The following is a 112,767-nucleotide window of genomic DNA, read 5'->3' as shown; positions in this document are numbered from 1 at the left end:
TGAGCGATTGGAAAGAAGATTATTTATATGGATTAAAAAGCCTTGGACTTGATCTGATGATTATAAGAGCAAGCAAAGAAAATTAAATATCAAATTGTTGGTTGAATCCTGTGAAAGAAAAGGTGTCGATTATGAAAATTGAACATGTAGCAATTTGGGTAAATGATTTAGAAGGTATGCGTGATTTCTATAAACAGTACTTCGGTGGTGAAGAAAATAGCTTATATCACAATCCGAAAAAGCAGTTTGAATCTTATTTTATAACTTTTGAAGGTGGAGCGCGTCTAGAACTTATGAGGCAAGTAGGGATAGACGATAATACACAAACACAAACAATAGGATATGCGCATATTGCTTTTTCTGTAGGTAGTAAAGAAAAAGTGAATGAATTAACCAATACATTAAGTGAAGCAGGGTACGCTGTGTTAAATGGCCCGCGTACTACAGGGGATGGTTACTATGAAAGTGTAGTAAGTGACCTTGAAGGAAACCAGATTGAGATAACAATCTAACATTATATTTATTAATAACTGATAAAAAATAAAACTTTGTTGTTCCCCCAAATGTTTACGAGAAACCTATTATTTCTTCAGAAAGGGGGACATAACAGTGAGTGAATTCATTTTTATTTTCTGTATATATCCATTGCTTATTTGTATTTTTTCAATAGCTGGGACATATAAATTAGGTGCATTTTATGTGATGCCAATGGTAATATTTCTTATTTTTCTTATGTTAAATGTTACATTGTATGATCCATCATTTTTCTTTTGGGTGGGCATGTATACTATTTTTTCATTCATTACTTCTTATATAACACTCTTATTTGTAAGGGGATATACAGCTGTAGAAAGTGAACGTTAATATCATTTGGTTATTTTTGGGGGAATAGGGATTTACGGTGAACGATAACAACCTCATTTCGCGTTATCATGACGGGAAATGAGGTTGTTTTATTTCTATATACACTATGTAATGTTTTTTAATTGGAGTGCTGAAACTCCTTAATAATTCTATCAATAACAGGAGGAAGATTACTAGGTAACGCATCTAGCGGAAAGAAGCGTAGTTCTTTCGATTCTGTTTGGTCGCATACAAGTTCACCATTGAATTCGCGGCAAATATAAACAACGAGTACACCGTGTACTTGATCGCCGTTTGGATAGATTTGAAAGAAATCTGGTCCTGAGTATGTACGGAATAGTTCTGGATTTTTGATGAAAAGTCCAGTTTCCTCATATACTTCTCGCTTTAAAGCGTCTTCTAACGTTTCGTTATATTCTAAGGCTCCGCCAATAATACCCCAGCGGTTAAAATCTGTACGGAGCTGCAGTAATATTTCATTGTTCTCATTTAATATAATGGCGTGTGAACCTATTAAAATAAGTGGATGATTTCCTACTAAATTTCTCATGTCTTCAATATAACCCATGTTATTTCTCCTTGCTTTTAATAATAGTTAGGAAGTTCTTTTAACATTCTTTCTGTTTTACGTGCTGTATAGGCTAAGTTATGATCATCTTTCGTTCTGAAAAATAATGTGCGTAAAAAGGTTTTAATGTTGGCACATAATATACAATACTCATTAAGTGAAAGGCGTTTTCTAATTTGAGGAAGCCTTTTTATTTTTTTATAAATAATTGAAATTAACTCATCTTGGGGAAAATCATGATATAGCATCGATAGTAACGGTGTAACAATTCGTTCATCTTCATTATTATGAAATAGATCCGATGGGATAAAAATTTTATTTAATAAACAATGAATTAATTCTTCATACCACTCAAAGGTCGTATAGGAATTGTGAACAATTTCAGTAAAGGCATCTGATACGTGGGCAAGACAATGAGCCCATCCTTTATTTTCAATATAGCCTCGAAAATCCGTTTCTAAGTTTGTATATGAAATGAGTTTGTTTTTTATTTCTTCAATGTCCTCCTCTGTGAAAAAGTAGTGCGAGTTAGCGAATTGGAGTATTAGCGCAATTAATGAAACAGTGTAAGAACGTGTGAAAACCCCATCTGTATGTGGGGAGTAAATGTCATAATATAAATACTCATCACTTAAACAAGTTTGTAGAAGTAATTTCAGTTGATCATCCATAAGGAATTCATGATGAATGAAATGTGCAAAACATTTATATATAAGTTGGTAACGAACGTAACTATCAGTTGTTCCGATATACTGAAGCATATTGAGCGTTAACTCATTCAAATCTATATGTTGCAGTTGCGTATAGTCATTTTGTTGTATAAGCTCTAACTGTTGTTGCAATGCTGTAATATCCAATGGAGAACCTCCTCCGCACTTTAAAGATGCAATGTTTTCTAGTATTCTATATATTCAAGGACAATCCTGCTCATGCAAGGAGAACAAGTAGAAATTCTAGTATGATATAGATGAGGGAAGTATATGATGACTATAGAACAGTTAGAAAAACATTTTAAAATAAGAAGAAATGCTTCTTCTATAATAATAAAAGAAAATAATGCAGAGCCTTTTACAGAAGAGAAATTAAAGGAAATAATGCAATATTGCGTTGCTGAGGCTGAAAAAGAGGGAATAGAAAACTTGCATTTTGAAATTTCTTCAAAAAGCCCAAATTATGATGTGTATAAGAAATGTTTCGAAACGTATTCATTTGAATATGCTACTGAAAACATGATTGTGTTTAAGGATATATATGAAGTAGAAGATGTAGAAAGTGATATTAATTTTAAGCTTATTGAAGAAGTAGGAGAAGAAGCTTTTTATTCTCTTTGGAACGAGATGACAGAAGAACAAGTCACTTATGATCAATTTGTAAATATGATGCTACAAGAAATTGGTGAGCAATGGAAAGAACATTGTTTAACAGCGAGTATCGATGAAGAGCCGATAGGGATTGTAATCCCGCATATTGAAAAGGGGACGTTAGAAGAAGGAAAACTAATGTATTTCGCAGTGGCTCCAAATATGCGAAATAAAGGGTATGAAGCAGCATTCTTTACAGGGGCAATGTTTGTCTTAAAAGAAATAGGTGCATCTTATTATATTGGCGAGACAAATGTACAAAATGAGTGGATGAAGGATGTTTTTGGGAAGAATGGATGTCAGCTGCTTAGTTCCACTGAGCGATATGTGAGGAAGTTTTAGGAGTACTATCTTGAACTTATTTAGCGGGAATCCGTGTACAACTTATGAACAAGTAAAAGAACTTCTTGCCTATTTGTAAGATAAAAAGAAAAATGAGAACGACAAAATAGATATTCCTATAATACAATAGAGAAAGATTCGATTATATGAGAAAGCGTTGGTGAAAGAATGGAGCAGCAAAGAAATTGGTTACAAGCAACTGTAGAAAGAAATGAAGACAATACGTTACATATAAAATGGGAAAATAATATAGAAGAAGTTCGCATTTATTGGAGTACTTCACCAGATCATATTGAAGAAACGGGAGAATTACTTGCAACGGTAAATGGAAAATCATCATGTACACTTGTAAACCCGAGTGAAAATGAGCGTCCATATTTTAGACTAGTTGGAAGTAATGGACAAGCAGTGACAGTAGCTGAGCGTAGATTACCATTAAAAGGCGCGTTTAACTTCCGTGATATGGGAGGATATGAAACGACTGAAGGTCGTAAAGTAAAATGGGGCAAGTTGTACCGTTCTGAAGAATTAGCAGGACTAACAGAGTGGGATATAGACTATTTACAAAAGTCTGGCTTAAAGTTAATTTGTGACTACCGTACAGACTTTGAAGTGAAGCATAAGCCGAATCCAGAAATTACAGGTGCTCGTCAAGTATGCTTACCAGTTATGCAAGACTTGGCGAAAGACTTGAACATAAATGAATTTTTCCAAGTTGGTGACCTTTCTATGTTAGGGAAACCAGGCGAGTACCTTGTGAAAATGAATCAAGATTTCGTAAGTGGTAATGAAGCATTCGTGAGCTTCTTAAACTTAGCGCAAAACCCAGAAAACTTACCGTTAGTAAACCACTGTACAGCTGGAAAAGACCGTACTGGATTCGGATCAGCACTATTATTACTTTTACTAGGTGTACCGGAAAAAACAGTAATGGAAGACTATTTACTAAGTAACGGTTTCCGTGAAAAGTTAAATGAAAAAATGATGGCCTTTTTAGGTGCAAAACTTCAAAACGATGAAAGTAGAGCGATATTAGGTGCGATGTTTGAAGCGCGCGCTGAATATTTACAAGCTGCGATTGATGAAGTGAAAAAGCAATACGGTTCAGTTGAAGCGTATGCTGAAAAAGCACTTGGCTTTACGAAAGAGTCGTTAGAGGAAATGAAAGCATTATTGCTAGAAGATAAATAATGAGGAGGGAGGCTAATTGGATTAGCCTCCTGTTTCTATTATGAAATTTTTCGTTGCCTTATTATTCCTATTACAATTGGAATAACTGTACCAATTAACAATATCGGTAAAAATAATTTTCCAAAACCGCCGCTCCAATTTAAAGCGATTGAAATTGTTTCAAATTGGATGAAAGCAAAGATAAGTAAACAGACATTTTTTAATTGGTTTAGCATTTTTCTACTATTCAAATAAAACTGCTTAGCATTTGATTCATTCAATCTTTGTGGGTAGTTATGAACTTCTGGAAACTTTTCTAAAGTTTGCATTAATAGGAGTATGAAAGCTCCTATTAATGGCAGAAGCAAAAGTTGCCACTTTGATCCCCAGCGATCTACATCCCCATATGCGTTATAATGTGCGGGTACTTCCTCGGGTAATCTTCCCCAAATAATAATCAAAAAAATGATTGATCCAAAGAACAATGAATATCCAATGATATCTCCAACCCATTCACTTTTTGTTTTTGGGATTTGTATTTTTGGTCTTCCCCATGAATTTACTATGTCTTTCCGCTCCTTTCTATTTCTGTATTACCTTTTTGAAAAATCGGATTCATTATCCGAATTATCTCAAATTTATAGTATTTTCACAATTAATTATTTTTGAATAACATGACCCGTGTACCTTAAACAACTTTAAGATTGCTGTACATCTACGATTCGTAAAGGGAAAAAGTTCGACTTAAGAGAGAATTAATGAGAAAATACAAGTTGTAAATAACGTACTAGTTGAGGAGAGCATAATGAAATATAAAGTTATATTATTCGACGTAGATGATACATTATTAGATTTTCCTGAAACGGAAAGAAATGCTTTGCATAACGCGTTTGTACAGTTTGGTATGCCTACAGGGTATAATGATTATCTTGCAAGTTATAAAAAGATTAGTAATGGATTATGGAGAGATTTAGAAAATAAAATGATTACGCTAAGTGAATTAGCAGTAGATCGATTTAGACAATTATTTGCCGTTCATAATATAGAAGTAGATGCGCAGCAATTTAGTGATGTATACCTTGAAAACTTAGGAAAAGAAGTACATCTTATAGAAGGTGCAGTGCAATTATGTGAAAATTTACAAGATTGCAAGTTAGGTATTATTACGAATGGATATACGAAGGTGCAACAATCTAGAATCGGAAATTCGCCTTTATGTAATTTCTTTGATCATATTATTATTTCAGAAGAGGTTGGTCATCAAAAACCAGCACGTGAGATTTTTGATTATGCATTTGAGAAGTTTGGGATTACTGATAAATCAAGTGTATTAATCGTTGGAGATTCGCTAACTTCTGATATGAAAGGCGGAGAAGATTACGGCATTGATACGTGTTGGTATAATCCGAGTTTGAAAGAAAATATGACAGATGTTAAGCCGACTTATGAGGTGGAGAGTCTGCTACAAATTTTAGGAATTGTGGAAGTGGCGGAAGAAAAGGTAGTTTCATTTTAATCGTGTTGATATATTTTGAGTTACGGTAGATATATTGGAAAAATCGTCGATATAATTTGAGTTGCGTTCAATTTATAGGTACGATCGGTGTAATAACTAGAGGTGAGTGAAAGATGTTAACGTTTTTATTTGAGTTAGACAAGAGTATTCCGCAGAAGGATGAGCCACGGTATGCCGCTTATGCAAATGGCTTTATTGAAGGGGATTTAACAATTCGCGCGAGTGACAGTGTATTTTTTCAGAAGCCATGCATGAAGGTTGCAGAGCTTGGCATTTATTTAGGACAGTGGATGGAACAAGTGCAACATGGGCAGAAAGAACAATTGAATTATGAAACGAGTGACCGTGAGGAAGTAATTCTCGGATTCGTATATGAAGAGGAAGATCAGTGGAGAGTTTTTTCAAGTTGGCAACAATTTGAACTTCAAGAGCGTATATCAACTACAACATTAGTAGAGAGCGTTCAACACTATTTATATGAGCTAAATAAGGAACTGCGCGCGATAAAATATCCCGTTACGTTTGATCAGTACTTAAGAGGAGAGCGAATGATGCAGCTTTCTTACAAACGACTGTGTGATAGTAAAGCGGATACGACGTCGATAGAGGTTTACAATGAAAGCGAAAGAGTAGGCGCAGTACGGGGCTATTATAAAAATATGTTGATGAAAGTGCTAGACTTTATTCCGAAAGTCGGTAGTAATATCATTTATGAAATAAAGGATAGTAAGGACAACATTCGCGTCATTGCAAAGGATGTAAGTAGGCAGCGTCAAAGAAGGATTTTAGTAACGTACATCGATCATAATGATACAGAGCATGAAATACTTGTATGTGATGGAAAGTTATTAGATGCCAATTTCTTATTTACCTTTACATATAAGAGAGAAGAATATGTTGTTCACAAAACTTCAATTGGGCTTGGAAAGTTATTACGAAACGGTTATGTAATCGCAGATTGGAATATTCGTCTTGAGGAAGATATGTATTCTATCGAGATGGATGTATATGATGAAGATTATATAGAGGATCAATACTTACTGTTAGGCGTATTTCATGCTGTTTTGTATGGGTGATAAAAGAGAAGTACCGGTATTCTTCATGGGAAGGATGCCGGTATTTTTATGTAATTCTATGTCCTTAATTAATCCTCAAAAATAAAAATCTCATCAATTGTACTATGAAGTGCTTTCGCAATGTCGTGAGCAAGTTGTAAGGAAGGATTATATTTTCCTTTTTCGAGATGGCTAATTGTTTCACGGCGTACACTAACACTTTTCGCTAAATCTTCTTGTGTCATGTTCAATTTGGCGCGGTATTCTTTTATTCTCGTTATGAACGCCATGGCGCATCTTCCATTTCATCAACAGGTTTATCATAAAAGAACATAGAGAAGCCGAACGTAAGAATGAGTGTGCTGAAAATAAGAGCGATATCAATCTCTTGTAGTGTAGGGTTTGGAAATAACATTTCAATAAACATAATGATAGCGGTCGTTAGTAATGTAACGATAAAGGCATTGCGGCACGATTTATTGACGATTTGTTCAAACAGTTCATCGTGTTGAACTGTTCTATACGATGTGAAAAAGGAGAAGAAACAGAACATAGTAAATAATCCTTTTTCGTAAAAAAAGCCAAGGAAACCGAAGAAACCGAGAAATCCTAAATATTTTATCCAAGTTGTTTTCATGGTAGGTCCTCCTTGCAATGTTAGAAATAATTCACGTTATGTTATAAATATATCACATGTGGAAATGTAAAGTAATAATAGTTTTCCAATTCTTTTCATAATAATAGTAAAAAGAGGAAATATACTGCGAAATAAAGAGGATAATATTGTAAAATGGTTGTAAGGAGGGGGAGAAAGGAATGCTAACTTGGATCATGATCGTTGTATTACTTGTAGTGATTACTGTAGTGGCAACGGTGTTAATTGGGCGGAATGGTGATGCGAATTATAGTAAAGCGACAAAAGGGAATATTAAACGGCTGACGATGATCTATATTTTACTAGCTGTCGTTTTAATCGTTGGATTAGGCGTGTATATTTATTTTAAAGGTTAAAAAAACTGAAAAAATATAAAAATCTAAAAATAGAAGTATGCTATAATATTGATATAGTTATTTGGTAATTAAGGAAAGGATTGGATGGAATGATTGAAATTACGAATGTGTCAAAAAGTTATAATGGGTCTACCTATGCAGTAAAAGATTTAAGTTTATCTGTGCCTAGCGGAGAAATTTTTGGATTTTTAGGGCCAAATGGTGCGGGGAAATCAACGACAATTAAGATGATTACTGGTATTCATGGAGTGGACAAAGGGACGATTACGATTAACGGTAAAGATATTATGAAAAATCCGATGGAAGCGAAAAAGACGTTTGGTTATGTTCCAGATAGCCCAGATATGTTTTTGCGATTAAAGGGAATTGAATATTTAAACTTTATGGCAGATATGTATGAAGTGCCGAAAGAAGTACGACAAGAGCGAATCGAGTCTTTAGCGAAGAAATTTGATCTTTACAATGCGTTATCGGATCAAATTCAAAGTTACTCGCACGGTATGAGACAAAAAATCGTTATTATTGGTGTGCTCGTGCATGAGCCAGATGTATGGATTTTAGATGAACCGTTAACGGGGCTTGATCCGAAATCCGCATATATTTTAAAAGAAATGATGAGAGAACATGCGGATAAAGGAAAGATTGTATTTTTCTCTACACACGTATTAGAGGTGGCAGAAAAAATATGTGACCGCGTCGCGATTATTAATAAGGGAAAACTTCAGTTTAAAGGGAATTTAGGTGAAATGAGAGATCATTTTAAATCCAATGAATCACTTGAAAAAATGTTCTTGGAGATGACGGGCAATGAGTAAAATTTGGACGTTAACGAAAGTATTATTAAAATTAAATTATGCAGATTTTATAACAGATAAGAAGAAGCGATGGGCGTATGTATTTTCATTTGCAGCCATTTTATTTGTTGGCTTTTTAATATTTGGTTCGATGACGCACGGATTGTATGAAGGGATGAAACATTTAGGGCAAGACCCAGGAATGATTATCGCAATGGGACTTGCGATTGCGAGTATATGGGTATTTTTAATGAGTATAACGAACATTTTAACTGTATTTTACTATAGTAATGACATTGAAATGTTATTGCCGTTACCATTGAAGCCAGCGCAGATTATTTCGGCAAAGTTTTTAACGGTATTAATTACACAATACGTAATGAGTTCATTTATTTTATTACCAATCTTTATTACGTACGGGTTAAAAAGTAGTGCATTTATTACATATTACATATACATGATTTTTATTTACTTACTCTTCCCGATTGTGCCGTTAGTATTAGCTTCATTACTAATGACAGTTATTATGAGGTATACAAATATAGCGAAAAATAAAGATCGAGGCAATATATTTATTGGAATCGTAAGTATACTATTTATTGTAGGAATTAATGTGTTTTTACAGTGGAAAAATAAAAGTTCGTTTTCTGAAGATGCACTTACGAATTATCTTGCGAACAACGAATCTTCTCTTCTAGTACAAATGACAAATTATTTTCCAACTACATATTTTGGGGCAGTGGCATTAGTAGAAAATGCAAATTGGAAGGGTCCTTTATACGTAATCATCTTTGCACTTATTTCATTTGTATTTTTTGTGTTGTTTTATTACATTGCAGAGCGTACATATTTAAAAGGGGTTATTGGACTTTCAACGAGTACAGCAAAAAAAGAGGTCATTTCAGCAGAAGGCTTACAGAAATCAACGGTACAAAGTTCACATTTGAAAGCGTATGTGAAAAAAGAATTTAAAACGTTATTCCGTACACCACAATTTTTCTTAAATTGTATCGTACAAACTTTTGTTATGCCGATTATGTTATTCTTTGTTTTATTCGTGCAAGATGGGAATTTAAAGTGGATCACAGGGTATATTGATAATCCAAAATCAGCAGGACTTGCAATTGGCGTTGGTCTTTGTGCATCGTTATTTTTAATGGGAAGTAACGTCATCGCAACAACGTCATTTTCACGAGATGGAAGTTCATGGTTTGTGAATCGATATTTACCAGTAAAAGCTTCGGATATCTTTTTTGCGAAAGCAATCACTGCTTGGTTAATTAATGTAATTATTTTAGCGGTATTCGGTATTACGATGGCAGTTGTAGCAGGGATTTCTCCTGTGTTCATGTTACTGTGGTTTTTACTAAGTGCGAACGGGTTATTGTTAATTAATTTAATCGGTACACGTTGGGATGCACAAACTGCAGATATACATTGGGATACAGAGCAGAAATTATTTAAGAGCCGATATACAACTTTGTGGAATTTTTTAGCTAATATTTTTATAGCTTTAGTTATTGTTGCGGGAGTAAGTTTATTATACTTCTTCCTTCAAGTAGGACTATGGGTTATGTTTATCGTTTTATTTGTAATGTTTACGATTGTAAATTATATCTTCATTAAAATTTTAAAATTAGGTGCAGAACGCATATTGTCAAATATTGAATAAAAAGATAGATCCTCTGTATTCGTGCAGGGGATTTATCCATAGATGGAGGAGAAAAGGTGAAGAAAATAGCAATTGTAACAGGGGCAACTCGTCTGAATGGAATTGGTGCAGCTGTATGCAAGGTGCTTGCTCAAGAAGGGATAGACATTTTTTTCACGTACTGGTCTCAGTATGATAAAGCGATGCCGTGGGGAATGCATGACAAAGAACCCTTTTTGTTGAAAGAGGAGATTGAAAGTTTAGGTGTTCGCTGTGAAATGGCAGAAATCAATTTATCGCAGTCGTATTCACCAAATCGTTTGTTTTATATGGCCTCAGAACGTTTAGGTGATCCATCTATTTTAATTAATAATGCAGCGTATGCTGCTCATACGAGAATTGAAGAATTAAATGTAGAACAGTTAGATAAACATTATACAGTGAATGTTCGCGCTACTATGTTATTAAGTTCATTATTTATAAAACATTATGCACTGAAAACGAGTGGCAGTATTATTAATCTTACTTCAGGACAGTCATTAGGTCCGATGCCAGATGAATTAGCATACGCAGCAACGAAAGGAGCAATTGAAGCATTTACAAAATCAGTAGCACCAGTTGCGATGGAGAAGGGGATTACAGTGAATGCAGTTGATCCAGGGCCGACGAATACAGGATGGATTACAGAGGAGCTGAAGCATCATTTAGCATGGAAGTTCCCGCAAGGTAAAGTAGGAGAACCGTCAGATGCAGCGCGCTTAATTTCTTTTTTAGTAAGTGAAGAAGCAAAATGGATTACGGGGCAAGTCATTCATTCGAATGGTGGTTACTCATAAATATATTATGTTAACAATTGTTGAGAAACAAAAAATGAAAGAAAATTTTATTTTTTTGTATAAATAAAATGTCAAGAAAGATAAAAATTTGATAGGAGAGTATATCGTCATATGAAGATAGTAATTCTTCATGTGACAATATACTCTTTTTCTTTTACTACAGAGAAGAAAAATGAAGTAGAAGAAACTCGAATATTCAAATTGGTTTATCAGTTTTTGTACGTATTATTATGAAGATTACTGTCGGAAAGATGGTAATTCGTATGAAAAGGGATTTTTTAAGGGGAAATCGAATCGTAAAGGGGAGGATAAATAAAGTAAACATAGGGGGATTTATATGAAAATGAAAAAGGTCGCTATCGCATCGATAACAATTGGTACAATGCTTACTATGGCAGCTTGTAGTCCTTCAGCAGAGAAAGAGACAGAAAAGAAAGAACAAGTAACAGCGCAAAATGAAGGAGAAGCAAAAACGACAAGTGTAGATGAGACGTCAAAAACAACGAAAGATACTGAAAAAGATACAAATACTTCTTCAAATGAAAAAACAGATAAAGATGCAAAAAATACGAAAGAATCATCAGGAACAGAAAGTAACGGTAAAACGTCATCTCAAAATGAGAATGTGAAAACAAAAGAAAAAGAGACGACAGGAAAAACGAATGACGAAACGACTAGCGGAAAAACGACAGATCAAAGTACAAGTACAAACTCAAACGGAAAAACAACGAAAGATCCGAAGAAAAGCGTAGCTGTGAAAACAAATGTTAAAGAAGTTTCTGCATTAATTGAAAGCTTAGACAAGCAATTAGCTGCAAACCCTAAATTAGAAACAGTAAATAAACTTGGAAAACAAATTAATGAAAAGTGGGATGTGATTGAGAAAGAGTTAGAAGCATCACATCCAGCTGAATATAAAACAATTGGACAAAGTATGTATCCGTTAATTGTAGGAGCAGAGAAAGAAAAGATAGATATTAATAAAATGAAGTCATTAACGACGAAAACGAAAAAAGATTTAAATCAGTTATTAACGAAACTTTCGTAGTTTCAAAAGCCTACTTTTGTGAGTAGGCTTTTTTATGTTGAGAGTGTAAGTAAAGATTATGGGAATCCTAGTGAAAAAGGATGGTGATAAAAATGACAATCGATAGAGTTTGTACAATTGGGCCAGCAAGTAATAATAAAGCAACGTTAGCGCAGTTAATAAATAATGGTATGAAAATAGTGCGGTTGAATTTATCACATGGCACGCATGAAAGTCATAAAGACATCATTCGTTTAGTCAAATCGTTAGACGATTCTATTAAAATTTTAGGGGATGTACAAGGTCCTAAAATAAGGTTAGGTGAAATAAAAGGAGAGCAAATTACACTTCAGGCGGGAGACTCTTTTATTTTACATACACAACCAGTTACAGGGAGCAATAGAGAAGCAAGTGTTGATTATGCAGGAATCGCGAATGACGTGAAAGTTGGAAGTAGAATTTTAATTAATGATGGCGAAGTTGAGTTAATCGTTGAAACAGTAAGTACGGACAAAATAGAAACAAAGGTCAAAACAGGTGGCAATATCTCATCTCATAAAGGGGTGAACTTACCAGGGGCAATCGTTAGTTTACCAGCTATTACAGAGAAAGATAAAAAGGACATTCAGTTTCTTTTAGAAGAGGATGTTGATTTTATCGCATGTTCTTTCGTAAGAAAACCTAGTCATATAAAAGAAATACGAGATTTTATACAACAGTACAAAGAAACTTCACCTAATTTAATTGCAAAAATAGAAACGATGGAAGCGATCGAGAATTTTCAAGATATATGTAAAGAAGCAGACGGAATTATGATTGCAAGAGGTGATTTAGGAGTAGAGTTGCCGTATCAATTTATTCCGCTCTTGCAGAAAATGATGATTCAGGAATGTAATCGAACGAATACATATGTTATTACAGCGACACAAATGCTTCAATCTATGGTAGATCATTCTATTCCAACAAGGGCTGAGGTAACTGATGTGTTTCAAGCTGTACTGGACGGAACGAACGCTGTTATGCTTTCTGCTGAAAGTGCATCAGGCGAGCATCCAATTGAAAGTGTAAAAACATTACGTCTCGTTTCTGAATTCGCTGAGCATGTGAAAAAAGACGGTCCTTTTGTGATGAAAGATGTATTGGAATTGCTGCATAAGTCTTTGGATGAGTGATAAAGTGAAACTTTAATCAGTTGGGGTTTTGTCCATCCCCCACTGATTATCAGCCCTCACCAATCGGGCTTTTACGGGCAGTAAGACTCCCAACTAACTCCTCCGCATTCGCCGGATTTTGAGGTGGGAGTCTTACTGCCCGGCGAACAGCGGGATAAATAAAAAGAGGGCGGATATGCATCCACCCTCGTGTTTTTCATTCATATTATTCTTGCTCTTGCTCGTCCAAAATTTTATCAAAAGCAGCAGATACTTTATCAAACTCTTCATCATTTTCAATGTATGAAAACTCATTATCTTCTTCTACTTTTAAAAAGAAAATATCAATGTCTTCCTCAGATTCTGTTTGAATGTCTTCTACGAAGGCAACCGCAATATATTCTGCGCCTTCGACATCCATCGCTCCGAGTACTTCTACTTCCTGATCCTCATTATTCTCATCACTGAGAGTAAACACTTCGCCAACTTCAATATCAGACATATCCATTCTCCTCCTGTTCGACTCTAAAAAATAGAGCGCTCAAACTGTATACATACTAACATATCTTTCCATGGAAAATCAATTTCATACATTGGAAAAACAACTGATTCTTCAATAGAATAAGTATTTAGCTAGAAGGAGTTTTATTTGTGAGTGCTATATTACTTAATCCATTCAACAATTGTATCCATAGTTTGTCTTGTTATATCTTATAGTAACTGTCCAATCAGTGGGGGATGGACACTCGAATGATTAAAGGTTATTAATCATTTGTTCACATCTTTTAATCAACCATTTCCCAAAATTGAGTTGCTGCTGTGGAGATTCGTTGTTTTTTTAATTTTACTATTACAGGCTCAAGATGGAAATCAAATTGCTCCAATTCTAAAAGCTTTGTATGTGCTAGAAATGGTGATGTGTAATCCATTTTTGGAATAATAGATAAGCCTAGTCCTTTACTAACAAGTGCTATAACCATACTTATATCTTTACACTCGATAATGATATTTGGCTGGACTTTGTATGTATGAAACGCTTTGAGTAGGTCTTCATTGAAGGAGAGTCCTTCCATTGCTCCGAGCATAATGAATGGGAACTGTGTAATCTTTTCAATCGTTACATGTTGAGATGGAAATGATGTTTCCCAACTGGCAGGGATAATTACAGCGATTGGTTGTTTTTTTAATAATTTTAGCTCATAGTGTTCACTATTTCCTAATCGCAAAAGTAGGGCAATATCAATTACTCTTTGCTCTAATTTTTTTAATAATTCTTCTGAATTTCCTGTTACTATATTTATTTTAACATTAGGGTATTGTGTTCTAAACGTACTAACATAGTCAACGAGCATATTTGAACATGTAGAAGAGACACCGATATTTACATTTCCGCCTATACCTTGCTCAATTTCTTGAATTTGTTGCTTTATATCTTGAACTTGCATTAGCATTTGTGTGGCATATTCGTATAGTATTTCACCGGTTTCTGTAAGCTCCCATTTTTGACGATATCGATGAATTAAAGTTGTGCCAAGATCAGTTTCGAGCTTTTTTAATAATTGACTAAGTGGTGGTTGCGCGATATGGAGCACTTCTGCTGCTTTAGAAATACTTCCTTGTTTCACAATTTCTTTAAAGTAATATAATTGCCTGAAATCCATTGTATCTCTCCGTTATATGTTTTTTCATATGATTAGTTTATCATATATATATTTTTCATATGTTGAAATTGACGTTATATTTTATTGTATAGCTATAGTCTTTATATTAATTACGTCAACTAGGAGTGAGAGATAGTATGAATCATTGGAACAGAACCTTGAGGCGCATCCTCATGTATGTGCTCGGGTTATTTTTTATGTCAATTGGCATTAGCATGTCGATTCAAGCAGGATTTGGTGTATCGCCTGTATCATCATTAGCATATGCAAGTACACTAACAATCGGTTTATCGGTTGGTGTGACAATGGTGCTTGCGAATATTTTATACATTATTATTCAAGTCGTATTAAGTAAACGAATGGAGCTCAATGAGTTTGTAAGTCAATTTATTATTTCGTTTTTATTTGGATTCTTCATGGATGCAACGCTTTTCCTTGTACAACTTTTCCCTATACCTGAAACGATCTTTGCTCGAAGTGTATATTTGATTGTTAGTTTATTTGTTATAGCAGTCGGTTTAATGGGCTATACAACAGCGAAACTGCCATTAATGCCGTATGATGCGTTAACGTATGCTATTAGTGAAAAATTCAACTTAAAATTCGGTAAAGCAAAAATTTTGAGTGATGTAATAAACATTTGTGTAGCTGGTATCATCTGTATCGTTTTCATTCAATCGTTAGGTTCAATTGGGATCGGTACACTCATTTCCGCCTATTGTATCGGCAAAATTTTAGGGTGGATGATACCGTATTATCAACCGACACTTCATCGATGGGTATTTAATACAGAGAAGGCTGCTTAGACTATATACTTCAAATCTCTAAAAGGTGATATGGATAAATCTATAATCTTATCAATGAAAAAACGCAATTCTTTCTATGAAATGATAGGAAAGAATTGCGTTATATATTATCGTTGTGACAAAAAGAGTGATTTGTTGAAAAACATGTACTTTTAATTTTTAACTCAATATGAATCACAAACTTCTTTTTTATTTGTGGAAATAGCATCTAATAAAAGGAAAACTGCTGCTATAATATGTAGAACGACGTCTATATAAGGAAAGAAGGCAACTAGAGTAACGATAATACCTATATAATGAGCGTACGTATTCATGCCTGCTTTGTTAGCTAATAAAATAGTAGTGATATGTAAAGCAATCAATAGTAGTAAAGGTAATCCATCTAGGTTAACAAGACTTGGAAATAAATAATAACAAGGAATTAATAAAAGGTGATAGATTCCTGTGATCCACTTTAGTGCTTGTATGTAAGTTTTCAAAGTAAACCCTCCTAAAACAATCCATATCTATATATTACCAAAAATAATAGGGAATTGGATATTAAATACTTGTGGTTTTTAGTAGAATATAATTATTTTATGTTAACTAATGATTTCGTTATCTATAAAATAGAAAAACCACCCAAACGAGGGTGGTTCGTATTATAAATAACTACTTAAAGAAGAAAGGGGAACCTTCACCTCACTACCTTCCTTCATATTCCGCAGCATAACAGTGTCTGTATTAAGTTCTTCTTCTCCAATAATAAGCACATAAGGGATATTCTCTTTATTTGCATAATTAAGGGCACGTTTTAATTTGCGGCCTGCTAATTCGAGTTCGATTTTTAAGGAAGTGGTAGAACGTAATTGCTGGGCAATTTGTAAGCATTGTAGCTCTGTTCCGAGTGGGATAATAAATACATCCGCTGTAGATGATATCGTTTCTTTCTGTGAGAGTGCTGTATAAATAACGTCTAAACCGAATGAAATACCGACTGTTGGATAGCTCGTATTATCACCATGGAATGCCCCAATAATATTATCGTATCGACCACCGCTACCGATGCTGGATGTAATCGATCCATCTTTTAAAAAGATTTCATACACGGTACCTGTATACATTGTAAGTCCTCGTGCTAAAAATGGATTGAATATAGCATTCTCATTTATTCCAAGAGCGATCAAATATTGCTGTAATTGTTGTAATTCGTTTACTCCTTCGGCAACGAGTGGAGTATTGAAAGCTTCTTTAAAGTCAGCAATTGTAAGCTCTAGACAAGATAAAACGGTATTACATATCGTATCAGCCATTTCTTCAGAAATTCCGCGCTCTAATACATCTTTTCGTACACCATCAATCCCAATTTTTTCGATTTTGTCTAATGATAAAATGACGTCACTCGTTCGTTCAGTAGGGATGTTAATGGACTCGAGAATACCGTTTAACAATTTTCTGTTATTATATTGGATCGTTACTTCTAAGTTTAACGTTCGGAACAGTTCAAACGCCATACTCATAAGTTCCGCTTCTGCCATGACAGATTCTACACCAACTATATCAACGTCGCATTGTATGAACTCACGAAATCTACCTTGTTTAATTGGCCCATCTCGAAATACTTTTCCAATTTCATACCGTTTAAAAGGGAGGCGGATGTTCGGATTCATTGCCACGACTTTTGCGAATGGAATTGTTAAATCATAGCGTAACGCAAGGTCACGTTTTCCTTGATCTTGAAGCGTATATATTTCTTTTAATATTTCATCGCCACCACCGTACTTGTAAGACATAAGCTCATACATATTTAACGTTGGTGTTTCTAACGGTTTGCATCCGTATCGTTCGAACGCGTCTTCACAAGCTCTTTTAATTTTATTTCGCAACACTTGTTCCTCTGGTAAATAGTCTTTCGTTCCTTTTACATTTTTCATTTCCATTGTAATCACTCCTTTTTAAATTAAAAAAAGCTATGCGGGTATAAAAATACCCACATAGCTTTATGAATGCTTCGTGGGTCAACAGGAAAAGCCCTGTACCCACGAAGAAAAATTTTTCTTCGGATACACGGCGTTACGTATGATGATGAAGTTGGAAAGAAGTATTAACATTTCGCATGACAAATCTCTCCTTAACATAAGTTTTTCCAAATTATATCAGATGATTTTTGAATTATCAATATTTTTAGTTTTGAAATATACGTGAAGTTATGTAGGAGAAATGGAAAAAGGTGTATAATAAAACTTAATAATATGAAATAACCTTTTAAGGAGAAACCCATGAAAAAAGATAAAACAAATGCGATGCGAATATTAGATAAAGAAAAAATCGAATATTCGATGATGTCATATGATCCGAACGATGGAAAAATTGATGGCGTATCAGTAGCTGAGAAAATTGGACGAGAAGTGAGAGAAGTATATAAAACGTTAATCGCTCAAGGGAATAGTAAAAATTATCATGTATTTATCATCCCGGTAGATGAGGAACTAAATTTAAAAGCTGCCGCAAAAGCGGTCAGTGAAAAGAAAATTGAAATGATTCCTGTAAAAGATATTACGAAAGTATCAGGATACATTCGCGGTGGTTGTTCACCAGTCGGAATGAAGAAGTTATTTTCAACATGCATTGATGCGACTGCGCAATCGCTTGAAACGATCATAGTGAGCGGCGGGAAGATTGGTATACAAATCGAGCTGAAAGTTGATGACTTAGCGAAAGTGACGAGAGCGCAGTTTGGTGAAATAACGAAATAAAGATACATAGGAAAAGAAGTTCTAGTTTTATTAAGTTTAGATAATAATTTATAGGATAGTGAGTTCAGTGGACAATTTATTTTTAATTTGAAACCTGTTATTTTGTCTTAGAAAGGTGTAGATTTTTTTGAATACGAAATTAATCATAGTAGAAGGGCTTCCTGGCTTTGGGAAATCCACCACTGCAAGCTTGCTTTACGATATTTTAATTGAAAATAATATTGACGCTGAGTTATTTCTTGAAGGGAATCCAGACCACCCTGCTGATTATGAAGGGGTATCTTGTTTTGATAAAAGTGAATTCGAAAGTTTGTTAGTGAATAGTGGTAATTTTAAGGAAGTAATTAGTGATAGAGTCACGGAGCGAGAAAACAATTATTTATTGCCATATAAAAAAATTAAAAATGAATACAGCTCTAATTTTCCTGAAAATTTATTAAATACCATTTTCAAAAATGATATATATGAATTACCGCTAGAGAGGAATATTGAATTAATAACTGAAAAATGGAGGGATTTTGTTGAAATAGCCAACAACGAAAATAAAATTTATATTTTTGAATGTTGCTTCATACAAAATCCATTAACAATCGGGATGGTTAAATATGGTGAAAAAAAAGAGAAAGTTATAAGTTATATTAATGCATTAGAGAAAATCATAGAGAAATTAAATCCAGTATTGTTTTATATAGAACAAGATGATTTGGACTTCTCATTCAGAAAGGTATTTAATGAAAGAGCAAAAGAATGGTCTGCTGGATTTATTGAGTATTATACAAATCAAGGGTATGGGAAGATGAAAGGCTATCACGGTTTAGACGGAACAATTAAAGTTTTAGAAGCAAGAAGAGATATTGAAAGAGAAATATTTGATATGTTAAATATAAAGAAGACAAAAATTGACAATTCACAGTATGAAGCTATCAAATATAAGTCAATGATAATTGAAAGATTGAAATTACTTGAATTTCTAGATTAATGTAGTGCTTTAATTGCGCAAGAAACTAAAAACTTTTAACTTCCGCTTTCGAAAGTTATGCAAATAAGCTGTTCACTGGATTCTCATAGAAAACTGTGGTGAGATGAATTTTTTGATTTTGAAGCACTTCAAAATTTTAGCTAGATGGCTATGTATCGGTACCCTACAATAAAAAGGCAGGAACATATCAAATATGTTCCTGCCTTTAATTTTAGAGAGATGTTTCCTAACAGTTGATTTTGTTAACGAAAGTCGACTTTAAATCCATATTTTGTATAGAATATAGTACATATAATAAAAGTATGAGGTGATACAGTGAGAGAAATTCATATTCATAAAATTATTGCGGATAAGAGAAAAGAAAAGGGAATTACACAGGAAGAGTTAGCGGCGTATATCGGTATTACGAAGGCATCTGTTTCCAAATGGGAGACGGGGCAGAGTTATCCGGATATTACATTTTTACCACTGTTAGCATCGTACTTTAACATAAGTATTGATGAACTAATTAGTTATATCCCACAAATGGAGCAGGAAGATATTAAAAATTTATATCATCGACTAGCGGAAGCTTTTAGTGAAGAACCGTTTGATGAAGTAATGATAGAGTGCAGAGAAATAATCAAAAAATATTATTCTTGTTTTCCATTATTACTTCAAATGGGACTACTTTTTATTAACCACCATATGTTAACAGAGGATACGGATAAAAGAACTGAAATTTTAGAAGAGGCAATGTCTCTCTTTAGCAGGGTACAGGAAGAAAGTGATGATGTTTCTCTTGTGAAAGAGGCGGCATCGTTTCAAGCAACTTGCTATCTTATACTTAATAGACCAAATGAGGTGCTTCAATTACTTGGCGAAACGATACGTCCTAATTTTCCAGAAGAGGATTTAATCGCACAAGCGTATCAAATGCTTGGAAATGCTGAGAAGGCGAATGAAATGATGCAAATTAGTATGTACCAACATTTAATACACTTCGTTGCGACAATACCGAATTATGTAGTAATAAATGCCTCAAACACTGAAAAGGTAGAGGTAATTTTAAATAGAGCTTTCATGTTAATAGATATATATGAAATAGAAACATTACATCCCAATATGACTTTAAAAGTATACTATGCTGCTGCACAAGTATATTGCATGCAAGGAAATTTTGAAAGAGCATTAGAAATGTTGCAGAAATACGCAACAGTTTGTGCAGCTTGTTTTACAGTAAATAGCTTGCATTTACACGGCGATTCCTATTTTGATGCGATTGATGAATGGTTTGCAGAATTTCCGCTTGGTGCTAAAACGGTTAGAAATGAAGAGATTATAAAGCGAAGCATGCTAAAAAGTATTGCAGAGAACCCCATTTTCGCATCTATGAAAGATGTAAGAGAGTACAAAAATATAATAGCGAGTTTGAAATTTAAATTGGATATAAAAGAATAGAAGGAGGATAAATATAATGACTTTTGACGAATATGAAGTAGCGATAAATAGTGAATTTACTTTGCGCGGTACGATTACTAAACCGAAAGCTGACGGGAAGTATACTGCGGTTGTTATTATCGCTGGATCTGGAGAGATTGATCGTGATGGAATGATCGTACCGTTAAAGCTTGAATCGAATATTTATAAAGGTTTAGCGCATGTAATGGCGAGACTTGGAGTAGTGACGCTCCGTTTTGATAAGCGCGGAGTAGGAAAGAGTGAAGGGGAATTTCTGAAGACTGGGATGTGGGATTTAGTTAGTGATATAGAGGCTATGATTACGTATTTAAAAGAACAACCATTTGTTGATCCGGAAAATATCATTTTAGCTGGTCATAGTGAAGGATGTATGTTAGCGACTGTAGTAAACGCAAGAACCCCAGTTAATGGACTCATACTTCTTACAGGAGCTGCGGAATCGTTAGAAGAAGCTACTAAAAGACAAAGGGAGATTATTTATAAGGAGTTAAAAGAGCAAAAAGGAATAAAAGGAAAGTTAATGCGTCTTCTCAATATTGAGAAACGGGGAGAAAAGCAGGCACAAAAGGCAACAGAGAAAATGATAAACTCCAAAAAAGATATTGTTAAAATTGGATTTAAGCCAATGAATGCCAAATGGCTTAGAGAGCATTTTCAGCATGACATTTATAAAGATTTAATAAAAGTAACATGTCCAGTACTAGCAATTGCTGGTGATAAAGACTTTCAGGCAAATCCTGAAAAAGCGAAGAGAATTGGTGGTTATGTGAAAGGTAATTATGAAGTACATGTAATAAAAAATATGGATCATACCTTGAAATATTTCGAAGGTGATTTTAAAGCGTTGGAATTTAAAAAGATTTATGTGGAAGGAGCAGATAAGCCACTACATCCGAAGCTGGAAGAAATAATTACGAATTGGATGAATACGAATTTTATCCTGCATCAAAATTAGATGAATATGAGGAAGATGGAAGGGAGAGTAACTGCCTGTAAAAGACGGATTGGCGCAGGCTAGGCTTGTAGGTGTAAGTTCTTCTACATTAGTAATTTCGAGCATAATAATCCCTTCCTTATTGTAAATTCTCTAATTCGTTTAACATCACTTTTGAGCTAATAAGATCTTTTCTAATACTTTGGTAAAACACCCTATAAATAATCCAGGCTATTTAATATTAAGAGGAAGCCAACTATACACATAATCCATGACAGAGCTGATCCTGTACTATTAGCGATTTTCATTCGGAGCCTCTCGAGAGGTTTTTGCATCCACCGACCAAACAGGAGATAGAAGAGAAATAGCACGAGAGAGGGCAATACCATAATAAAGTTGTATCCAGCTAAAATAGAAGACCATTCTACCCATGATAGATTAGAAGTAGTTAGTATGCCAATTGCTGCAAAATAAGGAAAGGCAGTTCCCGCTTCAATTAATGTAGTAGTGAATCCGAGTGCAATTATTGAAAGAATGCTATTTGATTTTGGTGAAGGGAGCTTTGAACTTTTCTTTGGTGGAATATAAAAGCTTGCGATGAATAATAGGGCTCCAATAATAAATAATGTCCAGCTTACGATTCGGTTTTGAAATACGCCAGAAATAATCTCAAATAAAAAATTTAACCCTAGCATGAGTGAAACTCCAACAACAAAATAACATCCAGCTACCGTCAATAAATAAACGAATAAACGTTTCGTGAGACGCTCTTTATCTGTTAAAAGTAGATATATTGTTACTCCTATTGTAGTAGGGCTTAGCGTGTCCAATATAGCTAATCCGCCTATTAGGAGAAGTTGTTCTGTACCCATCGTGATTTCCCCTTATTTCGGCTCAGGCTTATTTTTTTCATTCATAAAAATGGCATATGCCTCGTTCATAAACTGAAGCACATCTTGATCAATTGGGTATAAACTAAGTTTCTCTGATTGTTTGGGAGACATCCTTATCTCCCAAAGCTTATTTAGAAATTCATCCTCACCTTCAAATTCTTCTAAGCGTTTTTCCTCCATTCTTCTCATGATATTTTGAACTTTTGTTGCCTTTGGACCGTCCTTCATATAACGTTTTAACTGGCCGATGAGAGCAATCCATTCAAGTGAATCAGAACAGTCACTTGACATTTTAGGAACCTTTTCCAATAATTTTATTTCTTTTTCTTTAAATACAGATTCGCGATAATACTGTTGTATATCTTTATCTTTGCTGGATAATTGCATAATCTTCTGAATCGCAATCCAGCTTTCTTCTCCTTCTATCGCAATTCCATTTATCAATTCCCGTAAGGATAATTCTATTTTCTTTAAATGTTCCTGCTCTTTTATTACATAAGATAATTGATTCTGTAAACTATCCGACCAATCCCATTCATTGAAGTCGAGCATATTTTTAATCTCTTGTAACGGAAATCCAACTTTTTTTAAAAATTGAACTTGCTGTAGTTTTTTTATTTCTTCATTTGTATATAAACGATGGCCACCTTCTGTTTTTGATGCTGGTTTTAATAATCCGATTTTATCGTAATAACGCAGTGTCCTTACTGTAACGCCTGCCAGTTCTCCAACTTTATTAATGTGTATCAACTGATAAACCTACCTTTCTGAACGTTAAGATTTTATCGTTAACGATTATTTTCTTCATACCACATCTATTCTTCTTTACTAAAAAGATTTTTAAGTAAGTAACCTGATCCTAATCCAATTAGTACACCAGGAAATGCATAATCCAATGTCAGTCCGATCCCTGCACCTATAATGACACATCCATAAATAATAATATCGCCTTGTTGCATCTAAAAACCTCCTATTTTTCTAATTTCTTTTATGAAATTGCGAAATAGTAGCTACTTAACAGTATATAAAATGACCCAACGTCAACTTCAAGTGTTTTTGATTTGTATTAATAAATTTATAAAACCTTCTAACGGAAGAGTTAATTTTGAAATATTTTGTGGACTTACCGTTCCGGAATATTTATACTAAATTATATAATAGGGGGTGTTGTTAAATGGGTAGAAAGATTAGTTTTAACAAAGAACATGCTTTAAATAAAGCGATGCATTTATTCTGGGAGAAAGGTTATGATGCTACATATATATCAGATCTGATTGAGACGATGGGTATAAGTCGATCTACTCTCTATGATAGTTTTGGAGATAAGGATGCACTATTTAAACTAGTTTTGGAACATTATAAAAACTATGGCTCTCAAAAGAGAAATTTACTTTTTAGTGGGATAAACACGAAAGCATCACTTACATCCTTTTTTTATCAACATATTGAAAAATGTTATTCAGATGAAATTCCAAAAGGTTGTATAATAACAAATTCTTCACTGCTTATTGGACAAATTGATCCTGCCATAGAAGAAATACTTATAAATGATTTTAATGAACTTGAAAACGTATTTAAGCAAGTCATTGAAGAAGGAAAAAGGAGTGGGGAAATTTCACAAGAGGCTGATACTGAATTAGTTGCATATTCTTTATTAAGTTTAAATCATAGCCTGAATGTAATGTCCAAATATAAAAAAGAGAAAAATTTAGCCTATCGTCTAGTGGATAAGACTATTGCAGACCTATAGTCTTTCTTTTTTTAATGATTTTGGAACGAACGTTCCGAAAAAGAAAGGAATGGTAAAGTTGAATAACAAGACAAATTTTCTAATATTTATTTTGGCGATTAGTTGTGGCTCACTTGCTGCAAATATTTATTATGCACAACCAATTGTACAATTCATTGCAAAAGACTTGAATATCTCCTCGGATTTATCTGGATTGCTCACTACTTTGACGCAAATTGGGTATGGATTGGGATTGTTTTTTATCGTACCAATGGCAGATTTATTTAAAAGTAAGAAAATAATAGGGATTCTTATCGGGCTAACTATTCTTTCATTAATTGGTACGCTAATTTCGACAAATGGAATTATTTTTTTACTATTAACCACTATAATTGGTATTGGAGCCTGTGCGGCTCAAATGTTAGTTCCGCTAACAATGAGGATTGTGCCTATTGAAGAGACTGGGAAATATGTCGGTAAAGTAATGAGTGGTTTATTGATTGGCATTATGATTGCTCGCCCATTATCTATCGGAATAGCTGACTGGTTCGGGTGGAGAATGGTATTCGTTTTTTCATTAATAGTCTTAGTTGTTATCTTACTGTTAATTATAAAATTTTTACCCGACTATGAAGTGGTATCAACTAGTAACATGCGATATCAAAATTTAATAGCTTCTATGGTAAAACTATTAATACATACTTCATCGTTACAACAAAGAGCTTTTTATCACGCATGTTTATTCGCGACATTCAGTCTTTATTGGACAGTTATTCCAATTTTATTAAGGGCAGAACCATTACATTACTCAAATAATGAAATTGCATTGTTTGGCTTTGTTGCAATAGCTGGAGCTTTATTAACTCCTACTATTGGTAAAATAGCAGATAAAGGTTATATTTTTACAATGACTAATGTATCAATGGCGCTTGTATTATTATCAATCATACTATTATTTTTTGTTCAAGATCATTCACTATTTAGTATGATATTAATACTTATCTCAGGCGTTTGCATCGATATTGGTGTAGCAGGAAATTTATTATTAGGTCAAAAAGTTATCTTTAGTTTGAATCCCGAGATAAGAAACAGACTGAATGGATTATATATGACCATCTTCTTTTTGGGGGGAGCCGTTGGTTCATGGGTTGGAAGTTATACGTACTATAAATTTAATAGTGAAGTAACTTTACTCATTGGAGCAGCTTTTCCTTTAATCGCCTTATTTGTTCATTTCATAAAGAATAATACAAAAAAATTATCGAAAACCAAAAGTGAGTTCATATCATGACTATTTATGTCTCTAAAAAGTCAGGGTTAAAATCTAGTTTGGGATACCTTTGATAGGCAAGGGGATCTTCACATGCCTATCAAGCTAATTAAAGTTTCTTTTTCACAGATAGAAAGGAAATGAAATCATGGAAAAATCAATAAAAAGTGAATTAATTGGAATGTTTATCTTTAATGAAACTTTTCATACATATGAACAAAACGAAGGAAAAGTACATTGGGGATTGGATATTGGAAAAGAGCTTGTACATGTACATGAAATGATGAAAAGAGCAGAAAAGCTTTATGTATGTTTAGAAGAATTTGATAAAAAAGCTAAGGTCGCTATAGCGAAAGAATTAATAGAGTATAAAAATGATTTTTGGCCTGAATATGATGAGAATGATGAACATTTAGATTGGGATGCTATAGATGCAGGCGAATATGATATGACGAAAGAAACATTTGAGCAATCTATTACTCTTATGGACATTGTAATTAGAGAAAATGATATATATTGCGAATATAATGATGGAGATGTATTTGGTGGACATAGAATCCATGCTTCTTTTGACAATGAGTACAATTTATTAGATGCAGAGATTTAGTTTTGAGCGGTGAAAGTAAAAAGGATTGATTACTATAATCAATCTTTTTTGTCATTATTATAAGATAACGGTGAAATACTAGGTAGAGAGTTGCATAGTTTTAACGTATTATCCGAAAGGAGTCTCCTTCCTGGGGCGTGTGAAAGGCGATAGTCTAGCGGTAGGCGGGAGATGAATTTCGGTTTGGTGTAGCCAAACATTTGGTTTTCCTATTTATTTCGCCCTTGATATAATCAGTCTTATAAGAGGTAACGTTTGGTATAACAATGAAAGTAGATAATAATCTTTTAGGTTGTGTGATTACCGTCATAGCTTATGGGAAATGAAGCGAAAAATGAGGTGAATGGATATGGCAAAGCAGAATAAGGCGTACAAATTTCGTCTGTATCCCACAGAAGAACAAGCACATCTCATACGTAAAACGTTCGGATGTATACGCTTTGTGTATAATAAAATGCTGGCTGAACGGAAAGAACTATATTTATAAAGATTTAAAACAAGTAACATGTTCAGTACTAGCAATCGCTGGTGATAAAGACATTCAGGCTGATCCAGAAAAAGCGAAGCGAATTGGTCATTATGTGAAAGGTGATTCTGAGGTACATGTAGCAAAAAATATGGATCATAGTTTAAAAAGTTTTGAAAGAGATTTTAAAGTATTAGAGCTTCAAAAGAACTATAAAGAGGGAGCGGGAAAGCCACTTCACCCGATGCTAGAAGAAATAATTGTGAATTGGATAAGTGCGAATTTTATCTCGCAATATGAGGGGAATAAGACTTCCAGCTCAATATTAGGCGGAAGTGAGGAAGATTAATTGTTGGTACAAGGTCTGTTGTTGTAGGCGGATTTAGTTTAGTATTTGGGTTGTAAGTTTTTTGTGATATTTTCCATTTTAAAATGGGGGATATGATTAATTAACCTATTAAAAACGAACATTAAAAACATTTTTAATAAAAATGTTCACTTTTAGATTGCGTGCACACTAAAAGTTTGATATATTACCAATATAATAATTTTACACATCATCACTCGTATATACTCGGTAATATGGTCCGAGCGTTTCTACCTAGTTCCCAATGAAAGAACTGGACTACGGGTTAAAGTATTCGGCCGTGCTATTTCATGAGCGCTACCGATCTATAATTTGGCATTTGTTTTATCTTTTGCTTAATTAACTTTGACTACCGTAGTTCTAGAAAGTAGAGATTCTTCTACAATTTCTAGAACTTTTTTGTTTGGACCAAAAGCATCGAGTATAGAAAACAACAAGAGAAAGAGGAGATTATTTATGAAGAAGAATACGTTGAAAAAATGTGCTGCCCTAGTAACTACTGTTGCATTGTCATTCTCAATACTTGCGGGATGTAATGTGACTCCAAAACAAGTTGAGGCAAAAAGTAATCAACAACCTATTTTAATTCAAGGGCCAATGCCGATAGAAGCTGAAAAGTTTGCAAAAAGGTTAAAAAATGTGAAAGAAGAAAAGTCTGGAACTTTCGTATTTTATAAAGGCACTGTCGACAATTATCCTGTAATCGTAGCGAAAACAGGTAAAGGAATGGAAAATACAGCAGCTGCTACAGCAGTGGCTATTGAAAAATATAAGCCTAAGGCGATTATTAACCAAGGAACATCAGGTGGACACGATCCAAATTTAAACGTATTTGATATTGTTTTAGGAAAACAAGTAGCAAACATAGGTTCATTAAAAACAACAAATATGGATGAGAATCAAGGGATTGAACCGACAAAATGGATTTCAATGGACTTAATGGCTTCTGAAGGAAGTGCAGGAGAAGATCCAAATGCTGAGAAAATCCGATACTACGAGGGAGATAAGGATTTACTTGCAGCAGCGAATGCGGTAAAAGATAAATATACAAAAGGTAAAGTAGTGGAAGGTACGATTGGTTCAGCAGATGTTTGGAATAATGAAGTTGATAGAATTAAATGGTTCCATACAAAATACGGTACATCTGTAGAGGAAATGGAAGGTGCTGCAGCGGCGCAAATTGCTAAAGCTTATGACGTACCATTTTTAGGGATTCGAGTATTATCTAACAATAAAACAAACGGCGGAAAATACAATCCAAATACAGCGGCGGCAAATCAAGAATATGTATATGAAGTAGTTAAAAAGTATATAGATTCAATGCAAAATAAAGAGTAGTAGTTCTGTCCCAATATAAAAATGTAATCATTACTGCACAATGTGTTGTGAACTCAGAATTAACAAAGTTTCTTTAATTAAAATAGATTGGTGCCTTACATGGTATCCAATCTATTTTTGTACGTATTCTACAGAGGAAGAAGGGTTTTACACCAAAAAATAAAGACAATTATAGAAAAAGGAAAAGTCGAACTATCATCTTAATTTTTATTCAAAATGTTTTTTGAACGATGTATCAAATATGCATAATTGCATAAAAAAATTGAAATTTATGAGTTAACATTAAACTACTTTTTAATTGAAAAGAATATTTTAATAATCTTTACTAGTGAAGGATATTCCTTGAGAAGTAGATAAACAAAAAGTGTGGAAATAATACAGACTCAATAGAGTTTTGTATTAAATAAAAAGAAAAGGATGGGTATGGCTTTCTAAAAATTTTTTGGGGTTAGAAAGCATTTTTTAGTTAATAGCTTCAAATTATATTTTAAAGGGGAAATGGGTATATGAAGTTTCGAAATACAAAGCTTGCTATGGTTACACTATCTTCATTTTTTATTTTAAGTACGGCATCTCTATCATTCACAGATATCATACACGGTGAAGTAGCTTCTGCATCACCACAAGAGATTACTGTAAAAAGCTATGACGATACATATTATAATAATGCAATAGGAAAAACGGGTTTAGAATTAAAGAAGGAACTTCATAATATTATTGATGATCATACAAAGTTATCATACAGTGCGGTTTGGGAAGCGCTAAGAGATACTGATGAAGATCCAAATAATAAAAACAATGTGATACTCTTATATACTGGGCGTTCGCAAGGGAAACTTACGAATGGTTCAGGAGTTGATAATTGGAACCGAGAGCATGTTTGGGCAAAATCTCACGGTGATTTTGGGACGACTGCAGGAGCTGGAACAGATTTGCATCATTTAAGAGCGACGGATGTATCTGTAAATAGTTCACGTGGAAATCTGGATTTTGATAATGGTGGTGTGAATCATTCGGAAGCGACAGAATGTAAATACGATAGTGATTCTTGGGAACCTCGTGATAGTGTAAAAGGAGATATCGCTAGAATGCTATTTTACATGGCTGTTCGTTATGAAGGAGACAACGGCGAAATAGACTTAGAATTAAATGAAAAGGTGAATAACAATAAAGATCCATACATGGGCAAACTATCCGTTTTACTAAAATGGAATGAACAAGACCCGGTAGATGATTTAGAGCGAAAGCGTAATGAAGTGATTTTTACGAAATATCAACATAATCGTAATCCTTTTATTGATCATCCGGAATGGGTAAATAAAATTTGGAACTAAAATACTTAAAGGTATTTTACTTTGAGAGAAGGGATTGATCACTATGATCAATCCCTATTTATATCTATACTAGAATAAGTGATTTTTATAGGAGTGGAGAATAAAATAGATATTTTATTAAGTTAAGTATAATAAGAGTCTTTTAATACGGTCCCCATTCAATATTCACACCAACAATAAGAAAAATAAGTCCAATGATAAACCAAATGAATGCAAGTGGAGCCATAAATCGAATCCATTTTCCGTAAGAAATGCCGCTCGCTGCGAGTACGCCCATTAAAACACCGGAAGTTGGATTGAGGCAGTTCACTACACCTTCTCCAAGCATAACAGCTTGTACTGTAACTTGGCGTGTAATGTGCATGAAATCGGCTAATGGAGCTAATATCGGAATGAAAATAACAGATTCTCCTGTCCCCGATGAAATGAGGAAATGTAATGCTGCACTACTTACATACATACCGATAACGCCAAATACAGGGCTATGTCCTTCGAGAGACTGTGCGAGTTGATTAACGATTGTATCAAGTAATTTGCCTTGTTCTAAAATGACTGAAATACAACGAGCCATTCCGACGATCAAAGCACCGTATATGAGATTTTGGCAGCCTGCTAGAAAAGTAGAAGCGATATCGTTTGCTTTCATACCACCTATTATTCCCGCTGTAATTGCTATGAAAATAAAAGTAGCGGTCATTTCTGCGTCTGTCCAATGTAGACGGAAAGCGCCTATTAAAAATACAATTAATGATAAAGCTGAAACGAGTAAAATTAATTTATGACGTATTGTCCAAGGAACTTCTGTTTTCTCTGTATCTTTCTCACTTGAAAGAGCGTTACTTGGAAACCAGTTATCTCCGAGAATGCTTCCTTTATTCGATTTCTTCAAACGTTTTACGTACCAATTAATATATAAAATGGTGGCAATTAAAAAAGAGATATAGATTGCCGTACGTAAACCAATCCCTGAAAACATCGGAAGTTCTGCGATCTTTTGTGAAATGCCTAAAGGTGAGGGAGATAATATAGTAGCATTAAAACCAGCATAAGTGCCTAAATAAATAATTGCTACGCCGACGATAGCGTCCCATTTTAATGTGCGTGCAACGATGATGCCGATGGGGATAAAGCCGATAACTGAGTTAACGATAATGCCAGTTGTTCCGAGAATAGAAAAGAGTGCGGCGACAATGCAAATGAAAAGTAATTGCTGATTACGAAATTTGTTAATCACATGATAGATTAAACCGTCAAGGGCACCTGTCTTTTCAAGAATTGCGATGGCTCCACCCGTAAATAAAATTAAAAAGATGATCGGAGCAGCAAGTGTCATTCCTTTTTCAATAGCGGTAAAGAAAGAAACAAACCCTACTGGCGATTGTGGAACAGAATGATAACTTCCTGGTATTGTCGTTGTAACAGTACCGTTTGTAACTCTTTTAAATTCTCCAGCAGGAACGAAATATGTAGCAATGGCACAAAGTAAGGCGATAAAAAATAGTAGTACGTACGCGTCAGGCATTTTAAACTTTCGTTTACTCGGCTGCTTTTTTACCTCGGTATGTAATTGCATAAAAACCCTCCTTTTTCACTTGATTAATTTTTAATATTCTGAAATTTATCTGTGAAATAGATTATAATAAAGGTGGCATCTTAAGGCAATAGTTTTTCTATGCTTTTCCTGTACATACAAATTGTTGCAACATGAGACAGGGAAACGAAAATAACCAAAGAATATGTTATATAGAAGGAATAAGGAAAAGAGGGGAAAAAGATGTGGAAAACTACGGATCTATGTGATGAGTTTGAGAATGAATTACAAATATGTCGCCAGTCTTTTCGGTCTTTTGGGAAGAAAGAACAATTTTACGGGAAAATTGCAACGGTAAAAGTGAAGGATGATAATGTACTAGTGAAGGAAGGATTGCAAACATTACCAGAAGGAACGGTATTAGTTGTTGATGGCGGAGCATCTACGAATTGTGCTTTACTTGGCGATAATTTGGCAGCTATTGCGGAGGAAAGAAAGCTGGCAGGAATTATTGTAAATGGATATGTTCGTGATTCTAGTGAATTAAAGAATATTAATATTGGTATTTTGGCGTTAGGGACGATGCCAAATAGAAGTGTAAAAGAGGGAAAAGGAGAGCGGAATATTTCGTTGCAATTTGGACAAGTAGAATGGAAGCCGAATGAATATGTGTATGCGGATGAAGATGGCGTCATTATTAGTGAAAAGAGTTTGCATCGTTAAGGGCTAGTAAACTACTATTCTCAGAAAATAAATCTGATAAGGAATGGACAAAACTCTTTGTCAATAGTAAAATAATACAGAAATTTATAATTAACAGAATGTATAGGTTTATCGTTTTACGATAACTTAAATGGAAGTAAGTTGTGCCTAGAAAAGTGAATGTTATCACAATGATACGTTCATAAACAAAATTATTTTTCCTATACAAATATAGCCGCGAATGATGCGGGTCGGAGGTGTTGCGCAGTTTGTTCGACACTTACAAAAAAAGAGTGTCAATTGCACGCCCTTGAGGGGCCTTTTTTTGTGTAAATAGTAGTAAGGGAGGAAATTTTGGGATGGCAATGTTGAAAAAATGGCTGCTTACGTCGTTAATGGCAGTTACACTTGTATTTGTTTCTTTTGCGAATACAGTACATATTACGTTTGCTGAAGGAAATACAGCAAAACTTGCAATTATTGGTGAATCACAAAAGGGCATTATGTTGTGTCCGAAAGAAGAGCAAATTACAGATGGGGAAACAGCTTTAAGTTTGCTGCAAAAAGTCATGGGGGACAAAGTAACAGCAGAGACGATGTCGTTTGGAACGTATGTTAAAGGCATTGACGGTTTAATGGCTGGGGACACAAGTGGCTGGTTGTATGATGTGAATGATAAATCTGCAGAAGTTGGAGCAGATAGTTATAAATTAAATGCTGGAGATGTTGTTGTCTTTCGTTTTGTTGCAGACTGGAGCAATATGAGCCAGGAAACATTACAGCAAACATTAGATAAATTTGGTACTTGTAAAACTGTAGAAGAACCAAAGACAGATGATCCAAAACAAGAAAAACCAGAAGAACCAAAAACGGATGATCCAAAACAAGAAAAACCAGAAGAACCAAAAACGGATGATCCAAAACAAGAAAAACCAGAAGAATCAAAAACGGATGATCCAAAACAAGAAAAACCAGAAGAACCAAAAACAGATGATCCAAAACAAGAAAAACCAGAAAAACCAAAGCAAGAGAACATTCAAATTCCAGCAGCGCAAGTAAATGAAGCGATCTCTAAAACATCTGAAAAGATGTTACAAGATGGAATTGAAAGTGATTGGGTAGCTTTAGGCCTTTCTCGTTCTGGAAAGAATGTTCCAATTGAGGCGAAATTAAATTATGTTAAGTCAGTAACTGAAAAAGTAGAAAAGCGCATTAACCGTTTTTCAGCGACAGATTTAGCTAGAACGATTATTATGATGAATGCAATGCAAGCAGACCCTACAAAGGTGGGCGAACATAATTTAGTTCGAAAATTGTACGAATCAGATAAAGTGAATTCTGTTACAGGTTATACATTTGCTTTACTTGCATTTGATACGAAGAAATATGAAGTTCCAGTGAATGCAAAATGGAATCGAGTTGCTTTAGTAGATGCGCTTTTAAACGCGCAACATACAGATGGCGGCTGGACTTACGATAGTGCAAGCAGTAAAGACAGTGCTAGTAGCGTTGATGTAACAGGTATGGTTTTATCAGCATTAGCTCCTTATCAAGATCGACCAGATGTGAAGCCAGCTGTAGAAAAAGCTGTTGCTTACTTATATAACGAACAGCTAGAAAACGATGGTTTTTCTGCTGATGGACAAGAAAATTCTAATAGTGTTGCGCAAGCAATTATTGGATTATCACTTGTGAAAGATGTAGATCAAAATCGTCTGCATAAGGCAATGCAAAATCTACTGTCATACCAACTTCCAAATGGTGAATTTAAATGGTTACCAAGTGATCAAAACGGTAGCGGAATGGCTACAGAGCAAGCATTCTTAGCTTTACTTCAGTTTAAAGACCTTGGAAAATCGATTTATGATTGGTCAAATGTATCTGTTCCTGAAATTGATAAAAAACCAAATGTGGATTCAGAGAATGTTGTAGTAGAAAAAGAAGTTACTGAACAACCACAAGAACAAAAGCAAGTACAACAAGAAACGAAAGATGACACTCTAAAAGTTGTTGTCGATAATGAACCGGTTAAAAATAAAAAATCCGGAAACGGTAGCACGTTACCAAAAACAGGAGCATCTTCTCATAGTGCAGCTACAGAAGTAGGTATGGGTGTATTATGTATTGCTGCTGCATATGTATTATGGAGACGTAAAGCAGCTTAACAAAAATTAGGAGCAATCATTTGCTCCTAATTTTTAATATGAAAGGTGAGAGACAACATGAGTAAGATGAAGTGGTTTATTTCTTTAATGCTTTCACTTGGGCTACTTGCCGGATGTGAAGAGGCAGCTGTAAAGCCTGAGAAGAAAGTAGAACCAAAGCAAGAAGAGGTAGCAAAACAAGAAGGGAAAAAAGATGAAGCGAAACCGGAAGAAAAGCCGGTGGAAAAACAAGCTGAACAAGAGCAAAATAAGCAAGACGAACAGAAAGAGAAACAAGAACAAAAAGTAGAAGAGAAGCCGAAAGAAGAAAAGCCTCAGGCACAACCGGAAGTAAAGAAAGAAGAAAAGCCTCAGGAACAGCCTCCTGCTACTAAGCAACCAGAACAGCAAAAAGCACAAGAAGAGAAACAACAACAACCGAAAGCGCAAGAAGTAAAAGAAGAAGCGAAGGTTGTGAATCAACCGAAAGAAACACCGAAGCAGGAGCAAAAAGTTGATCCGAATAAAGAGGAGAAAACGATACCGACTCCGGCAGTACCAAAACCTGAACCATCAAAACCAGATCCAGTACCAGTACCTAAAGCAAAACAAGTTACTATCTCAGTAAAAGGTGATAAAGGATACTTATTAGGTGCGAAAAAAATGGATGTACAAGAAGGCGATACAGTGTATAAAGTATTGCAACGTACAGGTTTAGATGTGGATGCGAGTGGGTCTAAAGGCGATGTTTATGTAAAAGGTATTAATGATTTATATGAAAAAGATATTACAGATACTAGTGGATGGAAATATCGTGTGAACGGTGCGTTTCCAAACCATAGTGCAGGTGTAGTAACAGTTAAACCAGGAGATACAATCGAGTGGGTGTATGTATTAAAATAAGAAAGGCATTCGGTAAAGGACTATGAAAATAAGTTTTTCTTCTTTACATCCTTTTGTGAATTTTTTCTATTATATCGGGGTGATGATACTATGTATGATGTGTCTTCATCCTCTTTTTTTAATTGGAGCAATTCTATTAATCGTTATAATTAATGTGATGCAAGGGAATAGCGAAAAGATAAGAAAGATGTTACCGAGCACAATTGTTTTCTTTTTTATGGTCATTTTATTTAATTCATTATTAACGCATAGAGGCCGAACTACATTATTTTGGTTAGGGGATAGCCGTATTAAGCTTGAGGCAATTATGTTTGGAGTAGTAATGGGGTTATTATTAGTTGCGATTATGTTTACGTTTGCTTCGTATAATGATATTATTTCAAGTCATAAATTTTTATATTTGTTTTCTAGAATTTCACCGAAAGTAGCATTGTTAACGATGATTACAGTGAGGTTTGTTCCTTTGTTTATGAGGCGATTACAGAAAATAACACTCGTCCAAAAGACAAAAGGTGTACAAGTAGATGCAGGTTCAATTGTTGAACGGGTGAAAAATGGTATGCAATTGCTGCAAGTATTATTAATTTGTTCATTAGAAGATGCGCTGCAAACGGCAGATTCTATGCAAGCTCGTGGGTTTGGTGTAACGAAGCGTACGACATATATTCGGTATAGAATGGAAAGACGAGATTGGTATACGCTCAGTTATTTAAGTATTCTACTTATCATTGCTATTATATGTAGTACGTATGGCGGAGGAAAGTTAATCATTTATCCGAAAGTCGAATCTATTCTATTTCAGCAATACGATGGTATGATGTTCGGAGTATTTATGATGTTTATTAGTTTACCAGTTATAATGGAAGGAAGGGAGTGGATATGGTGGCGCATGCAGAAATAAACAATTTATCATTTGTATATGCTGATGAAAACGAATATGCGTTACAGCATATTTCTCTTTCTATTCAAAAAGGAGAGTTTATTGCACTTGCTGGAGGGTCAGGTTCTGGAAAGACGACATTATTAAAACATTTTAAAAAGGAATTACTTCCAATTGGTACACGTTCAGGAGAAATTTTTTATGATGACGTTTTATTAGAGGAAGTACCGGATTTATTATCTGCGCAAGAAATTGGTATGGTATTTCAAAATCCAGAGAATCAGCTCGTAATGGATACGGTCATTCAAGAATTAGCATTTTCTTTAGAAAATATCGGGTTACCATCACAGATTATTCAAAAACGAATAGCAGAGCTCATTAGCTTTTTAGGGTTTCAAGATTTATTGCATCAATCTGTTCATACGTTATCTGGCGGGCAAAAGCAGCTTGTCAATTTAGCTGCGGTATTAGTTATGCAGCCGAAATTATTATTATTAGATGAACCAACGGCGCAGTTAGATCCAATCGCTGCGAAAGAGTTTTTAGGATTGTTAAAACGTATTAACGAAGAACTTGGAATTACGATCGTTTTAAGTGAACATCGTTTAGATGAAGTGATACCACTTGCAACACGCGTTATTTGTATGGATAACGGCCGCATCGTTTATGATGGCAGTCCTAAAACGGTTATAGCGAACATGTGGGAAGTTGAAAAGTTCCGTCCATTTATTCCGCAAATTCCAAGATTGTTTTTAGAATGGGACGTGGAAGATATTCCGTTTACAGTGCGAGAAGCACAAATGAAACTGAATAACTTTTCAGATATATCATATGTGAATGAGCCAATAGCACAAAGTGAAAAGCGAGAAGTCATTTTAAGCGCAGAGCATATTTCGTTCCAATATGAAAAAAATAGTCCGCTTATTTTACGAGATTTAACCGTATCGATTGAAAAAGGAAAATGGGTAGCTCTCGTTGGGAAAAATGGTACAGGTAAATCTACACTGTTAACGATTTTAGCGGGATTGCAAAAAGCGAGAAGAGGGAAAGTAAAGTGGAATGGGAAAGTGATACATAAAATTGATTCGAAAGAACGATTTAAAAGGATCGGGTATGTATCACAACATCCGTATTATCATTTTACATTTGATACAGTGTGGGAAGAAGTGTATGAACGTGCACGTGAGTTATATGGAGAACAAGGAAAAGAAATAGCAGAAGATATGCTAAAACAGTTTTGGTTACATTCGCTTAAAGAACGCCATCCGCATGATTGTAGCGGGGGAGAGCAACAACTACTTGCGTTATGTACAACGTTATTATCAAAGCCGACTTTATTGTTACTTGATGAACCGACAAAGGGATTAGATCCGTGGAAAAAAGAAAGAGTAGGAGAGCTATTTAGAAAGCTACAAAAAGAAGGTACAACAATTGTAATGGCAACGCATGATATTGAGTTTGCAGCGAAATACGTTGATCAATGCATGATGTTATTTGACGGAGCAGTTATTATGAATGATGCACCGAAGGAATTTTTTAGTGGAAACTTCTTTTATACAACATCTATCAATCGATTCATTCGAAAAGAATTGCCATATGCATTAACGTGGGAGGATGTGTACGAAGCGTGTCCAAACGATATGTTGCATTCATAATATGTATTTTTGCAGTAATAATAGGCACATTACTCTTTACTACACTTATCATGGACGGTTATTACATGTTAAGTAGTTTGTTTTTATTAGTTATTATTATGTTACCTTTCTATATCCGCTTTGAAAGAAAGGCTTTTGTTTCACGTGAAATTGTGCTCGTTGCTGTGTTAGCGGCAATTGCAGCAGTTAGCCGCGTGCCATTTTCGATATTGCCAAGTGTACAACCGACTTCATTTGTCATTATCGTTTCTGCAATTGTGTTTGGGAGTGAAACTGGTTTTATGATCGGTGCAACAGCGGCTATCGTATCTAACATCTTTTTAGGGCAAGGTCCGTGGACGCCGTGGCAAATGTTTTCCTGGGGTATGATTGGTTTTATAGCTGGATTATTACGTAATACATTTTTAATGAGAAAGCTATGGGGAAGACTTCTATACGGATTGTTTGTTGGATTTTTATTTGGCTGGATTATGAACTTCTGGGGGCTTCTCGGTTTCATACGTGAGGCAACGTGGGAAGCTGTCATTTCGTATTATATCGCAAGTTTTTATTTCGATTTGAGCCATGCGATTTCGAATGTTGTTTTCTTACTATTATTTAGTACGTCTTGGATTACGATTCTTACGAGATTCAAAAAGAAATTTGGCATATTAGATAAGCATAACATGGCATAGAAAAGCATACTCATATAAGGTAGGGTCGCGACTTACATATTCGTTTGCCTCTTTCATGCTTCTTACATATTGTAAGGAGCATTTTTTATTGTCAAAAAATAGTCCAATATATATCCGTTACTATATAAAATTATTTGTATAATAGTAGGTGAGAACTATTTTCAAAAGGGAGGTGTATAGTTAATGAAGTTAGTTATTCCGAAGCAACATGGTGCATGGGCCATGCTCGTTATACCATTTCTATTAAGTGTCATACTTGGGAAACCTACTATTTATCATATTCCATTGTTTTTAGCTTGGTTCTTTATCTATTTAGCTACGTATCCATTTCTTACGTACATAAAGCAAAAACGAAAAAAAGAGTTTTTACATGCAGCAATTGTATATTTTATCATCGCTTTCGTATTTGGGATGATTTCTCTATTATATGAATGGCGCATTCTTTTATTCGTAGCAGTAATGATTCCATTATTTATAGTAAATATGTATTACGCCCGTCAAAAGAATGAAAGAGCGTTACTAAATGACATTAGTGCGATTATTGTTTTTTGTATTGGTGGTTTAGTTAGTTATTATTTTTCAATGAAACTTATAGATAAAACAGCATTATTTATTGCGCTTATTTCATTTTTATATTTTTTAGGAAGTACATTTTATGTAAAAACGATGATTCGCGAGAAAAATAACCCGAAGTATCGCCGTATATCATGGGGGTATCATATTGTATTAACAATCATTGTATTTTCAATGAATCCGTGGTGTTCTCTTATTTTTATACCGAGTGTCATTCGAGCAATTATGTTGTATGGCAAAAAAATTTCTATTATAAAAGTAGGGGTTTTAGAAATTGCTAATTCTGTATATTTTTTAATTATAACGGCAATAATTATGAAGTATGCCATTTGAAAAAGCTTCCCACCTTATGATGGGAAGCTTTTTCAATCTTGTTCTAAAATATGAACCGTGTAATCACAGCGTTGAATAGCTTGTTCGATCGCATAAAGTGATTGTTCAATACGAGCGCGATTAAAATCTTTTTCAACAGTCTGTAGCGCTTCTTCTAAACAATGTTTTGCTTCTTGTAATGATTGAAAAGAATTTTGGACATATCCGCGAGCATTCTCGTGCATTTCATAATCCTCCTTGCATATTCATATATGTATAGTATGAACAGTAAGGAACAAAATATAATTTGTTATATTTATTTGACAATTAAAACGAAATTACGTATAGTAGGAATTAAGTGAATATTTTCTTATCCAGAGAGGTGGAGGGACTGGCCCGATGAAACCCAGCAACCGCGATGCAGGTGCTAATTCCAGCAGAACATATTTGTTCTGGGAGATAAGACGAAGATATATACGTAACTTCTTCTTATCGGAGAGGTTTTTTTGTTGCAAAAAAACCAATTACGAAAATTTATATTAAGAAGAAAGGGGTTGCGAAGTACTGTGACACTCGAAAAATACGTAAAACTGCGTAGTACAGTTTATGAATATATGATAGAGCAAGATAAGCCAATATCATTGTTAGATATTCAAGAACATATCGTTTCGCATCATGAAGGAAAATTCACGAAAAAGATGTTACATCAATTTTATTTATCAAGACTATTAGATGAACTGAAACTGGATGGGAAAATTACATTAGCTGATGAATATCTCTATACTGAAAAAGGGGTATTTTATAAGGCGGGAAAAGGGAGCTAAGCTCTCTTTTTTTTGAAGTATGTAGAGTAAAAGACTGCTTAAGCAGCCTGATACAAGGGAATGGTGTTGAGTGTGTAGTGTCAAAGATTGAATGTGCCTGAAAGAGGCACTTCATATCGGCTGCAAATGAAAAGAGACACCTCCGCCGAATAGGTGTCAGTCGTTTTGTCATATAGACTTGCTATTTGACAGTTATTAGAATAACATGCAGGGTTTTGGAAGTCAAAAGGGAATTAAAGGAAGAGGTGTTGTTATGTACGCTTACTTACTAAATGATATAACGAAATGGATTCCTAAGTACATTATGGATAAAGGTTATGAATATTATGAAGAAGGACATGTAGAAGATGTTGAAATACAAGAAAAGAAAATATTTGCTTTTGTTACTGGAAATGCAGGAAACTATGAAGTAATGATTGATCTTGAAAGTTTTACAGAAAGTAGTTGCGAGTGTCCATATGAAAATTATTGTAAGCATATGGCGGCGGTCGTTTATGATATTCAAGGTGCTGGTGAAAGTACGGTTAAAGAGAAGCTGAAAGGTTTAGAAAAGGAAGAGTTACTTACATTATTAAATCGTTTATTACAAAGTTCGAAAAACGTGCAAATTGTAGAGAAGATGTTAAAGAAGGGGAAACTTTAACTTATAGAGGGAGTTGTTATGAAGTGAATGTACTAATTGTATACGCTCATCCTAGTCCTTCCAGTTTTAACGCAGCGATATTAAAGTATGTGCAAAAAGGATTACAAGAAACAAATCATTCGGTTACGGTACTTGATTTATATAAGGAACAATTTGATCCAGTCCTTGTATTTAATGAAGAGAAGAAAAGACGTGATTTAGTAAATGAAGAAGAAACAGCTCGGTACAGAACGTTAGTAGAAGAAGCGGATACGCTTCTCTTTATATATCCGATATGGTGGTGGGGGATGCCTGCTATTTTAAAAGGGTTTATTGATCGCATTTTCGTAGCTGGTTTTGCTTATAAATATGAAGGAGCCCTGCCGAAAGGCTTATTGAAAGGGAAGAAGGCATGGGTAATTAATACGTTAGATTCACCGTTATGGTACGTTGCACTATTATATCGATCAGTAGATTGGATTATGATGAAGAGAGGCGTTTTACGTTTTTGCGGCATTCGCGATATAAAACGATCTGTTTTTCAATCTGTGAAAACGAGTAAAGTAGAGAAGCGGGAAAAGTGGCTATTACAAATAGAAGAAAAAGCTCGTTCATTATGAATGAAATGGAACGTATTATAAAGTGTTGCAATTATGATAACGAATTTTTTCGTACATATATTAATTGCTTAGTCCAATTGAAGAAATGTAGTGAAACGTTTCAACAAATTCAAATACAATTAAGAAATGATTACTTAATAAGAGGAATTTGTGAAAGAGAAGTGGATGAGGTAGTAAGAGGAAGTAAAGAGTATGAAGCGTATTTTCTTCCTAAAGCGTTACAATGGAATTTCCTTAAGAAAAATCCACATTTAATTGAAAAAGTATGTGAAGACTTTTTTGCATTTGAGGCGTTACATCTTACGGAGGATAGAGTGGAAGAGGGTTATAAATTGCATGGGAAATAAATGATTTATTGTGTAAAAAAGCTAGTATAAAACTAGCTTTTCGTTTGAATAAATAAGAAACATAGACTAATGGATAAATCCTGCATATAGTAAGTTAACAACGCAAAATCCCATAATATCACGAGCACCTAAACCAGCTATCGCTAATGCCGGTAAAGCCTAGAATGGTTGAATCAAATTCGTCCAAGCATCGCCCCACGCAATTGCCATTGCTGTTTTTGCGGCAGGTACACCAAGTTCAGCGCCAGCTGGAATCATAATGGGTGCTTGCACAGCCCATTGACCGCCACCAGATGGAACGAAAATATTAACGATGCCAGCACTTTGAGTTTTTATAAAGAAAAGGCGCTATCCTCAAAGTACCTCCTCCTACTTAATCTATTCCTTCTATTAAAATTATAAATTGAAATACATTTTTTTATTAAGATAAGAAGCTGAATTAATACAATATCGTGATGAAATTTCTATATGTTGGTGAACTGGTTCCGTTAGCACTTGAATTTGAATTTCCTAGAAGGATTAGCGGTAGATTTGTATTGGCTGGTTCTGTTGGTAATTCGTTCCCTTGAGCAACTTGAACAGGGGGAGAAAACGGCTCTAAATGCGTATTGATTATCTGAAAGTTACGTCCGTTTGCGCTAACTTCGATAGACAACCATCCCTGAAGAATTGTAAATGGTTGTCCGCCAATTAGTATTGTTAATTTTGTTTTGAAATTGGTTATTCCTGTGGATTTAAAATAATAATGCCTGTAGTTAAAGAGTTAAAAAATGAAGCGAATTTAGGAAACTATTTCATTGTTGGATTAGATACAAATGGAGCCTTTACTACTGGGCAACTTGTTTCATTTATAAAGTTAATTGGAAATGAACATAAAATGATATTTATTAATACGAGGGTACCACGTCCGTGGGAATGAATCATCAATGAGAGGGTGAAAGTAACGGCATCTAAGTGTAACTCTAGTTGATTAGTATGCAGCAAGTGGAAAAGGATTTTATTTTCTTTTGTGGAATGTTATTTATATTTACCTTATTAAAATTTAGAAAGGAGAATATTTATGAAACATTCCTTGTTGGAGACAAATCCAGAACCAGGAAAGAAAGAATCATTGCTTACACGATGTGCAAATGTATTTTCGAGATGGTCTCAGAAATATGTCCCAGATGCCTTTGTTATTGCAGTGCTGCTCACTTTATTTACTTTCATTATAGCTTTGTTAATGAATCCCTCAAATCCGTACAAAATCGTAAAATCTTGGGGGGATGGTTTTTGGACTTATTTAACATTTACAATGCAAATGGTATTGCTAATGGTTACAGGGATGACGTTAGCTTCTGTCCCTTTTATTAATAGAGGCTTGCAGTCCGTTGCAAAGTTAGCCGATACACCCCAAAAGGCTTATACGATGACATTTTTGATCAGTGCAATTGCATACTATATTAATTGGGGACTAGCCGTAGTTGTGGGAGCGATCATTGCGAAGGAAGTAGCGAAAAAGAATCCGAATGCACATTTTCCATTACTTGTAGCTGCTGCTTACGCTCCGACAGCCTTATATAGCGCAGGTCTCTCCAGTTCTATTGGCCTGACAATTGCCACAAAGGATCATTTTCTTGTAGATATGATTGGAATTATTCCTACCTCACAAACAATTTTTAGTTACTCTACTTTAATTATTTTTTTCATTTTATTCATCACGATGCCAATTATTATTGTCCTTATGGCTCCAAAAAGTGGGATTATCAGCTATAAAGCAATCGAAACAGATACAAATTCTTTTGTAAAACCTCCTCAAAAGAATTTAACTCCTGCGGAAAAACTGGAATGGACACCGGTTCTAGGAATATTATTAGGCGGAATTGGCACGTTGTATTGTGTTTATGAATTCATGAACAGTCATAGTTTAGATTTAAATATCATTAATTTGTTTTTCTTATCACTTGGTTTACTCTTGCATGGTTCTCTTGGCAACTTTGCGCAAGGATTCAAAGAATCTGCGCAATCCATTTCTCCAATTATCTTACAGTTTCCATTTTATGCGGGGATTATCGCTGTTTTAGGTAGTTCAGGATTGGGGAGCTCAATCATTCAATGGATGGCATCTATTGCGTCAAAGGATACCTTTGATATATTTACATATTGGTCAGCGGGATTGGTGAACTTATTGGCACCATCTGGCGGGGGGCAATGGGCTTTGCAAGGGCCACTGCAGGTCCCTGCAGGATTGAAGTTAGGTGTAGATCCGGCTACTATCGCTATGGCGGTAGGCTGGGGGGACGCCTGGACAAATTTAATTCAGCCGTTCTGGGCACTACCTCTTTTAGGGGTGCTGGGATTGAAAATTAAAGATATCATGGGTTATTGTTTCATTCTCTGCATTTGGGTCGGGATTGTAACAAGTATATTGATGCTATTTTTATATTAGTTTTCATAGGAATACACATTAATATCAAGTAATACCATTAAAATGAAAAAAACGCTATTCTTTCTGTAAAAACATGAGAAGGGATAGTGTTTTTTTATGTTTTTTAGAAAGGATGATACATAATACATGGCTAATTCATGGCCAATATCAAATTCATTCGTAAGCTGTTCTTTATCAAGCTAACATGATAATCACCATCAACGCTATGGTTTTAAAACTATCCAAAATGGTATGGAAGAACCGGGAGTGTTGGAAGTACTACGAGAACAGTTGGGTATGATTAATAAGAGACAATAAAAAAATCCTCCTGGATGCAAGAGGATTTTTTTATAGGGAATAGTAAGGATGAGAGGAGGTGCATTACATATGGGAAAAGGTAGAAGTAATAATGCTGGTAAAAAGCAACCGAATTTCGATGATTCATCTAATTTCGCTAAACAAAGCCAACCGACAGAAAAGAAGAAGAAGTAAAAAAAGGATCTCTCTTTATCAAGAGAGATCCTTTTTTTTATATATTGACGTTTCAGCACAACATATCGATTGCTCAACCAAATAGTCATACATGCAAAGCTTAAACTCCTTCGAATGGAAGTCAATTTAATATTATTGTCCTGTTTTTTATAATGCTTCTTCACGTTTACCTTATTTAAAAAGCCAATACAAAAAAGACGCGTTTCCTAATTAAAAAGAGCTCTTAATGGAGTATTATCTTTATTTCGAGCCTTTAATAAAATTCTCCAATTTATATTTTACTCTATTAGGCTATGAAATTTAAGTGATTAAATGTAAAATTTATATAGATGATTATATAAAAAGTTAAAAACATCGGTTACGTTATTCTACAATCGGGTCAAATTATAGAGTAAAGGTTGTACTATGGCTAAAAATATTGATAAGCATGAGGAGAGGATTACATTGACTATTTATGAGCAATTTATAGAGGCTCTTAAAGAGAAAATAGGCGATACTGTAACATTTGCAGAGATAAAGGACAGATTAATAACAAAATTTAATACGAAACCGGGGAGTATTAATCCTGCTGATTATTGTTATAACCGTTATAATAAAGGGAGAGTATTTAATAAAAATCTGTTTATATATATAAATAAAAAAACTTATAGATATGTAGGTGAAAATTATCCTTATACAGGATTAGTTTTTCACAAACCTAAAGGGGCAGATTGTGAATCTGTTGTAGGTGAGTGGGATAATGGTAAACTTCTTTTTTATAAGGATAAGGATAAAATAGGAATCTCACAAATCAAAAAGTTATATGAGGCATACTTTGAAATGTTACGATTTGAGATGAATGTTCTTGGTTGTAAGGCGACTGAATTAAGGCATCTTATAGGTCGTCTAGGTGAATTTTTTTGTGTTCTTTACACAAATGGTGAGCTATCCAAAGTGACTAATCAGCATGGATATGATGTCATTAAAGATGGGAGAAGAATAAGTGTTAAAACAACTGCCCAAGAAAAAGGGTTTATCACGATCAATCAAAACACATTTGACCAATTTGATGACTTCTTTGTAGTTCAGTATAAAGATGATGATTTGAAAGTATTATTTTATGGGCCAAAGGAAGAACTTTCGGCGCTTAGACCATATGGGAATACTTATGAGGTTGATATACATTCTTTAAAGAGAGTAGAAAAGACACTCTTATCATAGTGTCTTTTCTTATAGTTTTTTAGCAGAAGCAAGCAGCTCCAACGATGATTAATAAAATAAACAATACAACTAATAAAGTAAAACCTTCAGTAAAATCGCAATTACCACCAAATCCCATAATAGTTCCTCCTTTAATAAGAGGGAACAACAGGGGTATGCTCATGTATTTACATTCTAAACAAAAACATATTTGGAGCCACTTTGCATTCTTATCATTAATTTTAACTTTTTGTTCAGGATTACAAGCTCTAGCATTTTGGACAATCCGTTTAGATTTCGATATTTCTTGGTGGATTTCTAATTTATATTTATTAGTTTACCCATGCTTCTTTTTAAAAAGTGTTTGGAGGGAATGTGGATGGTATGAGACGAATATAAGAAAAGAAAGAAAAGAGTTCATTTAATATAAGAAAGACAGGATCTTTAAGCACATTCGAATTTCTAAATCAGTTTTTTCGCTAGCCATAGATTAGAAGTCAAAACAATTTCTGAAATGAAGATAGCCGATGATTCCTATGGTAAGGAAGCATCGGCTTGTATTATGTATATTGAGTTAGTTCACGTTTCTGGAATAATTGTAATAGCGACAGTCCGAACCGGAGCCTCTATTTCGTTGTCTTTACTTTGGCTATTATAGTACTTAATCATTAATTCGTTAAGTTCGTTTTGAAATTTTCCAAAGTGTTCTTCATCGAGCTTTAATTCCACAACAGAAAAAGTAGCCTTATCTTCTTGACTGTTTTGTTCCTCTAATTTCTTAAGGTAACTTTGATATTGTGTCATAAGTGATAACTGGTAATAAGAAATGTAGTTTAGCTTTTCATCATCAGATAATCCTTTCCACTCACTTCCTTCAATTTTTGCATCTTCTTCATTGATTGCGTAATATTTTTCAGAAACAGATTTCACCTTTTTTTCGTTAATTACATGGACGATACCAGAATCAACCATAGTTTGTAGCTGTCTATATAGAGTTGCTTGTGGTACATTTTTAATGATTTTTACCATTTCTAATGGTGTTAGTCCATCTTCCTTATTTCTCATTAATACTTGGCAAATTTTCATTCTTACTGGATGCATTAAGATTTCAACTTTATTACTCACTATATATCACCTTATTCATTATTTATTCTCATTATAAATAATGAGAATAATGTTTGCAATGCATCTGCTCTTGATTTATCATTATTATTATCAATAATGATAATGAGTTTAGGAAGGAATGATAAAAATGCAACTACATTATGGATGGAATGATCTTAAAGACATGGATATTATGGCGTTTCTCCCGATCATATTGCCGGTTATTGCAGTCGGGGCACTTTTAGTTTTCATTGCATTAATTGATTTATATCGAAATAGAAAAACAAGAAAAAATGTACTTGTATGGACGCTAATTATTATCTTTGTTAACGTATTGGGGCCTATTCTGTACTTTGTTATAGGGAGAAAGGACGGTGAGAAATTATGAAATTAGAGATTAGAAATGTAACAAAATCATTTAAAGGAAAAATTGCTGTCAATACTTTCTCGATGGAACTGCAATCAGGGGAATGTGTAGGGTTAATCGGACCTAATGGGGCAGGGAAATCTACATTAATAAAAGTGATTTCAGATATTATTAATCCAGATGTTGGTGAAGTGTTATTGAATGGGATAAAAATATCAAAAATGAAAAGGGAAATTGGCTACTTACCGCAATACCCTAATTTTTTTCATTGGATGACAGCGCGAGAAACCCTTATGTTTATGGGGCAACTTTCAGGGATGAAAAAAGAAGCATTGTCAAAGTCGATACCAAAAATTTTGGAGAAAGTTGGATTAAGTGGAGAAGAAGGTTCAAAGGTGAGTACCTTTTCTGGGGGAATGAAACAAAGACTTGGTATTGCACAAGCATTATTACATAAGCCTTCGCTTATTGTCATGGATGAACCAGTATCTGCATTAGATCCAATAGGTAGAAGGGAAGTATTAAATCTCATTGAAGAAATAAAAAAAGATACGACTATTTTATTATCAACCCATATATTAAGTGATGCAGAAGAAATCTGTGAACGATTTGTCATGATTAAAGATGGAACAAAGATAGAAGATACAACAATTACTGAGCTTTTACACCGTAATAGTGAAAATAAATTAATCATTGAAATTACAGCTAAAGACCGAGAATGGATTGACGTTGTAAAAAATTTACCGTATGTGAAGGATGTAGAAGTGATAGGACTTAAAGTCAAAGTGAAGGTTGAGAGTATCGAAATAAATAAAATTATGTTACTGCAAAATGCACTCCAACATAAAGTGGACATCGTTAAATTTGAAATGAGCAACGATACTTTAGAAGAAATTTTCTTGAAATTGGTGGTGCAAAAATGAATAATCTAATGGTATTGATAAGAAAAGAATGTGTTCAAATGTTACGTGATTTTAAGATCATTTGGCTACCAATTGTTTTTATATTTTTAGGGGCAACACAGCCAATAGTAACGCATTACTTACCATCCATTTTAGGAGCATTAGGTGGAGGGCAGGGGATTACCATCGATCCGAGTATGACAGCACAACAAGGAGGCGAAGTACTAGCAAGTACTTTGGGGTCTCAGTTTGATCAGCTCGGACTTATGATTCTAGTAATCTCTATGATGGGTGCCATTCAAACAGATAAAGCTAACGGTATGTTAGCTTTTATTTTAACAAGACCTGTTACGGTTACTTCATATATAACTGGGAAAATAGTATCAAATTATGTAATAGTAGCGTTCAGTGTAATGATTGGATACTTTACCTCTTATCTATATATAAACTATCTTTTTACTGTTGTTCCGTTTTCGCACATGATTACTGGATTACTATTTTATTTAATTTGGGTTCTATTTATCTTATCTTTCACAACAATGATAAGTGCTATTTTTCAAACTCAAGGTATTATTGCGCTAATTTCAATTGCTTTTCTTTTAGCTTGTAGAATAATTGTCGGTTTGAATCCAATAATAGATCAGGTTAATCCAGCCAGTATGAGTAAACATGCAATGGAAATGTTAGTCACGGGGAGAGTGAATGCAACCGCAGTTGTCAATGTACTACTAACGATTATTTGGATCTTATTGACACTCTTCGTAACGTATTATTGGATTGCTAATAAAAAGTTTAATGATGAATAACTTTGATGAGGGTAGTGGCTTCAAATAAAACACCCCAACAAGAAAAAGCTTCCACTACTGTGGAAGCTTCTCTATATGATGTGCAATATCAATATACATATTTGAGTAAACAGAATGTATTTCATTACTTGGTGTAGCGTTAGAAGAGAAGTGGACGATGACCATATTTGCTTTCGGATCGATGTAAAGTGTTTGTCCGTAACTACCTAATACTTCAAAAGCACCTTGTTCATTGTGCGGAATCCACCATTGATTATGATAAGAAATGGAAGCTCCAGGGCCAACTGCAAGTTCACCTTCTTGGACATTTTTTATATCTTCAGTAATAGAAGAAGGGAGAATTTGTTTTCCGTTATATTCCCCGTTATTTAGTAGTAATTGCCCGAATCTAGCCATATCTCTAGCAGTTGCATTTAAGCCAGCGCTTGCCTGTTCTATTTTTGTTTCATCTGTAACGTAATACGCGTTTTCTTCCATACCAATTTGAGACCAAATTCTTTCGCTAACATTTTCAGCTAATGATTTACCAGTGATCGTTCGAATCACCCAAGCGAGTGTTTCTGCTGATCCGTTATCGTAAGAAAAATCGGAACCAGGCGGTGCAGTTTCTTCTGCTTCTCGTAACATATCATAAATTTTCATCGGACCGTCGTAGTTATTACCTCTAGGTAAAATATTGCTCGCTAAATATAGTTGTGCATCTTGATTTTCTAACGCTGGATGTTCATATCCGTGAGTAGGGTATTCTACAGAAACTTGCATATCCAATAATTGCTGAAGTGTGGCATTACCGAACGGTGTATTTTTTAATTCTTTTATATATGCGTCAGCTGTTTTTTCTAAGTCAATAAGATTTTCTTCAGCGAGAGATTGTATAATTGCACCAGTAAAGACCTTCGCTAATGATGCCATGCCATGAGGTTCACTCTCGTTATACCCGTTGAAATATCGTTCATAAACAAGGTGTCCATTGTGTACAACGACAAAAGCATCCGTTTTGTTATCGTCTAAAAGTTTTTTTAGAGGAGTTGTATTTCCAAATCTACGCTCCACAGCAAAATCATCTAAGTTTTGCGATGTGGTAGAGAAGTGGGAAACGTGATCCGGGTTATGTTTTACCTCGTTAATTAAAGTGAATTCTTTCATATGTGTGTACGACCAACGTAAGTAAGGATCATCTAACCAATTTTTCTTCGTCACGTTATTTTTCGATGGGATTGTTTTATTATGTTTGAAGTATGTAAAACCGAGCCCTGTAATTACAAATATAAATGTGATTATGAGTAAGAGTAGGGGAGGTTTTTTAAGTTTCATATCGGTCCCTCCTTTTTATTTCTATTATTATAAGTATACGCTTCTAGTGAAAGAAATACAAAATAAGGAAAGTAAACGGGGAAGTTTACTTTCCTTATTTATGTTAAGCGGAAACTTTTCCGTCTGTATGTTGTTTCTTGAATTTTTGTTTTCGTCCGTGTAATCCATAATAGAGTAGTAAAGTGAAAGCAACGATAATAGCTGCGATTAAATACATATTATGGTAACTCGATTTTGCTGCGACGATACCTAAAATGAAAGAACCAAAGCCAATACCACTATCAAAGAATGAGAAGTACGTAGCTGTCGCAGAACCACGTCGGTGGTTTGGAGCGGCAGAAATCGCAATCGTTTGGAAGCTAGGAATTAATGTTCCGTAGCCTAAACCGATTAACATACCTGCACCAAGGAACCAAAATGAAGTTTGTGCTTGGCTTAAAATGAACATCCCAATTGTGAAAATAATAATAGCTGGGTAAACAAGTACATTTTCACCGAAGCGATCAAAAATCTTACCTGTAAATGGACGAGAAATTACAACAACGAGTGCGTATAAAATAAAGAAGTAACTTGCAATGTCAGCTAAACCGAGCTCTTTTGCATAAATAGGAATAAAGGATAAAATGCCACTATAAGAAAAGGCTAAAACAAATCCTGTAAGAGCGATCGGAATAGAAGAGGGTTCAAGTAAGTCTTTCCATTTCATTTTTTCTTGTTTTTGTTTCTTTACTGGTGCTTCATGTGGAATATTTACAAGTAGTCCTAATAAAAATGCAAGCAATGAAAATACGGAACAAACGATAAATAGTACAGTAAATGAAAAATGAGAAATAATTGTTAAACCTAAAAAAGGACCAATTACCATCGGCAAACTCATGAATACGCCGAAATAGGCAAGTGCTTCGCCGCGTCTATGAGCTGGCGCAACATCTGTGACAATCGTACCAGTTGCTGTCGTTGCCATACCGAACCCAATACCATGTAAGAAGCGAAGGGCAAGTAATAAAAATAAACTTTGCGCACCGAAATACATAACAGTAGCAGCTAAAAATAATGAAAGTGAAATAAATAATATTTTCTTTCTTCCTAAATCATCGAGCCATTTACCTGTAAATGGTCTACATAAAACTGATGAAATAAGAAAAACAGTTGCAACTAAACCAATTTCCTCAGGTTTTCCTTTTAGGTTGTCTATAACGTAGACGGGCAGAGTAGTCATAAGCATGTAAAATGTTAAGAAGAGAAATAGACTACTAAAACAAGTTCCGAGGAAATCCTTCGTCCAAAGTTTCTCACTTTGCATCGTCATCCCTCCAATTTAATCTAAATTTTTAATGATTTTTTGTAACACTTGAAATGCTTGATGTAAATCATCTTCGTTAATATCTTCTAGTGTTTTTTCTTCGAAAGTATCAACTTCTTCTTGCCATACCGGAATCATTTTTATCGCTGTTTCTGATAAAGAAATGAGCTTCTCACGACGATCTTTTCCTTCTGTACGAATAATCCAGCCCATCGTTTCCATACGTGTTAACGTACGAGTCATCGTTGGTGATTCAACATTTAAGTACTGGCACAATTCTGTTTGCGTACAAGAACCGGTTTGATTAATGCGGAAAATAACAGCCCATTGCGCACTAAATAACCCAGTTGGAGATACGCGTTCATTAAATTTTTTTGTGAATTTTCGAGAAGTCTGGCTGACAATGTGAAAAAAATGTTGTTTTTCGTCCATATAGTTAGATCCTTTCAAATTAGTTACCTAGCTAACTATATACTTTTTTATTATAATTGTCTAGTAATAGACATGTTGATTTATGTAATAATTTTGTATAGGCTTTATGTTGAGAACATACATTCTGTATGTTATTCTTTAAGTAAGTAAAGAATTTTCTTTCTATTAAATAGAATGGGGGAACTTGTGATGATTAAGCCTGCAACAATGGAGTTTGTTTCACTATCGAACGGAGAAACGATTGCGTATCAGGAAGTTGGAAGGCAAAATACAGAAATTCTTGTACTCATTCACGGGAACATGACATCGTCACAACACTGGGATTTAGTTATTGAGAAGTTGGAAGATCAATACCATATTTACGCTCTTGATTTAAGAGGATTTGGCCAATCAACATATAATCAATCGATAGATTCATTACAAGACTTTGCAAGAGATGTAAAACTATTTATCGATCAATTAAAACTAGAAAAATTTTCATTAATGGGCTGGTCAATGGGTGGTGGTGTTGCGATGCAATTTACAGCGAATCATCCAACGTTTGTCGAAAAGTTAATTTTAGTAGAATCAGTAGGCATGAAGGGATATCCAATTTTTAAAAAAGATATTAACGGGCAGCCAATCGTCTCAAGTTTAGTAAAGACGAAAGAAGAAATCGCGCAAGATCCCGTACAAATCGCTCCAGTGCTAGATGCGATAAAAAATATGAATAAATTATATTACCGTACAGTATGGAATCTATTAATATATACACATAATCAACCGGAACCGGATCGTTATGAAAAGTATTTAGACGATATGTTGAAGCAGCGTAATTTCGTAGATGTGAATTATGCGCTCATTACATTTAATATTTCGGATGAACATAACGGGGTTGTAGAGGGAAATAAGCAAATCCATCATATTAAAGCTCCAACACTCGTCATACAAGGTGACAGAGATTATGTCGTACCGCAAGTAGTCGGTGAGGAATTAGCAAAACATTTACCAAATGCAGAGTTGAAAGTGTTAGAGGATTGCGGTCATTCTCCGTTTATTGATTGTTTAGATGTATTTATAAAACATGTAGAGGATTGGTTAGAAGAGAAATAATCCCCGAAATGATAAGTATTGCATATACTATAACATTGTAGGTAAAAGGGGAGATTATCAATGCATCATCCGTTCTTAATTGCGCATTCGCCATATAATCATCATATATATACAAAAATAATGATCGATCCGCTGTATATGCAAGTTTCACCAGCTGTAGTTCCTTTACAAATGCAATACCCGCAGCCACCAATTGCTCATGCACAGCAATACGTGTATGAAACTGCTTTTTATAAACATCCGTATTTCAAGCAATTCCATAACAATGTGAAAGCGCAAGTATGGGAAGGATAAGGAGCTAAAAGGTTCATTCTTTTAGCTTCTTTTTTATTATGAATATTCGTACACGCATTTGAAGAAACAGTTTATAATGAAAAGTGGAAAGCGTGAGAAGGAGAGGGAAAGGGATGTCGATGCGTTTTACTTTTTGGATTATGGTTGGAATTGTAGCAATCTCAGGTTTATCACAAGGGATGCTTTTACCGGCCATTGCAATGATTTTTGAACAAGAAGGGGTAAGTTCAAGTATTAACGGTATTCATGCGACGGCATTATACATTGGGATATTAGTTATTTCACCGTTTCTTGAAAAGCCGATGCAAAAGTTTGGAATGAAGCCAATTATCGTCATTGGTGGGTTTCTCGTTATTATTTCATTATTCTTTTTTACACAAACTTTTTCATTTTGGGTATGGTTCGTTCTTAGATTTTTAGTTGGAGTCGGAGATCATATGCTTCATGTCGGAACACAAACATGGATTACGACAACATCAGACCCAAGTAAAATAGGGAGACAAGTATCGATATACGGTGTATTCTTCGGAATTGGTTTTGCTGTTGGTCCGTATTTAGCAAGCACTGTGCAGTACGGTCTTGCAACACCATTTATTATATCTACTATACTGTGCTTAATAGGTTGGCTTTTATTACTTCCAACGAAAAATGCATTCCCGGCGCAAGATGAAAGAGAAGTGAAGAGTGAATCATCATTTTTTCGTTATAAACAAGTTGTTGGATTAGGTTGGATTGCATTACTAGGACCACTTGCATATGGCGTACTAGAAGCAATGTTAAATAGTAACTTACCAGTATACGCACTGCGTAAAGGATGGTCTGTTTCAGAAGTATCCTTCTTATTACCAGCATTTGCAGTTGGGGGCATTATTACACAAATTCCGCTCGGTATATTAAGTGATAAATATGGAAGAGACCGTATTTTAACGTGGACGTTCAGCATAAGTACGGGGATTTTTCTACTGGCAGCTGTATTTGACCAATATTACTGGATTGTCTTTGCCTGTATGCTATTAGCGGGTATGGTCATTGGATCGTGCTTCTCTTTAGGACTTGGATTTATGACAGATTTATTACCGAGGCACTTATTACCAGCAGGTAATATATTATCTGGAATCGCCTTTAGTTTAGGAAGTATACTGGGACCTGTATTAGGAGGCGTATTTATAGAAAAAATACAGTATACAAGCTTTTTTATTGCAGTTATGATTATAATAGGAATTCTCGCAATGGTATATATGGTCTACATGAAGAATCAATTCGCATCAAGAAAAATAGAAAGTAGGTTAGGGCATGACAAAACAACCTAATAAAAAGAAATTTGAAGTACTCGAAAACGAAACAATTACAGACTGCTTAGCACGTATGGAACAAGAAGGCTATGCACCGTCTCGTCGTATGGAAGAACCAATCTTTCATGAAGTGAAGAAAAACGGCAAAACAGAAGTTGAACCGTGCGGTAGAAAGATTGTCTTTGAGGGGAAATTGAAGTAATACGTTATATAAAAAGAATTTGCTTTTGGGTACAAGCAAGATAAAACATAGAGTCACATAAGAAAACGCTATTGATTCCAATATCAATAGCGTTTTTATTTTTAACAAATATATAGATCAAAATGAATTTCTGCTTGAATGGAACTAGCAAAATCAATAATATTTTTTTGTAAATACATCGCGGATGATTCGTTATTCTCCACTTGAATCACTACCATAAAAAGAAACTGTAAACTATATTTCTTCTTGAGATGTTTTAATTGTTCTGTTTTTCCTTCAAGGGATTTCAGAATAACTTGCAACTGATTATTTATATCGTATGATTCTTGATAGCCGGTGCTGAAAGTCCAATTAGTTTCTTTTCTATATAGGGTTTTGGTGGATACAAGATTCGGATTATCACGTTTTGCAACAACATCACCTTTTTTATAAGTTCTGGTAGGCTCGATACTTAGGGCGTCAGTAATTGCTTCAACAGGGAATATATCACCCGTTGCACTAAAATAAGCCATAACTTTGGTTTTATCCAGAATGGTTCCTCCTCTATTATTAAGATGTTAATCTTATTACATTATAAAAATTTATGAATGTAAATAGAATTTTTATTCTGCTATTTGTGGGCAGTAAAACTTCTAATGGGAGGAAATTAGGTGAGAGCCAATTATCCATAAAAGCATGATTAGTGTGGGGAATAAAACCTCACTAGTTTCATTGTATTGAATTCCGGCGTTGAGGCATTAGTTAAAGATGGATACCTATACATTGGTAGGACAGAACAATTATACAAAAGTAGGATGCTTAAAAATATAAATATTTGTATGATAAAAACAAAATATATTTTAAAAATCAGAATGTAGAGGAGAGGGAAATATATAATGATACAAAGCATATATGAAACTCATTTACATGTAAGAAATTTAGAAAAGGCGATAGATTTTTATCAAAATAAGTTAGGCTTAACAGTAGCAAAAAAACTATCGAAAAGACGAGTTGCTTTCTTTTGGGTAGGAGAAAGTAAAGAGCAAATGCTCGGGTTATGGGAAGTACATAGTAATGAAGATTTTGAGAAGAAACACTTCGCTTTTCGTGTAGATTTAGAGTTTTTAAAGACTTCTAAATTATGGTTAGAGAAGCGTGGAATAGAGGTAGTAGGGAGTCAAGGGAAAGGAAATCGAGAACCAATTGTCCAAAGGTGGATGCCAGCTGCAAGCGTATATTTTCTAGATTGTGATGGGAATAAATTAGAGTTTATTTCTATGTTACATGATGATCCAGATGAAATAGAATATGCAACGTATTTAAGTGAATGGGATGCGGAGCACTAAGAAGAATAAAGTTTAATCAGTAGGAGTTTTATAGCTTTGGATTTTGTTAAATAGATAGGGAAAAGATCCTTCAAGAAAAGGCATGTTCTTGAAGGATCTTTTTATGCTTTATAATATTTTATATTGCTTGTAACGTATTAACGCTTTTCATTTTTAGATATCTCAGCGCGTTGAATATAACCATCAGAGAAGCTGAAATAAAGAGAATAGCTTCCTCGATTATATATAAAGCCTTCACTAGTCATATCCGCTCCGATTCCATCTGGTTCACCAAACCACTCTTTTAATTCGTTGATAGAGATATCCATTTTCACTGAAATATATCTAGCGTCCGAAGGGTACATGTCAATATTATAATCGCCGTATACCGCTATATTAGGTGCATCACATTCTGTACATGGTGCTTGCTTCCAAACATCAGGTACTCCAAATTCTTTTTTCACCTCAGATATATCTTTACCCAATGCATTTAATTTAAATGGACCAAACGTCCCATCCTGTAAAGCTGTTGTTAACATTTGTTTCATTTCTTCTTTTGTATTGATGTTGAAATTATAATCTCTGTTTTTTGCTATTGCATTATATAAAAATTGTGCATACTCCTCACGTTTCACAAGCATGTTGCCATTGTAATTACCTGCCTCATCACCGTAGGATATTCGGTTACTACGTAGCGTATTTACAAATTTATAAGCCCAATGATCTTGAGGTACATCTTTAAAGTTATTTTGTCCTTTTGATTGTAATTGAAATGCTTTTTGTAATACTACTGCCATTTCATACCGAGTTAATGCATCATCTGGACGAAAAGCACCTGTTCCATCACCTGTCATAATTCCAGCCTGTACAATAGCTTTAATATCCTTTTCAAACATATGATTTTTAATATCGTTAAACATATTGCTCTGTTCATTGTTTGCTGTTAAACCTAAATGACGAGCGATTAAAGAAGTTACCTGGCCTCTAGTAATATTATCCCCAAAACCAAATTTTCCGTTTCCATATCCGTTAAAAAGTCCTGCTGACGCTAAGTAATCAATAGCATCTTTTGACCAGTGGTCCTTTGGTACATCTGTAAATACAGTGTTCGCATTGCCAGCTACTTTATAGTTATTCGTAGTTGTTTGTGCGTTTGCTGTGCCTACCATCATTGTAGTTGTTAGTGCTGTGGTGATTAAGAATCCCAAAATTTTTTTAGCTTTGCTTGTCTTCTTGCCCATTTGAGAAAGCCTCCCTAGTTTAATTTAACTTTATTAAATATACGTATTACACATATACATTTAATACAATTAAATGTATACATCGCAATTATAACATGTAAATGATGGTTATTTGTTATTCATTTCCTTAATGTGGATAAAATTTCAATAATCTATATGAAACTATAATTTTTAGATAATAAATATTCATTGTTATTTAATTGAAGAAAAATGCGAAACCTTTTTATAAAATATGGAAATGTTAAAACCCCTTTGATAAAATAGCAATATGCAAAAATAATTATTTATAAATTCTCAATGTAATGAATATTAATGTTTAAATATATGAATTTAACTACATAGTTATTGTAATAAAGGGGGAGAAAGATGTTAGATGAATTGTATAATGCTTTTTTAAATGCATCGGGTTTTACAGAAAGCGCGAGGAAACGAGATCAGTATGATAAATTACATGATTATTTAAAAGATCAAGAAAGAGAATTAAAGCAATACATTCAAGAGGCTGAATCAGCGAAGAGAGATTATGAGAGTAAAAGTAATGGCTTAGAAGCAAATAAAATTCCAGCAGTGGAATTTGAACAAAAACGTCATGAAAAGGATGAAGACTTAAATACAGTATTATCCTATTTTAAAAGTGCATTAAGCGATGTTGGATCTGCGATAAGTACAGCTTATGCAAAGTATTTGGAATATAAAGCGAAAGCAGAAGCGGAAAAAGCGTCAGCATACGCTGCAGCGACCAAGGCTTTTGAAGAAAAGAAAAAGGAATTTGAAAACTTTATTCATTAAGCATACGAAGAATGGAGGGAATCCACATGAGTGGCAAAGAGGTTGAAATTATAGGAAGTAACACTGCAAGCGCCATTTCTTACGCGCAAAACATAGAGAACGGTATGAAGGATTCTTTAAACCAAGCGAAAAACTTAAAAGCGTACGTTACATGTGCGAAATGGAATGGAAAAACGAGAGATGCCTTTTTAAGTTATCTTGATTTAATCATTCAATATAATTCAGAAATGGTAGAGGCATTTGAAGGACATACGAAAGCTTTGAAAGAGTTAGAGAAAAGTATTCAAACATACGGCGATATATCGGAAGTAAGGGCGATAAAAAAATTGTGATGGAGAAATGAGGAATAAAAGAATGGGGAAAGAAATGAGTTTTGCACCTGCTGAATTATACGTTCTCGCAGGTGCAGCTGGGGTTACGGATATATTTGGATTGCCAAACCGTGACGTAATTATTTTACTTGATGAAGAATGTGTCACGAAAGCAACTGCGAGTTTAAAAGAAAAAGACTTACTTACAAGTGAAAATGGAATTACCCCTGCAGCTTTTCAAATGATTGAGCTATTAAAAGAATATGAAAATTGTCATGAATACACGAGAATGAATAATGTATTAATTGGCTTTTTAAAAGAGGATACGGACCGAGTGGCTGTATTAACAGAAATAGAGCCAAATAAAAAATACGAGATCGACTACATACCAAAACCAGATGTATATTTTTCCTTATTAACACGCATTCCTTTCTTATTGAGAGAACCGAGGGACATAGAAGATACATTTTTCTCAAAGAGAATGACAGAAACAGAACAACAAACATTTGAGGAAAAAGATTTATCAAATAAAGACGTTATAGCGATGGAAACGTATACGAGGCCTCGGAGTAATAGAGGAGGAAAATGGGAATGTTTCTTATATTTCACTGAAGGAGAAGATTTCGTTCAAATAGATGTAGAACGTAATCGATATGACTGGGTGAGCCTCTATGCGGTAAATAAGAAATTGTATGACGTGTTAAAAATGCCGTATAAAAAATTAATTGATCCGAGACAATTCTCGTTAGGAGGTATTGAATAATGCAAGTATCAATGGGAGATGGTGGTTCTAGCGGTGGAGAAGAAGTATTAGTTAATTTTCAAGAACTACTTGATATAGTAATGAAATTAGAAGATATATATACAATCCATGTAGACGTCATTGGAACAAATATTGAGAGTTTATTAAGCAGTGATTTTTATCAAAAAGGTGAAGCGATGAGAGTAATTGAAAAATATCCTGATATATTGCACAAAACACTTGAATTGGCTGAACACTATTCGAGGTCGGCGAAAGTTGTAGGAAATGTATGCGTGGAAATGCTTGAAAAGGATGAACAATTACGTGAAAGATTAAGTAAGTTGTAGAAATCACCATACGGCTGGGGGATGAAAACGAAATGGATGTGAAATATAGACCTGAACCATGGCAAAACATGGGGGATGGTATGAATCGAATTGCAAAAGATGCACTCATAAAATTACGGTACGCAAATGAATTATTGAAAAAAATTGATGGAAGAATACGAGATTTAGACTCAGATGGCAGTATACATTTTAACCCAAAAGATCAATCGCAAAAAATCGGGGAATTACTTGATAGCTATTCGACATTACAAAGATATTGCGGAGAAGCAGGGCGATTGGTATCTGAACATATAGATAAACCTTTTTTAGTAGAAATGGATAAATTCGCTCAAAAAATGAGAGATACATCTATTCTTAGCTTCGAAACAAATAACCGAATTGGCTCTACAACAACGACAGTATTACCAGATGCGCATGCGGGATACGGAAGTGTACCGCAAACAATAAAAACAAAAAAAGATAAAATAACTGTAGAAGATATTTTTAAAGATTCACCTGCATTTGATAACGTACTGAGAGGGGAATACAAAGAACTAAAAAAACAAAATCCAGATGCAAAACTAAATTATGAAGAATACAAGAAAGTAGTCCCATCCACACGAGGATTTGAATACAAATCGATAGAAGATGAACAGAAAAAACTAGAAATGATACGAGACATAGGAATAGGCGTAGGAATCATCATCACAACAATCCTTTGCCCGCCACTCGGGGCCGCTGCGGCAGTTGTATACGGCGCTGTACAAATCAAAAGTGGTATCGACGGAGAAGACTGGGGAACACACAGGAAATTGAGCCAAGAAGAGCGGGTAGGAAACATCATTTTTGGCGGATTAGATGCAATCCCAGTTGTTGGAGCAGTAGGAAAAGGAGTAAAAGCATTCAAAGGGACGAGTGAATTAGCTGATTTAGCCAAATTATTAAAATTCAAAGACGGAATGCCTGGTTTCAATCCAAATTTGGGTGGAAATGTGGTACAATCGCTTAAGGAAAATAAGACTTTAAAGAATGCGCTAGATGCTATGAAAAATACTCCTATTCCAGTAGCAGTTAGGATGGTGGATACTGGAATAGGAATGAAGCTTCCTTATATAGAATCTTCAACTGTTGGAGAAGTAGCTGGAAAGTTTTCAAAGGCAAGTACGGCAGCTAAGGATGACGCTTATCAACTTGCTAAGGGTACGGGTAATAGAGAGGCTGAAGTTCCACCTGCTTTTAGACAAACTGATTTTGCTAGTTCTTATGAGGCAAGGCTTAATCAGACACCTGCATTAGAGAATCCAAAGGTTGAATTTGAGGGAATACGGGGTGAATCTAAGTGCATACTTAAGCCACCACCAGACCGTCAATTAAAACAAATTTTAGATGAAGTTGGGATTGAGGGTATTCAATATAAAAATGCAGTTCCTGACTTTTCACCAACAGCAAAGGCACAAGTTGAAATCAACTATATGCTTGGAGGAAAAGGAACTTATGGAGGGAAAGCCAGACGAGCTAATTTTGTTCAATCAGACCAAAAATTAGCTGACCAGATTAATGGTTCACCTGAATTAGCAAGTCAATTTGGGATGGAATCTGGTAAAATCAGTGCAAGAGATATAAAAAAATATCGAGAAAAAAATAAATTAACATGGCATGAATTAAATGATGTTAAAACAATGCAACTCGTGCCAACAAAAATAAATAGTGAATTCGGACACCTTGGTGGTGTAGGGGAAATAAACGCAGGAGCTTTTAAACCTGGAGGGTTTGCTAATAAATAAAAAGAGGAGATTTTAAAATGACTATAAACGATCCAATTTTTGGTGAACTTGAGTATGAGTATGGTTGGACTAAGGATACCATTATTCGTTTTTTTGGAAAAGAATCTGAGATATCTTTGATGATAGATGGTGAAGAAGATGGAGAGTTTGATGAAGAGCAGTATATGGCATATCAAGCATTAATGCAGAATTGGGAGGATTTACAGCCAAGTTTATTGCAATCAATATTAGACTATTACAAACAAAAGCGACATGAACTAGGTTATGATATTGGATTAAATGAAAATTATCCATTAATTGAAACACCTGATCAAATACTAGAAATGATAACTTTAGATGGAATTGTTGTTCCATATGCGGATATTTTTGAAGGGCGAGATATTGGAATTACATTTAACTGTACATGGGATATAGAAAATGGATTAGGGCTTCGTCTATTAAATGAAAAAATAATTGAAGTAGGTTATCAGGATGTTGCAATTTAAAACAGGCTGTTAAAAAGTAAAGACTCATGATGGTTGTACCGTCATGGAGTACTGTGTGCAATGATAGAATAGAAAATAAAGTACGAGCTTAGGCGAGATAACATTTTAATGGGTGATGAATATAAACACATGGAATGTATATTAAACTAACGAACTCGTACAAACTCGTAAGTTTTAATATAGTATTTGTCATGATGTACAAAAGGTGTCATATTGTTACTACAAAACTTACAAATTTACGCAACTTAAAAACATATGAACTTAAAGCACTTGATTGTCAATTAAAGGCAACAAGTGCTTTTTTGCGTTTTAGCGTAGAAATTTAAAAGAGCATTATAATTTTATAAGTGGATTAAGTGTTAAATTTTTATTGTTGTTTTATAGATTGTAATGGCTATGTACAGTGTACGACGATAGTAGAGGGGAAAATAAAGGGTTGTGTTATTTTTTGAAGTCATCGTAAAGTACGTTTTAACGGATGGACGTTATGCATACGTTATCCGCAAAAAACGGGTAAACGTTACAGGGACTTTAATTGCTGTAACGGGAAGGGGCTCAATATGGGAGAGAAAGTAGTTGGTTATGTACGAGTTTCAACGGAAGGACAAGTGCGTGAAGGGTATAGCCTAACGTATCAAGTAGAAGAAATTGAACGGTACTGCATCGAAAATAAACTACAACTGCTTCACATATACGAAGATAAAGGAATCAGCGGAGCGAAAGTAGATGAAGATGGATTAACAGTTGAACGTGAAGGTCTACAAGAGCTATTGTCGGATATGGCATATCATCAAGTGAGCAAAGTTATTGTACTAAATACATCTCGGTTATGGCGCTCTGATATGGCAAAAGTGTTAATACAACGAGAGCTAAAGAAACACAAGGTAGATGTGAAAGCAATTGAACAACCAAATTATAGTATATACACGCATGACCCAAATGACTTTTTAGTAAATGGTATGTTAGAGCTATTAGATCAATATCAACGTCTTGAGATTGCATTAAAGCTAAGTAGAGGCAGAAAGAAAAAAGCAGAACAAGGTGGATATGCGGGGGGCGGTGTGATGTTTGGTTATAGAGTAAAGAAAGGACAAAAAGTGTTAGAGGTAGATGCGGAGAAAGCGATAGTTGTACGTAGACTATTTGAATTAAGACACTTTTTTAAACATTGGTCGCTAACTCAATTGGCAGAACGACTAAATAGGGAAGGGTATTGTACTGAGAAAGGAAAGCTGTTTACGAAAGTACAAGTGAAACGCATGTTAGATAGAGAGAACTTTTATCGAGGGGTGTATACATACGGGCAAATACAAACAAATGGGAAGCATCAAGCAATTATATAAAAGTCGTACTTAAAAAAATCGCTCATTTTACTATATGTACTTATGAAATTATGAAAATGGATAGGCTTGCGTACCTATGCGCATCGGAAGATGAACGCTCGAACTAAGGTTGCCGACATTTTTATATATGACTAAATCATTGGATAGAGGGATGAGTTATGCATAATAGACAAAACTATTTGTATGTAGGAGTAGATTTACATAAGGAGCATCATACGGCTGTTATTATTAATTGTTGGCAAGAGAAACTAGGAGAAATACAATTTGATAATAAACCATCTGCATTTTCGAAGTTCTTATTAGAAGTAGAGACATATGTGAGTGATGGTTTATCAGTTGTATTTGGTTTAGAAGATGTTGGTGGTTATGGAAGAGCGTTAGCGAAATATTTAGTAGATCACGAACAGGTAGTAAAAGAGGTAAACCCAGCTTTATCATTTTTAGAACGAAAAAGCCAAGTGATGATACACAAAAATGATAGTTGGGATGCGGAATGTGTGGCACGCATATTGATAAACAAATTTAATCAATTACCAGATGCAAAGCCAAACGATTTATTATGGTCAATACAACAACTGGTTTCAAGAAGGAATGCATTAGTAAAAGCACAAAGTTCATTAAAGAACCAATTACATATTCAATTAAACCACCATTATCCAAGTTATAAAAAGTTTTTCTCAGAGTTAGATGGAAAAACAGCATTAGCATTTTGGGAGCAATATCCGTCACTCTCTTGTTTAGAGGGAGCGAATATAAAGCAATTAACAGCTTTTTTATTAGATGTTAGCAACAATACATGTTCAGTAAAGAAAGCAAGCGAAATATTAAAACTTGTAAAAGAAGATGGACAAACAATGAAAGAGTATCAGGAAACGCGAGATTTTTTAGTAAGAAGTATTGTAAGGGACATTGAGTTTAAAAAGAAGGAAATGAAATACATCGAAAGAGAATTAAAACAGCTAGTAAAACTACTAGATTATCAATTAGAGACGATGCCGGGAATAGAACTTGTGACGGCATCAGCATTAATAGCTGAAATTGGGGATGTAAGACGATTTCCAAATGCCAATAAATTAGCACGATTTGCGGGGATTGCGCCGGTTTACTTTGGTTCTGGCGGAAAAGGTAAGACACATAAAAGCAAACAAGGAAACAGGGCGTTACACGCTTTATTTTATAATTTAGCAGTACAGCAAGTGCAAGTAGCAAAAGGAAGTAAGATGCCACGAAACCCAGTGTTTCATGCGTACTATCAAAAGAAGCTTAAAGAAGGTAAAACAAAAGGACAAGCACTTGTGTGTATTATGAGAAGGCTTGTAAACATTATATATGGAATGATGAAATATAAAACAGCATATGAATTGCCGATAGTGGAAGAAAAAGAAGTAGTTTAATAAGGTTTTACAGGGTTTGCTTTTTTATTGTTAGGGTTTAAGATTACAACATAGGGTACGGGTAAAGTTTCTAATAGTGGTGAAAGTTTAAGTAGAATAGAATACTTGCGTAATAAATATGGTCGGTTTACTCACCAGGAATTAAACGACAGGATTAATTTGCGTGATGCAGTAGCGAAAGAAGTTGAAAGATTAAATAATCTAGGCCTTTCTAACAGGGAGATGGGGCCTGCGGTTGCTGGAACTTTTGACAAAACAACAGGTAAGTATTACTTTGGAATCAATAATACTTCAGGTAAGATTCCAGAAGAGTTACATCCATTAATAGAACAACGGATTACCAATATGCCAAAAAATATTAAAGAGGGATATACATTTACATATGGGGAGGGATCTCACGCAGAAGTTTATTCATTAAATCAAGCGTTACTTGCAAATTCACAAGCAAGTGCTTCGAATTTTATCACTCATGTAGTACGTTCTGGTAAAAAATTAAAACCGGCTGGTATGATGATGCCAACCTGTCCACATTGTAATTTTATTACTGAAGGATTTGAATTTAGTTCAGAGGTGAAAAAGATTGGAAAATCAAATTGATATATTAAGTAAAGAATATGTTATAGAACATGGAACTGACTTTGACGAAGATTTATGGTTTACATCTTATAGTGATGAAGTTTTAGATAATCCGGAAGACGAGAACGGTAAACCTTTTACCGGTTTAGCTTACGAATTATATGATAATGGTAATTTGATATACTATACAAATTATGTAAAAGGTTTTATAGAGGGTGAGTTAATAGAATTTTATAAAAATGGAAATTTAAAATCAGTGAAAAATTTGATTCATGGACAAAGTAATGGTACCGAAAGAATCTGGTATGAAAGTGGAGAATTAAAATTTGAAGGAGAATATAAATTTGGGATAGCTCTCCACTATACAGAATGGGATGAAAAAGGTCGTATCATAAAACAAAAAATTTCCCCTACAGAAACAGATTTAAAATTGATTGAATCTGTTTCTAAAAGTGATACCTAATGAAGAATTTAGATTTAAATAATATGAAATTGATAAATGAATTTACCGACATTCAGAATGAATTGTTATCCAAAGTAAATCTTGAGAATAGATTTGACGTTAATGAAATTAAAACCATTGCAGGGATAGATTTAGCTTACTGGGATGTAAATAATAAAACGTATGGTACATGTTGTATCGTAATGATTGATTATTATACAAAGGAAGTTGTTGAAAAGGTATATAGTTATGGAGAAATAAGTATTCCTTATATATCAGGCTTTCTTGCTTTTCGTGAGTTGCCTTTAATACTTGAAGCCGCGAAGAAATTATCTAATGAACCTGATTTATATATGTTTGATGGAAATGGGTATTTACATTATCGTCATATGGGAATTGCTACCCATGCTGCAATGTATTTAAACAAACTAACAATTGGCGTGGCAAAGAGCTATTTGAAAATAGAAAATGTCGACGCTACGATGCCTAAAGAGGAAGTAGGTTCTTACACTGACATTGTAATTCATGGTGATATATATGGTAGAGTTTTGAGGACTTCGTATTGTGTAAAGCCAATCTTTGTTTCATGTGGGAACTGGATTGATTTAGATACAAGTACTGAAGTTGTAATGAACTGCATAAATAATGAGAGTCGATTACCTATTCCAGTTAGATTAGCAGATTTAGAAACACATAAAATGAGGAAGAAGTTAATGGAAGGATAAAATAGTGTATTCTATACGTATTAGGATACAACTATAATGACATGTGGAAGACAATAAACTAACGAACTCGTACGAGCTCCTATGTTAAAATACATTACATTTCAACGCGTATAAGAGGTGTCATACTTTCACTATAAAGTTATAAAACTTAAAAACTTAAAGAGATTTATACATTTAGAAAACATATAAGTTTAAAGCACTTGATTGTCAACTAAAGGCAACGAGTGCTTTTTTAATAGATAGACATGCTATAAATTTTTAGGAATTATTTTTTATGAATTTAGGCTAACAAAAATTATTAGTATTATATAATTGAAAATACATTAGCAAAAGGTGCGGACTCCGTAACCCCATTCGTTAAAGGTGTAGAAATACTGCCAGATGGAAGTGTCGCTAGAACTGGAACGAACTATAGCGGGAAATTCCAAGAAGCCCATGATGCCTCAAAGGCGAGTATTCAGAGTAGGATCTCGAATTTGGAGAGTGGTGGGGTTAAGGGTACGGGTGAAGTCAAGCATTTAGATGATATACCTAGAATAAAAGAAATTGAAGTGAAATTTAACTACAAAACTAAATTCGATTCAGAAGAATTTGCAAGACAGTTAAAGGATCAAGAAAAAGGTATGAATGAATTAACCGTACATGAATACCGGGAAAATCGAAATCGATTTATTGATAAAGGTAGGGCAATAGAGGGAAATGTTGCTCAACAAACAGCTAGAGAAGAAGCTTTATCTGATAAAATTACCGAATTTATGGATAAAGGAAAATCATTTGATGAAGCAGAGGAAGAGGCGAAAAAATGGCTAAAAACCCAAGCAGCACTTCATAATCCAGATCAGGTTGCGGGAGGAAGACCTGAAATAATAGGAGGGGTGGGAGATAAGAGGGTTAATTTCTCTATAGGTAGTCAATGGAGGTCTAGAATCAAAATTGTTGATAAACAAATCGAGGAAATAGCAAAAAACATGAAACCAGAACAACTAAAAAATACTTATTTGAATGTAAAGTTAACACATTAAAGGAGGAGTTTAAATGGAGCAATATTTAAAAGATTTTAAGTTACATAATAAAGTTCCGAGTGAACTCATTGAAAAGTATAAAAATATAGTCCCTAAAGAAATAATAGATTTATGGCAGGATTATGGATTTGGAACATTTATGGAAGGTTATTTTAAAATTGTCAATCCAGAAGAGTACATTGATATCCTACAAGAGAGTAGCCAAAGATATACTGATTCTTTAGTATTATTTGCAACAAGTATGGGGGATTTAGTCATATGGGCTGATGGTTATGTAAGGTTGCTTAATTTTAGATACGGGGTACTTAAAACACTTATGCCAAACGTTCTATACTTTTTTAAAAGTTTAGATTCAGAAAAATTTCGAGACGAGTATTTGAAGTGGCAACCATATCCAAAAGCGGTAGAAATATGTGGAGAAATTTCTTATGACGAGTGTTTTGGTTACACTCCTCTATTGGGGCTTGGTGGAGCAGAAAAAGTGGAGAATCTAAAAAAAGTCAAATTGAAGGAACATATTCTTATTATTACTCATTTTATGGGGCCAGTTCAGTAATAATAAGAAGCATGCGCCTTATTACTATGTGAATAGAGATATTTATAAGAAAACAAAGTATATGTGAAGTGGATAGGAAAAAAATAATATGGTGTTTGAAAATACATACTCCATGATGGTTGTACCATCATGGAGTACTGTGTGCAATGATAGAATAGAAAACGAAGTACGAGCTTAGGCGAAATGATATTTTATATGGCGATGAATATAAACACATGGAATGTATATGAAACTAACGAACTCGTACAAACTCGTAAGTCTTAACGTAGCAGTTCTCATGACATGTAAAAGGTGTCATACTGTTACTATAAAACTTACAAATTTATGCTACTTAAAAACATATGAAACTTAAAGCACTTGATTGTCAATTAAAGGAAACAAGTGCTTTTTTGCGTTTTAGCGTAGAAATAATGTGGTACAATCGCTTAAGGAAAATAAGACTTTAAAGAATGCACTAGATGCTATGAAAAATACTCCTATTCCAGTAGCAGTTAGGATGGTGGATACTGGAATAGGAATGAAGATTCCTTATATAGAATATTCAACTGTTGGAGAAGTAGCTGGAAAGTTTTCAAAGGCAAGTACGACGGCTAAGGATGACGCTTATCAACTTGCTAAGGGTAGTGGTGGTTCAGGAGTTAGTAAGGAAGGTAGTGTGGCTAAGGGTACGGGTAAAACTGGGGGACCTGTTGAAGTCAAAGCACCACCAGGAGCGACAGATGAACAGATAGCACAAGTTAAGGCTTATGTTGAGGGATCTAATAAAGCTTTAGAAGCGGGTGCTTTATCACCAACAGGAAGAGTATTAACTAAAGGTAAATTAAGACAAGAAGCTTCACGTGCGGCAAGACTAGAAGGCAAGCGTGCTGCCGATAATGGAGAAGCATACAAGGGACATGTTGGTCATGTTCCCGATACAACTTGGATGGGGAAACCGGATCCTCATAGTTGGTTAGACCTTGACCCAAAAGTTAATATGAGCATAGGTGGACAGGCTAATAAATATCCAATTGGTTATAAACCTACAAAATTTAAGTTTGTAGAGGAGGAGTAGACGGTGAATAATTGGAAAGATAAGATAGCTACAATGATTTTAGTGAAGCAGGAGCTAATGAAACAAGATGTAGAAAAAATATGGCCACACCATTTTCCAGAGGTGGGAGCAAATGAAAAATCTATTTGCACTATTGAACAAGAATTGGGATATAAACTTGATTCAATGTATCGAGAATTTCTTCAATATGCCAATGGTTGGGCAGGTTTTTATCAAACGGTGGATTTATTTGGTACGGAGCAATTAAAGGAATCTTCTATAATGGATTATGCTCAGATGCTATTAAAAGCTATAGATGATGTTGTTTTAGAGGGTAGTGGTGTTTTAAGACATGAGCTACTACCAATTGCAGTTTCGAAATTTGATAGAGATTTATTTGTTTTATGTCTACCTTCTTCTTCTAGACCAGGAGAGATTATTTGGTTTGCGGGCGAAGAAATAGATAGATTTGAGAACTTTGACGAGTACTTTTTAGCAATGATTGACTATAATAGAGAAGAAATATTAGCTTTAAAGGGGTAGTTTATACAATTATGCTTGTTTTAAGTGTATTTTACTGTACAGCTATAAAAACATAAATACTGATAAATCTATAGCAAAATATATTTGAAGTGGACAGAAAACAAAATAGATATATTGTTACTACAAAACTTACAAATTTATGCTACTTAAAAACATATGAACTTAAAGCACTTGATTGTTATTTTGGACAACAAGTGCTTTTTTCATAGATGTATGTAAACTTAATGAATAATGCGCGGTATATATTAATAAAAGAAAATAGATTGTTAATATTGTATAATTGAAATTAGAAGAGCAAAAGGTGTGGATTAGTAGTGGTTCAAAGTATAATTTGAAAGATCATGTGTGGATTATACCAAAGAGTATTCTTTGGGAAATGATTTATTAACTCTTATTGAGGAGTGTGAATATGAAAGTTAATAATTCCGACTATGGAGGTTTTATTGTTTCTAAGAATGTTGTAGCCGGAAAACCAATACGTTATACATTTAGAGAAAAATCAGAAGTTCCTCAATTAAATGGGTGGACTATTTACTCTTCAGAAGATAATGATGAATATGTAAATGATTCTAGTAATTTTCAAGTTTTAGGAGCAAACTCTGTATTAGAGATAGCCCCAGTTATATTAGAAATTTTTGATGCGCCCTATGGAACAGACCTATGTTGGTTGTATAAAGAAGGTGTTCATGTAGGATTTTATGATTTGATAAGTGAAGATGAGAAAGATATTGGTCAAATTGTAAAAGGAAATTGATACTATTTTGTGAGTTCTTTGGGCACTGCCAAAAATACATTTCCAATAAGAAAAGTCAACAGCGACGTTAGGAGAACGTAGTGGTCTGTTGACTTTTTTAAGTGTCATTTCATGACAAGAGTTATTTATCATCTTCGTTTAAGTTAATGGTTTCTTTGTTTTTACGAACTTCAAGGATAGCTTTTCTCATGTCTCGTTCGATTCGTTGCTTGTAAAGAAGTTCTGTAAATGCTCTGAAGCATTCATTACCACTTCCAACATACACTCGAATCAATCAGTTTAAATAAAAAAGCTCGTCTTTTTCATCACTGTTTTCTCAACAAAAACCGATATTCGCCCGCAAATCCTCAATAATATTAATATCATTGGCATTACCATTGATATTATAGTTTGTCCGCTTGATATTCTAAGATTACAATGAGACTAGATAAAAGTTTATATATTAAGCCAGATGATATACAGTTTAAAAAGTGTAAAAGGATATGAAAAGAGGAAATTGAAAAAGGTAAAGTGCCAAGAGAACTGTTTACTCCACAACAGCTTGATCAGATTGAAAAGGGAATAGCTAGAATAAAGGAGGTTATTTGGCGCCATCATCAGGTTCCTGGAAAGATGTAATTAGTATTAGAAGATATTCATGGGGCATTAACCATCTTGGTGGAAATAAATGATGGGGAGAGGGTATTAGATGAGAAAAGATTTAGAGTGGGAATATGCTGATGCAGAAGTATCAGAAACTAAGATTAAAGAAATTGGATTACAATTAGGCTTCCAGTTACCTCAAGATTATATTGATTGTGTAAAAATAAATGGAGGTGCGAGTGTATTACCAGAAGAATTTAAAGTAGGCAATGTAGAGCGTTGCTTTGGTAGTTTATTTAGTTTTGATGAGGAAAGTAGTGAGTACATTGTTAAAAAGTATGAAATATACAAACCTACGCTTCCGCAAAAAGTATTCCCTATTGCAATTGATCCAGCAGGAAATTTAATATGTTTTGACTATAAAAATGCCAAAAGTAACCCTGTTGTGGTATTTTGGGAACATGAGAATGCTGGCGAAAAAGAAATGTTAATGCGTCAAGAAGGGTTAACAGAAGCACAAGTAGAAGAACTGGCAAGAGAAAATGTATTTTACATTGCAGATACATTTACTGATTTTTTAAGTAAATTACACGATTAAAAAATATAATGATGAATGAAAAATAAAGTTTATGTGAAGTGGATAAAAAAATAATAGGATATTTGAACTATATACTCCATGATGGTGTTGTACCATCATGGAGTATTATGTGTAATGATAGAATAGAAAAAGAGGTACGAGCTTTGGCGAGATGACATTTTACTGGGGGCTGAATATAAATTATGGAATGTATATTAAACGAACTCGTACAAACTCGTAAGTTTTAACGTAATAGTTGTTACCACATATAAAAGGTGGAAGAGAACTTATGCTAAGGGATAAAATCAAAAATGATATATATTTTAACGAATTTATCGATTATGAGGAAAAGAGAATAGAAAAGTTTTTAATATTGGTTGAAAAGGTTATTGGGGAAAGAGGCAAAGGTGATAAAGGTGTAAAGAATGGATATATAGCGTTACAAGGATATCATTTTAATAAATTAAGGGCAATGTACTCTGCGGGTTGTTCTATTCAAACTATTTGTGATTTTTTACCTGAAGTAATAAATATAATGGAAAAAGTGTGGAATAAAGAAAGTGGATATATACGTATGTTATGGATGATATCTATAGCAGTAATGCTAAATGTTGAAGATAAAGAATTTAATAGGCTAATAGCGATGGTAAGGAAAGAAGGATTAAATGATTATTTGATTAATTATTTTATTGCTTTTAGAAATGGTGAGCCATCAGATTTTTATGAGCAAAGTGAGTTTTATGTAAAAGATCCATATTTAAAATTAAAAGAAGTAATTGAGAGTAATAAAATTTCACAAGAGAATGCTAAAAAAAATTTAGAGAAATATATAAAGGAATATTGGTATAAGGGACATTCAGAAGAAGCATGGTATGATGCACATGAAAATAAACATGACATTTATAGTGGTTACTGGAGTTTTGAAAGTGGAGCAATCGCTAAAATTTTAAAATTAGATGACTCAACCTTGAAAGATAGTTCATATTACCCTTATGATATGGTGCATTGCCAAGAAAAATAAATGTTAGAATCCACAGTGATAAAATTTTATACTGTGGATTTTTTTAATTTGTGTTTAAGTACCTACTAAGGATACGTGTGAAGGAAAGGACCTAGATAACGTTCCGCGAATTGATGAAATTGAAGTAGACTTTAATTACGTAACTAAATTCGATTCAGAAGAATTTGCAAGACAGTTAAAGGATCAAGAAAAAGGTATGAATGCATTAACCGTATATGAGTATCAGCAAAATCGGAAGCGATTTATTGATGAATGTAGAGCAATAGAAGGAAATGCAGCACAAAAAGCAGCAGGAGAAAGAGCATTAAGAGATAAATTGAATAAGGATTAACACTTAAAGAAGTGAATGAATGAAAACTCAAGCGGTCTTATATAATCCAGGTCAAGTCGCTGAGGAGATTCAGTATTTATGTTCTCAATGGAGGATTGAATAAATGTACTAGATGAACAAATTTGAAAAATATCTTCGAACGTGAATGAAGAGCAATTGAAGGAATTTGAAATGATATCGGAGGTTTCTAAATTTGGAAGATAAAATATTAAATGAAGAATACGTTATGAATAATGGCAAGAAGTTTGGAGAGGATTTATCCTTTTTATGTTGTTTATTTGATGAGAACGCACAATATTTGGAAGTCTAAGTTCAAGCCCATCGACTTAAGATTTTTATAACAACCCATTCTAAAAATCTCATGTATTTTTGAAAGAAAACGACTTATATTGTTGTTTTGGGATGAGTAAGGATAAATTTGGAACAAAGGTATATAAAGGGGGATTCTCTACAACCGTAATACATGTTATCATATTATTAAAATCCCTAAAATTTCCTTTAAGAACAAAATGAGCTTATATTTATTTAATGTTATAGTTCCATATGTTCGTCAATTACAAAACTTTTAAATAGGAGTATACATAATGAAAGCAAAGAAACTCGTAATGTTAGCAATTCCAGTTATGTTATTAGTAGGTTGTGGGACAGATAAAGTAGATTCAAAAGAGAAGGATAAAGTAGAGTCTAAAGCAGAAACAAAAGAGAAGTTATCGAAAGACATTTATCCAGTGCGTATGACTAGCTTATCATCTGAGTTAATGGGGAAAATCACGAATATAGTAGAAGTGGCAATGAATAAAGAAAAGGATGAGAAAACTTTAAAGAAAGAAGTCCTAAAACAAGAATCTGAGTTACAAACAATCATTGCTAAGTTTGATAAGATTGAACCACCAAAAGAGTATGCAAAATCACATAAAGATTTACTAAAAGCAGTTGATTGTTATAGTAAAGCTTACTCAAAACAAGCTAAGTATTTTAAAGCAAATGAGAAGGATATAGACCCTGATAAGAAACAGGAAATCACAGAGTTAATCGAACGAGGTAATAAGTATTGGATATCAGGATTCCAACCTGTCCAAGACGAAACATCTAGAGTAGGCGCTGTGAATGCAAATAAAGCTGTAAAGGATAAGCAGAGTGCATTGGGGGATACAGACTCTGACACGATAAAAAGAACAGATGATGCCCCTAAGTCAAACGATGTATCTAATTTAGAAGAAGTTACGAAGTATAAGCAAGACATTATAGACAGTTCGAATGCAATTGCAGATACAATGCACTTAATTGAAGGAATAGCAGGTTCAGACATCAAGGCTTATGTACAGAAGAAAAGTGAAATCCAACTAAGTGTAGGTGGAGCAAAAGCAAATGCTAAGAAACTAAAGGAATTAAAAGCACCTTCAGGATTTGAGGGAGAACAAAACGAGATAAAACAATCCATGCAATATTATGAAGATGCTTTCCAACTTCTATTTGATGCAATAGAGCAAGAAGACCAAGCTAAACTTCATGAGTCAATGGGTAAGACACATATAGGTGCAAAGATATTTGATGAAGCAACAAAGGGTATTGCAGATAAATCAAAACAATAAAGGGAATATGTAAATAAAACGTAAATTGTTATCTTTAGTTGTTCCAATCATGTCATTGTCAGGAGTAGCTTGTTCTAGCAAAGACATTGCAGAAGAAAAGAAGACTGATAGTTTGCAAGTAGCTGTAGATTATCAACTACCCCCACTGAGATGAAACATTTCAGTGGGGGCTTGAGTTAGGACGCTAGGTCTTTTCGTCTATCGCTAGGAAGTTTGACGCTCTAGCATTCATGCCACCTTATGGTAACGCCCCAAGTATGTTTTTGGTTGGTACTAGAAACGAACAATCGTTTCGAAAAACGGCAGTCCTGTTGTGATAATATCAAGTGATAAACCCGATTTAAATGGGATTCCTCCTCAACCAAGACTTTGGGGAAATGACCAAAAATATGCTGAACTATTAGAAAAGTAAGGGTGATTATTTTGGTAATGAAGGATGCTATGAGCAAATATTTTAATTTAAGAAAAGAATATTTTGATAAAGGGTTAGATTTTTTATTTAAAACGCCATATAACGAAGAAGTGGATTCATTTATATATATAGGTGAAATGGATGATGAAGAAGAAATTTCATGGAAACCTATTGAAAAAAATAATAAGAATGATTTAACGACGATTGAGGAAAAATTTGAAATTAAATTGCACACTTCAATTGATGATTATTTTAATTCTTATTGGTTTGCTGATTTAGATGGATTTATTGGTAATCATTATATTAGGCTAGAACCTGTATTACCAAATATTGAATTGGATTCCTTCGAAAGTAATTTAGAAGGGTATAAAAACAATCATAATAAGGTTGATAAGACTCCGATAGGTGTAGAGGGGAACGGTTTGATAGTTGTGTTACATAATGTAAGTGGTAAGGTTGAATTGGAGAATTTTGAACGAGGTTCGTTTAAAGCGATTTCGGATAGTCTAGATGAGTTAATTTCTAATTTAAAGTTACAAAAATAATATACTAAGAACATTTATATGAAAAAATGTCTGATATGAAGTGTAGACCGAGTGTTAGATACAATTGGACTGCAGTATTTTATAGAAAGATATGATTAAGATCAAGCTAAGACCTACAAAATTTATGCTATTTAAAAAACATATGAAATTAATGCACTTGATTGTCTACTTAAGGCAACAAGTGCTTTTTTTATTAGTGCATGCAATGCTATAAAATTATTTTATATGAATTCAAGTTAACAAAATTTGCTAATATTATATAATTGAAAATATATTAGCAAAAGACATGGAAAATACCCCATTCTTCATAAAAGATCAAGAAACATTACTTAATGGAAGTACACGTAAATAGGGTGGAACGAACTTCGGGAGAAAGAGTAAACAATAAAGGAGATATGTAATGAAAATAAATGATGCCGATTTTGGCGAACTTGAGTTTAATAATTATGATTGGATTGGATATAAAAACATTGATTTTTTTGGGAACGAAGTTAAGGTGACGTTAATAGTTAGGGGAGAAGATGATGGTCATTTTGAGAAAGAACAATATACGGCATATAACTTTTTAATAGAAAGATGGCTACAATTACAACAAAGTATTTTAGAGTCTATATTAGATTATTATAAACAAAAAAGAGATGAACTTGGTTACGATGTTGAGCCTAACGAAAGTTATCCTTTAATAGAAACAGCTACTCAAGTTCTTGAAAAAATAACCTTAGTTGGAATTTTTATTCCGGATAATGATCTTATCGATTTTCTTGATATTGGACTTACATTTGACTGTACGTGGGATATGGAAAATGGATTAGGTCTTTGTCTTATGAAAGGTGAAGTAACAGAGGTAGGTTATCAGGATGTTGTACTTTAAATTTTGAAGCCTATTTTTATAGAGACAATAATATTGTTTAATTATTCATTCGTAATATATGAGCTGCAGCTTTAAAAGTAAAATCACCAAAAGAAGTAACAGTTAAGGTTGATGTAATATACTTTGGGAATGATATGAGTCTATACAAATTTATAGTTACTTACAATATAGATGGTAAGCCAGGTAATGCAAAATTAAAAATTTTATAAAAGAAGGGAAATGTAGTATGAAAGAGTTTGAAGATAGATTTAGTGAATTGCAAGCTGATATGGTATCCATATGCATGGAATATGTTAAAGATAGAGCGGATAAAGTATATATTTACGCTTCATGTGAAGTTACCAACATAGGAGCTAGTAATATTAATACAAAATAACTAGGAGGATTCAAATGATAGAACTGAATTTTTAACTATAGGCAAAAAGTATGTATTAAATGACGATCCTATTACTAATAATGATGAGAAGAAAGTTTAATAAATAGTTTGTAGATTTATGTATAAAAGAATGTGTGAATAGAAAGGTAGTAGAATTATGAAAGAGAAAGTATCCATATGGGTTGGAAATTTTGAGAGTAAGGATGAATTTTTGAATTATACAAATAATGAATATACAGAAGATGGAAATAGTATATCTTCTAATTTCGAAAAGGACTTTAATTTGATTTATTATGATCGTGATTTAGTTGAAAAGGAATGGGTTAGTCGATCAAAAAATAATATAAAGGATTTATTGAAAGGTTTTTCTTACGTTGATCAATTTATTCAACGATTTAAGTATACAAACTGTGAAAAGAAATTTAACGCAGCCATTTTAATTTACAATATGGAATACAATGCTAAGCAAAGAAAGGTTAAATATAAAAGTAACGAATTAGAATTTGTTGGAATTTATCAATATAGTATACCTATTGATGATAGATGGTAAATTTAAAGTTGGCTATAATTATGAGTATCTTCCAGAGGTAAATTCGTATGAAGGACAATATGGGAATATACAATTTAACCTCATACCTAAATCTAATTTCAAAAAGAAATATTTGGACATTCATGAAGGGAAGAAAGTTTGAGTACAGTGGATTGTACTAGTACTGGATTGAGCATATTAAAACTTATAGTAGATTAATACAAATTCATATTAGTTTAATAATCAATGTAAAAAGATGATGTAATACATATACTATTAGAATGAAAGCATTAGGAGAGGAAATTTATGATAATAATGAATAATTACTCCAAGGTAGGAACATATATCATGTTAGAAACTAGCGGATATTCAATAGTCGAAAAGAACAAGGTAGAGTTGGTTAGACAAGGTGTTGGAGGATTTAGTGAAGATGGGCAGGTAGTTGGTATATATATTAAAAATAACAAATTATATTTTTTCTATAATGGACTTTCATTTGAAACATCGATAGGCAATTTCATTTGTGTAAATAGGTATATTTCCAAATATGAAAGATGTTTTAGTGTAACAATAGCAGGCCGAAATATCTGCCATATAGTTTACGAGCCTTTTATTGATCCAGGAATGATCTATTATGATGCAGATCCTGAAGAGTTTGATGTGTTACTATACTTAAGTAAATTATTGAAGAACGAGGATTCTATTAAGAGATTTTTGTACGGAATGGAAATGCTAAAAGAGCAGCATAAAGAATAGTGTTTTGGGTGTGGATACAATGAACTTTAAAATGTAGTACCATTACGAGTTAATTTGAATAACGCTATAAGAAAATTATCGGCATCTTTACGGAGAAAAAAGAAGTTGAGATAAGGGGATTAATATGCAAAATATTCAACTAGCTAAAGAAATTCGTACAGCCATTAAGCAAAATAATGTTAAAGGTGTAGTTGAGTTAATTGGTTCAGATACTGAGCTCTTGAATATGTCGATGAGACCGTTTGGAACTTTTCTTCATGTTGCAGCCACACATGGAAAGCTTGAAATAGTCAAGCGACTTATAGAATTAGGTGCTGATATAAATAAGCGCGGTGATGTATATGGTGGTGGGGCACTTAACCAAGCGGCTTCAAAAGGACAGTTTGAAATTGTTAGGTATCTATTGACTTGTGGAGCTGAAATGGATACGAGTGAACCGGAAAGGAATCCTTTGTTTGGTGCTATTCAGGGTGGATATATAGATATTGTAAAACTTCTGATTGAAAATGGAATTGACATTCACGTTAAGTACACGGGAGAATATATGAAAAATATGAATGCGTTAGCATTTGCACATGAACAAGGGCAAATAGAAATAGCGAATTTATTGGATGCTACTAAAAGAGGTGCATATAAAGATACTGGGGAAAATGAAAAAACTGAGATTTTAGATTATATAACAGAACAATTCGGCCCCATTGAGGATACTATCAGTGAAATCATACCCGGTAGTAAGGTATCAATTGATATTCAAATTATATTGCCATCAAAAAAACATGATTTTATAACTCTTGTGACTACTGGGATGAGTGATTTTGCAATGGATGATTCGGAAGACAGTAAGGGATTTAAGTATGCTGAATTAGTATTAAAGTTGCCTGCAAATTGGCCAATAAACAAAACAGAATTGACGAACAAAGATAATTATTGGCCTTTGAAGTGGGTGAGAATGGCTGCTCACATACCTCATAAATATGATGGTTGGTTAGAGGAAGGGGTCATTCTTCCAAATGGAGAACCTCCAATGCCATTTGCTTCTAATACAGAATTATCATGTATTTTAATCGGTAGATCTAAAGAGGTAAGAAGTTTTGTAGATTCAGAAAATAGAATGATTAATTTTTATACTTTAATACCTATTTATACAGAAGAAAGAATCAAAGCTTTACAAAAAGGACATGAATATTTAATAGGAAAATTTGATGAATGTGGTGTTTCAGATGTACTTGATATTAAAAGAGAAAACATTGGATTAAAAGAACAAGACTAGAGGTATTACATTTACTTGTTATAATATGTTTGATACGTAAGAATATTATGCCAGTATCCATTGACCATGGATGCTGGTTTTTTAACAGATATAAAAAATTGTAAGATTGAGTATATGTTTTTGAATGAAATTGCTTTAAAACTGGGGTATGCTGTAAATATTACTGGTAAAATTATATCATTTAGATAACCAGATACGTGTGATAGTTGTAGCAAAGTAATAGCTGAATTTGCTAATACATATAAGAATATTGAATTGGAAGTTATTCGCAATAACGATGAAAGACTTAAACTATAAAAGAGGAGTGATATCATGGAAGACTGGGAATATAATGAAATATTTGAGGTGATTAACGAAGACTATAATGATTATTTAAAATTAAATAGGGGACATGATTATGCAATAGCAAGAACTGTTAATGAATATATAAATGTTGGAAAGGTAGAAGACTTTATTGTTGATACTGCTGTAGGTGAAATATTGTTATCCAAAAATAAGGTCTTTATTGGGTATGTCGAAGGGATAACAAAGAGATTAAGTATGTTTAAAGATTTAGATGTTACAAACGAACTGACACATGAAGAAATAGCAGACTTGACTAATAGGGTAGAGAAAGTACTAGATGGTCTTAGTAAGGTTGAGATAGATTATAACCTTTATTTCGAGTAGTTATTTGCGAAATTGAACAAGAATATTTTTAAATTATGAATTAATGATGTGCTTTTTATGGATATTTACTTTGGACAACATGAAAGATGATATGCTGAAATTCAGAGCCCATGAAGGTAGTACCATCATGGAGTACAATGTGCGATGATAGAATAGAAAACAAAGTACGAGCTTAGGCAAAATGAAATTTTACATAGTGGTGAATATAAACACATGGAATGGGCATGAAACCAATAAACCCATAAGTTTTTACGTAGTAGTTGTCAATACATATAAAAGGTGCCATAGTACTCTAAAACTTACAAAATTAATGCTATTTAAAAGAGATGAACTTTGAGTACTTGATTGTCAGCTAAAGACAACAAGTGCTTTTTATTTTAAGATTACAACATAGGGTACGGGTAATGTACCTAAAGGCTATTATCAATCAAGATGCAAATGGAAAATGGCATCGACCTGTTGGGGAATACGCCTGGGAAAGGCTCCAATACGGGGAGAGAAGTAAACGGAAAGAATGGGAAATTCAATTTCATCGAAAATCCGTACAAAACGTGATGGTGAAATAGAATTTATGGCAAGTGATAATAAATGGTATCCTCTAGATCAAGCAGATATGACTCATTTAACTGATGTAGTTTTATGGTGGAATAGTACATACAGGTAGACATTATGGAGCGAAGTCCCCAGCGGTTAGAGAATGGATGTTAGACTCCAATAATTATGTATTAGATCATGATAGTTTAAATCGATGCGCAGGTACAAAGTTAAATGAAAACTACTTGCCAACAAATAAATAATTATTGGGAGGATTTATATTGGAACTCAACGATCAAGTGTATGACCGAATTGTGAGATTATGTAACAAAGGAGATGCTTTTGTTGAAAAAGGAAAAGATGATAAAGCAATAGAGAGCTATATAGCTGCTCTGGATTTGGTTCCGTTACCGAAGACCGATTGGGAAACAAGTACATGGATTTATACAGCATTAGGAGATACTTATTTTTTAAATTGTGAGTATGAGAAAGCAAAAAGTAATTTATATAATGCACGAAACTGTCCGGATGGTATTTCAAATCCATTTATTTTACTGAGGCTTGGAGAGAGTTTATTCGAGTGTGGGGAGCTTGATAAAGCTAAGGAGTATCTGTTAAGAGCTTACATTTTAGAAGGCTATAAACTCTTTTTTAATGAGGATGATAAGTATTTTGAATTGATTAAGGATATGATTTGAGGAGGATAAATATGGCCATTTTACAATCACCTATAAAAGAAGAATTCGAAAGTCTTTTGGAAAAAAGCAATGAACAATTTAATAATGGTAACTATAATCATTCTATTGTGTTATTAGAAGAGGCATGGGATATAATACCTGACCCTAAAGGTATTTATTGTGAAGAGAGTTACCATTTAGTTAAGGATATTATCTCCACTTGTTTTATGCTAAATGATTTAAAAAAAGCAAAAGAGTGGGCAGATAAAATATTTTTAACTGGATTTGCACGTATAGATTCCGGTGATAAGGAATTTATTGCAGGAAAAGTTTCTTTTGAATTAGGTGATTTAGAAACCGCAAAAGAATTTTTTAGTATTGCCAATAAAAAATCAGAAGGTAGATGTTTTGGGAATCCGAAGAATACTAAGTATCTTAAATTATTAAAAAGTTAAATGTTTAGCTGCGTAAAAGGGCAAGATCATGCAGGACATTTGGCAGGTGATAGATTTGAAGGTTCACCTGAAATTGAAAGTTTAGTTTCGCAATTAACTGATGTGAATTTGAAGAAATATGAATAAGTTGAAAATAAATGAGCTGCAGCTTTAAAAGAAAAACCACCAAAAGAAGTAACAGTTAAGATGGATATTATATACTTTGGAAATGATAAGAATCCAGACAAATTTATAGTTACTTACACTATAAAAAAGGTAAGCCAGGTAATGCAAAATTTAAAATTTTATAAAAGGAGTGTAATGTAGTATGAAAGAGTTTGAAGATAGATTTAGTGAATTGCAAGCTGATATGATATCCATATGTATGGAATATGTTGAAGATAGAGCTGATAAAGTATATGTGTACGCTTCATGTGAAGAAGATATGATTTCTAGTAGTTTCTTTTATTTCATTAACAATAAGTATGTAGAGTGTCACAAGGTTAATGATGCATTGGAAAATGGAGAAAAAAGATATGATGTATCTCCAGAACAAATGTTTCGGGTTCTGCAAATTATAAGTGAAGATATCGAAGGAATTGAAATGTTATGCAAAGAATACGAAAAAGATATGCCAACTGAGATGAAATTAATATACGATGCTAAGAGTGGTAAGTTTAAAGCTGAATATGAGTATGATTTAATCCATACAAGTGATGATATAAAAACGGCGGATGATTTTGCTGATGAGTGGTTTGAGGAAGTGAAAAATAATAACCTTTAAAAAATCAAAATTAATAGATATATTTAAATTGAATTAATAACTCATGAAAGTTTGAGCATTCATTTGTAGAATAGCGATAATACCAAATTCCAGATAAAGTGCAATTGGTATCAACCACTTAGATGAAAATAAATTATGGGGAGATGGTATTAGATGAGTCATATAGAATGGGATAATCCAGATAAACTTGTTAGTCGGCATTATGTGCTAGAGGTAGCCCGAAAAATGGGCGTTCATTTTCCACAAGATTATATTGAATGTGTACTTGAAAATAATGGTGCAAGTGCAGAACCCGAAGCTTTTGATGTAAACGAAGTAGAGCGGGTATTTGGCTCGTTACTTTCTTATGATGAAAAACGCATAGAGAATATATTAAAGATTTATGAAAAATATAAAGGAACAATTCCTAATCAGGTTATTCCTTTTGCAATTGATCCTTCAGGAAATTTGATCTGTTTTGATTATAAAAATCATGAAGAAAATCCAATTGTCATCTATTGGGAGCATGAAGGCGCATGGGAGAAAAAAGTGTTAATAAAAAGTGAAGGGATTACAACAGAAGAAGCAGAGAAAGTTGCAAGGGAAAATGTATTTTTTGTTGCTAATACGTTCACAGAGCTCTTAAGTAAATTACATGATTAATAGAAAGTTAAAATGAAAGGGTTATTTCATAATTAATTAGAGGAATGGGGAAAAATGAATCAAAAAAACCTATTAAATTATTAAAAAACTGGTGCCTGTATTGTTTCAAAAAATATAATTAATAAAACAGGAAAATTGAAACGGATATTGAGAGGAAATTTAATAGAAGCAGCAGATGATGGTTGGAAATTATTTCCGAAAATTGATGATGATTATATTAATAATTCTGAAAATTTAGCGTTGTGTGATTTTAATGCCGTAGCAAATATTGAACTGGCCATTCTGGGAATATACGAGCTACCAATAGGTAGTGATTTACAATTAGTTTCTGAAAATGGAAAAATAAGATTTATTAATAATTTAACTGGTGAATAATTGAAATATTTAAAAAGAATTTAAGAAGCTGATTACACTATATCTGAAACAGTGTGCCTAATTTATTACTATTAGAACATAGAAAAATTGGAAAGGAGGATTAATATGGAAAGTCCAGGAGTTGTTTCTCTTTGGTTTGGAAATTGTACTAGCAAAATGGTGTTAAGAAAGTATGTAGAAATAAAATATGATAATGAGGGGAACAGAATTCCTTCGTGTTTTATGACTGATTTTCAAATAGATTTCATTGAGTATAACCAAGACTTATTAGAATGTACATATAATGAACATGTTACATCGTCTTTGTCTGAATTACTACAGAATGCTTCGTATTCTGAATTAATTATAAGTGAACTTATAGACTTTTATGGTGAAAATTTAGAAGAACAATACAATACTGTCATTAGGTTATATGATTTTGAGTATGAAGAACTTGTTGAAGAAGCAAAACTGGATAGTAGGAACTTTAAGTATATAGGATCGGTAATTTATGAAGATTAGAAATTTAATGTAATGACCACGTATATATATTACACCGGATTAAATGTATTAAAGTATTTTTTGAAGTAAAGAAAAGCCTTTCTTTTCAAAAGACAAAAGGTGCTTTTTTACATAGGTAATTTTGGAGGTAGATAGGAATGGCTTATGTAACAGGTGAAAAAGGTATCTTTATACAAAAATTAATGGATAAGAGTAATGAAGAGTTTGATAAAGGGAATTTAGAAGAGTCTGTTTTTTTATTGGAGCGAGCATGGGGAGAGCTTCCAAATGATAAAATAACTTATGATGAAAGTTTTTTAATAATATGGGGTATTTTAGATATCTCGATTTTATTAAGTGATGTTGAACGGATGAAAAAATGGATTGATAAAATATTTGTCGCAGATCCTGAAAGAGGAGATACAGGCGAACGAGAATTTTGGGCTGGCAAGGTGGCTTATGAAGTAGGAGATTTCTCTAAAGCTAGAGGGTATTTAGAGATAGCTAATAAGAAATCTAGAGGTAGATGTTTTAGTACAGAGGATGGAGATTATTTGATTTTTTTAAAGAGTTAATGAAATAATCTCCAATCAACTAAATTGAAGGATTTTAAAATGATATCGGGAGTTTCTAAGTTAGGAAGATGAAATATTAAAGGAGGTTTCACAGATCTTATAAACAATTTATTTATACCCTCGGCATAGTAGTCCTGCAAATACATATTCGGATATAAATCACTTTATTTTTACTGTATATACAGAATCTTCATATGAGGTAAAGAAAAAATAACAATATCTATTATTAATATTCTTGGCTTAGTTTGTTAGTAAACAACCAGATACAAAAGAATACATATAAAGTATGAATAGGGATGTAGTAAAAATGACAATGATACAATTTAATTCTTATCATCAAAAAGTAGAGATAAAGAGAAATTTAGAACTTATTAACTTAGAACATAAAAAAATTAGAGAGTATGTAAATTTTGATGTGTGTTCTTTTGAGCAATTAGATGAATTTCAAGTAGGATACAGTATTGACACCGATGGAAACTCCCTTGTAACCGATGAGGAAGATACTTGGGACGCAAATTGGATTGTTATTGCATATGAAACGATGTGTGGAGATCCAATTATTATTGATTTAAGTGAGGAAAGATACCCTATTTCTTCCATCATGCACGGAATGGACAGTTGGAGTGGTGGCGATTTTCTTGCAGATTCCATGGACTCATTTATTAATTTTATGAAAGATATAGGTGATTTTCTTACTGAGAAACAAGTGTTAGAAGGTAAAAGAATGATACAAACTAAAGAATTGGAAATATTGCTAAATGAGTTTTTGGAAAGAAATAAATTTACTGATTTTGAAATATGGCACTCTTTATTAAGTCCATTATTTGATATTGCAGAAGAATATGAGCAAACAATGGAGATAAAAGTAAAAAAGATGAAGGAAGAAGGAAAGAAAATAACGGAGATTGCTCACATGCTTAATATAAAACCTAAAGAAGTGTATGAGTATATTAAAAAAGTTTAATAGAAACTCTTCACTTTTAAGAGAATAATCAAGCACGGTGAATGGAGCAATACAGGCAGAAAATGCTCGAATTTTTATAAAGCCGAAACAAAAAATCTGCTGAAGAAGAATCCATTTTGATCAATCTTTTTTTCAAAATGGATTCTTTTTATTTATTGTAAAACCTAGGATTAAGAGTTGTTTTTGATTAGACTTTAGGGTATTGGGGTTTCGAGGCAGCTCTGCATGAGCAAAGATACTTACAAAAAATCAATGAAATTCAAATGAATATCCATAAGTGAATACAGTATGGAGAATGGGACTGAAGGACGAAGGACGCGAAAGGTGGCTACTGGGATGAAGTATGGTGAAAATACTAAGTTAGTTGAGGAAGTTATCGAGTATATACAAAAAAGAAGCTTATTTGATAGGAATGATATAAAGTTACATGAATTATTACATGACATTGAAATGATTCATGATTTTGATAAAGCACAGGAATTGGCTTGGTCTCAAGATTTGGATGTTACCCAAATCGTTTGGGATGATATGAAATCGGATGAAAGTGCAAAATTATTAGAAGGAACTTATAACCCTAATATGGAATCAAAAAAAGAGATGTTATATGAAGTTTTTTCTGATAACTATAATTATTATCAGGCGTTTATTTCTATTGATCATATAAATATTCTTGAAGAAGTAGAAAGAGACCTTGAGATGTGTGCACTAAATCGTTTAGTAAATGGAAAAGTGGATAATTTTTATCCCGCATTAACGGGCAGTAAGACCGCCACCTCAAAATTCAGCGAGAGCAAAGAAGTTAGGTGGGGGATCAACTGCCCGTAAAAGCCCGATTGGTTCAACTAATAATCAGTGGGGATGAACAAAACCCCCACTGATTAAAGTTTCACTTTATGAAAAGGTATTTGAGGTGTATAAAATGGGAGGATGGCCTTGTGGATGGAAAGGTGAGTACATGAAAGGGAAAATGATGGTCTACTTACCAAATGAAAAATGAAGGCTTACATACCGACATACTTTATAAATTTAATGAAATCTATAGTGAAATGATTATAGAGAGATGGCAGGGAGTAATCGATACGTATAAATATCTTGATAGTTTAGGAGGGATTATTAAATGATTAATCTATTTAATATTTCAGATTTGATAGAAAAGTCAGCAGCGAGTGATATTGAAATTCAAGCAGTAGAAAATCGCATGAATGTTACATTACCTAATGTATATAAGGAATTATTGAGATGTACAAATGGCTTTTCAATCGGTGGTGGGTTACTTATTTATGGTACGGAGCATATTGGAGAAAGGAACGAGGTTTGGGAAGTAGATGAGTATGCGAGGGGGTATGTCACAATTGGTGATGACGGTGGCGGTAATGTATTTTTAATGGCTCAGTATGCAGAGGAAAAAGAGGTGGTAGTAATTGATTCTGGGGACATGAATCCAAACTATGCTACTGTAATTACCGCTGATTTTAAAAAATGGGTGAATAGTGGTTGTGTAAGTGAAATAGAACAGAAAACGATAAATAAGTCGTCTGATATATGTAATATAGTGTTAGTGAAAACTCCTAGTGAAGGTTTGAAAGATTTAATAAGAATAAAGAACGTATTAGGGCTTGAGATTTCCGCAATTGATTTGCTAAAGGGTTCAAAAAATCTTCCTTATATATTAGTAGAGAGATTTCCATACGGTAAGGCGAAAAAACTCATTGAAAAATTAGCAATTGATAGTACTATACTGAGTATAGAAACGACTGGAAAAAACAGTTAATATCAGAGGGTAACTTTCATACGAATAGAGAAATCGATATGAATCCAAGGGAGTAAATAGGGAGAGTTAAAAATGATTATAAATGATGTAGTTTTTGGTGAGATTGAGTATACATATGGATGGGTTAAGGACATTAACGTTGAATTTTGTGGAAAAGAAGTTGAAATAGCATTGATAGTGAAAGGTGAAGAAGACGGTAAGTTTGATGAAGGACAATATACTGCTTATAATTCATTGTTGCAAAATTGGGAACAATTGCAGCAAGTTTTTTTACAAGCGATTTTAGACTATTACAATCAAGAGCGTCAACAATTAGGATATGCTGTTGGATTTAATGAAAATTATCCGCATATCGAAACAATTGATCAATTACTTAAGAGGATCACATTAGTTGGAATTGTAGTCCCATATGGAGATATTCATGAAGAGAGAGATATTGGGATAACTTTCGATTGTACGTGGGATACAGAGAATGGACTCGGAATACGTCTACTAAATGAAAAAGTAACTGAAGTGGGGTATCAAGACGTTGCTATTTGAATTTTTATAGGAGGTAGAATTATATGGGAGATATAGAATGGAAGTATGCGGATGATTCAGTTACTGAAGAATTTATTAGAAAAATAGGGGGATTAATGGGAATCAAGTTTCCAAAAGACTATATTGATTGTGCAAAGGAAAATCATGGTGCTAATGTAATGCCATATTGTATGGATGTTGAAGGAATAGAAAGAGTCTTTGGTTCATTACTTTCATTTGATAAGGAGAGTAGTGATTATATTGTAAACGATTACTATAATTATCGTGCCACTTTGCCTAATTGTGTAGTTCCTTTTGGGGTTGATCCAGCAGGAAATTTAATTTGCTTTGATTATAAGGAACATGAAGAAAATCCAATTGTCGTCTTTTGGGAACATGAAGGTGCGTGGGAAAAAGAAGCGCTGATGAAAAGCGAAGGAATCACGGAGGAAGAAGCAGAGGAAGTAGCAAGAGAAAATCTGTTTTATATTGCTGCTGATTTTACTGAGTTTTTAAATAAATTATATGATTAATAGAGAATAAAAACCAAAAGATTATCTTATAAGTGTTTTTTCCCTTTCTAACAAAGTTAAGGAGGCAGTACTTTAGTTGTTGTAACAAGAGGGAAACTTATAAGTCAGGAAAAAGATGACAAAATAGGACTTAAATATTTAATCAAATGGAGTGAAATAATTAAAGGGGATTCTTCTTGAGATAAAAGAGGACGACCCAGATTTATATTTAGAAAAAGGAAATTCAATCTTAGAGAAATTGTGATAAGGAGATACTATGGAAAAGATAAGTGATTTTATATGTTTCGAAAAGTCGTCACAAGAGATTGTTGAAAAGTATACAGGTAAAGTTCCTGAACAAATAATAGCTTTATGGAAACAATATGGATTTGGAAGTATGTTAAACGGATATTTAAGGTTGATAAATCCAGAAGAATACTTAGATATATTAAAGGAAAGTTATATCCGTTATGAAGAGGCTATCCCGGTTTTTACAACAGGTATGGGAGATATTCTTGTGTGGGAAAATAACTATTTATTATTACTTAAGTATCGAAAAGGTACGGTAGATGTAGCAGGTGGAAAATTTAAGTTTTTCTTTAAAAATACGAAAGATGACTATTTTTTAGAGAAAGTATTGGATTGGATGCCTTACAAACAGGCAATACACAGGTACGGAAGCCTTGAAATTGATGAATGTTTTGGTTACACACCGTTACTTCCATTAGGTGGATCAGAAAAAGTAGAAAACTTACAAAAGGTTAAACTTATCGAGCATGTTTATTTCATTACTCAATTTATAGGTCCAATAGAATAATGAACGAAGAAACTGGAGGCAAGATAAAGAGGCTTTCAGATTTATTATTTTGACAAAAGTATATTACTGTAAGGGAGTAAAGTAAATGAATGTAGAGAACATGGAAAGTATTTATCAAAAAGTAGCTGTGCAGTTAAACAGTATTATTCCAGAACCGTGGGAAAAAGTAATGGTATATTCAGAAGTTGATGAATATAGTGATTCGACGGTATTTTTCTACTATCCAAAAAATAAGCAGGAACCGATATACAGTTTAGATATTGAAGATATGGAAGGGATTGATGAAGATGAGACTGATCACCAATTAAATCTTCTTGACAGTATCTTTAGAGAGTTATGGGAAGAATTTAAAAGAAATAAGAAGGAACCATGGACTAATGTAACATTTGAGTTATACTCTACTGGTAAGTTTGATGTTGAATTTGATTATACTTTATTAGAGGAAGAAAATAATTATAATCATTATGAGAGATTACTTATATGGAAGTATAAAAAGTTAGGAGTTTCTCCTGATGAAAAGAGAGAAAGTGATCTGAAACTAATTAAAGAATATATTCATACACAAAAATGATCTCTACTAGGGTTATAGATATAAGTTGTTTGAAAATAGATATCCTATGATAGTTGTCCTATCATAGGTGAGGTGTCTCATTTTTTACTGTATCGAATATCTCATCTCATACGTTTTTATACTTATTATATATGGTTACACACAACTCATCGTTTACTTCTGCCAACAACCTATTTTCCTCAATGATTCTCACCGAATCATCTTTCATGTATAAATTAAATCGAGCACGTAATTCCTAGTTTGTTTCAGGAAATGTGCTCCATTCCATAACAAGTCATTGGCAAATCCCAATAATTAAAATTTGGAAAATTAAAATAAAATGTTAAAGTGTGTAATTATTTGTTTTATAATGGAATTGTGTTTTGGTAAGAATATTTTAAATGTTTGTAATTTAAATCAAACAGGAGGTTGTAAATATGGGGAGGAAATATGTAATTAGGATTCTAGCTTTACTCTCTGTCATATCTCTTTTCTTTAACTTAATGTTACCAAAGGCTAGCGCAGAAATTGAAAAGATTCCATCATTGAAAACAACAGCTACAAACAAAGCTGATGGCGGAAAAGAGATGCATGCAAAGGAGTCTATCACGATCCAAGACAAAGTAGAGTACACTAACTTAGTTGTTGGTAAAGAGTACACTGTAAAAGGTAAACTAATGAACAAAGTTATAAATAAGCCATTATTAATTGATGGAAAAGAAGTAACAGCAGAGACTAAGTTTACTGCAAAAGAAAAGAATGGTTTTGTAACATTAGACTTTCCTTTCGTTGGTGCAGAACAGCAAGGAAGAGAAGTGGTAGTGTTTGAAGAACTATATGAAGATGGTATTTTAGTGGCAACTCATGCTGATATTAATGATGTAGGGCAAACGGTTCGATTTGTAGAACCAACAATCAAAACGACAGCAACAAATAAAGCGGATGGTGGAAAAGAGATGCATGCAAAAGATTCCATCACGATCCAAAATAAAGTGGAATATAAGGACTTGATCGTAGGAAAAGAATATGTTGTAAAAGGTAAATTAATGAACAAAGTAATGAACAAACCATTATTAATAGATGGAAAGGAAGTAAAAGCTGAGACAAAGTTTACAGCAAAAGAAAAGAATGGTTTTGTAACATTAGACTTTCCTTTCGTAGGTGCAGAACAACAAGGAAGAGAAGTAGTAGTTTTTGAAGAGGTATATCAAGATGGCGTTTTAGTGGCAATTCAATCTGATATTAACGATGTAGGGCAAACAGTTCGATTCGTAGAACCAACAATAAAAACAGCAGCAACAAACAAAGCAGATGGTGGAAAAGAGATGTATGCAAACGAATCTGTCACAATCCAAGATAAAGTGGAATACAAAGACTTAATCGTAGGAAAAGAATATGTTGCAAAAGGTAAACTAATGGATAAAGCAACAAAGAAGCCTTTACTAGTTGATGATAAAGAAGTAGCAGTAGAATCTAAGTTTACTGCAAAAGAGAAAAATGGTTCTATCACACTTGATTTCACATTTAATGCTTCTAAGCTACAAGGTAAAGAAGTAGTAGTATTTGAAGAGCTATATCAAGATGATATTTTAGTAGCAATCAATGTTGACATTGAAGATGCGGGCCATACGGTGAAGTTTAAAGAGAAAAAATTAGGAAAACCACAGCCAGAAAAGCCACAGTCAGAAAAACCGCAATCGGAGCAACCTAAAACAGGAAAAACATCAAAAGCAGGAACATTACCAGCTACAGGTGGAAATATGTACTTTACGTGGTTCTCAGTCGGAGCCGGTCTTTTGTTATTAACTCTTGGAGCAATATTATTTATGAAACGTAGAAATGCATAATTATTAAATAGTCTTTTAGACAGAAGATATGGATAGGAAATAAAGTCATAAAGAAAGGCTCTCTTTTGATTCGTTTTTTCAAAAGAGGGTCTTTTCTTAGTAACATGCTGGTTGGTAAACGAAATGTTACTAAGGAATATATGTATAGAACTAGATACAAGTAATAGTTGAGGAAAGGCCATTGTTGGAGTGGTGAAAAATAGAAATAAAATTTATGATAATTAAATAGGAGGACATAGTGAACAAGAACAGGCAGTTAATTCAACAAGTAAAAGTCGTGATACATAAGTTGGAGAAAGACTATGTGAAAGATATTAATAGTGGTATTTTACAATTAATATATAAAAGATATAAGAAAGCGTTAGAAATATTAGAGAATAACGAGGATATTAAGGGAATAACCATTGTGGGGGGCGTACGTGCATATATGGACAGTCACAATGATTATCCACATACATTATTAGAAGAATTACATAAAGCTGAAACAATCGCCAAAGAATTAACTAACAGATAGTGATAGAGGAAAAACAAGAAGTGATAAAATAAGGGAGAAGTTTTATAAAAAGCAAAATATAATTCTTGTAATGCTTGAGAATAAGGAGAGCTATTATGAATATATGGCAACTAACAAATCTATTAGGTAATGATGAAGTAACTACTTATAATGAAAGTGGACAAGAAGTATTTGATGATGGATTTAATGGTACACCTATGCTTAGTACATGGAAACCTATTCAAATGAAGACATATAAACATATGGAAAAAGCCGATTTATTAAGTTTTGAAGGAGAGTCATTTCCTACCCCACCTATTTTTACAAAAAAAGCTATACATATTTTAAATGATTTAATAGAGAATCAAGTAGAGTGTTTGCCGCTATTACATGAGACATATAGTTGTTATGCTGTAAATGTAACGAATATTTTTGAGTGTGTGGATCATAAAAAATCAGTTCCTACTAAATACGGTGGTTATGATGAGTTTATCTTTATCCCAGAAAAAGTAGAAAATCAGCATATATTTCGTAATAGTAACACGCAACATTCATTAGGAGATTTCCCTATTACATCTGTAGAAATATTTGTATCAGATGCTTTTAAAGAAAGAGTTACAAATAGTGGATTGAAAGGGTTTCGTTTTAAATTAGTATGGGAATCTGATGAGAAAAATGATGAATAAGAAATAGAAAATAATCCAATGATACGCCCAACGTCAATAGAAGATTTTAAAACACATATTCAGTAGCATTTGACTTTAATCGAGAGAATACTTGTAAATAAAATAGAATTCAGCCTTTTTTCTAGTATAAGGGGGGATAGTTTGTGGGAAAAGATGAAATTGCAAACTTATTAGACAGTATGTTAGATAAAGAATTAGAGGATTTAGATTCCCCTTCAGATAATGATTGGAGGGAACTGGAGAAAAAATTTGGATGTCAATTTCCTAAAGAATTTAAATGCTTTATTGAACTAATGTCTGAATATGTATTTCCAGGGGATATTTTAAATGTTTCTAGTGGTAAGACGAACGGAAATGATACTATTGAATTTATTTATGATTATGAAATGAAAGAAGGTTTTTGGAAAAACGAACTAATCCCTTTTTATAGTATAGGTAATGGAGATTACTTTTGTCTTCATTCAAAAGAGGGCCAGCGAACGGGAGTTTACTTTTATTTTCATGAAGAACATGGTGTAACTAAGGAAGCGGATAATTTTGAAGAATGGTTAAATCAATTACCAACCTATTTGAATTAATAACTAAAGATAGATTTGTATTCTAGAAATTAATTCTTTTATTAAACTATAAATTTTTTGAAACTCTTCAATAAACTCTACTCAAAGTATGGAGGGAAATAAATGTCATTAGAAAAAAGATATTTATTTTAAAAAGAATACGTTTTCTGGATCATGAAGATGATAGCATTGAGCTATTTGAAGAAATCTTAAATGAAATATTGCAAACGGCAGATAATAAAGTAATTATTGATTTGTGCAGTGTATTTCATGATGAAATAGATGAACCTTCGATTGTTGGTGATTTAATTGAATCGATTTTTTATATAATCGAAAAAAATGGAGTTGAAGATGGTTTAAGTAAACTGATTGAAGGGATAAGCATTGTTTTGCCACAAGCTAAATATTGTGCTAAAAGATTCTATAGAAGTCTTCTAGCTTCAGATGATTTTATTATTCCATTTATTAATGTATTGAAGAAGGCTAAAACTACAAATAAAGAAGGCGTTATTAAAATTTTGAAAGAAATAAGTGAGAAACAGCCACAACAATATTTTGAAAAAGTTGATTTGATTTGTAAAGAGGTTATTTAATACTTTAATTATAAAATAACTCGAAAGTTTGCATGTAGGATCATGAAAATCGCTTTAATATGTTTCATTAAAATATCAATCTAGATAAATTATATGGTTAATACTAGCTAGAGTGGCTTCGGAAAATATTTGAATAGCACGCCAAAAGCAATGGGCAATTTGAAACCAATCCTTGTAATGGGGCGTACTATTGAGGATTACTTTGTGTAATTCTAGCCTAAAAAAGGATTGAATATTTATTAGAAGGTGAAGTTATGTGGAGAGAGAAGATTAGTCATATATCCAAAATAAGAGAGAAACGAAATCGAAAATTCAATTTACCTATCAACGAAAAGGAGTTATCAAAATTTCGTAAATCTGTAGTAGAAAAATTTGGTGAAGATGTCCTGCCACAGCAGTACTGTGAATTTTTAAAAACAGTTAATGGAATTGAATTTAATGGATTAATAATATATGGGATTGACCAAAGTTTTTTAGATTTTAAGCCAATAAATCAGGTAGATAGTTTTTTTGATGCTAATGAAATATGGGAATCAATTAAAGAAGAAGATGAACTGATTTTTTTCGGAGATTCAGATATAGCTTGGTATTGTTATAATGTTTCCAAAAAGAAATTTGTTGAACTAGACAAGCCTTCAGGCGAGCATATGGAAACTTTTTGCGATTTTGATACTATGCTTAAATCTGCTCTCTCAGCAGCACTTAGCTAAATGTATCGTAGTCAATGTCTAACTGTTTAATCTAGATGAAAATAGTGCAGGGGGATTCTATGGAAAGTAAGGGAAAAGCGATAAAAATCTATGATTTCATTAAAAAAGGGGGTATAGAACAAGCGAAAGAGATCATTATTACTGATAAAAGTTTGCTTGATTTTGTAACGCCTTATGGAACGTGGCTACATGCTGCGGCTAGAGCTGGTGAACTGGATATGATAAAATTTCTTGTTGAATCTGGTATGGATATTAACCTTAATGAAGGTGTACCAAAGTCAGCGCCTATTGCACATGCAGCTAGTGAAGGTGAAATTGGTATTGTAGAGTACTTATTTGATAATGGTGCAATATTAGATGTTAGTGATCCAAATAGAAATCCTCTATTCTCAGCGATTTATGGTGGGCATCTTAATATTGTAAAGTATCTTGTTCAGAATGGTATTGATAGTACTGTAAAGTATACAGGGGATACTATGAAAGAGCTGGGAGCTTACGAATTTGCTATTGAAAGAGGAGAAGTAGAAATTGCTGAATATTTAAAAATGTACACTTGAGATGGAAGCCATATATTGATGTAATAGAAAAGTTGAAAACTAATGATCATATTAATTTAATTATCCAATTCATTTAAAAGGAGAAATTTATATGGACAGCAAATCTGAGATCAAGAGATTATATAGTTGTAGATTTTTAAAAAATCAATCGGAATGTGAAGAGTTTGACAGTGTATTAGAAAACTTAGCAGATTGTGATGATGAGAAGCTTATTAAAGAGTTGTGTATAGTATTTGAGGATGAAACACAAGAGGAAGAAGTTATGTTTGGTCTAGTTCATTTTATTGAAGATTTTGAAATGGGAAAATATCTAACAGAGATGCCTAAAGCTTTACCAAAAATGGTTGAGAGTGCAAAAGAGTGGGCAATGCTACTAAACATAAGAATTTTAAATAATGATTTATATAGAAGTGAGTATGCTAAAGTACTTGTAGGAATGAATCATGATATACAACTAACGATAATTAATTTACTTAATGAAATTATTGCTGATAACCCTAAAAGATTTGAGAGGACTGCCAATGAGGTTCTTAGTCAATTACAAGGAGTTCATAAAAATAAATAAGAATTGTAGAAATACTGTATTATAGATAAAACTAAGAATACCCTAGCGAAGAGCTAGGGTGTTTGTGTTATATAGTTTCACCATATGCTTCCGAATTAGGAGCAGGAGTAATCAACGAACCTTTTGTAGCGTTTCCTATAATAGAATGAAAGTGTTTAACGTTTAAATATAGGAAGAAAAACAATTAAGCTTTTATTTTGTTTAAAATGGTTACTCTATTAGTAGTGAATAATAAATAATTTTGCTTTACTGTCTTAATTAAAATACGATCAGTTGTACCATATGCTGTTCCAATTCGGATTACGCTTTTTTCTTCAACACCAGCATATGTATTATCTTCTGTTACCTCAGTGATTTCACATAATGGAATATGGATTTTAGAGAATTGCCATGAAATAATTAGTTCATCTTTTGTTTTTTCGACATGAATACCTAACATGTTACCAGAACCTTTCTATAATAAAATTTTACTCGTACTATTTTATTATACAAATTTATAAATCTTATTTCTATTTTTTTACAGAGAGTATACAATTAACAACGAGAAAATGTTCATAATTACTTTCATTCCTCTTATAACGAATTCTACAATAGAAAACAGAACATATATTTGGTATAATCGAAATATACTATATGAAACGATGTACATGAGTTTGAGATTTATGAAAAAAGGTAAGTAATACATAATAATACATACGCTATAGGATTCAGTTCATGTTATACAAATCAATCGTTAGAAAGGAAAAGAAGTATGAATCAAATTTCATTCGAAGATTTATTTGAAGAAGAAAACAAACCAGAAAAGGTGGAGGTAGCTGAGATTCCCGTACCTTTATCGCCCTTACAAAAGGATATTTTAGAATTAATTAATTCTGAAGAAATAAGTGCACTTGAGTTATGCGAACAATTAATACGAGCTGGTAAAATATCAGATGAAAGATTCACAACGAATAAGCCTAAAGCATATGGGCAAGTATGCTTACTATTAGAAGGTTTTGTTAAAGAAGAAAAGCTTATTTTTGTCAAAAGTGATGAGAAAAGAGATAGAGTATATAAATTGAAATACGAAGATTCTAACGAATAAAATGTATAAAGTATAGAAATGAAATAAGGAAGTCCTCATATTTGTGTTGAAAGAGTATTTTCACATAAGCGTGGGGATTTTTTTGAGGGAGGATGTATGAAAGATTGGGAGTATAATGAATTATTTCATGCAATTCGGGAGGCGTATGAAGAGTTATTAGATGAAGAGAGAGGGTATCGATATGCTATAGCAAAACTAGCGGATGAATTTGATAATTTAGGAAAGATTGAAGATGTTATCGTTGATACTGCCATAGGCGAAATAGCAGTCGATCATCATATAGTTTTTATTGGGCGTATTAAAGGTATAACAAAGAGGCTAAGTATGTTTAACCTTCAAGAGGCAGAAGGTGAATTAACAGTAGAGGAAATAAAAGATTTATCGATAAGAATGAACAATGTAATAGAAGAATTGAAAAATGTAAAGAGTGATTATAAATCTTCGGTTGAATAGTTCATGTTTCTGCAAAGGTAAGAGACATAGCTAAACAAGAGAATAGAAATCGCTGCATACATAAAACGTAAGATAGATGAGAGATAATAAAGGTTGGAAAAGGAATAAGACTAAAATAAAGAGATTAATAGGCATACGGTTATCAAAAATAAAAAAATTTATCTTATAGATAGTTAAATGGTTATTACTATATTACAAATAACCAACTTTTGTTTTATTTTTTATAGGAGAACAAAAGAGTAATCGTAAAGACTACTCTTGGATTTTTTTCTTTTCTTTCTTTTCGATTTCGGAAACGGAATTTTCAGGGTCTTTTATAAGTTTTCCCAGTTCTCCAGAACGTGAAAATTTATCTTCGAAGTTTTCTGTAGTACTGATACTAGCATCAAACCATAGATTTTTATCATCATTTATATATCCTTCTATAGAAGGAATTCCCATTGGACTTATTTTATGTTCTATAAATGTAATAGATTTTACATCCTGAATATTATAACGAATATACTTTTCTACACGTGCTTCTTGTGCTTTCCAAAATTTTTCCTCTTCTTCTTTATGTTTTAAGTATTCCAAAGTAAAAAATCCTCCTGCTATGAGCACCAAAGCAGATACAATCAAAATAACTACTTTCTTCATTAGAAATTCCCCTTATAAAAAACTTACCATTACATTCTTTTTAAAATGGGATAGGGAAGACAAGAGTAGTGCAGAGACTATTCTTATTTCTTTTCTTTCTCTTCCTTTTCAATTTCGGATACGGATTTTTCAGGGTCCTTTATAAGTTTTCCTAATTCCGCAGAACAATCAAATTTATCTTCGAAATTTTCTGTAGTACTAATACGAGCTACAAAATCTAATTGTTGGTTATTATTTATATACCCTTTTAGTCTAGGAATGCCCATAGGACTAGTTTCACGTTCTGTAAATGTAATAGATTTCACATCTTGAATATTATAATGAATATACTTTTCTACCCGTACTTCTTGTGCTTTCCAAAACTTTTCTTCTATTTCTTTTTGTTTTAAGTATTTCATTGTAAAATACCCTCCTGCTATAATACAAATAATGGATAAAATAATTACCAATTTTTTCTTCATAAAAGATCCCCTTATATTTCAATATAGTTAAAATATACCATGAAATGAGTTGAAACATATGAGTGAATTTAAAAAGAATGCAATTGCGACAGAGGAAGATTATTTCGATTTATCAGATGCCGTTTATGATGATCGAACTTTACATAAAGGAGCAGAAATAAAAGGACATAATAAAAGATGGGTAGTTATAGAATCAATAGATGCAGATTGTCAAAAAGTGAAAAATGGGTTACAAGCTATTGCAGTGGTGCCGAAAAATGATTATGAAGAGAATAAAACTCACTATGAAACTATAGTATTTGCATTTCGTGGAACAGAGCCTAAGCAATTAGCAGATTTCGAAACAGATATCGATCAAATTACGTTTGGAATTAAAACACATTCTAAAGTAATTACTCCAAGTAATAGTCAAACAGTAAAACCAGATTCTGCAACATCTTTTAATACCGGATTGGAATGGGTAGATAAAGTAAATGAAACATATCAGCCAACTTATGTGCATGCTACAGGGCATAGTAAAGGAGGCGCAGAAGCTGATTATGTTGCTTCGGAACGGAATTTTTATGCAACTACATGGGCTGCACCAAATCCTTATGGTTTGCTAAGTCCTGAAGCAAAAAAACGAGTAGATAGAGGGGAAATGGAAAACAAAGCTACGGATTATACACATGAGAATGACCCAATTGGTAACCATACTCAATTCGGTGCACCTCTAATTGGTAAGCAATTTACAGTGAGACAGAATGATACAAAAGAAGGTTTTTTTACACGTTTAACTATGGAAGGGCACGGCAGAGATACATTTAGAGGAGCATTTCATTCAAATGGAAGTCCCCAACTAAAATTAGAACCTGAAGATATTATAAGACAAGCACAAAAAATTCAAATGCTCAGTAATCGATTATCAGATATAGCAAAAAATATAGAAGAGTTTCAAAGAAGAGAAGCTGAAGCGGTTCGAAAGTTGAAAAGTCAATTAAAATATGAAACAGGGCCAGGTGGAAAATATCATCTATTAGAAGCATACGAAATAGATGAAGCCATCTCACGAATTGCCAAAACGAAAGAAGGTGGAAATGACTATTTCCACGATGTACACATGGCAGAAGAATTAATTCATCTTTTAAGAAAAGAACAAAAAAGTTTAAGTAGATTTGGGGACGAAATTAGTGATGCAGCAAATTCACTTAGGGATAAAGATAATCAATTAGCGGGGAATTTTCAGTTTAGATAAGGAGATAATTATATGATGGATTTTATGGGGGAAATTAAAAAGATAGAAAAGCAAATCGAAAGTGTTACAGGAGATTTAGCAGATCAGGTTGTTGAGGAGTTACAAGCTGCTAAAAAACAGATTGAAAGAGAAATGCAGCGTATGATGTTAAAAACAGAAGTAGGGTTTAAATCAATAGACATTATAAAAGAAGATACATATGCTCTTCAAAAAAACATAGGGGCATTTCATGAATTACAAACAAGTCTAAGAGATATAGCAGCAGAATTAGAGAAAAGTTTTGAAAGTAAAACTGGCAGTAAAATCAATGAAGAATTAAAAAAATATGAAAAACAAATTAACAACAACATTTTTAATGAACATGTTCACTTAGCAAACAGTTGTGGGAAAAAATAAGAGAAGAGGAAAAACTAAAGATAGTTTCTATTACTTTAATTTACTGAAAGAGATGCACTATGTAAATATGAGGTTTGGATTGAACAGAAAAGTGTGTCTGGTGATAAGTTATATGAATGAATAGATAATACAAATTGTATAGAAATATATGAGTTCGTTGAAGGTGAGAGTGAATTAAGGGGAAGGCTAGAGTAGGAAATAGATGTATTCATAGGAAGGATGCAGTTATGAATGAGAATAATAGAATAAGAGTCAGGGAAATATTAAATCGATCTCAATACAATGATGAAATAATAGATGGGCTAGATATGAGCAATGTAGACCTTACTTTTTTGATTTGTCAGAGGTGATGGCAGAGGATATTATGGCAAAACAAGTATGAGAGCATCGTTTTTTGATTGTGATTTTGAGTTTGCCGATTTCAGAAGCTGTAATTTAGAGGAAATACATATTGCAGATTGTAGATTTGGTGAAGCGGACTTCCCTAAAGTAAATATGAAATATGGTGAGAAGTAAATGAATTTTGAACATTTAAAGGCCTATAATGGATAGCATACGTTATAAACAAATATTAGAAAATACCTCTCATTGTATATAGAAATTACATAATAAAAATAGAAGTATATTACGATAAAAACTTACTTTTACAACAGCTTAACCATTAGCTAATATTGTAAAGGAGGATTGAAAATGTTAAATGATGTGTTAACGAAGGAGTATATAATACAGAATGGCCTTGAGTTTGAAGAGTGTTTAGAATATGGGGGACCTTATGGGCTAGGAATAGTAGAGTGTGCAGATGATGGTAAAGAAAAATTGTTTACTGGCTTAGCTTATGATGTTTATGAGAATGGAAATATAGAATGTTATTTCTATGTAGAAAATGTTGTTAAACAAGGAGAGTATGTGGAGTTGTATATGAATGGAAATATAAAAAGAATCAGCAATATGAATAGAAGCGCGGTTGAAGGCTACTATGTTGAATTTTTTCAAAACGGAATGAAGAAGCATGAGTCTGAATATATTGCGGGACGTGAAATGACTTTTAAAAAGTATGATGAACAAGGGAATGTTGTAAAACAAAAAATAGAACCAACTGAATTCGATATATTATATGCGGAAAAATTCAGTAGCGGTTTAAACAAGTAAGGAACACTACATTAAAAATATTGAATATTAATAAAATAACGAATTATAATTCGATTGAGAGATAGTTATAGAAAGATATATCGAAATATAGAAGTATGTTTATGGCGCGAACAAATATAAATGAAAAAAAGACTTGAGGAGATTCAGTGGGGTGGTAGGAGATGAATAAAGTAGAATGGAGATCACCAGATAAGCCTTTATTGCGAGAAAATGTAAAGAATGTGGAAAAAGAGTTGGGCATTCATTTTCCTTTAGATTATATAGAATGTGTAATGAAGAATAACGGAGCACATGTTAGCCCAGAAGTATTTGAAGTTGAGGGGAAGAGAAAAGTTTTTGGTACATTACTAACTTATGATATGGATGATGATGAAAATATTATTGAGGTATTCAATGACTACAATGACACATTACCGATTGCATTGGTGCCATTTGCATTTGACCCAGCAGGAAATTTAATTTGCTTTGATTATAAAAATCATGAAGAAGATCCAATTGTCGTCTTTTGGGAACATGAGGGAGCATGGGAAAAGGAAACATTGATGGAAAGTGAAGGGATTACGGCTGAGGAAGCAGAGGAAGTAGCGAGAGAACATGTATTTTTTGTGGCTAATCATTTTACGGAGTTTTTAAATAAGTTACATGATTAATAATATTATCCATATAAAATGGTTCGTATAAATGTAAGCAGTAATAAAAGGCGGGAGAATGATGGAATTAGAGCATTTAAAAAAAGATATTTGGTATGGAGAAATTTCTAATCATACAATTGAAACTCTTAAGTCTAGCTTAAGGGATAGTGCAACAGAGACAGAATGCTTTATTTTAATTAACGAATTGTTAAAGTTAGGTGATTTCTCCGTAAAGAGGTTACTAATTGAACTTATGAATAGTACTCGAAATGAGCTTGTTTTACATTTATGCACTAGACTATTTTGTTCAGTAGCTACTCACGATGATTTATTAGAAACGAATAATTTGAAATTCCTTTCAAGTGCTTCAGAGGATGGAGTTCATAATTTTGTAGTAAGTGCTGGTGAAACTCTTTCATATCATGTAGTACCATATCTTTTAGCGTTACTAGAAGAGTGGGAAGATACCTTTGTTGAAAAAGCTATAAGAAATGAACTTTCATGGATGCTTGGAATGGAGGACGAGTATTATGAAGTACCGTTAGAAGAGTTTAATGAAGCTTATTCTGTTTTTATCGAAAATAACGATACGCAAGAATATTATTATCGTAATAGACTATCTTTTCCTGGAGATTTGGCAAAGAAGTTAGTTTCGGAAGTTATGAGTTCTTTAAGAGATAGAACTACTTATAATGTTGTTACTATACCTTCCATTTTATCAATTTGGAGTGGAATCAAATGTCCTATTCAATACGATACGATAATAACAAATGAAAAAAATAGAGAGTTGATGTCATATATTGATGTTCTAACAAAGAAAGAATGGAAGATTGGTAAAAAGTATTTTTATGGACATGTAGTCGTATAAGAAAACGATACATGTGATGAATATAAAACATTCTATGGCACCCTGTTAAGGAGTGATTTTTACTATAACGGAAAGCTTTAATGGATGGTATGTTTTATGGAGGAAAATAAAAAAACAACTAGTAGCTCAACTAAATGTTAAAAGATATAAACACATCAAGAAGGTGAAAAAATGATACTACCAGAGAATTTTCGAGAGAAATGGGATGTTAATAAAGATGGCCCACTCATTACATTTCCTGAAAAAGAATTAATAAACAAAAACTTTTCAGCTGAAGTGAAACGATTTTTGTCTATAGGAGGCTTACCAGAAACACCGCCACTGTATTTAGAATTTACTTGATCTCAGTCTTTCGTAAGGTCTATTATAAATGTATTTCAAATGCCAGAAGAGTTTCGAAAATATTGGTATTTAGGAACAACAAGTTCTGGAGATCCAATTTGTATAATTGAAAAACAAGAAAAAATAGTATTTCTAAATAATAGTGATGCGTATAAAGAAGTGTTTATGAATTCTTCTATACATCAATTTGCAGCATGTTTATTAGTATATTCAAAAATGATTGATAAGGCAGTAGAAATAAATGGTGAGGATGCCTTTATCGATAATAATATACTAGAGTGTACAATAAGTTGGTTGAAGGAAGAATTGAAAAAAATTGATGATAAGTGTATGAAAAAGGGGTCTTTTTGGTTTATTGAAATTGAGAGCTTATATGAATAATTGGAAGTGAAAAGGGGGATATTCCGGTATTTTTATAGGTAGTAAAAAGTTATTCTAAAAGGAGTATATCGGGTGAATCATAGACGCAAGAAAAAGAAACCGAAACAAATAAGAAAAGAAGCTGTTCAGTTAAAACCGATAGTAGAAGAAGCAAAAACACTAAAGAAGAGTAGCAACAAGTTGGTTGATATTCTCCTAGGTATTCTTCTTTTCCCAATTCTTATATGGGCTGTCTTGGAAGGTTGTACAACACAATTAAGCAAAGGGAAGACTTTCCTTATTATCGTTTTCTTTCTCTTAATTGCAATAGGGTTATCTATGATAGGAAACGAATAAGGGGGAAATTCAGATGTTTAAGAAGAGGGAGAAAAAAAACATTTACGTTAGACTTGTAAACACACAAGGGGAAATTATTCGAGAGTTTGATTGTACAGAAAAAGACTTGCGAAAAGTAAAAGAAAATGGTGCTGAAATTCGTGTGGTTGGAGATAACTCATATGAGATGGTAGCAACCGATGAACAACTAGAAAAATTAGCAAGAGTCGAAGCGGAAATCGAAGCAGAAATTAAGGCATGGGAAGACGCTTTAAATGAGAGTTTGGATGAACGCGAAGAAAGAGAAGCAAGACAAAAGGAATTGAAAGAAAAGAATAAATGGAGTACAAAGAAGAAAGTGACCGTATTTGGGCTGATATTCTTTGTATTTATTGGATTACCTATTATCGAAGGGTATCAGAATAGTAAACTAGTTGAAGAAGGTACATCATTACATGCAGAAATTGTAGGTAGGCATGTAGAGAAGGAATTCATATTTACACACCCAACATTAGTAGTTGAGGTAGACGGTAAAATGCATAATGTATGGGTAAGTGAAGAGACATATAACGGAGCAGAGTGGTTAGGTAGACTAAAAGTCATCAAAACAAAAGATGGTAAAGTGGAGAAAGACCCTAGATATGAGGGCGAAGACTTAATCACGAGTTATTAAGGGACTAGATAAGATTCCTATAGGGATAAAAGGAAATGGTTTACTAGTTGTTTTAAATAATGTAAGAGGAAAGAACGAATTCGAGGATTTCGAACGTGGATGTTTATAGAGGTTTCGAATAGTTTAAATGAGTTGATTTCTTGTTTGAGGCTATAAAAATAGTAAAGTAAAGAATGTTTATATGAATTATAGACCGGCTAGATGGGGTGGGAAAGTGGAATATAGTGGAATGGCTTCAGTTTGGTTTGGAATTTCTAAATCACTCCAAAATCTTGAGGAGTATGTCGATATAGATTACACGTTAGATGGTGATTCAGTTCATTCAAAGTTTGGGACGAGCTTTGAATTCGGTTATTATGATGAAGATAATATTGAAATTTGTTTTTATGAGAATAATAAAAGGTACGTTGAACATATTTTAAGTGATTTTTCTTATAGTGAACGAATTATTCCTAAAATAAAAAAGCTAGTAAATGGAGATAGTTTAGCGAACGATATTAACTTTGCTATTGTTCTTTATGATTTTAAATATAATGAAGCGAAAAGAGAAGATATGTTTGATGGTTTAGAGGTTACATTTATTGGTTCTATGCCGTACAGGTAGTTTGTACTATAAGCATTTCTATGAAGAGATCAAATACAAGGTAATTGAAGTAGGTTATCAGGATATTACTTTTTAATTTCAATACGTTTCAATAAACGCTTGTATATTACTTTAAAAATAAAAAAGCTGATTCACTGATGGAATTTATGATAAAGATCTATCGGGACAGTGAATATTTTGAAGATGAAAAAAAGAAAGGATAATCTCTTTTGGATACTAAAGAACATTTAAATCGATTATATGATAACCGTTTGCTAGAAAATGAAAATGAGATACAAGAGTTTAATGAGTCATGCATACGAGTGATTGAGTGTAACGATATTTCTATTATTCCAGATTTATGTTTAGTCTTTGATGATGATACTGAACAACCTGAAGTGATGTTTAGTTTGATTCATGGGATAGAGGGCTTATATGAAAATTATATAGAAGAGGGATTGAAATGTATTGCTACAGCTGCTCCGTCGATGATGAGCGGCGCTAAAGACTGGGTAGAGATTATACATTACAGAATACTTAATGATCCCCAAATAAGAACGGTGTATGGAAAAGTACTTTCGCAATTTGATTTATCCATTACAAGTAGCATTAAAGAACTATTATTGGAAATAAAAAATGAAGATCCTGATATGTTTAGTAAATCTATTAATGAAGTCATTGAGCTTATCTAATAGTCGAATAATCTCAATAAAAAAGGGTGTCAATCTTTCTCGAATTGACACCCAGATACGAATCTGTTTAACATCTTACATACTTACGTTTAAAACCAAGTCTTCCTCTATCAAGTTCTTTCTGAATACTCTCTGTAGCATGTAACAAACTGCTTTTTTTATTATCACGTTTGATTTCAACTATACCAACTTCTTTTGCAGTTTCGACTGCTTTTTCATGTAGTGGTACATATGAAATTGCCACGGTGTTTAGGAAATTATTCATAGCGGATTTTGTTCGTTCTGGAGAATGATGAATTGTATCTTTCACCATTTCAAGCATATCGGAAATTTTGCTTTCGGAAAACTCGTTGTCTTTGCGATTCCCTAAAAGCCAGCAGTAGCAACTCCAGCCGGCAGACATTTTAAGTTCGTCCCCACTTGCAATCCATGTATCAGCAACGTCTTGTGCAATATTTGACTCCGATAAAGTTACTGCTACTACATAATCAGATAGCATATAAAAATAAGCCCCATCTATCCAACGATTAAAATCCGATTCACTCATAGCTTTTGGATCGGCAATAATGCCTGCAAAGTACATAGCGTCGTAGTTGCCTGTGGCATAAAGTTCTTCAGCTAATTCTTGATTTAATTTTATTTTTTTAGCGATTGGTTTCATGGCACCTGTAGCTACGCCAAAAACTGGTTCGTGGGCGCCGTTAGATATGTATATTTTTTTCGTTCGTTCCTTACCTAGAGCTTCAAGTTCTTGCATAACTGTTTTAAAATCCATAGCTGTGCACCTCCTTCCTTCATGTAAAAGCCTTTTTAAGTCTTTCATATTTCTTATGTTAATACTAATTGTATTCAAGAGGTATGTCTACTTTCTAAAGGTATCGAAACTAGTTAGTAATTTTGAAGGCTTTGATTTTGTAACTACTACAAGCTATCTATAATGGTAAGTAGGTCACTGTAAGGTAAGGAAAAATGAAAAGTATGTATAGTTTTTCCAATAAATATTTGGTATGATGGTGAATGGGAAAAATATACAAGTTGTTAGTGGCTCATAAAAGGGGGATTGAATTGAAAAGAACGCTTGAATTCGTACTAGGTTTAATTGGTGGCATTATAGGAATTATTATTTCCATACTATTAATAGTTGTAGCGTTTAATATTATGGAAGGTTTTGATTATGAACTTTTAGCTTATTACTCTATTATTTTAACGGTTCAAATAGGGTTGCTTATTTTATCATGTTTAGTAAACAAGGTTAATAATAAAGTTTATGGAGTTTGTATGATTGTGATTCCTATAGTTATGTTATTTATGTCATTATTCTTTTTGCTTATTCCAACAATATTACAAATTATGTCTGGTTCATTTGCATTTAGAACACTAAAGTTAGAAACGAATGTAGGATAAATATAATTATCAACGTCTGAATATTCGGTTTCTTTAATGTTTTCGTTTGCAGTTCAAATTAACATAAGGTACAAAGTTGTGCGCTTTAGGAGGAGAAATAGATGATTATTTGGTCTGGTTGGGGTTTTTTAGTCGCAATTATTGTAATTATTAATACTCTTTTGGGTAAGGTTATCTTTGGATCTATAACGGGGGACGCTACATATTTTCAAGACCATAGTTGGCCAATGGCGGTAATGTTTATTATATCAGGAGTTATGTCTTGGTATTTAGGAAAATATATTAATAAGCCAAATGGGAAAGTTTATATAGATGCCGAAACTGGTGAAAAAGTTATGTTTAACAAAAAGCACTCACTATTTTTTATAAAAATGGAATATTGGGGACCGATTCTAGGAGTTATTGCGATTGTAACTTTAATTACAAGATAAAAAAAGAGGATGGGTATAGTAAGAGTAATCTATTCAAGTAGAAGGAGAAATCAGTCATGAATGCAAAGAAACTACTAGGGGTAGCAGTTCCGGTCATGTTGTTATTTGGTTGTGGAGTGTCTGAGAAAACGAACACTTCTAAACAGGAGAAAACGGAAGAATCTAAAGTAAAAGAATCGAAGTCTAATAGTAAGAAAGAAAAGGTTTCAAAGGAAGACTATCCTCATAAAGTGTATAAATTAGGGGTAGAGTTTGATAAGTTGTTTGCGGAGCATAACAATATTACAAGAGAGGTTTTTGACGGTAAGAAAAAGAAATCAGATATAGTAGATAGTGTGAAAGAATTAAATAAAGTGTTAGATAAATTTGAGTCGATAGATCCCCCTGTAGAGTATGTAAATCAACAAAAGGATTTTGAAAAAGCAATTGGTTATTTTAGAGAGTCTTTTTCTTTAATAAATGAAGTATTCACCCGAAAAGAAAAAAGAGAAAAAGGCGATAAAACTGATAAAGAGTTAATCGAGAAATCCGAAAAGTTAGTGAAAGAAGGAGATATTTACTGGCTTAAGGCATTCAAAGATCTTGAAGGGGATATTAAAATCAGTGACGGTACAGTATCTGTGAAAGATTTGAAAGAGTTAGATAAGAAAGCTGGAATTAATACGGATAACGTTATGAAGAATGTGAAAGATGGTACGGAATTAATCGGTAATTGGGGATTCAAAGGAGCAGACGGTTTCATTATGTCACTCATTCTAAAAGGTGATAAGACATTTGAAACGTATGGTAAAGGTGAGTATCCAAATAAAAAGAATTATATTGAAGGAACTTGGGAATATGATAAGGAAGCTTTTACAATCTATTTACATCTCAATAAACGTTTAGTAGACGGTGTAGAAGATACAATTCAAAAAAAGAAAATAGCATATAAAGTTCAAGATTATGATGGGGAAAACTTACGATTATTTAATGAGACTTCATTCAATACAATTAAGTATGTGAAGCAAAGTTAAAGTTATGTAGGACTAGGTTTAAATGGCCTGGTCCTTAATTAAAGTGTGAGTATGTAAATAATATGTTATCTTTGGTTTTGTCTACTTAGTATCATGTTATTATTTAATAAAGTAATAAATGGAGTTTCACATTAAATATATGGGATTGGTTACAAATGATAAAGAAATTTACGAGACTAGTATTAACTGTAGTTATACCAATCGTTCTTATTACAGGTTGTGGAACTGCTGAAAAAACTAAAGTACAAGAGACGAAAGCGGTACAATCTGAGAAAAAGGATTATATGGATTACTCATATGGTAGCAAAGGTATATTAGTAAGCAGCAAAGCGAAAGAGCGTCAACAATACGAGGTTGGGTTTATAGATGACAACAAGTTAATAGGGATTGATGAAAATATTGAGGACTGTATGATTTTAGATAATAAAGATGAAGCAAGACTCGTTTGGAAACAAATAGAGCGTGGATCTATTATTGAAGTGCAATATGGTAAGGATCGCAATGATATTGTAGGCGTACAATTAGTAGGAGATCGTGAGTCATACGAAATTAGTGATAAGTTTGATCGAAATACGATAAATGAGATTGTTGAAAACGTTAAAGGGAATTCGTAATAGATGTATTTCGATAGTATAGGATTCCTTATCATGAAATTGTGAATCAACGGCATTTTTTATATGAAAATGCCGTTGATTTGTGTTAAAAAATAAGTGCTACTCTATAGTCTTGTAGAAAAACACGTATTAAACATAAATGAATTATTATTCGTTCAGCTGTGATGATCGCCGTAATGTTATTATCCAAAATAAAAGAGCGCAAGCACTAACAGATACACCTAATATGCATACTCCATCCCAACCGTATTTTGCATACGTATTTGTTGAAAGAATTGCACCTGTTGCACTACCGATAGAATAAAAAATCATGTAACTGGCAGTGAGTCGACTTCTTGCTTCGGGACGCACTGTGAACAGCATACTTTGATTGGTGACATGTACAGCTTGCACAGCTAAATCTAATAGGATAATACCGAAAATTAGTAATAATAGAGAGTGGTTAATAGATTTAATTAGGAGCCATGAGAGTATTAATAATGATAAGGCTATGCCAGTTGTTCTTTGTCCTAATCCTTTATCAGCTAATTGCCCAGCTTTAGTAGCAGCAAATGCACCTGCCACTCCAGCAAGACCGAACGCACCAATAGCTGTATGTGAAAGATTATGTGGTGAAGCACTTAGAGGTAATACTAAAGAAGTCCATAAAATACTGAATGAAGTGAAAATAAGCAATGCTAATATTCCTCGAATGCGTAAGAGTCGTTCTTCTACAAATAATAAGAGAACAGAGTATATTAATTTTCGGTAAGATAGAGTTGTTACTTTTTTATGTTCAAGAGTAGGCAAATTTCGGTGTAACAAAAAAGTTACGAAGAGTAAAAGGATAGCAGAGGTGAGATAAACGGACCGCCATCCAGCTAAATCCGTTAATATGCCTGCAAATGTACGAGCAAGAAGAATACCTATGACAACGCCACTTGTAACGAAACCTACAATGCGTCCACGTTCTGCTGGATTAGCTAAAATTGATGCATATGCGACGAGGGTTTGCGTAACAGTTGCAAGAATTCCTACTAAGGCCATACCTATAAAAAGTACGGTGCTTGAGGAAGCGCATCCGATTATAATTAAAGCGAAAACGGATAAAAGCATGTGAGCAATAATAAGTTTCTTTTGGTTTAATAAGTCACCAAGTGGAACGAATAAAAGTAATCCAAGTGCATAACAAACTTGAGTAATAGTAATTACAATACCGATAGTTGAATGACTAATCTTAAATTCATTTGATAAAGAATCAAGTAGTGGATGAGCGAAATATATGTTTGCCACAGCCATTCCGCAAGCTATTGCGAATAATAGAGTCATATAACGAGACATTGTTGCATGAACAGGTGAATGTACCTGAGTGTGAGTATGTTTTCGAATAGTCATCGTTTTTTCTTTACTATTCATAAAATCAGCTCCTTTTTGGATTATCGAAAATAACGTACCGAACGGTATGTTATTTGTAAGTAAAATATAATCTTGAAGAAATATATATGTCAAGTTTATTTTGAGTTAATTATGATTTTTTGACATGTCGTTTATAATCTAATACGATATATAATATACCGATTGGTACATAAATGATGGTGCATAGTCTTAATAACTAGATGTAGAAAGGAGATGGTTTTAAATGGCACGACTACGTGAATTTGATGAAGAAAAAGCTTTAGATGCTGCTATGCAACTTTTTTGGGAGAAGGGATACGCAGCTACTTCATTAAGTGAGTTAACTGCTAAAATGGAAATACAAAAGCCGAGTTTATATTCAGCCTTTGGTGATAAAGAGGGATTATTTGAAGCGGCATTAAGGAGATACACAAATTTACATGCGGCTAATATACGAACAAAACTTCAAAACGAACAATCTGTAAAAGGAGCAATTCGGACGTTTTTTGAAAATATGGTGGAGGAGGAATATAAAAAAGAGTTCAGTAAAGGTTGTTTTTGTATTAACACAATGGTTGAACTTGCTCCTCATAATGAAAAATTTGAAGTACTGACTAGAGAGCATCAAATGTATCTTGCAGTTATTTTTCAAGAATTAATTACGAAAGGAATTCGATCAGGAGAACTGCAAAATGATTTGAACGCTAAAGCATTAGCGCAAACATTAGTCACGTCCTTAATTGGATTAACAGTGTTAATGAAATCACGTCCAGAACGTTCCGTTATAGATAATTCGATATCGATAATAGTATCGTTAGTAAAATAATAATTGTAGAAGTATGTTTCAATTATATGGTTTTTGGATTAGATACTAAGAAAGTCGATTCCTTATTAACATAAGAAATCGACTTGTTATAATTATTTATTTTGTAAGTTGTCTTTCCAAAAATTATAGCTATTATCAATAACTTCTTTTAATTTGAAATAGTTTTCCCAAGTATCTTGCACATGGTAGAGAGTTTCGCCTTCATTTATAAAAATATTACTGTAATCATTTATATATTTCCAGTCCTCGTCGTGGTTAAAGTAGTACATTGCGAATTGGTTGCCCTCATCATTTAACATGTCATCTGCTAAAACGCCATCCCAGTTCATATAAATTTCTGTGCCAGTCATTTGTCTAAGTTTAAACTGGTTAATTTCGTCTTGAGACTCTTCTTCAAATTCTTGACTACATAAATGATGTTCAATTATCCATCCTAAAAACATACCAGTATGTACAAAAGCTTGATCGATTGATAAGTCCTCAGGGAAATTACCTTCATAATGGTACTTCGCTTTATCATAAACAATCGTATGTAACAATTAGGTCATCCCCTTTAATGTAGTATCTAATTAAATTCGTACTGTTTGTTTTAATATTTTAACTATGTTTTCAAGCCATTCTAGCAGTGTTATTTCTAGCTCTTCAAAGTATATCCCATCTGCTGAATATCGTATGTACTCTCGTTTTTCTTCATCATTTTTTGGTCTTCTTCATTTCAGCTATCAATATGAGAAATCTTTTCCAAATAAAACTCCCTTCAATATAAAAGGTTACATCTATATTATCGCAAGAATGTAAAAATGTTAATATTTTCAAGGAGAAAAAGTACAAAGAAACAAGATTTATTTGATAGGTATGAAAAATCATAAAGATCCTTCTTGTTGAAGAAAATCAGTAAAAGGTATCCTAATCTATTTTTGAGAAGTAGTAGTGTGTATGAGGGGAAGTGTTTTTGACGGCATTTGCAATTGGTTATAAAATAATGTCTGTTAAGGAATTTTATAGAAACTATCATTCACCTGCTGGGGATAAAATGAAAGCATGTAAAAGGATGAATATACATAGGTGATGAAAAAATTTTTGTTAAAAGTACATAGTAGATTCATAGTCTTTCACTAATGAGAATATAAAGGGAGGTTGAGATACTACACGAACAGTGTAGGTATCGATTACAGCAATGAATACAATCATGAAAAAAAGAGTAATTGCACTATCAACAAGTTTAGTAATGTTAGGGAGCGCTCCTTTAGCAATATCAGCAGAAGAGAGTAAAAACCCTCAAACTGATCAACTTCGTATCGCACAAGGGGAACGTGGAACGAGCGGGTTAAGTTATTCTAATTTCAATCTAGAAACTCCAGATCACATGCAAATTAATGAAGCGGAAGTATCAGAGAATGAGAAAATTCTCTTAGAAGAATATAAACATAAACATGATGAAACAGAAGAGCTACATAAAATGAAAGAAGCGAAAACAGGTCAAGTAGCGGATGAAGAAGCGATTTCAAATATTGAAAAGGCATTTGAACATGTAGACGGTCGAAATGATGGTTCTACTCGTGAAATGAAGCCGGTTGAAAAGCCAAGAGCTATTCAATATAGTGCATCGATGACTACAAAGAAATATGGAACACTTGCAGGTGTACCATTTGTAGAGTGGATTGTTCCAGCAGGAAATCCTGATATTCGGCCGGCTAATCCGATGAAAGCACGTTATATTACAATTCATGAGACTGCAAATACAGCACGTGGTGCGAATGCTGA

General features: G+C 33.4%; 136 protein-coding genes, 14 pseudogenes and 2 riboswitches (2 of these 152 only partly in view). Of the genes and pseudogenes, 122 read left to right on the top strand and 28 right to left on the bottom strand.

From position 1 onward, the window contains the following. The 3 genes from FS802_RS13620 to FS802_RS13610 all read left to right on the top strand — a co-directional run. Positions 1–86, top strand: the 3' end of a protein-coding gene (locus tag FS802_RS13620; protein WP_000003034.1) for an ROK family transcriptional regulator. It extends 955 nt beyond the left edge of the window; 86 of the gene's 1,041 nt are visible here — the last part of the coding sequence; the start codon falls outside the window, past its left edge; it ends in the stop codon at positions 84–86. A gap of 45 nt (positions 87–131) precedes the next feature. Continuing rightward, positions 132–512, top strand: a complete 381-nt coding sequence (locus tag FS802_RS13615; protein ID WP_064475867.1) for a VOC family protein — start codon at positions 132–134, stop codon at positions 510–512. A gap of 97 nt (positions 513–609) precedes the next feature. Next, a complete protein-coding gene (locus tag FS802_RS13610; RefSeq protein WP_001288566.1) occupies positions 610–864 on the top strand; it encodes a YbeF family protein in 255 nt (84 codons plus the stop codon). Positions 865–982: 118 nt separating this feature from the next. Here FS802_RS13610 and FS802_RS13605 read toward each other — a convergent pair whose 3' ends face one another. After that, entirely contained in the window at positions 983–1,432 is a 450-nt protein-coding gene (locus FS802_RS13605; protein ID WP_000540474.1) for an NUDIX hydrolase, read from the bottom strand. Between the two features lie 17 nt (positions 1,433–1,449). Continuing rightward, positions 1,450–2,289: a DUF2785 domain-containing protein gene (locus FS802_RS13600; protein WP_088047134.1), complete on the bottom strand. Its 840-nt coding sequence runs from the start codon at positions 2,287–2,289 to the stop codon at positions 1,450–1,452. A gap of 123 nt (positions 2,290–2,412) precedes the next feature. Here FS802_RS13600 and FS802_RS13595 point away from each other — a divergent pair, with 123 nt between their 5' ends. Beyond that, positions 2,413–3,135 carry a GNAT family N-acetyltransferase gene (locus tag FS802_RS13595; protein ID WP_000988268.1) on the top strand — a complete coding sequence of 241 codons (723 nt, stop codon included), beginning with the start codon at positions 2,413–2,415 and terminating at the stop codon, positions 3,133–3,135. A 168-nt stretch (positions 3,136–3,303) separates the two neighbouring features. Continuing rightward, on the top strand, positions 3,304–4,326 hold the full coding sequence (locus FS802_RS13590) for a tyrosine-protein phosphatase (protein WP_098653435.1): 1,023 nt from the start codon (positions 3,304–3,306) through the stop codon (positions 4,324–4,326). A 38-nt stretch (positions 4,327–4,364) separates the two neighbouring features. Here the strand turns inward: FS802_RS13590 and FS802_RS13585 are convergent, their stop codons facing one another. Further along, on the bottom strand, positions 4,365–4,790 hold the full coding sequence (locus FS802_RS13585) for a DUF1648 domain-containing protein (RefSeq protein ID WP_000464977.1): 426 nt from the start codon (positions 4,788–4,790) through the stop codon (positions 4,365–4,367). A gap of 320 nt (positions 4,791–5,110) precedes the next feature. Between FS802_RS13585 and FS802_RS13580 the strand changes: the two genes are divergently transcribed. Beyond that, positions 5,111–5,821, top strand: a complete 711-nt coding sequence (locus tag FS802_RS13580; protein WP_098653436.1) for a YjjG family noncanonical pyrimidine nucleotidase — start codon at positions 5,111–5,113, stop codon at positions 5,819–5,821. A gap of 113 nt (positions 5,822–5,934) precedes the next feature. Further along, a complete protein-coding gene (locus FS802_RS13575; RefSeq protein WP_000955117.1) occupies positions 5,935–6,897 on the top strand; it encodes a tubby C-terminal domain-like protein in 963 nt (320 codons plus the stop codon). Between the two features lie 68 nt (positions 6,898–6,965). Here the strand turns inward: FS802_RS13575 and FS802_RS13570 are convergent, their stop codons facing one another. Both FS802_RS13570 and FS802_RS13565 read right to left on the bottom strand, forming a co-directional pair. Next, entirely contained in the window at positions 6,966–7,166 is a 201-nt protein-coding gene (locus tag FS802_RS13570) for a helix-turn-helix transcriptional regulator (RefSeq protein WP_000874186.1), read from the bottom strand. Further along, positions 7,154–7,513 carry a DUF3796 domain-containing protein gene (locus FS802_RS13565; RefSeq protein WP_000859218.1) on the bottom strand — a complete coding sequence of 120 codons (360 nt, stop codon included), beginning with the start codon at positions 7,511–7,513 and terminating at the stop codon, positions 7,154–7,156. Before FS802_RS13565 ends, FS802_RS13570 begins: the two co-directional genes overlap by 13 nt. Before the next feature lie 179 nt (positions 7,514–7,692). Between FS802_RS13565 and FS802_RS13560 the strand changes: the two genes are divergently transcribed. The 6 genes from FS802_RS13560 to FS802_RS13535 all read left to right on the top strand — a co-directional run bounded on the left by FS802_RS13560 (position 7,693) and on the right by FS802_RS13535 (position 13,367). Continuing rightward, positions 7,693–7,887 (top strand): hypothetical protein, encoded by a 195-nt coding sequence (locus FS802_RS13560; RefSeq protein ID WP_000958866.1) that lies wholly within the window; start codon positions 7,693–7,695, stop codon positions 7,885–7,887. An 89-nt stretch (positions 7,888–7,976) separates the two neighbouring features. After that, entirely contained in the window at positions 7,977–8,702 is a 726-nt protein-coding gene (locus tag FS802_RS13555) for an ABC transporter ATP-binding protein (protein WP_000570198.1), read from the top strand. Next, entirely contained in the window at positions 8,695–10,353 is a 1,659-nt protein-coding gene (locus tag FS802_RS13550; RefSeq protein ID WP_000036858.1) for a putative ABC transporter permease subunit, read from the top strand. The genes FS802_RS13555 and FS802_RS13550 overlap by 8 nt, the downstream gene beginning before the upstream one ends. Before the next feature lie 56 nt (positions 10,354–10,409). After that, positions 10,410–11,168, top strand: coding sequence for an SDR family oxidoreductase (locus FS802_RS13545; protein WP_000716962.1), 759 nt, complete (start codon positions 10,410–10,412; stop codon positions 11,166–11,168). A gap of 337 nt (positions 11,169–11,505) precedes the next feature. Continuing rightward, positions 11,506–12,216, top strand: coding sequence for a hypothetical protein (locus FS802_RS13540; RefSeq protein WP_144525092.1), 711 nt, complete (start codon positions 11,506–11,508; stop codon positions 12,214–12,216). Positions 12,217–12,296: 80 nt separating this feature from the next. Beyond that, positions 12,297–13,367: a pyruvate kinase gene (locus tag FS802_RS13535; protein WP_141545930.1), complete on the top strand. Its 1,071-nt coding sequence runs from the start codon at positions 12,297–12,299 to the stop codon at positions 13,365–13,367. A gap of 205 nt (positions 13,368–13,572) precedes the next feature. On the opposite strand, the gene FS802_RS13530 is transcribed toward FS802_RS13535, so the two are convergent. Beyond that, a complete protein-coding gene (locus FS802_RS13530) occupies positions 13,573–13,854 on the bottom strand; it encodes a DUF1292 domain-containing protein (protein WP_002008111.1) in 282 nt (93 codons plus the stop codon). Between the two features lie 277 nt (positions 13,855–14,131). Next, positions 14,132–15,007, bottom strand: a complete 876-nt coding sequence (locus FS802_RS13525; RefSeq protein ID WP_098653438.1) for a LysR family transcriptional regulator — start codon at positions 15,005–15,007, stop codon at positions 14,132–14,134. Between the two features lie 137 nt (positions 15,008–15,144). Between FS802_RS13525 and FS802_RS13520 the strand changes: the two genes are divergently transcribed. Beyond that, positions 15,145–15,813 carry a YczE/YyaS/YitT family protein gene (locus tag FS802_RS13520; RefSeq protein WP_098653439.1) on the top strand — a complete coding sequence of 223 codons (669 nt, stop codon included), beginning with the start codon at positions 15,145–15,147 and terminating at the stop codon, positions 15,811–15,813. Between the two features lie 164 nt (positions 15,814–15,977). Here FS802_RS13520 and FS802_RS13515 read toward each other — a convergent pair whose 3' ends face one another. Both FS802_RS13515 and FS802_RS13510 read right to left on the bottom strand, forming a co-directional pair. After that, complete coding sequence (locus FS802_RS13515; protein ID WP_098653440.1) at positions 15,978–16,292, bottom strand: hypothetical protein; 315 nt, start codon at positions 16,290–16,292, stop codon at positions 15,978–15,980. Between the two features lie 162 nt (positions 16,293–16,454). After that, entirely contained in the window at positions 16,455–17,732 is a 1,278-nt protein-coding gene (locus FS802_RS13510) for a histidine--tRNA ligase (RefSeq protein WP_098707660.1), read from the bottom strand. 339 nt (positions 17,733–18,071) lie between these two features. Here FS802_RS13510 and ybaK point away from each other — a divergent pair, with 339 nt between their 5' ends. The 4 genes from ybaK (at position 18,072) to FS802_RS13490 (ending at position 21,943) form a co-directional block, all read left to right on the top strand. Next, positions 18,072–18,548, top strand: coding sequence for a Cys-tRNA(Pro) deacylase (ybaK, locus tag FS802_RS13505; RefSeq protein WP_098707659.1), 477 nt, complete (start codon positions 18,072–18,074; stop codon positions 18,546–18,548). A gap of 127 nt (positions 18,549–18,675) precedes the next feature. Continuing rightward, positions 18,676–19,527, top strand: a complete 852-nt coding sequence (locus FS802_RS13500; RefSeq protein ID WP_098707658.1) for a P-loop NTPase family protein — start codon at positions 18,676–18,678, stop codon at positions 19,525–19,527. A 315-nt stretch (positions 19,528–19,842) separates the two neighbouring features. Then, a complete protein-coding gene (locus tag FS802_RS13495) occupies positions 19,843–20,967 on the top strand; it encodes a helix-turn-helix domain-containing protein (protein ID WP_098653444.1) in 1,125 nt (374 codons plus the stop codon). A gap of 16 nt (positions 20,968–20,983) precedes the next feature. Next, the gene (locus tag FS802_RS13490; protein WP_098653445.1) at positions 20,984–21,943 is read left to right on the top strand and encodes an alpha/beta hydrolase family protein; all 960 of its coding nucleotides are present in this window, start codon (positions 20,984–20,986) and stop codon (positions 21,941–21,943) included. Between the two features lie 194 nt (positions 21,944–22,137). Here the strand turns inward: FS802_RS13490 and FS802_RS13485 are convergent, their stop codons facing one another. The 3 genes from FS802_RS13485 to FS802_RS31060 form a co-directional block, all read right to left on the bottom strand. Further along, positions 22,138–22,794 carry a GAP family protein gene (locus tag FS802_RS13485; protein WP_048544572.1) on the bottom strand — a complete coding sequence of 219 codons (657 nt, stop codon included), beginning with the start codon at positions 22,792–22,794 and terminating at the stop codon, positions 22,138–22,140. A 12-nt stretch (positions 22,795–22,806) separates the two neighbouring features. Further along, positions 22,807–23,565 (bottom strand): MerR family transcriptional regulator, encoded by a 759-nt coding sequence (locus FS802_RS13480; protein ID WP_000581359.1) that lies wholly within the window; start codon positions 23,563–23,565, stop codon positions 22,807–22,809. Positions 23,566–23,630: 65 nt separating this feature from the next. After that, a complete protein-coding gene (locus FS802_RS31060; protein WP_001183897.1) occupies positions 23,631–23,774 on the bottom strand; it encodes a hypothetical protein in 144 nt (47 codons plus the stop codon). A gap of 215 nt (positions 23,775–23,989) precedes the next feature. On the opposite strand from FS802_RS31060, the gene FS802_RS13475 reads away from it, so the two are divergent. The 7 genes and pseudogenes from FS802_RS13475 to FS802_RS13440 all read left to right on the top strand — a co-directional run bounded on the left by FS802_RS13475 (position 23,990) and on the right by FS802_RS13440 (position 29,926). Continuing rightward, on the top strand, positions 23,990–24,565 hold the full coding sequence (locus FS802_RS13475; RefSeq protein WP_048544577.1) for a TetR/AcrR family transcriptional regulator: 576 nt from the start codon (positions 23,990–23,992) through the stop codon (positions 24,563–24,565). A 49-nt stretch (positions 24,566–24,614) separates the two neighbouring features. Continuing rightward, positions 24,615–25,835, top strand: coding sequence for an MFS transporter (locus FS802_RS13470; protein ID WP_098048035.1), 1,221 nt, complete (start codon positions 24,615–24,617; stop codon positions 25,833–25,835). 127 nt (positions 25,836–25,962) lie between these two features. Then, entirely contained in the window at positions 25,963–26,421 is a 459-nt protein-coding gene (locus tag FS802_RS13465; RefSeq protein WP_144525090.1) for a DUF2262 domain-containing protein, read from the top strand. Between the two features lie 349 nt (positions 26,422–26,770). Next, positions 26,771–26,902, top strand: a pseudogene (locus FS802_RS13455) (helix-turn-helix domain-containing protein); the annotation flags it as partial. After that, positions 26,901–27,236, top strand: a pseudogene (locus FS802_RS13450) (alpha/beta hydrolase); the annotation flags it as partial. The pseudogenes FS802_RS13455 and FS802_RS13450, both read left to right, overlap by 2 nt. A gap of 195 nt (positions 27,237–27,431) precedes the next feature. Continuing rightward, positions 27,432–27,535: riboswitch (purine riboswitch) on the top strand. Between the two features lie 175 nt (positions 27,536–27,710). Further along, complete coding sequence (locus FS802_RS13445; protein WP_098707655.1) at positions 27,711–28,592, top strand: 5'-methylthioadenosine/S-adenosylhomocysteine nucleosidase; 882 nt, start codon at positions 27,711–27,713, stop codon at positions 28,590–28,592. A gap of 506 nt (positions 28,593–29,098) precedes the next feature. Continuing rightward, positions 29,099–29,926: an endonuclease I family protein gene (locus tag FS802_RS13440; protein WP_144525088.1), complete on the top strand. Its 828-nt coding sequence runs from the start codon at positions 29,099–29,101 to the stop codon at positions 29,924–29,926. 142 nt (positions 29,927–30,068) lie between these two features. On the opposite strand, the gene FS802_RS13435 is transcribed toward FS802_RS13440, so the two are convergent. Then, positions 30,069–31,499 (bottom strand): YfcC family protein, encoded by a 1,431-nt coding sequence (locus tag FS802_RS13435; protein ID WP_098653448.1) that lies wholly within the window; start codon positions 31,497–31,499, stop codon positions 30,069–30,071. Positions 31,500–31,700: 201 nt separating this feature from the next. On the opposite strand from FS802_RS13435, the gene rraA reads away from it, so the two are divergent. The 7 genes from rraA (at position 31,701) to FS802_RS13400 (ending at position 39,321) form a co-directional block, all read left to right on the top strand. Next, positions 31,701–32,180 carry a ribonuclease E activity regulator RraA gene (gene rraA / locus FS802_RS13430; RefSeq protein ID WP_000266065.1) on the top strand — a complete coding sequence of 160 codons (480 nt, stop codon included), beginning with the start codon at positions 31,701–31,703 and terminating at the stop codon, positions 32,178–32,180. 338 nt (positions 32,181–32,518) lie between these two features. Next, positions 32,519–34,324 carry a DUF4430 domain-containing protein gene (locus tag FS802_RS13425; RefSeq protein ID WP_144525086.1) on the top strand — a complete coding sequence of 602 codons (1,806 nt, stop codon included), beginning with the start codon at positions 32,519–32,521 and terminating at the stop codon, positions 34,322–34,324. 57 nt (positions 34,325–34,381) lie between these two features. Continuing rightward, complete coding sequence (locus FS802_RS13420; protein WP_098707653.1) at positions 34,382–35,206, top strand: DUF4430 domain-containing protein; 825 nt, start codon at positions 34,382–34,384, stop codon at positions 35,204–35,206. A 22-nt stretch (positions 35,207–35,228) separates the two neighbouring features. Then, positions 35,229–36,107: an energy-coupling factor transporter transmembrane component T gene (locus FS802_RS13415; RefSeq protein ID WP_098707652.1), complete on the top strand. Its 879-nt coding sequence runs from the start codon at positions 35,229–35,231 to the stop codon at positions 36,105–36,107. Further along, positions 36,086–37,741, top strand: a complete 1,656-nt coding sequence (locus FS802_RS13410; RefSeq protein ID WP_081257297.1) for an ABC transporter ATP-binding protein — start codon at positions 36,086–36,088, stop codon at positions 37,739–37,741. The genes FS802_RS13415 and FS802_RS13410 overlap by 22 nt, the downstream gene beginning before the upstream one ends. After that, positions 37,714–38,415, top strand: coding sequence for an ECF transporter S component (locus FS802_RS13405; protein WP_088047148.1), 702 nt, complete (start codon positions 37,714–37,716; stop codon positions 38,413–38,415). The genes FS802_RS13410 and FS802_RS13405 overlap by 28 nt, the downstream gene beginning before the upstream one ends. Positions 38,416–38,598: 183 nt before the next feature. Next, positions 38,599–39,321, top strand: coding sequence for a YwiC-like family protein (locus tag FS802_RS13400; RefSeq protein ID WP_098653452.1), 723 nt, complete (start codon positions 38,599–38,601; stop codon positions 39,319–39,321). A gap of 32 nt (positions 39,322–39,353) precedes the next feature. On the opposite strand, the gene FS802_RS13395 is transcribed toward FS802_RS13400, so the two are convergent. Next, positions 39,354–39,545, bottom strand: coding sequence for a hypothetical protein (locus FS802_RS13395; protein WP_000545003.1), 192 nt, complete (start codon positions 39,543–39,545; stop codon positions 39,354–39,356). Positions 39,546–39,667: 122 nt separating this feature from the next. Beyond that, a riboswitch (SAM riboswitch) is annotated at positions 39,668–39,766 on the top strand. Positions 39,767–39,806: 40 nt separating this feature from the next. Here FS802_RS13395 and FS802_RS13390 point away from each other — a divergent pair. The 4 genes and pseudogenes from FS802_RS13390 (at position 39,807) to FS802_RS13375 (ending at position 41,717) form a co-directional block, all read left to right on the top strand. After that, the gene (locus FS802_RS13390; protein WP_141545929.1) at positions 39,807–40,124 is read left to right on the top strand and encodes a hypothetical protein; all 318 of its coding nucleotides are present in this window, start codon (positions 39,807–39,809) and stop codon (positions 40,122–40,124) included. A 205-nt stretch (positions 40,125–40,329) separates the two neighbouring features. Next, complete coding sequence (locus tag FS802_RS13385; RefSeq protein WP_141545928.1) at positions 40,330–40,767, top strand: SWIM zinc finger family protein; 438 nt, start codon at positions 40,330–40,332, stop codon at positions 40,765–40,767. 23 nt (positions 40,768–40,790) lie between these two features. Continuing rightward, a complete protein-coding gene (locus FS802_RS13380; protein ID WP_098653453.1) occupies positions 40,791–41,366 on the top strand; it encodes an NAD(P)H-dependent oxidoreductase in 576 nt (191 codons plus the stop codon). After that, positions 41,363–41,717, top strand: a pseudogene (locus tag FS802_RS13375) (group-specific protein). The gene FS802_RS13380 and the pseudogene FS802_RS13375 overlap by 4 nt, the downstream one beginning before the upstream one ends. A gap of 28 nt (positions 41,718–41,745) precedes the next feature. On the opposite strand, the pseudogene FS802_RS13370 reads toward FS802_RS13375, so the two are convergent. Beyond that, a pseudogene (locus FS802_RS13370) lies at positions 41,746–42,037 on the bottom strand (TIGR00366 family protein); the annotation flags it as partial. 421 nt (positions 42,038–42,458) lie between these two features. Here FS802_RS13370 and FS802_RS13360 point away from each other — a divergent pair. The 3 genes and pseudogenes from FS802_RS13360 to FS802_RS13350 form a co-directional block, all read left to right on the top strand. Then, positions 42,459–42,629: pseudogene (locus FS802_RS13360) on the top strand (SGNH/GDSL hydrolase family protein); the annotation flags it as partial. Positions 42,630–42,773: 144 nt separating this feature from the next. After that, on the top strand, positions 42,774–44,141 hold the full coding sequence (locus tag FS802_RS13355) for a short-chain fatty acid transporter (protein WP_098653456.1): 1,368 nt from the start codon (positions 42,774–42,776) through the stop codon (positions 44,139–44,141). A gap of 915 nt (positions 44,142–45,056) precedes the next feature. Then, positions 45,057–45,812, top strand: a complete 756-nt coding sequence (locus tag FS802_RS13350) for a DUF7225 domain-containing protein (protein ID WP_098653457.1) — start codon at positions 45,057–45,059, stop codon at positions 45,810–45,812. Positions 45,813–45,831: 19 nt separating this feature from the next. On the opposite strand, the gene FS802_RS13345 is transcribed toward FS802_RS13350, so the two are convergent. Then, positions 45,832–45,930, bottom strand: a complete 99-nt coding sequence (locus tag FS802_RS13345) for a YjcZ family sporulation protein (RefSeq protein WP_078183057.1) — start codon at positions 45,928–45,930, stop codon at positions 45,832–45,834. Between the two features lie 43 nt (positions 45,931–45,973). On the opposite strand from FS802_RS13345, the pseudogene FS802_RS13340 reads away from it, so the two are divergent. Then, a pseudogene (locus FS802_RS13340) lies at positions 45,974–46,216 on the top strand (DUF5360 family protein); the annotation flags it as partial. 154 nt (positions 46,217–46,370) lie between these two features. Here the strand turns inward: FS802_RS13340 and FS802_RS13335 are convergent. Further along, on the bottom strand, positions 46,371–46,916 hold the full coding sequence (locus FS802_RS13335) for a transcriptional regulator (protein WP_098707651.1): 546 nt from the start codon (positions 46,914–46,916) through the stop codon (positions 46,371–46,373). Between the two features lie 127 nt (positions 46,917–47,043). Between FS802_RS13335 and FS802_RS13330 the strand changes: the two genes are divergently transcribed. From FS802_RS13330 to FS802_RS13320, 3 genes are read left to right on the top strand one after another with little or no spacing between them, the layout of a single operon-like run. After that, on the top strand, positions 47,044–47,283 hold the full coding sequence (locus FS802_RS13330) for a PLD nuclease N-terminal domain-containing protein (RefSeq protein ID WP_098653459.1): 240 nt from the start codon (positions 47,044–47,046) through the stop codon (positions 47,281–47,283). Beyond that, entirely contained in the window at positions 47,280–48,185 is a 906-nt protein-coding gene (locus FS802_RS13325) for an ABC transporter ATP-binding protein (RefSeq protein WP_144525083.1), read from the top strand. Before FS802_RS13330 ends, FS802_RS13325 begins: the two co-directional genes overlap by 4 nt. After that, a complete protein-coding gene (locus FS802_RS13320) occupies positions 48,182–48,970 on the top strand; it encodes an ABC transporter permease subunit (protein ID WP_144525081.1) in 789 nt (262 codons plus the stop codon). Before FS802_RS13325 ends, FS802_RS13320 begins: the two co-directional genes overlap by 4 nt. Before the next feature lie 54 nt (positions 48,971–49,024). Here the strand turns inward: FS802_RS13320 and FS802_RS13315 are convergent, their stop codons facing one another. The 3 genes from FS802_RS13315 to FS802_RS13305 all read right to left on the bottom strand — a co-directional run bounded on the left by FS802_RS13315 (position 49,025) and on the right by FS802_RS13305 (position 52,019). Beyond that, positions 49,025–50,284: a serine hydrolase domain-containing protein gene (locus FS802_RS13315; protein ID WP_098653462.1), complete on the bottom strand. Its 1,260-nt coding sequence runs from the start codon at positions 50,282–50,284 to the stop codon at positions 49,025–49,027. Positions 50,285–50,387: 103 nt separating this feature from the next. Next, positions 50,388–51,587, bottom strand: a complete 1,200-nt coding sequence (locus FS802_RS13310; protein ID WP_098707648.1) for an MFS transporter — start codon at positions 51,585–51,587, stop codon at positions 50,388–50,390. A 15-nt stretch (positions 51,588–51,602) separates the two neighbouring features. After that, the gene (locus FS802_RS13305; RefSeq protein WP_000343677.1) at positions 51,603–52,019 is read right to left on the bottom strand and encodes a MarR family winged helix-turn-helix transcriptional regulator; all 417 of its coding nucleotides are present in this window, start codon (positions 52,017–52,019) and stop codon (positions 51,603–51,605) included. Between the two features lie 174 nt (positions 52,020–52,193). Here FS802_RS13305 and phaZ point away from each other — a divergent pair, with 174 nt between their 5' ends. The 4 genes from phaZ (at position 52,194) to FS802_RS13285 (ending at position 54,899) form a co-directional block, all read left to right on the top strand. Beyond that, a complete protein-coding gene (gene phaZ / locus FS802_RS13300; protein WP_141545927.1) occupies positions 52,194–53,111 on the top strand; it encodes an intracellular short-chain-length polyhydroxyalkanoate depolymerase in 918 nt (305 codons plus the stop codon). A gap of 60 nt (positions 53,112–53,171) precedes the next feature. Further along, entirely contained in the window at positions 53,172–53,405 is a 234-nt protein-coding gene (locus FS802_RS13295) for a hypothetical protein (protein ID WP_098653464.1), read from the top strand. 113 nt (positions 53,406–53,518) lie between these two features. Next, positions 53,519–54,715 (top strand): MFS transporter, encoded by a 1,197-nt coding sequence (locus tag FS802_RS13290; RefSeq protein ID WP_098653465.1) that lies wholly within the window; start codon positions 53,519–53,521, stop codon positions 54,713–54,715. Next, positions 54,699–54,899: an NETI motif-containing protein gene (locus FS802_RS13285; RefSeq protein ID WP_000166305.1), complete on the top strand. Its 201-nt coding sequence runs from the start codon at positions 54,699–54,701 to the stop codon at positions 54,897–54,899. The genes FS802_RS13290 and FS802_RS13285 overlap by 17 nt, the downstream gene beginning before the upstream one ends. Positions 54,900–55,000: 101 nt before the next feature. On the opposite strand, the gene FS802_RS13280 is transcribed toward FS802_RS13285, so the two are convergent. Then, positions 55,001–55,411 carry a DUF4279 domain-containing protein gene (locus FS802_RS13280; protein WP_144525079.1) on the bottom strand — a complete coding sequence of 137 codons (411 nt, stop codon included), beginning with the start codon at positions 55,409–55,411 and terminating at the stop codon, positions 55,001–55,003. Positions 55,412–55,774: 363 nt separating this feature from the next. Here FS802_RS13280 and FS802_RS13275 point away from each other — a divergent pair, with 363 nt between their 5' ends. Continuing rightward, positions 55,775–56,224 carry a VOC family protein gene (locus FS802_RS13275; protein ID WP_098707647.1) on the top strand — a complete coding sequence of 150 codons (450 nt, stop codon included), beginning with the start codon at positions 55,775–55,777 and terminating at the stop codon, positions 56,222–56,224. A gap of 137 nt (positions 56,225–56,361) precedes the next feature. Here the strand turns inward: FS802_RS13275 and FS802_RS13270 are convergent, their stop codons facing one another. Continuing rightward, positions 56,362–57,444 (bottom strand): S-layer homology domain-containing protein, encoded by a 1,083-nt coding sequence (locus tag FS802_RS13270; protein WP_144525077.1) that lies wholly within the window; start codon positions 57,442–57,444, stop codon positions 56,362–56,364. Between the two features lie 366 nt (positions 57,445–57,810). On the opposite strand from FS802_RS13270, the gene FS802_RS13265 reads away from it, so the two are divergent. The 54 genes and pseudogenes from FS802_RS13265 (at position 57,811) to FS802_RS12995 (ending at position 95,442) form a co-directional block, all read left to right on the top strand. Further along, positions 57,811–58,233: a hypothetical protein gene (locus FS802_RS13265; protein ID WP_098653469.1), complete on the top strand. Its 423-nt coding sequence runs from the start codon at positions 57,811–57,813 to the stop codon at positions 58,231–58,233. A gap of 26 nt (positions 58,234–58,259) precedes the next feature. Beyond that, a complete protein-coding gene (locus FS802_RS13260) occupies positions 58,260–58,565 on the top strand; it encodes a WXG100 family type VII secretion target (protein WP_000014540.1) in 306 nt (101 codons plus the stop codon). 22 nt (positions 58,566–58,587) lie between these two features. Then, positions 58,588–59,307, top strand: a complete 720-nt coding sequence (locus FS802_RS13255) for a DUF5081 family protein (protein WP_144525075.1) — start codon at positions 58,588–58,590, stop codon at positions 59,305–59,307. Beyond that, entirely contained in the window at positions 59,307–59,633 is a 327-nt protein-coding gene (locus tag FS802_RS13250; RefSeq protein ID WP_144525073.1) for an MFS transporter, read from the top strand. The genes FS802_RS13255 and FS802_RS13250 overlap by 1 nt, the downstream gene beginning before the upstream one ends. Before the next feature lie 32 nt (positions 59,634–59,665). Beyond that, the gene (locus FS802_RS13245; RefSeq protein WP_144525071.1) at positions 59,666–61,396 is read left to right on the top strand and encodes an HNH endonuclease; all 1,731 of its coding nucleotides are present in this window, start codon (positions 59,666–59,668) and stop codon (positions 61,394–61,396) included. A gap of 17 nt (positions 61,397–61,413) precedes the next feature. Further along, positions 61,414–61,881 (top strand): DUF6985 domain-containing protein, encoded by a 468-nt coding sequence (locus tag FS802_RS13240; protein ID WP_000154329.1) that lies wholly within the window; start codon positions 61,414–61,416, stop codon positions 61,879–61,881. A 560-nt stretch (positions 61,882–62,441) separates the two neighbouring features. Then, positions 62,442–63,224, top strand: a complete 783-nt coding sequence (locus FS802_RS13230; protein ID WP_098653472.1) for a recombinase family protein — start codon at positions 62,442–62,444, stop codon at positions 63,222–63,224. 158 nt (positions 63,225–63,382) lie between these two features. Next, positions 63,383–64,618 (top strand): IS110 family RNA-guided transposase, encoded by a 1,236-nt coding sequence (locus tag FS802_RS13225; protein ID WP_098653473.1) that lies wholly within the window; start codon positions 63,383–63,385, stop codon positions 64,616–64,618. 159 nt (positions 64,619–64,777) lie between these two features. Then, on the top strand, positions 64,778–65,215 hold the full coding sequence (locus FS802_RS13220) for a YwqJ-related putative deaminase (protein ID WP_240515196.1): 438 nt from the start codon (positions 64,778–64,780) through the stop codon (positions 65,213–65,215). After that, positions 65,199–65,657, top strand: coding sequence for a toxin-antitoxin system YwqK family antitoxin (locus FS802_RS13215; protein WP_002110832.1), 459 nt, complete (start codon positions 65,199–65,201; stop codon positions 65,655–65,657). The genes FS802_RS13220 and FS802_RS13215 overlap by 17 nt, the downstream gene beginning before the upstream one ends. Then, positions 65,657–66,361 carry an endonuclease V gene (locus tag FS802_RS13210; RefSeq protein ID WP_098653474.1) on the top strand — a complete coding sequence of 235 codons (705 nt, stop codon included), beginning with the start codon at positions 65,657–65,659 and terminating at the stop codon, positions 66,359–66,361. Before FS802_RS13215 ends, FS802_RS13210 begins: the two co-directional genes overlap by 1 nt. A 308-nt stretch (positions 66,362–66,669) precedes the next feature. Next, positions 66,670–66,810: pseudogene (locus FS802_RS32055) on the top strand (hypothetical protein); the annotation flags it as partial. A 102-nt stretch (positions 66,811–66,912) separates the two neighbouring features. Next, complete coding sequence (locus FS802_RS13205; protein ID WP_176544897.1) at positions 66,913–67,383, top strand: polymorphic toxin type 15 domain-containing protein; 471 nt, start codon at positions 66,913–66,915, stop codon at positions 67,381–67,383. A gap of 13 nt (positions 67,384–67,396) precedes the next feature. Then, positions 67,397–67,939, top strand: coding sequence for a T6SS immunity protein Tdi1 domain-containing protein (locus tag FS802_RS13200; protein ID WP_098098108.1), 543 nt, complete (start codon positions 67,397–67,399; stop codon positions 67,937–67,939). 409 nt (positions 67,940–68,348) lie between these two features. Further along, positions 68,349–68,612 (top strand): annotated as a pseudogene (locus FS802_RS31050) (hypothetical protein); the annotation flags it as partial. Between the two features lie 384 nt (positions 68,613–68,996). Next, positions 68,997–69,515: an SMI1/KNR4 family protein gene (locus FS802_RS13185; protein WP_001067164.1), complete on the top strand. Its 519-nt coding sequence runs from the start codon at positions 68,997–68,999 to the stop codon at positions 69,513–69,515. A 409-nt stretch (positions 69,516–69,924) separates the two neighbouring features. Beyond that, entirely contained in the window at positions 69,925–70,269 is a 345-nt protein-coding gene (locus FS802_RS13175) for a DUF2185 domain-containing protein (protein ID WP_141547157.1), read from the top strand. 688 nt (positions 70,270–70,957) lie between these two features. After that, the gene (locus FS802_RS13165) at positions 70,958–71,449 is read left to right on the top strand and encodes an SMI1/KNR4 family protein (RefSeq protein ID WP_098653476.1); all 492 of its coding nucleotides are present in this window, start codon (positions 70,958–70,960) and stop codon (positions 71,447–71,449) included. Positions 71,450–71,717: 268 nt separating this feature from the next. Continuing rightward, positions 71,718–72,449 carry a PoNe immunity protein domain-containing protein gene (locus FS802_RS13160; RefSeq protein WP_098653477.1) on the top strand — a complete coding sequence of 244 codons (732 nt, stop codon included), beginning with the start codon at positions 71,718–71,720 and terminating at the stop codon, positions 72,447–72,449. 109 nt (positions 72,450–72,558) lie between these two features. Continuing rightward, positions 72,559–72,780 carry a polymorphic toxin type 15 domain-containing protein gene (locus tag FS802_RS32050; protein WP_080117919.1) on the top strand — a complete coding sequence of 74 codons (222 nt, stop codon included), beginning with the start codon at positions 72,559–72,561 and terminating at the stop codon, positions 72,778–72,780. 584 nt (positions 72,781–73,364) lie between these two features. Next, a complete protein-coding gene (locus tag FS802_RS13150) occupies positions 73,365–74,372 on the top strand; it encodes a DUF7018 domain-containing (lipo)protein (protein ID WP_098069158.1) in 1,008 nt (335 codons plus the stop codon). Positions 74,373–74,813: 441 nt separating this feature from the next. Next, entirely contained in the window at positions 74,814–75,329 is a 516-nt protein-coding gene (locus tag FS802_RS13145; protein ID WP_002203549.1) for a SecY-interacting protein Syd, read from the top strand. Between the two features lie 400 nt (positions 75,330–75,729). Further along, positions 75,730–76,200: a DUF6985 domain-containing protein gene (locus tag FS802_RS13140; RefSeq protein ID WP_000700046.1), complete on the top strand. Its 471-nt coding sequence runs from the start codon at positions 75,730–75,732 to the stop codon at positions 76,198–76,200. 226 nt (positions 76,201–76,426) lie between these two features. Next, a complete protein-coding gene (locus FS802_RS31045; RefSeq protein WP_002203548.1) occupies positions 76,427–76,576 on the top strand; it encodes a hypothetical protein in 150 nt (49 codons plus the stop codon). Positions 76,577–76,733: 157 nt separating this feature from the next. Next, complete coding sequence (locus tag FS802_RS13135; RefSeq protein ID WP_000660888.1) at positions 76,734–77,126, top strand: immunity 22 family protein; 393 nt, start codon at positions 76,734–76,736, stop codon at positions 77,124–77,126. A gap of 285 nt (positions 77,127–77,411) precedes the next feature. Next, positions 77,412–77,861: a hypothetical protein gene (locus FS802_RS13130; RefSeq protein WP_000585091.1), complete on the top strand. Its 450-nt coding sequence runs from the start codon at positions 77,412–77,414 to the stop codon at positions 77,859–77,861. 124 nt (positions 77,862–77,985) lie between these two features. Then, positions 77,986–79,131 (top strand): suppressor of fused domain protein, encoded by a 1,146-nt coding sequence (locus tag FS802_RS13125; RefSeq protein ID WP_001179665.1) that lies wholly within the window; start codon positions 77,986–77,988, stop codon positions 79,129–79,131. Positions 79,132–79,335: 204 nt separating this feature from the next. Next, positions 79,336–79,428, top strand: a pseudogene (locus tag FS802_RS31535) (deaminase domain-containing protein); the annotation flags it as partial. Between the two features lie 15 nt (positions 79,429–79,443). Then, entirely contained in the window at positions 79,444–79,800 is a 357-nt protein-coding gene (locus tag FS802_RS13115) for an Imm3 family immunity protein (protein WP_000390490.1), read from the top strand. Between the two features lie 514 nt (positions 79,801–80,314). After that, a complete protein-coding gene (locus FS802_RS31530; protein ID WP_240515198.1) occupies positions 80,315–80,464 on the top strand; it encodes a hypothetical protein in 150 nt (49 codons plus the stop codon). 151 nt (positions 80,465–80,615) lie between these two features. Then, the gene (locus FS802_RS13105; protein WP_000422370.1) at positions 80,616–81,032 is read left to right on the top strand and encodes a tetratricopeptide repeat protein; all 417 of its coding nucleotides are present in this window, start codon (positions 80,616–80,618) and stop codon (positions 81,030–81,032) included. 11 nt (positions 81,033–81,043) lie between these two features. Continuing rightward, the gene (locus tag FS802_RS13100) at positions 81,044–81,466 is read left to right on the top strand and encodes a hypothetical protein (RefSeq protein WP_000996346.1); all 423 of its coding nucleotides are present in this window, start codon (positions 81,044–81,046) and stop codon (positions 81,464–81,466) included. Then, on the top strand, positions 81,467–81,592 hold the full coding sequence (locus FS802_RS31525) for a DNA/RNA non-specific endonuclease (RefSeq protein ID WP_260989067.1): 126 nt from the start codon (positions 81,467–81,469) through the stop codon (positions 81,590–81,592). A gap of 181 nt (positions 81,593–81,773) precedes the next feature. Then, positions 81,774–82,229, top strand: a complete 456-nt coding sequence (locus tag FS802_RS13090) for an immunity protein YezG family protein (RefSeq protein WP_000657434.1) — start codon at positions 81,774–81,776, stop codon at positions 82,227–82,229. A gap of 153 nt (positions 82,230–82,382) precedes the next feature. After that, the gene (locus tag FS802_RS13085) at positions 82,383–82,871 is read left to right on the top strand and encodes an SMI1/KNR4 family protein (RefSeq protein ID WP_098252017.1); all 489 of its coding nucleotides are present in this window, start codon (positions 82,383–82,385) and stop codon (positions 82,869–82,871) included. A gap of 147 nt (positions 82,872–83,018) precedes the next feature. Continuing rightward, positions 83,019–83,246: an immunity protein Imm33 domain-containing protein gene (locus tag FS802_RS13080; protein WP_371410390.1), complete on the top strand. Its 228-nt coding sequence runs from the start codon at positions 83,019–83,021 to the stop codon at positions 83,244–83,246. Positions 83,247–83,351: 105 nt separating this feature from the next. Next, positions 83,352–83,747, top strand: coding sequence for an immunity 22 family protein (locus FS802_RS13075; RefSeq protein ID WP_000445625.1), 396 nt, complete (start codon positions 83,352–83,354; stop codon positions 83,745–83,747). Positions 83,748–83,884: 137 nt separating this feature from the next. After that, entirely contained in the window at positions 83,885–84,301 is a 417-nt protein-coding gene (locus tag FS802_RS13070) for a hypothetical protein (RefSeq protein WP_000332225.1), read from the top strand. A gap of 307 nt (positions 84,302–84,608) precedes the next feature. Further along, positions 84,609–85,265, top strand: a complete 657-nt coding sequence (locus tag FS802_RS13065; protein ID WP_000177836.1) for an SMI1/KNR4 family protein — start codon at positions 84,609–84,611, stop codon at positions 85,263–85,265. Positions 85,266–85,601: 336 nt separating this feature from the next. Beyond that, the gene (locus tag FS802_RS13060) at positions 85,602–86,090 is read left to right on the top strand and encodes a hypothetical protein (protein WP_002096458.1); all 489 of its coding nucleotides are present in this window, start codon (positions 85,602–85,604) and stop codon (positions 86,088–86,090) included. Between the two features lie 61 nt (positions 86,091–86,151). Then, positions 86,152–86,262: pseudogene (locus tag FS802_RS31880) on the top strand (cytoplasmic protein); the annotation flags it as partial. Between the two features lie 120 nt (positions 86,263–86,382). Next, positions 86,383–87,036 carry an SMI1/KNR4 family protein gene (locus FS802_RS13055; RefSeq protein WP_000609059.1) on the top strand — a complete coding sequence of 218 codons (654 nt, stop codon included), beginning with the start codon at positions 86,383–86,385 and terminating at the stop codon, positions 87,034–87,036. A 72-nt stretch (positions 87,037–87,108) separates the two neighbouring features. After that, the gene (locus FS802_RS13050; protein WP_000586127.1) at positions 87,109–87,576 is read left to right on the top strand and encodes a DUF2004 domain-containing protein; all 468 of its coding nucleotides are present in this window, start codon (positions 87,109–87,111) and stop codon (positions 87,574–87,576) included. A gap of 23 nt (positions 87,577–87,599) precedes the next feature. After that, positions 87,600–88,088 (top strand): SMI1/KNR4 family protein, encoded by a 489-nt coding sequence (locus FS802_RS13045; protein ID WP_098251756.1) that lies wholly within the window; start codon positions 87,600–87,602, stop codon positions 88,086–88,088. 256 nt (positions 88,089–88,344) lie between these two features. Then, complete coding sequence (locus FS802_RS13040; protein ID WP_000411576.1) at positions 88,345–88,884, top strand: T6SS immunity protein Tdi1 domain-containing protein; 540 nt, start codon at positions 88,345–88,347, stop codon at positions 88,882–88,884. Positions 88,885–88,969: 85 nt separating this feature from the next. Continuing rightward, positions 88,970–89,455, top strand: coding sequence for an immunity protein YezG family protein (locus tag FS802_RS13035; protein WP_098251757.1), 486 nt, complete (start codon positions 88,970–88,972; stop codon positions 89,453–89,455). A 509-nt stretch (positions 89,456–89,964) separates the two neighbouring features. Further along, positions 89,965–91,281: pseudogene (locus FS802_RS13030) on the top strand (VaFE repeat-containing surface-anchored protein); the annotation flags it as partial. A 238-nt stretch (positions 91,282–91,519) separates the two neighbouring features. Then, complete coding sequence (locus FS802_RS13025) at positions 91,520–91,795, top strand: hypothetical protein (RefSeq protein ID WP_001039210.1); 276 nt, start codon at positions 91,520–91,522, stop codon at positions 91,793–91,795. A gap of 95 nt (positions 91,796–91,890) precedes the next feature. Beyond that, positions 91,891–92,460, top strand: coding sequence for an imm11 family protein (locus FS802_RS13020; RefSeq protein WP_001028688.1), 570 nt, complete (start codon positions 91,891–91,893; stop codon positions 92,458–92,460). Positions 92,461–92,603: 143 nt separating this feature from the next. After that, on the top strand, positions 92,604–93,038 hold the full coding sequence (locus FS802_RS13015) for an SMI1/KNR4 family protein (RefSeq protein ID WP_000513841.1): 435 nt from the start codon (positions 92,604–92,606) through the stop codon (positions 93,036–93,038). Between the two features lie 98 nt (positions 93,039–93,136). Further along, a complete protein-coding gene (locus tag FS802_RS13010; protein ID WP_306474158.1) occupies positions 93,137–93,610 on the top strand; it encodes an Imm30 family immunity protein in 474 nt (157 codons plus the stop codon). A gap of 254 nt (positions 93,611–93,864) precedes the next feature. Beyond that, complete coding sequence (locus FS802_RS13005) at positions 93,865–94,320, top strand: YrhA family protein (protein ID WP_000267971.1); 456 nt, start codon at positions 93,865–93,867, stop codon at positions 94,318–94,320. A 59-nt stretch (positions 94,321–94,379) separates the two neighbouring features. Next, on the top strand, positions 94,380–94,877 hold the full coding sequence (locus tag FS802_RS13000) for an ankyrin repeat domain-containing protein (protein WP_000444064.1): 498 nt from the start codon (positions 94,380–94,382) through the stop codon (positions 94,875–94,877). Positions 94,878–94,968: 91 nt separating this feature from the next. Continuing rightward, on the top strand, positions 94,969–95,442 hold the full coding sequence (locus FS802_RS12995; protein ID WP_000377534.1) for an Imm30 family immunity protein: 474 nt from the start codon (positions 94,969–94,971) through the stop codon (positions 95,440–95,442). Between the two features lie 184 nt (positions 95,443–95,626). Here FS802_RS12995 and FS802_RS12990 read toward each other — a convergent pair whose 3' ends face one another. Beyond that, on the bottom strand, positions 95,627–95,881 hold the full coding sequence (locus tag FS802_RS12990) for a SunI/YnzG family protein (protein WP_000900623.1): 255 nt from the start codon (positions 95,879–95,881) through the stop codon (positions 95,627–95,629). A 312-nt stretch (positions 95,882–96,193) separates the two neighbouring features. Here FS802_RS12990 and FS802_RS12985 point away from each other — a divergent pair, with 312 nt between their 5' ends. Further along, positions 96,194–96,526, top strand: a complete 333-nt coding sequence (locus FS802_RS12985; protein ID WP_001071918.1) for a DUF3895 domain-containing protein — start codon at positions 96,194–96,196, stop codon at positions 96,524–96,526. 96 nt (positions 96,527–96,622) lie between these two features. Beyond that, positions 96,623–96,979 carry an Imm3 family immunity protein gene (locus FS802_RS12980; RefSeq protein WP_000656081.1) on the top strand — a complete coding sequence of 119 codons (357 nt, stop codon included), beginning with the start codon at positions 96,623–96,625 and terminating at the stop codon, positions 96,977–96,979. A 252-nt stretch (positions 96,980–97,231) separates the two neighbouring features. On the opposite strand, the gene FS802_RS12975 is transcribed toward FS802_RS12980, so the two are convergent. Together FS802_RS12975 and FS802_RS12970 are read right to left on the bottom strand one after the other, a co-directional pair. Next, positions 97,232–97,615 carry a DUF1433 domain-containing protein gene (locus tag FS802_RS12975; RefSeq protein WP_000758188.1) on the bottom strand — a complete coding sequence of 128 codons (384 nt, stop codon included), beginning with the start codon at positions 97,613–97,615 and terminating at the stop codon, positions 97,232–97,234. An 83-nt stretch (positions 97,616–97,698) separates the two neighbouring features. Further along, positions 97,699–98,076, bottom strand: a complete 378-nt coding sequence (locus FS802_RS12970) for a DUF1433 domain-containing protein (RefSeq protein ID WP_000728340.1) — start codon at positions 98,074–98,076, stop codon at positions 97,699–97,701. Positions 98,077–98,134: 58 nt separating this feature from the next. On the opposite strand from FS802_RS12970, the gene FS802_RS12965 reads away from it, so the two are divergent. From FS802_RS12965 to FS802_RS12905, 12 genes and pseudogenes are all read left to right on the top strand, one after another. Further along, on the top strand, positions 98,135–99,310 hold the full coding sequence (locus FS802_RS12965) for a coiled-coil domain-containing protein (protein WP_098653481.1): 1,176 nt from the start codon (positions 98,135–98,137) through the stop codon (positions 99,308–99,310). A gap of 12 nt (positions 99,311–99,322) precedes the next feature. Continuing rightward, a complete protein-coding gene (locus FS802_RS12960; protein WP_000968638.1) occupies positions 99,323–99,706 on the top strand; it encodes a hypothetical protein in 384 nt (127 codons plus the stop codon). A gap of 227 nt (positions 99,707–99,933) precedes the next feature. After that, positions 99,934–100,216, top strand: a pseudogene (locus tag FS802_RS12955) (pentapeptide repeat-containing protein); the annotation flags it as partial. A 180-nt stretch (positions 100,217–100,396) separates the two neighbouring features. Beyond that, positions 100,397–100,855, top strand: coding sequence for a toxin-antitoxin system YwqK family antitoxin (locus tag FS802_RS12950; protein WP_098653482.1), 459 nt, complete (start codon positions 100,397–100,399; stop codon positions 100,853–100,855). Positions 100,856–101,016: 161 nt separating this feature from the next. Beyond that, complete coding sequence (locus FS802_RS12945; RefSeq protein ID WP_001044974.1) at positions 101,017–101,505, top strand: SMI1/KNR4 family protein; 489 nt, start codon at positions 101,017–101,019, stop codon at positions 101,503–101,505. Between the two features lie 61 nt (positions 101,506–101,566). Further along, positions 101,567–102,355 carry an Imm47 family immunity protein gene (gene imm47, locus FS802_RS12940; protein ID WP_000418150.1) on the top strand — a complete coding sequence of 263 codons (789 nt, stop codon included), beginning with the start codon at positions 101,567–101,569 and terminating at the stop codon, positions 102,353–102,355. A gap of 171 nt (positions 102,356–102,526) precedes the next feature. Continuing rightward, positions 102,527–103,078 (top strand): annotated as a pseudogene (locus FS802_RS12935) (SUKH-4 family immunity protein). Between the two features lie 72 nt (positions 103,079–103,150). Continuing rightward, positions 103,151–103,414: a hypothetical protein gene (locus FS802_RS12930; protein WP_001016549.1), complete on the top strand. Its 264-nt coding sequence runs from the start codon at positions 103,151–103,153 to the stop codon at positions 103,412–103,414. Positions 103,415–103,427: 13 nt separating this feature from the next. After that, positions 103,428–104,066: a hypothetical protein gene (locus tag FS802_RS12925; RefSeq protein WP_000474008.1), complete on the top strand. Its 639-nt coding sequence runs from the start codon at positions 103,428–103,430 to the stop codon at positions 104,064–104,066. 4 nt (positions 104,067–104,070) lie between these two features. Next, positions 104,071–104,219, top strand: a pseudogene (locus tag FS802_RS31520) (SecY-interacting protein Syd); the annotation flags it as partial. Between the two features lie 28 nt (positions 104,220–104,247). Further along, positions 104,248–104,670 carry an immunity 22 family protein gene (locus tag FS802_RS12915; RefSeq protein WP_002203540.1) on the top strand — a complete coding sequence of 141 codons (423 nt, stop codon included), beginning with the start codon at positions 104,248–104,250 and terminating at the stop codon, positions 104,668–104,670. Between the two features lie 209 nt (positions 104,671–104,879). Next, a complete protein-coding gene (locus FS802_RS12905; RefSeq protein WP_000379842.1) occupies positions 104,880–105,341 on the top strand; it encodes an Imm30 family immunity protein in 462 nt (153 codons plus the stop codon). 67 nt (positions 105,342–105,408) lie between these two features. Here FS802_RS12905 and FS802_RS12900 read toward each other — a convergent pair whose 3' ends face one another. Beyond that, positions 105,409–106,116, bottom strand: a complete 708-nt coding sequence (locus FS802_RS12900; RefSeq protein ID WP_000346322.1) for a DNA alkylation repair protein — start codon at positions 106,114–106,116, stop codon at positions 105,409–105,411. A 290-nt stretch (positions 106,117–106,406) separates the two neighbouring features. Between FS802_RS12900 and FS802_RS12895 the strand changes: the two genes are divergently transcribed. From FS802_RS12895 to FS802_RS12880, 4 genes are all read left to right on the top strand, one after another. Continuing rightward, positions 106,407–106,745, top strand: a complete 339-nt coding sequence (locus tag FS802_RS12895; protein ID WP_070168956.1) for a DUF4064 domain-containing protein — start codon at positions 106,407–106,409, stop codon at positions 106,743–106,745. A 101-nt stretch (positions 106,746–106,846) separates the two neighbouring features. Then, on the top strand, positions 106,847–107,176 hold the full coding sequence (locus FS802_RS12890) for a hypothetical protein (protein ID WP_000587857.1): 330 nt from the start codon (positions 106,847–106,849) through the stop codon (positions 107,174–107,176). A 56-nt stretch (positions 107,177–107,232) separates the two neighbouring features. Beyond that, complete coding sequence (locus FS802_RS12885) at positions 107,233–108,189, top strand: DUF3994 domain-containing protein (RefSeq protein ID WP_098653484.1); 957 nt, start codon at positions 107,233–107,235, stop codon at positions 108,187–108,189. Positions 108,190–108,344: 155 nt separating this feature from the next. Further along, positions 108,345–108,803, top strand: coding sequence for a hypothetical protein (locus tag FS802_RS12880; RefSeq protein ID WP_088107078.1), 459 nt, complete (start codon positions 108,345–108,347; stop codon positions 108,801–108,803). A gap of 147 nt (positions 108,804–108,950) precedes the next feature. On the opposite strand, the gene FS802_RS12875 is transcribed toward FS802_RS12880, so the two are convergent. Further along, on the bottom strand, positions 108,951–110,198 hold the full coding sequence (locus FS802_RS12875) for an MFS transporter (protein ID WP_098653485.1): 1,248 nt from the start codon (positions 110,196–110,198) through the stop codon (positions 108,951–108,953). Between the two features lie 223 nt (positions 110,199–110,421). Between FS802_RS12875 and FS802_RS12870 the strand changes: the two genes are divergently transcribed. Beyond that, positions 110,422–111,003 (top strand): TetR/AcrR family transcriptional regulator, encoded by a 582-nt coding sequence (locus FS802_RS12870; protein ID WP_000113334.1) that lies wholly within the window; start codon positions 110,422–110,424, stop codon positions 111,001–111,003. A 92-nt stretch (positions 111,004–111,095) separates the two neighbouring features. Here the strand turns inward: FS802_RS12870 and FS802_RS12865 are convergent, their stop codons facing one another. Then, positions 111,096–111,542 carry a DUF7832 domain-containing protein gene (locus tag FS802_RS12865; protein WP_000903314.1) on the bottom strand — a complete coding sequence of 149 codons (447 nt, stop codon included), beginning with the start codon at positions 111,540–111,542 and terminating at the stop codon, positions 111,096–111,098. Between the two features lie 638 nt (positions 111,543–112,180). On the opposite strand from FS802_RS12865, the gene FS802_RS12860 reads away from it, so the two are divergent. After that, a protein-coding gene (locus FS802_RS12860; RefSeq protein WP_001092339.1) for an S-layer homology domain-containing protein crosses the window boundary here: on the top strand, positions 112,181–112,767 show its beginning. It continues 1,195 nt past the right edge of the window; the window shows 587 of its 1,782 coding nt (coding positions 1–587); its start codon is at positions 112,181–112,183; its stop codon lies off the right edge, out of view.

This window comes from Bacillus sp. DE0042, assembly GCF_007680225.1.
Classification (GTDB): domain Bacteria; phylum Bacillota; class Bacilli; order Bacillales; family Bacillaceae_G; genus Bacillus_A; species Bacillus_A wiedmannii.
The sequence above is the reverse complement of the archived record's forward strand: the minus strand, read 5'-3'. Positions and strand labels throughout refer to the sequence as shown.

What these genes read in the sequence shown, in the direction of transcription:
- FS802_RS13245 (WP_144525071.1), top strand. Translation starts at nt 59,666, where the DNA reads ATGGATGTGAAATATAGACCTGAACCATGGCAAAACATGGGGGATGGT.
- FS802_RS12965 (WP_098653481.1), top strand. Translation starts at nt 98,135, where the DNA reads ATGAGTGAATTTAAAAAGAATGCAATTGCGACAGAGGAAGATTATTTC.
- FS802_RS13050 (WP_000586127.1), top strand. Translation starts at nt 87,109, where the DNA reads ATGATTATAAATGATGTAGTTTTTGGTGAGATTGAGTATACATATGGA.
- FS802_RS13175 (WP_141547157.1), top strand. Translation starts at nt 69,925, where the DNA reads ATGAAAGTTAATAATTCCGACTATGGAGGTTTTATTGTTTCTAAGAAT.
- FS802_RS13020 (WP_001028688.1), top strand. Translation starts at nt 91,891, where the DNA reads ATGAATATATGGCAACTAACAAATCTATTAGGTAATGATGAAGTAACT.
- FS802_RS13060 (WP_002096458.1), top strand. Translation starts at nt 85,602, where the DNA reads ATGAAGTATGGTGAAAATACTAAGTTAGTTGAGGAAGTTATCGAGTAT.
- FS802_RS13415 (WP_098707652.1), top strand. Translation starts at nt 35,229, where the DNA reads ATGAAAATAAGTTTTTCTTCTTTACATCCTTTTGTGAATTTTTTCTAT.
- FS802_RS13425 (WP_144525086.1), top strand. Translation starts at nt 32,519, where the DNA reads ATGGCAATGTTGAAAAAATGGCTGCTTACGTCGTTAATGGCAGTTACA.
- FS802_RS13210 (WP_098653474.1), top strand. Translation starts at nt 65,657, where the DNA reads ATGAAGAATTTAGATTTAAATAATATGAAATTGATAAATGAATTTACC.
- FS802_RS13065 (WP_000177836.1), top strand. Translation starts at nt 84,609, where the DNA reads ATGACAATGATACAATTTAATTCTTATCATCAAAAAGTAGAGATAAAG.
- FS802_RS13125 (WP_001179665.1), top strand. Translation starts at nt 77,986, where the DNA reads ATGCAAAATATTCAACTAGCTAAAGAAATTCGTACAGCCATTAAGCAA.
- FS802_RS13445 (WP_098707655.1), top strand. Translation starts at nt 27,711, where the DNA reads ATGAAGAAGAATACGTTGAAAAAATGTGCTGCCCTAGTAACTACTGTT.
- FS802_RS13355 (WP_098653456.1), top strand. Translation starts at nt 42,774, where the DNA reads ATGAAACATTCCTTGTTGGAGACAAATCCAGAACCAGGAAAGAAAGAA.
- FS802_RS12880 (WP_088107078.1), top strand. Translation starts at nt 108,345, where the DNA reads ATGATAAAGAAATTTACGAGACTAGTATTAACTGTAGTTATACCAATC.
- FS802_RS13385 (WP_141545928.1), top strand. Translation starts at nt 40,330, where the DNA reads ATGCAGGGTTTTGGAAGTCAAAAGGGAATTAAAGGAAGAGGTGTTGTT.
- FS802_RS13510 (WP_098707660.1), bottom strand. Translation starts at nt 17,732, where the DNA reads ATGGAAATGAAAAATGTAAAAGGAACGAAAGACTATTTACCAGAGGAA.
- FS802_RS13165 (WP_098653476.1), top strand. Translation starts at nt 70,958, where the DNA reads ATGAGAAAAGATTTAGAGTGGGAATATGCTGATGCAGAAGTATCAGAA.
- FS802_RS13140 (WP_000700046.1), top strand. Translation starts at nt 75,730, where the DNA reads ATGAAAATAAATGATGCCGATTTTGGCGAACTTGAGTTTAATAATTAT.
- FS802_RS31060 (WP_001183897.1), bottom strand. Translation starts at nt 23,774, where the DNA reads ATGCAACAAGGCGATATTATTATTTATGGATGTGTCATTATAGGTGCA.
- ybaK (WP_098707659.1), top strand. Translation starts at nt 18,072, where the DNA reads ATGAAAAAAGATAAAACAAATGCGATGCGAATATTAGATAAAGAAAAA.
- FS802_RS13285 (WP_000166305.1), top strand. Translation starts at nt 54,699, where the DNA reads ATGACAAAACAACCTAATAAAAAGAAATTTGAAGTACTCGAAAACGAA.
- FS802_RS13150 (WP_098069158.1), top strand. Translation starts at nt 73,365, where the DNA reads ATGAAAGCAAAGAAACTCGTAATGTTAGCAATTCCAGTTATGTTATTA.
- FS802_RS13520 (WP_098653439.1), top strand. Translation starts at nt 15,145, where the DNA reads ATGAATCATTGGAACAGAACCTTGAGGCGCATCCTCATGTATGTGCTC.
- FS802_RS13395 (WP_000545003.1), bottom strand. Translation starts at nt 39,545, where the DNA reads ATGCACGAGAATGCTCGCGGATATGTCCAAAATTCTTTTCAATCATTA.
- FS802_RS13090 (WP_000657434.1), top strand. Translation starts at nt 81,774, where the DNA reads ATGAAAGAGTTTGAAGATAGATTTAGTGAATTGCAAGCTGATATGATA.
- FS802_RS13435 (WP_098653448.1), bottom strand. Translation starts at nt 31,499, where the DNA reads ATGCAATTACATACCGAGGTAAAAAAGCAGCCGAGTAAACGAAAGTTT.
- FS802_RS13570 (WP_000874186.1), bottom strand. Translation starts at nt 7,166, where the DNA reads ATGGCGTTCATAACGAGAATAAAAGAATACCGCGCCAAATTGAACATG.
- FS802_RS13465 (WP_144525090.1), top strand. Translation starts at nt 25,963, where the DNA reads ATGGAAAAATCAATAAAAAGTGAATTAATTGGAATGTTTATCTTTAAT.
- FS802_RS13485 (WP_048544572.1), bottom strand. Translation starts at nt 22,794, where the DNA reads ATGGGTACAGAACAACTTCTCCTAATAGGCGGATTAGCTATATTGGAC.
- FS802_RS13085 (WP_098252017.1), top strand. Translation starts at nt 82,383, where the DNA reads ATGAGTCATATAGAATGGGATAATCCAGATAAACTTGTTAGTCGGCAT.
- FS802_RS13320 (WP_144525081.1), top strand. Translation starts at nt 48,182, where the DNA reads ATGAATAATCTAATGGTATTGATAAGAAAAGAATGTGTTCAAATGTTA.
- FS802_RS13270 (WP_144525077.1), bottom strand. Translation starts at nt 57,444, where the DNA reads ATGGGCAAGAAGACAAGCAAAGCTAAAAAAATTTTGGGATTCTTAATC.
- imm47 (WP_000418150.1), top strand. Translation starts at nt 101,567, where the DNA reads ATGGAATTAGAGCATTTAAAAAAAGATATTTGGTATGGAGAAATTTCT.
- FS802_RS13230 (WP_098653472.1), top strand. Translation starts at nt 62,442, where the DNA reads ATGGGAGAGAAAGTAGTTGGTTATGTACGAGTTTCAACGGAAGGACAA.
- FS802_RS13075 (WP_000445625.1), top strand. Translation starts at nt 83,352, where the DNA reads ATGGAAAGTCCAGGAGTTGTTTCTCTTTGGTTTGGAAATTGTACTAGC.
- FS802_RS13325 (WP_144525083.1), top strand. Translation starts at nt 47,280, where the DNA reads ATGAAATTAGAGATTAGAAATGTAACAAAATCATTTAAAGGAAAAATT.
- FS802_RS13100 (WP_000996346.1), top strand. Translation starts at nt 81,044, where the DNA reads ATGGCCATTTTACAATCACCTATAAAAGAAGAATTCGAAAGTCTTTTG.
- FS802_RS13055 (WP_000609059.1), top strand. Translation starts at nt 86,383, where the DNA reads ATGATTAATCTATTTAATATTTCAGATTTGATAGAAAAGTCAGCAGCG.
- FS802_RS12945 (WP_001044974.1), top strand. Translation starts at nt 101,017, where the DNA reads ATGAATAAAGTAGAATGGAGATCACCAGATAAGCCTTTATTGCGAGAA.
- FS802_RS13280 (WP_144525079.1), bottom strand. Translation starts at nt 55,411, where the DNA reads ATGGCTTATTTTAGTGCAACGGGTGATATATTCCCTGTTGAAGCAATT.
- FS802_RS13470 (WP_098048035.1), top strand. Translation starts at nt 24,615, where the DNA reads ATGGTAAAGTTGAATAACAAGACAAATTTTCTAATATTTATTTTGGCG.
- FS802_RS13160 (WP_098653477.1), top strand. Translation starts at nt 71,718, where the DNA reads ATGCTAAGGGATAAAATCAAAAATGATATATATTTTAACGAATTTATC.
- FS802_RS13540 (WP_144525092.1), top strand. Translation starts at nt 11,506, where the DNA reads ATGAAAATGAAAAAGGTCGCTATCGCATCGATAACAATTGGTACAATG.
- FS802_RS13615 (WP_064475867.1), top strand. Translation starts at nt 132, where the DNA reads ATGAAAATTGAACATGTAGCAATTTGGGTAAATGATTTAGAAGGTATG.
- FS802_RS13240 (WP_000154329.1), top strand. Translation starts at nt 61,414, where the DNA reads ATGACTATAAACGATCCAATTTTTGGTGAACTTGAGTATGAGTATGGT.
- FS802_RS12970 (WP_000728340.1), bottom strand. Translation starts at nt 98,076, where the DNA reads ATGAAGAAAAAATTGGTAATTATTTTATCCATTATTTGTATTATAGCA.
- FS802_RS13530 (WP_002008111.1), bottom strand. Translation starts at nt 13,854, where the DNA reads ATGGATATGTCTGATATTGAAGTTGGCGAAGTGTTTACTCTCAGTGAT.
- FS802_RS13440 (WP_144525088.1), top strand. Translation starts at nt 29,099, where the DNA reads ATGAAGTTTCGAAATACAAAGCTTGCTATGGTTACACTATCTTCATTT.
- FS802_RS12885 (WP_098653484.1), top strand. Translation starts at nt 107,233, where the DNA reads ATGAATGCAAAGAAACTACTAGGGGTAGCAGTTCCGGTCATGTTGTTA.
- FS802_RS13130 (WP_000585091.1), top strand. Translation starts at nt 77,412, where the DNA reads ATGATAATAATGAATAATTACTCCAAGGTAGGAACATATATCATGTTA.
- FS802_RS13330 (WP_098653459.1), top strand. Translation starts at nt 47,044, where the DNA reads ATGCAACTACATTATGGATGGAATGATCTTAAAGACATGGATATTATG.
- FS802_RS13525 (WP_098653438.1), bottom strand. Translation starts at nt 15,007, where the DNA reads ATGGATTTCAGGCAATTATATTACTTTAAAGAAATTGTGAAACAAGGA.
- FS802_RS13000 (WP_000444064.1), top strand. Translation starts at nt 94,380, where the DNA reads ATGGAAAGTAAGGGAAAAGCGATAAAAATCTATGATTTCATTAAAAAA.
- FS802_RS13550 (WP_000036858.1), top strand. Translation starts at nt 8,695, where the DNA reads ATGAGTAAAATTTGGACGTTAACGAAAGTATTATTAAAATTAAATTAT.
- FS802_RS31530 (WP_240515198.1), top strand. Translation starts at nt 80,315, where the DNA reads ATGGGAAATTCAATTTCATCGAAAATCCGTACAAAACGTGATGGTGAA.
- FS802_RS13290 (WP_098653465.1), top strand. Translation starts at nt 53,519, where the DNA reads ATGTCGATGCGTTTTACTTTTTGGATTATGGTTGGAATTGTAGCAATC.
- phaZ (WP_141545927.1), top strand. Translation starts at nt 52,194, where the DNA reads ATGGGGGAACTTGTGATGATTAAGCCTGCAACAATGGAGTTTGTTTCA.
- FS802_RS13145 (WP_002203549.1), top strand. Translation starts at nt 74,814, where the DNA reads ATGAGCAAATATTTTAATTTAAGAAAAGAATATTTTGATAAAGGGTTA.
- FS802_RS13490 (WP_098653445.1), top strand. Translation starts at nt 20,984, where the DNA reads ATGACTTTTGACGAATATGAAGTAGCGATAAATAGTGAATTTACTTTG.
- FS802_RS12915 (WP_002203540.1), top strand. Translation starts at nt 104,248, where the DNA reads ATGAATTATAGACCGGCTAGATGGGGTGGGAAAGTGGAATATAGTGGA.
- FS802_RS12995 (WP_000377534.1), top strand. Translation starts at nt 94,969, where the DNA reads ATGGACAGCAAATCTGAGATCAAGAGATTATATAGTTGTAGATTTTTA.
- FS802_RS13040 (WP_000411576.1), top strand. Translation starts at nt 88,345, where the DNA reads ATGGAAAAGATAAGTGATTTTATATGTTTCGAAAAGTCGTCACAAGAG.
- FS802_RS13555 (WP_000570198.1), top strand. Translation starts at nt 7,977, where the DNA reads ATGATTGAAATTACGAATGTGTCAAAAAGTTATAATGGGTCTACCTAT.
- FS802_RS12960 (WP_000968638.1), top strand. Translation starts at nt 99,323, where the DNA reads ATGATGGATTTTATGGGGGAAATTAAAAAGATAGAAAAGCAAATCGAA.
- FS802_RS13565 (WP_000859218.1), bottom strand. Translation starts at nt 7,513, where the DNA reads ATGAAAACAACTTGGATAAAATATTTAGGATTTCTCGGTTTCTTCGGT.
- FS802_RS12890 (WP_000587857.1), top strand. Translation starts at nt 106,847, where the DNA reads ATGATTATTTGGTCTGGTTGGGGTTTTTTAGTCGCAATTATTGTAATT.
- FS802_RS13275 (WP_098707647.1), top strand. Translation starts at nt 55,775, where the DNA reads ATGATACAAAGCATATATGAAACTCATTTACATGTAAGAAATTTAGAA.
- FS802_RS13295 (WP_098653464.1), top strand. Translation starts at nt 53,172, where the DNA reads ATGCATCATCCGTTCTTAATTGCGCATTCGCCATATAATCATCATATA.
- FS802_RS12975 (WP_000758188.1), bottom strand. Translation starts at nt 97,615, where the DNA reads ATGAAGAAAGTAGTTATTTTGATTGTATCTGCTTTGGTGCTCATAGCA.
- FS802_RS31045 (WP_002203548.1), top strand. Translation starts at nt 76,427, where the DNA reads ATGAAAGAGTTTGAAGATAGATTTAGTGAATTGCAAGCTGATATGGTA.
- FS802_RS13035 (WP_098251757.1), top strand. Translation starts at nt 88,970, where the DNA reads ATGAATGTAGAGAACATGGAAAGTATTTATCAAAAAGTAGCTGTGCAG.
- FS802_RS13005 (WP_000267971.1), top strand. Translation starts at nt 93,865, where the DNA reads ATGTGGAGAGAGAAGATTAGTCATATATCCAAAATAAGAGAGAAACGA.
- FS802_RS13560 (WP_000958866.1), top strand. Translation starts at nt 7,693, where the DNA reads ATGCTAACTTGGATCATGATCGTTGTATTACTTGTAGTGATTACTGTA.
- FS802_RS13345 (WP_078183057.1), bottom strand. Translation starts at nt 45,930, where the DNA reads ATGGGATTTGGTGGTAATTGCGATTTTACTGAAGGTTTTACTTTATTA.
- FS802_RS13070 (WP_000332225.1), top strand. Translation starts at nt 83,885, where the DNA reads ATGGCTTATGTAACAGGTGAAAAAGGTATCTTTATACAAAAATTAATG.
- FS802_RS12980 (WP_000656081.1), top strand. Translation starts at nt 96,623, where the DNA reads ATGAAAGATTGGGAGTATAATGAATTATTTCATGCAATTCGGGAGGCG.
- FS802_RS13255 (WP_144525075.1), top strand. Translation starts at nt 58,588, where the DNA reads ATGGGGAAAGAAATGAGTTTTGCACCTGCTGAATTATACGTTCTCGCA.
- FS802_RS12875 (WP_098653485.1), bottom strand. Translation starts at nt 110,198, where the DNA reads ATGAATAGTAAAGAAAAAACGATGACTATTCGAAAACATACTCACACT.
- FS802_RS13250 (WP_144525073.1), top strand. Translation starts at nt 59,307, where the DNA reads ATGCAAGTATCAATGGGAGATGGTGGTTCTAGCGGTGGAGAAGAAGTA.
- FS802_RS13420 (WP_098707653.1), top strand. Translation starts at nt 34,382, where the DNA reads ATGAGTAAGATGAAGTGGTTTATTTCTTTAATGCTTTCACTTGGGCTA.
- FS802_RS13400 (WP_098653452.1), top strand. Translation starts at nt 38,599, where the DNA reads ATGAAGTTAGTTATTCCGAAGCAACATGGTGCATGGGCCATGCTCGTT.
- FS802_RS13590 (WP_098653435.1), top strand. Translation starts at nt 3,304, where the DNA reads ATGGAGCAGCAAAGAAATTGGTTACAAGCAACTGTAGAAAGAAATGAA.
- FS802_RS13305 (WP_000343677.1), bottom strand. Translation starts at nt 52,019, where the DNA reads ATGGACGAAAAACAACATTTTTTTCACATTGTCAGCCAGACTTCTCGA.
- FS802_RS12900 (WP_000346322.1), bottom strand. Translation starts at nt 106,116, where the DNA reads ATGGATTTTAAAACAGTTATGCAAGAACTTGAAGCTCTAGGTAAGGAA.
- FS802_RS13115 (WP_000390490.1), top strand. Translation starts at nt 79,444, where the DNA reads ATGGAAGACTGGGAATATAATGAAATATTTGAGGTGATTAACGAAGAC.
- FS802_RS13135 (WP_000660888.1), top strand. Translation starts at nt 76,734, where the DNA reads ATGAAAGAGAAAGTATCCATATGGGTTGGAAATTTTGAGAGTAAGGAT.
- FS802_RS12985 (WP_001071918.1), top strand. Translation starts at nt 96,194, where the DNA reads ATGAATCAAATTTCATTCGAAGATTTATTTGAAGAAGAAAACAAACCA.
- FS802_RS13605 (WP_000540474.1), bottom strand. Translation starts at nt 1,432, where the DNA reads ATGGGTTATATTGAAGACATGAGAAATTTAGTAGGAAATCATCCACTT.
- FS802_RS13310 (WP_098707648.1), bottom strand. Translation starts at nt 51,587, where the DNA reads ATGCAAAGTGAGAAACTTTGGACGAAGGATTTCCTCGGAACTTGTTTT.
- FS802_RS13225 (WP_098653473.1), top strand. Translation starts at nt 63,383, where the DNA reads ATGCATAATAGACAAAACTATTTGTATGTAGGAGTAGATTTACATAAG.
- FS802_RS13260 (WP_000014540.1), top strand. Translation starts at nt 58,260, where the DNA reads ATGAGTGGCAAAGAGGTTGAAATTATAGGAAGTAACACTGCAAGCGCC.
- FS802_RS13315 (WP_098653462.1), bottom strand. Translation starts at nt 50,284, where the DNA reads ATGAAACTTAAAAAACCTCCCCTACTCTTACTCATAATCACATTTATA.
- FS802_RS31525 (WP_260989067.1), top strand. Translation starts at nt 81,467, where the DNA reads ATGTTTAGCTGCGTAAAAGGGCAAGATCATGCAGGACATTTGGCAGGT.
- FS802_RS12870 (WP_000113334.1), top strand. Translation starts at nt 110,422, where the DNA reads ATGGCACGACTACGTGAATTTGATGAAGAAAAAGCTTTAGATGCTGCT.
- FS802_RS13595 (WP_000988268.1), top strand. Translation starts at nt 2,413, where the DNA reads ATGATGACTATAGAACAGTTAGAAAAACATTTTAAAATAAGAAGAAAT.
- FS802_RS12925 (WP_000474008.1), top strand. Translation starts at nt 103,428, where the DNA reads ATGTTTAAGAAGAGGGAGAAAAAAAACATTTACGTTAGACTTGTAAAC.
- FS802_RS12990 (WP_000900623.1), bottom strand. Translation starts at nt 95,881, where the DNA reads ATGTTAGGTATTCATGTCGAAAAAACAAAAGATGAACTAATTATTTCA.
- FS802_RS13200 (WP_098098108.1), top strand. Translation starts at nt 67,397, where the DNA reads ATGGAGCAATATTTAAAAGATTTTAAGTTACATAATAAAGTTCCGAGT.
- FS802_RS13265 (WP_098653469.1), top strand. Translation starts at nt 57,811, where the DNA reads ATGTTAGATGAATTGTATAATGCTTTTTTAAATGCATCGGGTTTTACA.
- FS802_RS12950 (WP_098653482.1), top strand. Translation starts at nt 100,397, where the DNA reads ATGTTAAATGATGTGTTAACGAAGGAGTATATAATACAGAATGGCCTT.
- rraA (WP_000266065.1), top strand. Translation starts at nt 31,701, where the DNA reads ATGTGGAAAACTACGGATCTATGTGATGAGTTTGAGAATGAATTACAA.
- FS802_RS13410 (WP_081257297.1), top strand. Translation starts at nt 36,086, where the DNA reads ATGGTGGCGCATGCAGAAATAAACAATTTATCATTTGTATATGCTGAT.
- FS802_RS13475 (WP_048544577.1), top strand. Translation starts at nt 23,990, where the DNA reads ATGGGTAGAAAGATTAGTTTTAACAAAGAACATGCTTTAAATAAAGCG.
- FS802_RS13045 (WP_098251756.1), top strand. Translation starts at nt 87,600, where the DNA reads ATGGGAGATATAGAATGGAAGTATGCGGATGATTCAGTTACTGAAGAA.
- FS802_RS13575 (WP_000955117.1), top strand. Translation starts at nt 5,935, where the DNA reads ATGTTAACGTTTTTATTTGAGTTAGACAAGAGTATTCCGCAGAAGGAT.
- FS802_RS13580 (WP_098653436.1), top strand. Translation starts at nt 5,111, where the DNA reads ATGAAATATAAAGTTATATTATTCGACGTAGATGATACATTATTAGAT.
- FS802_RS13535 (WP_141545930.1), top strand. Translation starts at nt 12,297, where the DNA reads ATGGTGATAAAAATGACAATCGATAGAGTTTGTACAATTGGGCCAGCA.